General features: G+C 42.1%; 108 protein-coding genes and 2 tRNA genes (2 of these 110 only partly in view). 34 read left to right on the forward strand and 76 right to left on the reverse strand.

The genetic code is table 11. From position 1 onward, the window contains the following. A protein-coding gene (locus K7A41_RS14960; RefSeq protein ID WP_265714324.1) for a lantibiotic dehydratase crosses the window boundary here: on the forward strand, positions 1 to 481 show its 3' portion. 2597 nt of this gene lie to the left of the window's left edge; the window shows 481 of its 3078 coding nt (coding positions 2598-3078); its start codon lies off the left edge, out of view; it ends in the stop codon at positions 479 to 481. Here the strand turns inward: K7A41_RS14960 and K7A41_RS14965 are convergent. Both K7A41_RS14965 and K7A41_RS14970 read right to left on the reverse strand, forming a co-directional pair. Next, positions 448 to 1149, reverse strand: a complete 702-nt coding sequence (locus K7A41_RS14965) for a LytR/AlgR family response regulator transcription factor (RefSeq protein WP_265714325.1) — start codon at positions 1147 to 1149, stop codon at positions 448 to 450. The two genes, K7A41_RS14960 and K7A41_RS14965, sit on opposite strands and share 34 nt — an antisense overlap. Positions 1150 to 1160: 11 nt before the next feature. Then, a complete protein-coding gene (locus K7A41_RS14970) occupies positions 1161 to 2258 on the reverse strand; it encodes a sensor histidine kinase (protein ID WP_265714326.1) in 1098 nt (365 codons plus the stop codon). A 609-nt stretch (positions 2259 to 2867) separates the two neighbouring features. Here K7A41_RS14970 and K7A41_RS14975 point away from each other — a divergent pair. Beyond that, a complete protein-coding gene (locus tag K7A41_RS14975; RefSeq protein ID WP_265714327.1) occupies positions 2868 to 3323 on the forward strand; it encodes a hypothetical protein in 456 nt (151 codons plus the stop codon). Between the two features lie 381 nt (positions 3324 to 3704). Here K7A41_RS14975 and K7A41_RS14980 read toward each other — a convergent pair whose 3' ends face one another. The 3 genes from K7A41_RS14980 to K7A41_RS14990 form a co-directional block, all read right to left on the reverse strand. Beyond that, the gene (locus K7A41_RS14980) at positions 3705 to 4628 is read right to left on the reverse strand and encodes a hypothetical protein (RefSeq protein WP_265714328.1); all 924 of its coding nucleotides are present in this window, start codon (positions 4626 to 4628) and stop codon (positions 3705 to 3707) included. A 68-nt stretch (positions 4629 to 4696) separates the two neighbouring features. Then, positions 4697 to 5842 (reverse strand): M12 family metallopeptidase, encoded by a 1146-nt coding sequence (locus tag K7A41_RS14985; RefSeq protein ID WP_265714329.1) that lies wholly within the window; start codon positions 5840 to 5842, stop codon positions 4697 to 4699. 4 nt (positions 5843 to 5846) lie between these two features. After that, on the reverse strand, positions 5847 to 6203 hold the full coding sequence (locus K7A41_RS14990; RefSeq protein ID WP_265714330.1) for a DUF4377 domain-containing protein: 357 nt from the start codon (positions 6201 to 6203) through the stop codon (positions 5847 to 5849). A gap of 429 nt (positions 6204 to 6632) precedes the next feature. Here K7A41_RS14990 and K7A41_RS14995 point away from each other — a divergent pair, with 429 nt between their 5' ends. Beyond that, a complete protein-coding gene (locus K7A41_RS14995; protein WP_265714331.1) occupies positions 6633 to 7865 on the forward strand; it encodes a hypothetical protein in 1233 nt (410 codons plus the stop codon). A gap of 496 nt (positions 7866 to 8361) precedes the next feature. Then, positions 8362 to 8949, forward strand: coding sequence for a hypothetical protein (locus K7A41_RS15000; protein WP_265714332.1), 588 nt, complete (start codon positions 8362 to 8364; stop codon positions 8947 to 8949). 100 nt (positions 8950 to 9049) lie between these two features. Here K7A41_RS15000 and K7A41_RS15005 read toward each other — a convergent pair whose 3' ends face one another. The 12 genes from K7A41_RS15005 to K7A41_RS15060 form a co-directional block, all read right to left on the reverse strand. Next, entirely contained in the window at positions 9050 to 10165 is a 1116-nt protein-coding gene (locus K7A41_RS15005; protein ID WP_265714333.1) for a clostripain-related cysteine peptidase, read from the reverse strand. A 48-nt stretch (positions 10166 to 10213) separates the two neighbouring features. Further along, the gene (locus K7A41_RS15010) at positions 10214 to 10648 is read right to left on the reverse strand and encodes a hypothetical protein (protein WP_265714334.1); all 435 of its coding nucleotides are present in this window, start codon (positions 10646 to 10648) and stop codon (positions 10214 to 10216) included. A 15-nt stretch (positions 10649 to 10663) separates the two neighbouring features. After that, on the reverse strand, positions 10664 to 11896 hold the full coding sequence (locus K7A41_RS15015) for a C10 family peptidase (RefSeq protein WP_265714335.1): 1233 nt from the start codon (positions 11894 to 11896) through the stop codon (positions 10664 to 10666). Between the two features lie 81 nt (positions 11897 to 11977). Beyond that, on the reverse strand, positions 11978 to 13030 hold the full coding sequence (locus K7A41_RS15020) for a M12 family metallopeptidase (RefSeq protein ID WP_265714336.1): 1053 nt from the start codon (positions 13028 to 13030) through the stop codon (positions 11978 to 11980). 8 nt (positions 13031 to 13038) lie between these two features. Continuing rightward, positions 13039 to 13365, reverse strand: a complete 327-nt coding sequence (locus K7A41_RS15025) for a hypothetical protein (protein ID WP_265714337.1) — start codon at positions 13363 to 13365, stop codon at positions 13039 to 13041. A 13-nt stretch (positions 13366 to 13378) separates the two neighbouring features. Next, the gene (locus K7A41_RS15030; protein ID WP_265714338.1) at positions 13379 to 13978 is read right to left on the reverse strand and encodes a hypothetical protein; all 600 of its coding nucleotides are present in this window, start codon (positions 13976 to 13978) and stop codon (positions 13379 to 13381) included. An 11-nt stretch (positions 13979 to 13989) separates the two neighbouring features. Then, positions 13990 to 17049 (reverse strand): hypothetical protein, encoded by a 3060-nt coding sequence (locus K7A41_RS15035; protein WP_265714339.1) that lies wholly within the window; start codon positions 17047 to 17049, stop codon positions 13990 to 13992. A 237-nt stretch (positions 17050 to 17286) separates the two neighbouring features. Next, complete coding sequence (locus tag K7A41_RS15040) at positions 17287 to 17772, reverse strand: hypothetical protein (protein WP_265714340.1); 486 nt, start codon at positions 17770 to 17772, stop codon at positions 17287 to 17289. Between the two features lie 7 nt (positions 17773 to 17779). Continuing rightward, the gene (locus K7A41_RS15045; protein ID WP_265714341.1) at positions 17780 to 18145 is read right to left on the reverse strand and encodes a C10 family peptidase; all 366 of its coding nucleotides are present in this window, start codon (positions 18143 to 18145) and stop codon (positions 17780 to 17782) included. Beyond that, entirely contained in the window at positions 18082 to 18972 is an 891-nt protein-coding gene (locus K7A41_RS15050; protein WP_265714342.1) for a Spi family protease inhibitor, read from the reverse strand. Before K7A41_RS15050 ends, K7A41_RS15045 begins: the two co-directional genes overlap by 64 nt. A gap of 797 nt (positions 18973 to 19769) precedes the next feature. Next, complete coding sequence (locus K7A41_RS15055) at positions 19770 to 20012, reverse strand: helix-turn-helix domain-containing protein (protein ID WP_265714343.1); 243 nt, start codon at positions 20010 to 20012, stop codon at positions 19770 to 19772. A gap of 659 nt (positions 20013 to 20671) precedes the next feature. After that, positions 20672 to 20914: a hypothetical protein gene (locus K7A41_RS15060; RefSeq protein ID WP_265714344.1), complete on the reverse strand. Its 243-nt coding sequence runs from the start codon at positions 20912 to 20914 to the stop codon at positions 20672 to 20674. Between the two features lie 368 nt (positions 20915 to 21282). On the opposite strand from K7A41_RS15060, the gene K7A41_RS15065 reads away from it, so the two are divergent. Continuing rightward, entirely contained in the window at positions 21283 to 21576 is a 294-nt protein-coding gene (locus K7A41_RS15065) for a hypothetical protein (protein ID WP_322784028.1), read from the forward strand. Here K7A41_RS15065 and K7A41_RS15070 read toward each other — a convergent pair. Genes K7A41_RS15070 through rsfS form a run of 4 tightly spaced genes read right to left on the reverse strand, consistent with a single transcriptional unit; the run spans position 21573 to position 25423 of the window. Next, positions 21573 to 22196, reverse strand: a complete 624-nt coding sequence (locus tag K7A41_RS15070) for a rhomboid family intramembrane serine protease (RefSeq protein ID WP_265714345.1) — start codon at positions 22194 to 22196, stop codon at positions 21573 to 21575. The genes K7A41_RS15065 and K7A41_RS15070 overlap by 4 nt on opposite strands. 8 nt (positions 22197 to 22204) lie before the next feature. Beyond that, the gene (locus K7A41_RS15075) at positions 22205 to 22852 is read right to left on the reverse strand and encodes a LutC/YkgG family protein (protein WP_265714346.1); all 648 of its coding nucleotides are present in this window, start codon (positions 22850 to 22852) and stop codon (positions 22205 to 22207) included. 58 nt (positions 22853 to 22910) lie between these two features. Further along, positions 22911 to 24998 (reverse strand): ATP-dependent zinc metalloprotease FtsH, encoded by a 2088-nt coding sequence (ftsH, locus tag K7A41_RS15080; RefSeq protein ID WP_037533932.1) that lies wholly within the window; start codon positions 24996 to 24998, stop codon positions 22911 to 22913. 50 nt (positions 24999 to 25048) lie between these two features. Then, positions 25049 to 25423, reverse strand: a complete 375-nt coding sequence (rsfS, locus tag K7A41_RS15085) for a ribosome silencing factor (RefSeq protein ID WP_028071056.1) — start codon at positions 25421 to 25423, stop codon at positions 25049 to 25051. Between the two features lie 47 nt (positions 25424 to 25470). Here rsfS and K7A41_RS15090 point away from each other — a divergent pair, with 47 nt between their 5' ends. The 4 genes from K7A41_RS15090 (at position 25471) to pfkA (ending at position 29788) form a co-directional block, all read left to right on the forward strand. After that, positions 25471 to 26238, forward strand: a complete 768-nt coding sequence (locus K7A41_RS15090; RefSeq protein WP_265714347.1) for a biotin--[acetyl-CoA-carboxylase] ligase — start codon at positions 25471 to 25473, stop codon at positions 26236 to 26238. A gap of 149 nt (positions 26239 to 26387) precedes the next feature. Next, positions 26388 to 26837: a protein-disulfide reductase DsbD N-terminal domain-containing protein gene (locus K7A41_RS15095; protein ID WP_028071054.1), complete on the forward strand. Its 450-nt coding sequence runs from the start codon at positions 26388 to 26390 to the stop codon at positions 26835 to 26837. Positions 26838 to 26923: 86 nt separating this feature from the next. Beyond that, complete coding sequence (locus tag K7A41_RS15100; RefSeq protein ID WP_265714348.1) at positions 26924 to 28624, forward strand: protein-disulfide reductase DsbD family protein; 1701 nt, start codon at positions 26924 to 26926, stop codon at positions 28622 to 28624. A gap of 189 nt (positions 28625 to 28813) precedes the next feature. Continuing rightward, the gene (gene pfkA / locus K7A41_RS15105) at positions 28814 to 29788 is read left to right on the forward strand and encodes a 6-phosphofructokinase (protein WP_028071052.1); all 975 of its coding nucleotides are present in this window, start codon (positions 28814 to 28816) and stop codon (positions 29786 to 29788) included. An 83-nt stretch (positions 29789 to 29871) separates the two neighbouring features. Here pfkA and K7A41_RS15110 read toward each other — a convergent pair whose 3' ends face one another. From K7A41_RS15110 to K7A41_RS15125, 4 genes are all read right to left on the reverse strand, one after another. Further along, entirely contained in the window at positions 29872 to 31011 is a 1140-nt protein-coding gene (locus K7A41_RS15110) for a TlpA disulfide reductase family protein (RefSeq protein WP_265714349.1), read from the reverse strand. Between the two features lie 74 nt (positions 31012 to 31085). Continuing rightward, entirely contained in the window at positions 31086 to 31886 is an 801-nt protein-coding gene (locus K7A41_RS15115) for a TPM domain-containing protein (RefSeq protein ID WP_416221951.1), read from the reverse strand. Between the two features lie 120 nt (positions 31887 to 32006). Continuing rightward, positions 32007 to 32435 (reverse strand): TPM domain-containing protein, encoded by a 429-nt coding sequence (locus tag K7A41_RS15120; protein WP_265714350.1) that lies wholly within the window; start codon positions 32433 to 32435, stop codon positions 32007 to 32009. Between the two features lie 146 nt (positions 32436 to 32581). Beyond that, on the reverse strand, positions 32582 to 33160 hold the full coding sequence (locus K7A41_RS15125; RefSeq protein ID WP_028071048.1) for a LemA family protein: 579 nt from the start codon (positions 33158 to 33160) through the stop codon (positions 32582 to 32584). A 164-nt stretch (positions 33161 to 33324) separates the two neighbouring features. Here K7A41_RS15125 and K7A41_RS15130 point away from each other — a divergent pair, with 164 nt between their 5' ends. Together K7A41_RS15130 and K7A41_RS15135 are read left to right on the forward strand one after the other, a co-directional pair. Beyond that, the gene (locus K7A41_RS15130) at positions 33325 to 34869 is read left to right on the forward strand and encodes an NAD(P)/FAD-dependent oxidoreductase (protein ID WP_265714351.1); all 1545 of its coding nucleotides are present in this window, start codon (positions 33325 to 33327) and stop codon (positions 34867 to 34869) included. A 59-nt stretch (positions 34870 to 34928) separates the two neighbouring features. Next, positions 34929 to 35004 (forward strand) — tRNA-Gly (locus tag K7A41_RS15135). Between the two features lie 46 nt (positions 35005 to 35050). On the opposite strand, the gene K7A41_RS15140 is transcribed toward K7A41_RS15135, so the two are convergent. The 4 genes from K7A41_RS15140 to sufB form a co-directional block, all read right to left on the reverse strand. Next, positions 35051 to 36280 (reverse strand): MFS transporter, encoded by a 1230-nt coding sequence (locus tag K7A41_RS15140; RefSeq protein ID WP_265714352.1) that lies wholly within the window; start codon positions 36278 to 36280, stop codon positions 35051 to 35053. 310 nt (positions 36281 to 36590) lie between these two features. After that, positions 36591 to 37898: a Fe-S cluster assembly protein SufD gene (sufD, locus tag K7A41_RS15145; RefSeq protein ID WP_028071045.1), complete on the reverse strand. Its 1308-nt coding sequence runs from the start codon at positions 37896 to 37898 to the stop codon at positions 36591 to 36593. A gap of 55 nt (positions 37899 to 37953) precedes the next feature. Beyond that, the gene (gene sufC, locus K7A41_RS15150; RefSeq protein WP_265714353.1) at positions 37954 to 38712 is read right to left on the reverse strand and encodes a Fe-S cluster assembly ATPase SufC; all 759 of its coding nucleotides are present in this window, start codon (positions 38710 to 38712) and stop codon (positions 37954 to 37956) included. A 59-nt stretch (positions 38713 to 38771) separates the two neighbouring features. Beyond that, positions 38772 to 40223, reverse strand: a complete 1452-nt coding sequence (gene sufB, locus K7A41_RS15155) for a Fe-S cluster assembly protein SufB (RefSeq protein WP_028071043.1) — start codon at positions 40221 to 40223, stop codon at positions 38772 to 38774. Positions 40224 to 40553: 330 nt separating this feature from the next. On the opposite strand from sufB, the gene K7A41_RS15160 reads away from it, so the two are divergent. Continuing rightward, positions 40554 to 41024 (forward strand): Lrp/AsnC family transcriptional regulator, encoded by a 471-nt coding sequence (locus tag K7A41_RS15160; RefSeq protein WP_028071042.1) that lies wholly within the window; start codon positions 40554 to 40556, stop codon positions 41022 to 41024. Positions 41025 to 41033: 9 nt separating this feature from the next. Beyond that, positions 41034 to 42107, forward strand: a complete 1074-nt coding sequence (locus K7A41_RS15165; RefSeq protein WP_265714354.1) for a DUF6695 family protein — start codon at positions 41034 to 41036, stop codon at positions 42105 to 42107. On the opposite strand, the gene ung is transcribed toward K7A41_RS15165, so the two are convergent. Beyond that, positions 42104 to 42778: a uracil-DNA glycosylase gene (gene ung, locus K7A41_RS15170; protein WP_028071040.1), complete on the reverse strand. Its 675-nt coding sequence runs from the start codon at positions 42776 to 42778 to the stop codon at positions 42104 to 42106. The two genes, K7A41_RS15165 and ung, sit on opposite strands and share 4 nt — an antisense overlap. Positions 42779 to 42947: 169 nt before the next feature. Here ung and K7A41_RS15175 point away from each other — a divergent pair, with 169 nt between their 5' ends. Beyond that, a complete protein-coding gene (locus tag K7A41_RS15175; protein WP_028071039.1) occupies positions 42948 to 43487 on the forward strand; it encodes a tetratricopeptide repeat protein in 540 nt (179 codons plus the stop codon). A 70-nt stretch (positions 43488 to 43557) separates the two neighbouring features. Here the strand turns inward: K7A41_RS15175 and K7A41_RS15180 are convergent, their stop codons facing one another. Both K7A41_RS15180 and K7A41_RS15185 read right to left on the reverse strand, forming a co-directional pair. Next, positions 43558 to 44025 (reverse strand): hypothetical protein, encoded by a 468-nt coding sequence (locus tag K7A41_RS15180; RefSeq protein ID WP_265714355.1) that lies wholly within the window; start codon positions 44023 to 44025, stop codon positions 43558 to 43560. Between the two features lie 64 nt (positions 44026 to 44089). After that, positions 44090 to 44572, reverse strand: a complete 483-nt coding sequence (locus K7A41_RS15185; protein WP_265714356.1) for a DUF4293 domain-containing protein — start codon at positions 44570 to 44572, stop codon at positions 44090 to 44092. Positions 44573 to 44906: 334 nt separating this feature from the next. On the opposite strand from K7A41_RS15185, the gene K7A41_RS15190 reads away from it, so the two are divergent. Next, the gene (locus K7A41_RS15190; protein ID WP_265714357.1) at positions 44907 to 45425 is read left to right on the forward strand and encodes a hypothetical protein; all 519 of its coding nucleotides are present in this window, start codon (positions 44907 to 44909) and stop codon (positions 45423 to 45425) included. On the opposite strand, the gene K7A41_RS15195 is transcribed toward K7A41_RS15190, so the two are convergent. The 3 genes from K7A41_RS15195 to K7A41_RS15205 form a co-directional block, all read right to left on the reverse strand. Next, complete coding sequence (locus K7A41_RS15195) at positions 45422 to 47131, reverse strand: ABC transporter ATP-binding protein (RefSeq protein ID WP_265714358.1); 1710 nt, start codon at positions 47129 to 47131, stop codon at positions 45422 to 45424. The two genes, K7A41_RS15190 and K7A41_RS15195, sit on opposite strands and share 4 nt — an antisense overlap. Before the next feature lie 61 nt (positions 47132 to 47192). Continuing rightward, entirely contained in the window at positions 47193 to 47948 is a 756-nt protein-coding gene (truA, locus tag K7A41_RS15200) for a tRNA pseudouridine(38-40) synthase TruA (protein WP_265714359.1), read from the reverse strand. A gap of 160 nt (positions 47949 to 48108) precedes the next feature. Continuing rightward, positions 48109 to 49410, reverse strand: a complete 1302-nt coding sequence (locus K7A41_RS15205; RefSeq protein ID WP_265714360.1) for a UDP-N-acetylmuramoyl-tripeptide--D-alanyl-D-alanine ligase — start codon at positions 49408 to 49410, stop codon at positions 48109 to 48111. Positions 49411 to 49619: 209 nt separating this feature from the next. On the opposite strand from K7A41_RS15205, the gene K7A41_RS15210 reads away from it, so the two are divergent. From K7A41_RS15210 to K7A41_RS15260, 11 genes are all read left to right on the forward strand, one after another. After that, positions 49620 to 50606 (forward strand): pectinesterase family protein, encoded by a 987-nt coding sequence (locus K7A41_RS15210; protein ID WP_265714361.1) that lies wholly within the window; start codon positions 49620 to 49622, stop codon positions 50604 to 50606. Between the two features lie 103 nt (positions 50607 to 50709). Beyond that, the gene (locus tag K7A41_RS15215; RefSeq protein ID WP_322784029.1) at positions 50710 to 52380 is read left to right on the forward strand and encodes a glycoside hydrolase family 28 protein; all 1671 of its coding nucleotides are present in this window, start codon (positions 50710 to 50712) and stop codon (positions 52378 to 52380) included. 6 nt (positions 52381 to 52386) lie between these two features. Beyond that, positions 52387 to 54306 carry a glycoside hydrolase family 88 protein gene (locus tag K7A41_RS15220; RefSeq protein WP_265714362.1) on the forward strand — a complete coding sequence of 640 codons (1920 nt, stop codon included), beginning with the start codon at positions 52387 to 52389 and terminating at the stop codon, positions 54304 to 54306. A 7-nt stretch (positions 54307 to 54313) separates the two neighbouring features. Further along, complete coding sequence (gene pelA / locus K7A41_RS15225) at positions 54314 to 55351, forward strand: pectate lyase (protein ID WP_265714363.1); 1038 nt, start codon at positions 54314 to 54316, stop codon at positions 55349 to 55351. Positions 55352 to 55363: 12 nt separating this feature from the next. Further along, on the forward strand, positions 55364 to 56869 hold the full coding sequence (locus K7A41_RS15230) for a tagaturonate reductase (protein ID WP_265714364.1): 1506 nt from the start codon (positions 55364 to 55366) through the stop codon (positions 56867 to 56869). Then, the gene (locus K7A41_RS15235; RefSeq protein WP_265714365.1) at positions 56859 to 58505 is read left to right on the forward strand and encodes a UxaA family hydrolase; all 1647 of its coding nucleotides are present in this window, start codon (positions 56859 to 56861) and stop codon (positions 58503 to 58505) included. Before K7A41_RS15230 ends, K7A41_RS15235 begins: the two co-directional genes overlap by 11 nt. 11 nt (positions 58506 to 58516) lie before the next feature. Then, positions 58517 to 59917: a glucuronate isomerase gene (gene uxaC / locus K7A41_RS15240; protein ID WP_265714366.1), complete on the forward strand. Its 1401-nt coding sequence runs from the start codon at positions 58517 to 58519 to the stop codon at positions 59915 to 59917. A gap of 4 nt (positions 59918 to 59921) precedes the next feature. Continuing rightward, positions 59922 to 60947, forward strand: a complete 1026-nt coding sequence (locus K7A41_RS15245; RefSeq protein ID WP_265714367.1) for a sugar kinase — start codon at positions 59922 to 59924, stop codon at positions 60945 to 60947. Continuing rightward, positions 60944 to 61594: a bifunctional 4-hydroxy-2-oxoglutarate aldolase/2-dehydro-3-deoxy-phosphogluconate aldolase gene (locus K7A41_RS15250; protein ID WP_265714368.1), complete on the forward strand. Its 651-nt coding sequence runs from the start codon at positions 60944 to 60946 to the stop codon at positions 61592 to 61594. Before K7A41_RS15245 ends, K7A41_RS15250 begins: the two co-directional genes overlap by 4 nt. 24 nt (positions 61595 to 61618) lie before the next feature. Next, positions 61619 to 63058, forward strand: coding sequence for an MFS transporter (locus K7A41_RS15255; RefSeq protein ID WP_028071025.1), 1440 nt, complete (start codon positions 61619 to 61621; stop codon positions 63056 to 63058). Positions 63059 to 63128: 70 nt separating this feature from the next. Then, complete coding sequence (locus K7A41_RS15260; protein ID WP_265714369.1) at positions 63129 to 64748, forward strand: NADP-dependent glyceraldehyde-3-phosphate dehydrogenase; 1620 nt, start codon at positions 63129 to 63131, stop codon at positions 64746 to 64748. A gap of 122 nt (positions 64749 to 64870) precedes the next feature. Here K7A41_RS15260 and K7A41_RS15265 read toward each other — a convergent pair whose 3' ends face one another. Continuing rightward, entirely contained in the window at positions 64871 to 65644 is a 774-nt protein-coding gene (locus K7A41_RS15265) for a rhamnogalacturonan acetylesterase (protein WP_265714370.1), read from the reverse strand. Between the two features lie 244 nt (positions 65645 to 65888). Here K7A41_RS15265 and K7A41_RS15270 point away from each other — a divergent pair, with 244 nt between their 5' ends. After that, the gene (locus K7A41_RS15270) at positions 65889 to 66899 is read left to right on the forward strand and encodes a LacI family DNA-binding transcriptional regulator (RefSeq protein ID WP_265714371.1); all 1011 of its coding nucleotides are present in this window, start codon (positions 65889 to 65891) and stop codon (positions 66897 to 66899) included. 54 nt (positions 66900 to 66953) lie between these two features. On the opposite strand, the gene K7A41_RS15275 is transcribed toward K7A41_RS15270, so the two are convergent. The 3 genes from K7A41_RS15275 to K7A41_RS15285 form a co-directional block, all read right to left on the reverse strand. Next, positions 66954 to 69356 (reverse strand): outer membrane beta-barrel family protein, encoded by a 2403-nt coding sequence (locus K7A41_RS15275; protein WP_265714372.1) that lies wholly within the window; start codon positions 69354 to 69356, stop codon positions 66954 to 66956. A 134-nt stretch (positions 69357 to 69490) separates the two neighbouring features. Further along, entirely contained in the window at positions 69491 to 71152 is a 1662-nt protein-coding gene (locus tag K7A41_RS15280; protein WP_265714373.1) for a PspC domain-containing protein, read from the reverse strand. Next, the gene (locus tag K7A41_RS15285; RefSeq protein ID WP_028071020.1) at positions 71145 to 71516 is read right to left on the reverse strand and encodes a PadR family transcriptional regulator; all 372 of its coding nucleotides are present in this window, start codon (positions 71514 to 71516) and stop codon (positions 71145 to 71147) included. Before K7A41_RS15285 ends, K7A41_RS15280 begins: the two co-directional genes overlap by 8 nt. Positions 71517 to 71671: 155 nt before the next feature. Here K7A41_RS15285 and K7A41_RS15290 point away from each other — a divergent pair, with 155 nt between their 5' ends. After that, positions 71672 to 72055 carry a VanZ family protein gene (locus tag K7A41_RS15290; protein ID WP_265714374.1) on the forward strand — a complete coding sequence of 128 codons (384 nt, stop codon included), beginning with the start codon at positions 71672 to 71674 and terminating at the stop codon, positions 72053 to 72055. 11 nt (positions 72056 to 72066) lie between these two features. Here K7A41_RS15290 and K7A41_RS15295 read toward each other — a convergent pair whose 3' ends face one another. The 5 genes from K7A41_RS15295 to K7A41_RS15315 form a co-directional block, all read right to left on the reverse strand. Further along, positions 72067 to 72861, reverse strand: a complete 795-nt coding sequence (locus K7A41_RS15295; protein WP_265714375.1) for a ComF family protein — start codon at positions 72859 to 72861, stop codon at positions 72067 to 72069. Continuing rightward, the gene (gene rlmN / locus K7A41_RS15300; protein WP_265714419.1) at positions 72810 to 73877 is read right to left on the reverse strand and encodes a 23S rRNA (adenine(2503)-C(2))-methyltransferase RlmN; all 1068 of its coding nucleotides are present in this window, start codon (positions 73875 to 73877) and stop codon (positions 72810 to 72812) included. Before rlmN ends, K7A41_RS15295 begins: the two co-directional genes overlap by 52 nt. A gap of 108 nt (positions 73878 to 73985) precedes the next feature. Next, positions 73986 to 74567 (reverse strand): tRNA-(ms[2]io[6]A)-hydroxylase, encoded by a 582-nt coding sequence (locus tag K7A41_RS15305; protein WP_028071016.1) that lies wholly within the window; start codon positions 74565 to 74567, stop codon positions 73986 to 73988. A gap of 69 nt (positions 74568 to 74636) precedes the next feature. Beyond that, on the reverse strand, positions 74637 to 75677 hold the full coding sequence (locus tag K7A41_RS15310; RefSeq protein WP_265714376.1) for an Atu2307/SP_0267 family LLM class monooxygenase: 1041 nt from the start codon (positions 75675 to 75677) through the stop codon (positions 74637 to 74639). A 101-nt stretch (positions 75678 to 75778) separates the two neighbouring features. Beyond that, a complete protein-coding gene (locus tag K7A41_RS15315; RefSeq protein ID WP_265714377.1) occupies positions 75779 to 78373 on the reverse strand; it encodes a phosphatidylglycerol lysyltransferase domain-containing protein in 2595 nt (864 codons plus the stop codon). A gap of 121 nt (positions 78374 to 78494) precedes the next feature. On the opposite strand from K7A41_RS15315, the gene K7A41_RS15320 reads away from it, so the two are divergent. Continuing rightward, positions 78495 to 79739 (forward strand): glycosyltransferase, encoded by a 1245-nt coding sequence (locus K7A41_RS15320; protein ID WP_265714378.1) that lies wholly within the window; start codon positions 78495 to 78497, stop codon positions 79737 to 79739. Here the strand turns inward: K7A41_RS15320 and K7A41_RS15325 are convergent. Together K7A41_RS15325 and dcd are read right to left on the reverse strand one after the other, a co-directional pair. Continuing rightward, a complete protein-coding gene (locus K7A41_RS15325; RefSeq protein ID WP_265714379.1) occupies positions 79736 to 80845 on the reverse strand; it encodes an MBL fold metallo-hydrolase in 1110 nt (369 codons plus the stop codon). The two genes, K7A41_RS15320 and K7A41_RS15325, sit on opposite strands and share 4 nt — an antisense overlap. Then, complete coding sequence (gene dcd / locus K7A41_RS15330) at positions 80845 to 81381, reverse strand: dCTP deaminase (RefSeq protein WP_028071011.1); 537 nt, start codon at positions 81379 to 81381, stop codon at positions 80845 to 80847. The genes K7A41_RS15325 and dcd overlap by 1 nt, the downstream gene beginning before the upstream one ends. A gap of 184 nt (positions 81382 to 81565) precedes the next feature. On the opposite strand from dcd, the gene K7A41_RS15335 reads away from it, so the two are divergent. Beyond that, on the forward strand, positions 81566 to 82216 hold the full coding sequence (locus K7A41_RS15335) for a 4'-phosphopantetheinyl transferase family protein (RefSeq protein WP_265714380.1): 651 nt from the start codon (positions 81566 to 81568) through the stop codon (positions 82214 to 82216). A 101-nt stretch (positions 82217 to 82317) separates the two neighbouring features. Further along, positions 82318 to 82389, forward strand: a tRNA-Glu gene (locus tag K7A41_RS15340). A gap of 149 nt (positions 82390 to 82538) precedes the next feature. Here K7A41_RS15340 and K7A41_RS15345 read toward each other — a convergent pair. From K7A41_RS15345 to K7A41_RS15460, 24 genes are all read right to left on the reverse strand, one after another. Beyond that, complete coding sequence (locus tag K7A41_RS15345) at positions 82539 to 83321, reverse strand: enoyl-CoA hydratase/isomerase family protein (RefSeq protein ID WP_317132231.1); 783 nt, start codon at positions 83319 to 83321, stop codon at positions 82539 to 82541. A 5-nt stretch (positions 83322 to 83326) separates the two neighbouring features. Next, on the reverse strand, positions 83327 to 85825 hold the full coding sequence (locus K7A41_RS15350; RefSeq protein ID WP_265714381.1) for a DUF5686 family protein: 2499 nt from the start codon (positions 85823 to 85825) through the stop codon (positions 83327 to 83329). 169 nt (positions 85826 to 85994) lie between these two features. Beyond that, positions 85995 to 87371: an NADH-quinone oxidoreductase subunit N gene (locus K7A41_RS15355; protein ID WP_265714382.1), complete on the reverse strand. Its 1377-nt coding sequence runs from the start codon at positions 87369 to 87371 to the stop codon at positions 85995 to 85997. A gap of 18 nt (positions 87372 to 87389) precedes the next feature. After that, positions 87390 to 88832 carry a complex I subunit 4 family protein gene (locus tag K7A41_RS15360; protein ID WP_265714383.1) on the reverse strand — a complete coding sequence of 481 codons (1443 nt, stop codon included), beginning with the start codon at positions 88830 to 88832 and terminating at the stop codon, positions 87390 to 87392. 15 nt (positions 88833 to 88847) lie between these two features. Next, positions 88848 to 90770 (reverse strand): NADH-quinone oxidoreductase subunit L, encoded by a 1923-nt coding sequence (gene nuoL, locus K7A41_RS15365; RefSeq protein ID WP_265714384.1) that lies wholly within the window; start codon positions 90768 to 90770, stop codon positions 88848 to 88850. Between the two features lie 19 nt (positions 90771 to 90789). Further along, on the reverse strand, positions 90790 to 91119 hold the full coding sequence (gene nuoK, locus K7A41_RS15370) for an NADH-quinone oxidoreductase subunit NuoK (protein ID WP_028070987.1): 330 nt from the start codon (positions 91117 to 91119) through the stop codon (positions 90790 to 90792). Beyond that, positions 91119 to 91616 carry an NADH-quinone oxidoreductase subunit J gene (locus K7A41_RS15375; protein WP_265714385.1) on the reverse strand — a complete coding sequence of 166 codons (498 nt, stop codon included), beginning with the start codon at positions 91614 to 91616 and terminating at the stop codon, positions 91119 to 91121. The genes nuoK and K7A41_RS15375 overlap by 1 nt, the downstream gene beginning before the upstream one ends. Positions 91617 to 91626: 10 nt before the next feature. Then, on the reverse strand, positions 91627 to 92136 hold the full coding sequence (locus K7A41_RS15380) for a NuoI/complex I 23 kDa subunit family protein (RefSeq protein ID WP_028070985.1): 510 nt from the start codon (positions 92134 to 92136) through the stop codon (positions 91627 to 91629). Positions 92137 to 92148: 12 nt separating this feature from the next. Then, positions 92149 to 93189, reverse strand: a complete 1041-nt coding sequence (nuoH, locus tag K7A41_RS15385) for an NADH-quinone oxidoreductase subunit NuoH (RefSeq protein ID WP_265714386.1) — start codon at positions 93187 to 93189, stop codon at positions 92149 to 92151. A 9-nt stretch (positions 93190 to 93198) separates the two neighbouring features. Further along, entirely contained in the window at positions 93199 to 94218 is a 1020-nt protein-coding gene (locus tag K7A41_RS15390) for a 2Fe-2S iron-sulfur cluster-binding protein (RefSeq protein ID WP_028070983.1), read from the reverse strand. A gap of 30 nt (positions 94219 to 94248) precedes the next feature. Then, a complete protein-coding gene (gene nuoF, locus K7A41_RS15395; RefSeq protein ID WP_028070982.1) occupies positions 94249 to 95604 on the reverse strand; it encodes an NADH-quinone oxidoreductase subunit NuoF in 1356 nt (451 codons plus the stop codon). 1 nt (position 95605) lies between these two features. Then, on the reverse strand, positions 95606 to 96127 hold the full coding sequence (nuoE, locus tag K7A41_RS15400) for a complex I 24 kDa subunit family protein (protein ID WP_028070981.1): 522 nt from the start codon (positions 96125 to 96127) through the stop codon (positions 95606 to 95608). After that, positions 96120 to 97355: an NADH-quinone oxidoreductase subunit D gene (locus tag K7A41_RS15405; protein WP_028070980.1), complete on the reverse strand. Its 1236-nt coding sequence runs from the start codon at positions 97353 to 97355 to the stop codon at positions 96120 to 96122. Before K7A41_RS15405 ends, nuoE begins: the two co-directional genes overlap by 8 nt. A gap of 10 nt (positions 97356 to 97365) precedes the next feature. Beyond that, positions 97366 to 97860, reverse strand: coding sequence for an NADH-quinone oxidoreductase subunit C (locus K7A41_RS15410; RefSeq protein ID WP_028070979.1), 495 nt, complete (start codon positions 97858 to 97860; stop codon positions 97366 to 97368). Between the two features lie 3 nt (positions 97861 to 97863). Further along, a complete protein-coding gene (locus tag K7A41_RS15415; protein WP_028070978.1) occupies positions 97864 to 98415 on the reverse strand; it encodes an NADH-quinone oxidoreductase subunit B in 552 nt (183 codons plus the stop codon). Between the two features lie 63 nt (positions 98416 to 98478). Then, positions 98479 to 98853 (reverse strand): NADH-quinone oxidoreductase subunit A, encoded by a 375-nt coding sequence (locus K7A41_RS15420; RefSeq protein ID WP_028070977.1) that lies wholly within the window; start codon positions 98851 to 98853, stop codon positions 98479 to 98481. Positions 98854 to 98972: 119 nt separating this feature from the next. After that, positions 98973 to 100769, reverse strand: coding sequence for a tetratricopeptide repeat protein (locus K7A41_RS15425; RefSeq protein WP_028070976.1), 1797 nt, complete (start codon positions 100767 to 100769; stop codon positions 98973 to 98975). A 24-nt stretch (positions 100770 to 100793) separates the two neighbouring features. Beyond that, the gene (locus tag K7A41_RS15430; RefSeq protein ID WP_232048658.1) at positions 100794 to 101720 is read right to left on the reverse strand and encodes a PstS family phosphate ABC transporter substrate-binding protein; all 927 of its coding nucleotides are present in this window, start codon (positions 101718 to 101720) and stop codon (positions 100794 to 100796) included. Positions 101721 to 102054: 334 nt separating this feature from the next. Continuing rightward, positions 102055 to 102945, reverse strand: coding sequence for a TonB family protein (locus K7A41_RS15435; protein ID WP_028070973.1), 891 nt, complete (start codon positions 102943 to 102945; stop codon positions 102055 to 102057). A 31-nt stretch (positions 102946 to 102976) separates the two neighbouring features. Continuing rightward, entirely contained in the window at positions 102977 to 103534 is a 558-nt protein-coding gene (locus K7A41_RS15440) for an ExbD/TolR family protein (RefSeq protein WP_028070972.1), read from the reverse strand. Between the two features lie 25 nt (positions 103535 to 103559). Continuing rightward, the gene (locus K7A41_RS15445; RefSeq protein ID WP_028070971.1) at positions 103560 to 104222 is read right to left on the reverse strand and encodes an ExbD/TolR family protein; all 663 of its coding nucleotides are present in this window, start codon (positions 104220 to 104222) and stop codon (positions 103560 to 103562) included. A 100-nt stretch (positions 104223 to 104322) separates the two neighbouring features. Next, positions 104323 to 105147, reverse strand: a complete 825-nt coding sequence (locus K7A41_RS15450) for a MotA/TolQ/ExbB proton channel family protein (RefSeq protein ID WP_028070970.1) — start codon at positions 105145 to 105147, stop codon at positions 104323 to 104325. A 432-nt stretch (positions 105148 to 105579) separates the two neighbouring features. Next, positions 105580 to 105930: a translation initiation factor gene (locus K7A41_RS15455; protein ID WP_028070969.1), complete on the reverse strand. Its 351-nt coding sequence runs from the start codon at positions 105928 to 105930 to the stop codon at positions 105580 to 105582. A 4-nt stretch (positions 105931 to 105934) separates the two neighbouring features. Then, the gene (locus K7A41_RS15460; protein WP_028070968.1) at positions 105935 to 106813 is read right to left on the reverse strand and encodes a diacylglycerol/lipid kinase family protein; all 879 of its coding nucleotides are present in this window, start codon (positions 106811 to 106813) and stop codon (positions 105935 to 105937) included. 306 nt (positions 106814 to 107119) lie between these two features. Between K7A41_RS15460 and metK the strand changes: the two genes are divergently transcribed. Beyond that, complete coding sequence (metK, locus tag K7A41_RS15465) at positions 107120 to 108373, forward strand: methionine adenosyltransferase (RefSeq protein WP_028070966.1); 1254 nt, start codon at positions 107120 to 107122, stop codon at positions 108371 to 108373. An 80-nt stretch (positions 108374 to 108453) separates the two neighbouring features. Continuing rightward, positions 108454 to 108858, forward strand: a complete 405-nt coding sequence (locus K7A41_RS15470; protein ID WP_028070965.1) for a Dabb family protein — start codon at positions 108454 to 108456, stop codon at positions 108856 to 108858. On the opposite strand, the gene K7A41_RS15475 is transcribed toward K7A41_RS15470, so the two are convergent. From K7A41_RS15475 to K7A41_RS15500, 6 genes are read right to left on the reverse strand one after another with little or no spacing between them, the layout of a single operon-like run. After that, entirely contained in the window at positions 108851 to 110179 is a 1329-nt protein-coding gene (locus K7A41_RS15475) for a DUF58 domain-containing protein (protein ID WP_265714387.1), read from the reverse strand. The genes K7A41_RS15470 and K7A41_RS15475 overlap by 8 nt on opposite strands. Continuing rightward, complete coding sequence (locus K7A41_RS15480) at positions 110179 to 111168, reverse strand: AAA family ATPase (protein ID WP_265714388.1); 990 nt, start codon at positions 111166 to 111168, stop codon at positions 110179 to 110181. Before K7A41_RS15480 ends, K7A41_RS15475 begins: the two co-directional genes overlap by 1 nt. Further along, entirely contained in the window at positions 111165 to 112358 is a 1194-nt protein-coding gene (locus K7A41_RS15485; RefSeq protein WP_265714389.1) for a DUF4350 domain-containing protein, read from the reverse strand. Before K7A41_RS15485 ends, K7A41_RS15480 begins: the two co-directional genes overlap by 4 nt. After that, positions 112355 to 113236, reverse strand: a complete 882-nt coding sequence (locus K7A41_RS15490; protein ID WP_265714390.1) for a DUF4129 domain-containing protein — start codon at positions 113234 to 113236, stop codon at positions 112355 to 112357. Before K7A41_RS15490 ends, K7A41_RS15485 begins: the two co-directional genes overlap by 4 nt. After that, positions 113229 to 114140: an ABC transporter permease gene (locus tag K7A41_RS15495; protein WP_265714391.1), complete on the reverse strand. Its 912-nt coding sequence runs from the start codon at positions 114138 to 114140 to the stop codon at positions 113229 to 113231. Before K7A41_RS15495 ends, K7A41_RS15490 begins: the two co-directional genes overlap by 8 nt. Continuing rightward, on the reverse strand, positions 114131 to 115093 hold the full coding sequence (locus K7A41_RS15500; RefSeq protein WP_028070959.1) for a stage II sporulation protein M: 963 nt from the start codon (positions 115091 to 115093) through the stop codon (positions 114131 to 114133). The genes K7A41_RS15495 and K7A41_RS15500 overlap by 10 nt, the downstream gene beginning before the upstream one ends. 175 nt (positions 115094 to 115268) lie before the next feature. On the opposite strand from K7A41_RS15500, the gene K7A41_RS15505 reads away from it, so the two are divergent. Continuing rightward, positions 115269 to 115343 carry the beginning of an RDD family protein gene (locus tag K7A41_RS15505; protein ID WP_028070958.1) on the forward strand. The gene runs 657 nt beyond the window's last position, so only the first 75 of its 732 coding nucleotides appear in the window; the start codon lies at positions 115269 to 115271; its stop codon lies beyond the right edge, outside the window.

Here is a 115343-nt window from a genome sequence, read left to right on the forward strand (position 1 = left end):
TGGAGAGAATCTTAGATGGAAGTTTGCAATAGTAACTGTCAATGAATTATTCTCAGCCTTTGGGTATCAAGGCAAGGCAAAATTGCAAATATTAGAGATTCTAAAGGAGAGCTTTTATAAAGAATTTGATAAATATTATAAACTAAAATTTGTACTCGATCAGAATTATCGAAAGTACCGTGAAGACATCTCAAATTTCCTAAAAAAGCAAATACATTCCGACGAAAAGATCAATTTCCAACTTGCTACTTATCGGGATTCATTAAAAAATATTTATGAGAAATGTGCTTCCAATAATGATTTCAGGCAGAAACCAAAAGAAATAGTCTGCGCATTATCGCATATGCTTCTCAACAGGATATATTTTACTAAACAAAGGGAGCAGGAAATGGTCACATACCACTTCCTGTCGAAGTTCCTTATTTCAGAATATGCAAAGAATCCAAATCATTCATTACCTGAAATTCCCAGTCTCCTATAGAGTTCCGTACGATATTGTTTTCCAATCGGTATATCCTGGATACTGCCTCTCATAATTATATTGTTTCCCTCAACACGTTTTGCAAATTCCAAATTAACTATATATGATTTATGGACTCTCACAAATTGCTTGGCATGTACAAGGGATTCTTCTATATCAATCAACTTTTTATATACATTGTATTTTTTCTCCTGCGTCTCAATCCAAACATAGTCTTTATCCCCTTTCACAAAATATACTTCTTTATAAGGAGCTATTATAATCTGAGACCTATCTTTAATAATCATAAAATCTCTCGACGAGGATTTATCAAAATTGAGAACTGCCTGTGCTTTGTTGACAGTTTTTATTAACCTTTCCATGCCAAAAGGTTTTAAGATATAGTCCAGGACATTTAATTCGTATCCCTCGATAGCATAATCAGGATTTCCAGTTACAAAGGCGAACAGCGGTGGATCTGAAAGAGTCTTCAACAGACTAATACCACTCATATCAGGCATTTGAATATCACAAAAAACTAAATCCACCGCCTTGGAATTTATTAACTCTATAGCATCAAAAGCATTATCAAACGTTCCCACTATCTCAATAATAGGAATTTTTTCCAATTTAGACACTAGTAGCTCTATTGCCAACAACTCATCATCAATTACAATACATCTAATCATCTCAACATTTATTAAAGCTTAATTTCTAAACAAACTGAATAACTATCTTCTTCTTCCTTGACCTGCAAAGAATAGTCTTCACCATAGCGCAGATCAAGTCTTCTTTTTACATTTTGGATTCCTATACCGCCAAAGGCAGGCTTTTCACTGTTTCTATTTACACCATTCGAAATATTGAATCTGAGGATATTCTCATCTAATTTTAATGATATCCTGATCCAAGAATTAAGGCGGCTTCTTTCCGGTCCGTGTTTTATTGCGTTCTCAACAAATGGTATTAAAATAAGCGGAACTATTTTGTAGGGCTCATTCGTGTTTTCAAAATCTAGATCGACCTTTGTTTCTGGCCCAAATCTTAATTTTGCCAGCGTCAGATAGTCCTGAAGGAATTCTATTTCTTGGGATACCAATATCTTATCATCATCTGTCTGATATAATAAATAGCGTAGCATATGCGACAATCTCACGATAGATTCAGATGTTTTTGGATTATTAGTCTCCGACATCCGATAGATACTATTTAAGGTATTAAACAAAAAATGCGGCGATATCTGGGATTTCAGGAAAGCCAGTTCCATGGCTAAATTGTCCCGTTCAAGCTTTAATTTGTCCCGTTCAAGTATTGCCATTTTATTCGTATCCTCAACAATAACCTTAACCATCTTTGGGGCTAATGGTACTGACACCAATAACAAAAAGTCTAAAATAAAAATCGGATGCTTATTGAAGTTGAAAACGCCAAAATACCCATCATCTATCCAAAAGTGCATATATTTACTAACCCTTTCATCAGAGGGAGGAACAAAATCCTCTATTAAAACCCATACGCAATATGTCCAGGAAAGCCACCAGATATAAGCAAATAAAATGAATAAGATGAGAGGGGCGATTTTTCCTTTTGAAACCCACTTCGATATGATCCAGTTTATTGAATAGAACAAACTACCTGTAACAAGAAGATCTTTCAGTACAACATAGAGTACATAATTACCTCCTAGTCTTTTTAGGGTCAAATAATAGAGAGCTGTAACAAGCAACCAAAAGACTATATGTATACAAATACGAACTTGCGGTTTATACCATTTCCCCCAAATATTATCACTTCTCATTCATTAAGGTTATAAATCAAACATCTCTCTAACAAAAATGGCAGGTATTTTGATTAACATTCCGATCTAAATAATTAGCAAGATACCCCCATGCTTTAACTCCCTGTAACAAGGAATAAAAAAACAATACTCTAAATTACTAAAAAATTAAAATAATTAGTCAGCAGAATATTTTTAAGATGTAATCAAATATTTAGAAAGCTTAAATCGAGTAAATCAATACAAAAGTATAGGTCATGACGGAAAACATCGATATGAGCCGTTTGATGGATGGGGCGATTTGCCGCCTTTAGGAAATGACGATCCTCAACAAGCTCTTTTTTAAAACTGTAGCAATATTTCAAAACCTACCGTTTTAATGTAAAAGCTTAAATTATGAGAACAGTACTACTATTTCTAACAATTATTCCGGCCCTATTTTTATCTTGCGACAAGAATGGAGAAACACTAAAAAATGGGCAACAAAGTAGAAATTCAAAAGGATGGTACAACCTACATCGACGAACAATCCTTAATCCTATTGCTAGGTGCGGATGATGGTCCACGATTACTATATACCCCACGATCAAGATTTTATTGTAGCATTGTTTAGACATAGACCATTAAAACATGAGAAATTCATTTAAATTACTTCTTTTATCAGTATTTTTAATTTTTAACGAATCTTGTAAAGAAAATGAAATTGAGCCTCCTATAATAGACCCTCCAACGTATAGTAACCAATATGCATGGAAAGAAACTGCAATAAAAAGGGGAAATGAAGAATGGAAAGAAATTCAAAATGGAAATATTCTTCGTCTTTACACTAATTATAAAGTAGATGCAGATACTATGTTTGGAGCATATGAATATAATGGCGTAAATGCAAATATTGAGATAAATACTCCATCATCAATATACAAAGGCTTTATTAAAAAGAAGGATTTACTATTATTAACAATACCAAATGAAAATGGACAGGAAAACTCTTATGTTTCCTTGAAATGTGAAATCGTGAATAACTCCGAAATGATTATTCGAAATGAACAGAGTGATCCTGTCGTAAATGTGAAATACAAAAGATAGAAAGAAATCTATATGGAAAATACGGGTTTCTTTTTATTATAAATTTATGTGATAATTGGTTAACCTATAACAACTTGAAGGATCAGGATTACCGTTATTCGAATATACCTGCAAAGTTGATCTTTCTTAAGTAGTCATTGCAGTATTATCAGATTTGTAAACAGTTGGAACCAATTCCTTGTATACGTCTGACCCAAATATATTTGGTTAATAGAAATGATTAGCATACGACCTAATTTGATGGCGCAGTGTCCCCCTTGCATTTAATGTGATCAAAGGAAAATTAAAATCTTTAGGAAAATCGGTCATACCATAAATCTTAACTGAGATTCTTAACCAATACAAGGAGGAGATTAATAAATATTACGGAGCTGTTTAAGTTTAATTAAAAAATAAAGGAAGAATAATTCCGAGCCTTAATCCGTGAATACTTAGATGGGTTTGGTTCAATTTCGTTGTCGGACGACTTCCATTTTTAAGAAATAATGTATCGACACCATCAGACGTTTTTTCTGTCAGATAATTATAAACAAAAAAAATGCTGAACTGGTTTTTGATTTTCGTGGAAAATCTTAACGAGTAACCAATATTAATGCCTTTAGATAAGTGGGTAAAACTTTTTGGATGTTCAAAATTATTAATGAGGTTCCAATTGCCATAAGAATTGTAATAAACCCTGTTCATGATAAAATCACCTTGCAGAGAAAAGATAGGAGAAATCTGATAGTCCTTTTTAATCTTTAGACCAAAACCATCCGTCCGATATTTGTAATAAGATGTTAAATCACTATCTTCCGTTGAATGCATGCCGAACTTTCTACGATATACAAATACATTTATGCCGGCTCCAAGATTGAATTTGGTGTCTTTGAAAAATAGATAAAGAACACTTAAATTCAATTGACTGTACCAACCATTTTCACTCTCGAAATATAATAAGCTAGTCTGGCCTGTTCGGTTATCCTCCTGGTAATCTATATCTGTTCCTTTTCCAGATAAGTTCCTTAAAAATTCATAAGAAGCTGACAGTTCTAATAATTTGTAGGGTTTATAGGAAAGCTCAATTCCTGTTCCTAAGCTTAACAAGTTCTTAAAATTCAGCTCAGAAAGAATATTAGGTTTTTCACCAAGCATGTTTCCAGCAATGTTCCAATTAAAATCACTAGTCTCTATCTTTTGATAAATTGTCATTCGCAAACTATCTTGTGCCCTAAGGCTAATAGGAAATGCTATTTGTATAAGACCTATTAATACAATTAAAAATGTATGATATAGGTTATCAAATAAATATTTTAGTTTATTCATCGGAATTAAAAACCCCCAACCATTTTAAAGAATTGGTTGGGGGATATTTTTGCGTATTTTACAAGTAATTAAAAATCATTTGGTATTCTACCCCCTGCTGGCGGTGTTGGATTTCCATTATTGAGCTGTGCCTGAAGCTGAAGGCGTTGAGAAGGAGTCAGAATATTATTATTTCCGTCATAGACTACATCCGCTAGTTCACGATATACGTCAGAACGTGCTATATATGGAAGATGATAATTATTTAACCAAATTCTATCAAGACTGCTCAATACAGTGCCCGACACAATTGGATCACCATTTAACTTAGTATACATTGGTAATGAAGTATTATGTACGTGATCCGTAGAGCTAGTATAAGAATCGTATCCCATAATTGAATTGAAATCATATGCACCGAAATAAGAATAATTTGTGGTCACTTTAGTAAACTGGGAAAGACCTTTAGTTGTTAGATTATTTGTTTTAATAGACACATATGAATCTCGATCTGGACGATTTTGTTCATGCATCATACCTATGGCATGGCAAAGTTCATGGACTATTGTAGAATAATCGTTATCAAAAGGTGGATTTGGAAATGCAAAATCTGCTAATCTCAATTCTTGTTTCCCTCCTTCAGGGCTTCGTCCAATATGGGAGGAAGAACTTGCGGATAGATTTCCTACATAATTAATTTCTATATATGGATATGCGAATCCCCAAGTTGGATCAACTGTCGGTTGTCCAGTTGCATTATAAAATCTTACGTTCGTATTGTCTTGAATATGATTGAGCGCTAATCTTATTCCATTTATAAAATAATTTTTATTTGGGTGATTTAAGATACTTGGCCCATAAGTAAATCTTACCATAGCCCAAAGTCTATATGGGTCTGCATTCATTCCTAAATTTCTCGGTAAGGTTCCTTCTTTTTTTTCTACGGCAGCTAGCGGAATATTAAACACAGGGTGAATGGTGGTATCGGGACTATCTTTGGTTTTCCCATCTTCTCCACTTAAATTTCCATTTTCATCCAAGGCTTTTAGTTGCATTGGAGATAGAATCATATCTCCTCCAAGAATATATTCATCTCCTCTCTTCTCGACGATTATTCCTGATTTTAGGGTTACAAATTCTGAATTTTCACTTTTGATATTGGTGTCAATTTGGGGGGTTTTACTACAAGAAAACATTAGTAAACCTGTTAGTAACAAAATACTTGTTCTTTTCATAATGTTATTTATTTTTAGTTGCTTGTTCTTTAGAAATAACTTCAAGAAGTTTATAGGTTTTGTTGTTCCCATCTAATGGCGGAGATGCCAAAATAGTTATCTGAACTTTTATTTTATAACGGTAGCCTTCCTCGAAAATAAAACCACTAATCTCGTCAATACCTAAATGATACTCTTCTTTATTACTTTCTCTAACCTTTAAGGCTGGTATATCCTTAGGTTGGTCAGGTTTCGCAGGCGGATTAGGTGCGACATACTCAATAGTTGGTTGGATCTCCAATTGTGCAATATAGGTTTGGTCAGAATTTTCTTTGCTGCACGAAAACAGGAAAATTAATAAAAGGAAAATGCTATTTTTCATGGATTTAAATTAAAATCTATAATACTATTGGCCTTCAATACTTTTTCAAATTAATATTATTGAAATATTTCCAACCAATAAAGTTTTTTCGACCAACTCAATTTCGACCCATACAAACAATGTGATTTCCTCGATGAAAATATTTAACATTTATTTTTCGCATAAATAGTTCATCGAATGGTATTCTCGCTATTATCTATAGGATTGAATTCACGTCCAACTGCTTATAAAAAATTGCTTTTTTTAATCTTTTATCTTAATTTAGGATTCGGAAACGAGCGCCACAGTTGTGAGTGACTGAAACGCAAGGCTATTTCGATTACCGACAGCCTACAAACAGCAAAATTTTCGTTAATCTGCTGGCATAGTTTGTCTTTAAACACTCCCGACAATCATTTATTAAGTCCAGCGTAAAACAAAAATATTGCTATGCAGCGAATCACAAAACTCTGCGCAGACTCATTACGCTTTTTTATTCAGAACAATTTCGGTGTTGAATTAAAATCTTCCCATGCCCACGAACTCGTAGCAGCGTATTTTGGCTATTCTTCACGTGCAGCTTTATTAAGTGACACAAAATCTCCAATTACCAATTTAAAACTTGCCGAATTTGTCGTATTAACACCTACAAATAAAATTAAGGAACGTAGAGACAAGCTCAATGCACTTCCACAGAATCTACCTGATAATTTAGCTGAAGGAATTTACTTGCCTCTCTACACCCAAAATTGGATTAAAGGATCAATTTGGCCAACGATGGAAGAATTAGGAAAAGCTCTCGCTGATGAACATCTGGAATCTAAATCTGCTTACTTTAATGATATCAAAATACTACGACAAGGAGTTGAGCTAGAATTTGATAATGAACAAGTAGCAATAGTAGTCTTTCGAGAATATATTTCTCCTAGTCAATTGTTATCATTTCAACATGGTAAAAAAGGTGTAGTGGATGTATTCCTTCTCAAACGAATAGCTGGGTATATTGGCTATGTCAAAACAAATCATATTTCGACGGAAGCGGAGACTCTACATGCAGCCACAGAAAAAATGCGAGATATCTATCATGGGTTAATAAATAACAAACTAATCTCTAATGAACACAAACAAGAAACAGAACCTTTACCAACATTTCCAGATTGGTTAAAAAAACAAAAAAATAGACGTTCTCCGCTCGGCGATTTGGCACAAAAGCGAGGGTTTTCAAGCAGAGATGAATCGATCTGGCCATTATATAGTAATCTTGAGGATTACCGTGTTTATTTAATGGGTCAACATCCACCTATAGGTGCCATGGAAGCTTTTGAAAATGCATGGAAATCCTATCAGAAATATTTGTTAAAAAAGAATTCATCATATTCAACTAAGAAAATAAAACTGACGACTCAAAATAAACACGATTTAAGAAAAATTGTATTTGTTAAAAATATAGAGCCACTCCATTATTCCAAACGGATTATGGAAAACTTTGCTAAGGGAGATAAAGCTTGGGTCTCTTGGAACGGAAGGAAGGCGATCCCTATTACAATTCTTGACAGTGATGAAATGTACTATTCCTTTAGAGTAGAACGACCGTTAAAGAATGCAGGCGATGAATATTATGTTCGACTAGATGAAGTGGGCAGTACACCAGAATTAGCGTGCATAAAGCATGTAACCTTCTAACAGGAAAAATTAATATAATTTTAGAAATTCATGCACCTTGAATGCGACAAGGTGCATTTTCTTAAATTAGTCCACTCATTGTAATTCCCAATATTTCAGTCTAGCATTAATCAAATTGCAAATTCTTTCTTTTTGCATCAGAACGTTTCCTTAATCATATAAGTTTGCTTAAAATATTAATTTTTGACTATATTCATATGTTTAACAAGTCCATACTCATGAACCTTAATTGTATCTGTACAGTTTTTTCATTGGCTCTCAGAAAGAGAAAACCTGAAAGATTTTATTGTTCCAACTTTAGCTATAATTATTCCTATCTGCATCACTGTGATTATAACGGCAAGACCCAACCCGTCCTGACGGAAAACATCGATATGAGCTGTTTGATGGATGCAGCGGTTTTCGGCCTTTTAGGTAATGACGATCCTCAACAAGCTCTTTTTTAAAACTGTAGCAATATTCCTAAACCTGCCGTTTTATTCTAAAAACATAAATTATGAGAACAGTATTACTATTTCTAACAATTATTCCAGCCCTATTTCTATCTTGTGACAAGAATGGAGAAACACTAAAAAATGGCAACAAAGTAGAAATCCAAAAGGATGGTATAACCTACATCGATGAACAATCCTTAATTCTACCGCCCGGAGCGTATGATGGTCCACGATTACTATATACCCCACAGTCAACAATGGGATTTGAAAATATTGTGGAAAAAATAACATTAGCATCATCTCTCCATCAAAAGGGAACAAAAAATTCTAATGGTTTTAATATTTCCATTTCCGTGCCCTTGGAAGAAGGTGTCACATTAAATAAGAAATATGACATAAAACCAAAGGATCAAAAGGAAATCTTTACTGTAGGAGTAGACGGCAAGATAACCGATATCCCAAATAATTTATCTATACAATATACAGAAGATCATAAGACTTATTTTTTGGGAACGGGTCATATTATGTTTACATTTTTTGACAGTAGCCGTGGAGAAAGTAACATCAAAGGAGAAGGGACAATAGAGTTTACAATTCCAGATGAAAATGGAGGAAGATCTACTTTCAAGGGCAACTTTAGAATACGATAATCTTTAAGGCGAATATAGAATATTGTTATAAATCAAATTGCATTTAGATAATCACCTCTTAGAAATTACACCGCTTTCTAAGAGGTGATTACCAAAACGATCAAAACAGTACATCTGATCGGCTATCCTTGTACCAAGTTAAGGATCTGTAGTATTGCAGATAAATATCGTTCTTTTCAGGAATAAAACACGTTAAGCCTGAAAAATAGATTATTGGCTTCCCCAGAAATTTCTCGGTAGCATTTTTATATATAATTGTTTTATCCAATTGATTTTTGATAGAAGCCAGTTGGGATAATGGAAAGTTCACCTCAAGGTAATTTACAAAATCAAATGAAGGTACAGGAAAGTCCTCTGTATAATCTAATCTTTGGACATTGTTTCTACTCGGTAAACCGACAGCTTTATTATTTGAATATAAATCAGCACATAAATTTGAAAGTTTTGCAAGTTCTTTTGTATTGATTAAAGTGACAGAAGCTGACTGCATTTGCCCTGAAAAGGATTTATAATGCTCAAAATATTGAGCAGCTACATTCTTTAAATCGGGCTCCTTCAAGGTGAGATATGGCAATACTTTACCATAGGGAAAACCACTTGCCAAAACTTCTGTTGGAGAAGCAATTAAATAATCCGCCTTTTCCTTAAACTCCCAAAGGACTTCTATACTTGCCATATTACAAGCGTCAAATATGACGTATTTGAAACCTGAAGGAATTGAATTCCTTAGGTCAATTATATCCATTTGATCACCTTGGTCTTCACCAAAAGATCGCGTCACTATTCGTTTTGAATCTGGAGGAGCCCAAGAAGTCCCATGAGACCATAAAATAAGCCCATAGGTATCGGCAGGGCAAAAATCTTTTGCATCATTAATTGCTATTTTTAATTGTTCTGGACTGCTTTTGGAAATAACATACCTTTTTAAAGTATCACTAGCAATTACTTTCAAGTTCTCATCAAATTTGATGCGAAGCAATATCGATTCTTCATTGTTTGAACGGAGATAAACTAATACAGCGGAATTTTTAAAACTTCTGCCTGCCGACTCCATGTCATTAATATTATCAATGGCATACTGCCTCAAATTATTATTGGCTTCCATCACCACAATAAGCGAGTGCTCATATTTAATCTTAGGAGCCACAACTGGATCTTCTTTTTTACAAGAGAAGAAAAACAAAATAATTAGGGCACTAAATAAAAGCCTCATCATTAGTCAAATTGAAAAAGGGCCTGATATACACCAGCCCTTAATTTTTAATTATTGATCGTCTTGATTAAACGATATTTTTCGAAAACCATTACCGTTATGAACAGTAAAGTCCAAAGACCTTACTTTACCTTCATTTTCATCAATAGAAACCTGAATTCTTTTATTATCTAATTTTTCTAGAGTGAACCATTCACCTTTGATAAGGTAAATCATATCAGCACCAGAAGATGTCTTTTTTTCTTTCGTTTCTAAAGAATTATCACTTAATAATAGTTGCTTACCATTAACAGTTAAATCCAAGAATTGCCAATCAACATCATTAGAAGCTACAAATACCGAATCCAAACCATTGCTATCAATTGTAAAAGGTCCAGAATCAAAATTTGGAGCATCAGAATACCCATCCTTGTCATCACACGATATAATAACAAGCATTAAAGTAAATGCAATTGATAGGCAGGTAAAGATTGAAGTTATTTTCATCTTGTTAAATTATTTTTATTTATAAATGCAATAGAATTCCCAATCATGTGGAAATGTCGAAGGTGCATCAGCAGTAAAATGTGGCGACGACAGAACCGTGAGGTAGTAACCATTCAGGTTACCGGCACCTGGTCCCCATCCATAATTTACATGGATAAGATCTGATCCGTTAGAATATAGCCTGTATCCATCTGCGATGTACGCATGTCCCTCTCCTCTAGCAATTCCCAGAAAGGGCTTTTTGGTCCTCGAGCTAATAATGATTATACCATTGGAATAATTTTTTAGCGTATTTCTTATGTTTGCTTTGTTGGTATTGACGTTCATCAAGCCGAAGTTACTAAATAACTTTACGCCATCTGAAGTTTTTGCTCCACTTCCAGATGCGTCGTAATCCATTGCTACCGCAGCACCTATCTGTCTTACAAATTGGCCCGCTATATCTGCTTGATTTGGGAATAAATATTTATAGCTGTAATCCCGAAATTGAATCAAATCATTATAATTAAGATTTATACCATTGAATGCTCCTACGTGTCTTGTCACAGTAAATGCTTGTGCAACAGCAACTGCTACACAACCCGCAGGATAATTGTTTGGTGTATATCTATTAAACGGATCTTGTGACTGACTCCATTCGACACGAACCTTCGGAAGAACCTCATCAACTAAAGTAACTGGAACATATCCACCTCCTCCGCCACCACCATCATCTATCGGCATTTCTGGCTGCTCGATACTAAAAGATTCAGGAGAATTGTTGTAGTCAACAGCTGATAGAATAAACGAAAGTGCTCCAAGATTTATATCCGTATTTTGCAGAACATTTTGAAAAGAAAAATTACCTTCGTCAAAAATGGCTAGTACCGGTTGACATTCCGTATTTCTAGAAAGGATCATTCCTCCCTTTGCATCGGAAAAGTTCACATAATAAAGTAATGTATCACCAGTAGAACTACTCTTTGTTCTCGCATAGGTTAAACCATTTGAGATTAACATATCTGATGTTAAAACTTGGACATCATTTATAGTTGGCACTACTTCAGTAGAAGCCTTTGTGCTCGCCTTAGAATTTATGCTACTTTTATAATACTGAAGCGCTATATTTTTTGCATCAGTGACTGATCTGATAGCAGGCTTCTCAGTTTGGTTTGTAATTATACTTACATTTTCTTTTTGGCATGAAGCAAATAGAGTTAAGCCAATTATGCCCAAAAATGATAACGGTTTGTGGTTAGTTAATTTCATTAAGAAGATTATGTTGAAATTCTATTTTAAAAAAGTCTCCTGTTGTAGGTTACAGGAGACTATTAAAAACTTGATTAGATATTACCAAGGAACTACTGGACTCCTACCCGAAACACCTGGATTAGGAGCACCATTATTTATATAGTATTCAAGATCAGCTCTCTGTTGTGGAGTTAGAATGTTATTATTTCCATCATACACTGTTTGGGCTAACTCTCTGTAAGTATCGGTGCGAGCAATATAAGGAAGATAGAAATAATTTAAGAAACCGCGATCAAGAGTTGAAAGTGCCGTATTAGGTGCAATTACACTATTGTCTTTCTTCGTTATACTATTCTGTCCATTGAATGAGAATTCGGTCGAACCTGCTAATGTAATGGAATTAAAATCAAAAGAACCCATACTATAAAAGTTCGATGTGATCTTGTCAAATTGATAGCGATTAACAGGATCTACATTAGCAGTGTTGATATTTACATAGGTATCTCGATCATTACGCTGTTGTTCATTGTACATCCCTGCGGCATTTACCAAGGCTCTCATTATAAATTCTTTTGTAGCGGTGATTGGTAAGTAAATATATTGTTCTCCGCCTTGCAACCCAACAAATGAAGAGCCCTTCTTTGCATCAGTTGAAACATGAATGTGGACGTTGGGATAATAGAATCCCCATGTAGGATCTTTTTCAGGATCATTGAATGCATTATAGAAGCGAACATTCGTATTTGCTTGAATCTCGTTAATGGCCTGTACGACTCTAGACCTAAGCTGTGAATTAGGGGTTGATATGTTAGGAATTGCCAATTTTAGCCTTACCATAGACCAATATCTGTTTTGATACGGATGTGGCCCATACGCTTTTGTTCCGACAGGGATAGGTTCAAATACTCCCCCTTGGGATGGGATATGCTTTTCTATTTTGGTATTCGAAGCATTTTTCTGCTCAGTTTCCAAAAACGGACTTCCTGTCTCCTTCCAATTTTTTAGTTGTTGTTCTGAGTATTTTAACTCATAATTGAGCTTCACCTCATCTTGTTGATCATCACCCCTAGAAATATTATCCTTTTTACACCCAGTGATTACAATCAAGGACAATACAAACAATTGAAATAATTTGGATTTTGTTGTTCTCATTTTTTGTTTCATTTAGTTAATAATAATTTGTTAAGCTCATTGACTTTGCTTTGATATTTCTGGTATAATTCATCGGGAATATCAAGTTCAAAAGCCTCTTGTTTTGAAATATCAAGGACATATCCATTTGGTTTGGATATGATCCGATCTGCTAGCAACAATTCCAAATTGGACTGCATCATATATAATGTTTCCAAACTGTCTTGAGCTGCTACTTTTGACACTAGTCCTTCCTTGTTAATTGGAGCCTTCTCCTGCAAAATTTCCTTTTTGCAGGAGATTATTGTCAATGACATAACCATTGAACCAATAGCCAATAATTTAATAGCTTTCATATCTTTTACTTTTTTAGTTAGGGTTTCGAATCCAGCAGTGAAATTCCCCAGACATCTTAAGTTCTTTTGTTCCTGAATCCCATTTGTCATAGGGAAAAGTAAATTCCACTTTACCTTTTGCCTTATTTTTTACAAGGTCATATTCTGTCAATACAAAGGTTCCCTTTCCATAATACTTCGTATCCAAATTGTAAGAAGTGGATGAAATGGAAACAAATTGGTTAGCACCATCCAGATATATCAAATTATCAGATCCAGTCAACTTCTCTTTGCCTGCAATCGGGCTAAAGGAATATTCTTTATTCAACTGTATCTGTTCGTTTAATGGTACTCTTATATTCAAAGAAAAACCTCCATGCTTGTCGCCACCATCTTGCGGTTTTAAAGAGGACTGAAGATTAATATAACCTTGATCCCCCTGTACAATTTCCAAAACTGGAGTTCTTTGAGCTCCCGGAGGAATTACCATGGGCATAACATCTTTATATTTAATTCCATTTAATTGTGCGTTGAATATAATATCAGAAGGCAACGGGTTTCCTTTTTTGTCACAGCCGGCAATCAGAAATATGATAAAACTACAGATAAGCTGCATCTTACAGAACCTAATCATAATCAAGTTATTTAAGGGTTTGGATAATTTTCTTTGTAAATCACCGAAATAGGAGTTTTTTGGATTATTTGACCATCATAATTCAATAAAAAGAATGAATAGACGGCAATTTGATTATTTACGAAACTCGTTTTTATACGTTCGATTTCAGCTGGAGTTATAATGTCCTTAATATAGAAATTTGTATACCACGGCACTACCCATTGGGTCTTTTCTTCATTAATCATTGTTCCCGCTAATGGGCTCCATTCGGCATTACTGAAATCATCATATGAAGTACTTCTGAAAATGAGTGGCATTCCAGTATTTTCATAATACATTTCATAACCAGTATCGTCGAAAAGTTTACCATTTTTATTCAGAATAAAGGTCCTATATCCTAAGTCATAAATATCATATCCTGTTATTCGTACGAATATTGGTGTACTTACATTCCCGTGCACATCTTTTACTTTAAGATATATTGTCGTATTCTCACTGTCCTCAGTAGTGCTCAATTTGATTTCCGCCGATTCACTATCCATCCATCGAATAGTTTCATTTTCAGTCTTAACACCCCATTGGTAAATTATTATATCACGACTATTAAGTATAAAATCCGCATAACCTGTCTCTGTATCGATACAATTTGCTTTGATCGTATAAAATCCCGGATCACGTTTCACATTTGCTAAGACAAACCGGGGAATTCCTACAGCGACTCTTGAAGATATAGTTGCATTGCCAATTTGGGCTGTTATATCAATTACCCCCTTACCAGTAACAGTTAATAAACCGGACGAACTAATTGTTGCAATGGATGGATTTGAAGTGCTCCAAGTGACCGATCCACCGATTGGATTAATAACACTATATTGGGATCCTGTTTTTCCTAATTTTGGGCCGTTAATACCCATTTTTAGCTGAGCATAAAGCCACTCTGCTTCTTTTGGCACCAAATCAATGTGGTCGCCAGATTTAGCATCCCTGATCAAAACATTTCCGCCAAATGGAGTATTGGCAGATGTGGGTCTTGTCGTAAAAAGTGCAGCGGTCAATGGGGCGGTCCCTCCGCCCGCAGCTAAAGCACTGGAAGTGGGTACAAACGGTATACTTTCGGAGGTACTTACATCATATGAATACCGCCCTAAAATTGGCACTTTAGGCACAAATGGGTCACCGCCTTGTAACTCTAAACTTGTCCTATATTGGGAACTTGGAAATATATCATATGTTAACCCTCCAGGCATAAACTTTTCATATGAAAAAATTGTCCGAGTAACGGGAACTGTCCAAAGAAATTTCTTGATAAACTTGAAATTTAGATTGGTTACTTTTGCACCGGTTGCTGATCCAGGAAAGATTTCCAAAGTACCTTTAACGGTACTTTTACCTGGGACTAAAGATAATGCACCGGCCCAGAAATCATTAAAGAAAGCCCCAACAAAAATAGCACCCATTCCGCCAGTAAGTATATTTGCAACATCAAGTAAATCAGTTGAAGCGGTTGCATTAGCCGTAAGGTAAGAAGATGGAACTGTTGCAGAAGCATAGCTTCCATTAGCTAATGCTATCATTCGAAAAGGCTTACTTGGATCTCCTTGGGGGAAACCTAATGTGTTCAATTCTTGCTGCCATAAATTGTGGTCAGTGTTATTAATATTTCCACCAAAATCCACATAATTGACTAGCATTTGTCTTGCAGCAGGGGAATGAATTTGCTTAAGCATATATTCCAGTGGTGTACCCGTAGCCAGTGAATATACACTTCCTAAGTTTAGTTTATTCTCCAAAAAAGAGCCTATTCCATGTAAAGCGTAAAGAGAACCGACGGGTATATTCGCACCTAAATGCGGGGAATCGTGACTTACATAGATTGAAGTCTGGTGAGGTAGTGCCTGATTTTCCATTGTTTTCAGGGCATACCTAGCTACCAACCCTCCCATACTTGAACCCATTACCACATTTCCAGAGGTACTTCCAGATAATTGTTTTTGACTATTAACCCATTGAATGACTTGCTTAAGTGTATTGGCGTTTGCTTGGATATATTGTTCGCTATTTGCCCAGTCGACATAGATTATATCGTAATCATTTATTATACGTTGACCAAAGGAATGATTTTGGAGGGAGGTATAAAATCCGTTCATGGTCTGGAATCCATATGGATTACCAAGTATCGGATCAAATCCTTCTACGATTATAAACGGATCTCTTATTGCTCCATTTCTAGTTTTTACAAACACCCTTGCTGTAGTACTTACGCCTTTATAGGCGGCTCCAGTAAAGCTTTGCCTTGGTGTGGTCAAATCTGGGTCTGAAAAAGTCCGCATAGCCATTGCGGAATTTACTTGAATAGAAGTGTGAGAAACGAGTTGTTGACCATTCGTCAACGTCACACGCATTTTAACTTCTTTTCTACCTCCTGACGTAAATGTCGCAGCAACTGAACCGCCAACGGTTATAACCTTATAGCCGGTTCCATAATCAATCTCAATTTTATTATATGAGAGATTAGAGAACCATGTAGTACTGTTAAGCTTGAACGTTACTGAACTTGTCTTAAAAATACTGTCTTGAGGAGCGAAACCTATAACATATTTAGTTCCATAGGGGTTTCTCCATACCCCGTTTACAGTTTTATCAGAGACCTTTCCGTTGGAATAATTTATTAGTTGATCAGAGATGGCATTTTCCTTTATAAAGGAATATTGAAAGGCCATTCCGCCTAAAGAAACAATGTTATTGGAGCCAGCACTGTACTGAGTAGCGAGTATCTGACTTACATCACCGAACGGTTTTGTACCTACAGCCGCAGATCTGATTGTTCGTAAGAGATAACTATAAATCTCTTTGTCTACGAAATTCTTTTCATTCAGATCTGAACCAGTATATTTATCAAGATCAGTCAAATCAAAGGCGTAGTCTTTTAATAAACCATTAGGAACTTTAGTTTTGTCTAAAGATGAGAACATGTTATTTAGGTAATTTCTTACCTCTGCATTTTCTTCTACTCCTTGAGCAAAGAGAAAACTAATATGCACAATCAGCGCGAGCAGAAAGGCAATAATTTTGGTTTGGCATCCTTTCATAATAATCGATTTGGGCTTAATGACTAGTAAGCTACAAATAAGCATATTATAAAAGGAATAATTTCGACCAACTCTATTTTGACCTATACGAAAGACGGCTTTCCCTCGACAAAGAATTTTAAGAAGATGAAACAATTAAACATGACAAAATAAAAAAACCACCATTGAATTTCATCCAATGATGGCTTATTAAAACCTAATTATGAATATGTTTGATTTTAGTTATAGGGAATTTATCTATTCTTTAGAAAGCGTGATTCGTATTGGATTTCCAAGTTGACTTTGGGGTATTAGCTGTCCATTTATCATTACTTGTGAATAACCTTTATAAGAATCAGTGCTTTCTATTTTTAGTTTTATCGAAACCTCAGAATATCCCTTTACTACTAATATACTTTCAGCATAACCATCACTTTGCGGTGTAAGATTTCCAAATATTTTCAGAAATTTCTCCGTATCGCCGTCATCTTTTACAATGTCCATATTTTTAGGAATGTCAAGATTTGAATGATTTTGTATTTCCCTTTCACCATCTTTGTTTACATAATATAAATCCAGATCTCCCATACCCAAGGAGCCTCCTTTTGACTCAAAAATATTATTTCCTTCTTCGTTTGTCAAAGATAAACGCATTTCACTATATACATGCATACTGTTTTCTCCTTCTTCCTTCTTACAAGAAAATATTGTAAAAAGCATTATCAATAATCCTAGCTTTTGCATATTGTAATTATTTTTTAATTGAATATACCATTCCTCTTTTATATTGGAAATTTAGACCTCCACCTGCATCGGCACTGGCAAATCCATACCAACCATTGTTAGATCCGCCCCAGCCCCAATTCATATGAAAGTACAAAAAAGATGCACCACCTGTCCATGTACCATCTGGATTTTGTTCACCACAACTAGTACCACCTCGAACCCCATCTGTTACCCAAACATGTCCGCCTTTAAATGTATGGAAAATAAATCCAGTTTTGTCTTTATATCCACTTAAAATAACGGGCCTATTAGCTCTAATCTCATTCTCTACAATATTATAATTGAAATCGGCCGCCGTTGCAGTAACGGAATATCCAAAAGTATTTTCCAATGCATGAGTTTAGAAATCTCATTAGCTCCGAAAGAAACGTCCCAATAACCAGAAACGGCATTTGGCATAATCCCGTAATTATATGACGAAGGATATTGATGGTATTTCATCACCTGAGCCATAGCGGTGGCTACACAACCTGTAAATGCTTTAGCATTGCAATAATAGGGAGTACATGCTAAATCAGGCATTAAATTGTTATAACCACCAATTTGATCCCAAGATGTCTGTAAAAGCGGACCAATTTCAAATCCGGTTGGTTCGCATCCACCAGCAGGGGGATAAAACCCAGCTACTTTATTATTAGAAGCTCGTTTAACATTTACTATTGGAGCTTCTCCACTTAAAAGTCTAAGGTAATTTCCTTTTTTTAGGAGAGTTTCTCCATTTGACTTAATGCTTTGACCAGATTTAATTTCTTCAATTTGAAGTTTATTCGCATATAACCATGCCTCAGCGGCAGCAGGAATAGTATCTGATGGAAAATTCGTTTCGTCGGAATAGGCTAAAACTGGATTAGCCCTGCGGTCCGCTGCTAGAATAATGAATCCGCTTTTCCCATAATTAAAAACGCGCATGACTGGAGTTCCATCCTCTGAAAATATCTCCTTTTTTAGTGATACTTGTAATTTTGTAGCATTAGTTTTACCGGCTGTCTTTTTACCTATACCTCCTAGAATAAAACTTTGCAAGGAATCAGCAACTTTAATACTTTCACTTAATGGAATATAGAACTCATCTTTGTTCAAAGCATCCAGTTCGATTCCTTTGTTTTTACAGGACACAAGTAAAAGCCCACTCAAAAATATGGTAAATAGTTTCTTCATTTAGGACAATAAATGTTAATGTATGGAAGCAAATGTATCTATGTAAAGAGAAACCCGAAAAGATATTCGACAAATGAAGGTTTGACCACGATCAAATACCAATTATACTCGACAACTCCAATAATGTCTAAGCTTTATGACCTCTATGGCACCTTGACGTTAATACCATTTGTAGAAGGAGACAATACAATCTCCTTGTTATCGTATCTTCTATTTTCCTTGCTAGATCTTTGGTAGATGGTAACAACCCTGACAGATAGCTGGGCTTGACAATTAACTATCCTGGAGGAGAACCTCCAATGATTATTGGATTTGGATAGGTATATCTAAGAGTTTCCAAATTTCGTATTACTCAGTCCGTTCCGCAACCTATATGCTTTTAAACGTTCCCGAAATGTTATCTTGTAAAATTCAAACGGTCAATATCCTAAGAACACGAAATAGATGTATAGTATTGGATTTGCGGTTCGCTTCTGTTGTTTTCCCAATATGTAATGCAGTCATCGCTAATTTGGATGGATCAACAGCCCCATTATTATAGAATAAGGTTATTCCTCTCTTACTATTGTTGCTTATCCATGGAATTAACAAATAACAATCATTCTCCAATTAATTTAACAGTAGGCGCTCGTATTGTTTAAGGTATTTTACAATGGTAGATAAAGAAGTAAACTATTTCAATTCTCCAAGAAAATATTTTTGTGCTGTACGGCCCTAGGTAACTTCGTTAGGTTCAGATGAAGATTTAAAAGTTCTTAATGCATTGTGGAAGGATATTAACAATATTAAAGACTAAGTTATTTTATAATATTGTCACTTATTATACTTAAATTAAAATCACAATGAGCTAGCAGTCTTTCAACTTTTGCCTTTTTAGATTTTTTGCCTCGACCATTCTCCCATCCAACAACTGTTTGGGGGTCAACGCCCATTATTTTAGCGAAATGTTTACGACTTAATCCATTTAAGGGAAGATTACAGGCATTTGCTATTCCTAATCCAAGAAAGAAGATAAAGAATAAGGGGCTGAGTGCTTTCATACTTTTCAATAACATTTTGTCTATCCATTGTTTACGCTGGAATATTCAATTTAATGATTTTAAAATTGTATTGTAAATACATATCCGTTATTACGATGATGGTAAGAATATCTTTTCTTTTTTTTAGCTTAAACAAGACACAAACGTCACATAGGAATACAGCAAGCTCTGCGAAATGAGCAATTTCGCTCTGAAGGTGGTCGGTTTCGCACAGTAAAATTACGATGCAGTCCTATGGAACATTCGCGAAGTCTTATGACTGCTACAAACAAACCAATGGAATTTTAATTTCCCCACGTGGAAAAATGAAACAGACAGGTGTTTGCCTCATTTTTCGGAGTAACCGCATGAAAAACTCCCCCGACTAGTTGGCATTGCCAGGAGAGTTTTTCGTTCAGTCTACTGACTGTTCGATTTCCCCAAGTGGAAAAACCGAACAGTCATGGCGCAGTTTCATACTTTTAGGTTGGTAAACTGCAAAGATACTGCGCGGATTGACAACTCCATCCCGCACCATCCATCCGAAGAAGACGTTCTGATCAATTTGTCCCCTAATTAACGGTTATCGAGAGGGCCTGTTTAACGAGTCTTTTCCATCTGTCTTAATTTACGGCTTGACCACTATTAGCGCTTCGTCAACATCATACCGTAGTGCCTCTTTAAAATAAGCGCATTATAAAAGGTAAATAATGCACACGGGATTTAGAGTTTTCCCAACAACTGATTGCGGTATTACGTTGGGTATAGCCAGTATTTCGTTTGAAAAAATGATAAAGGCTCTGGCTCTCTGCAGATCCTAAATTATCAGCCATATACGCAAGGGTTGTATCTGTATCAGCAAGAAGTGCCATCGCTTCTTTGATAAGAAATTCGTTGACAATCTGCAATGAGGTTTTTCCCATTGCTTTTTTACTACGAATGAAAGGTGTCGTAATGTAGATGAAGCCTTACCAATACTATTTTTTAAGTATATGATTAGCTTAAGAATATTAAACTTATTTGAAACAGTTTGAAAAAGTTTAAAGGTTAATCCTACCTAAAACTTACACTATTTTTCAATAATATGTGATCAATATAAAAGCATATTGTATACTGCTAAAACATTAAATACACGATACAGTGAAATCAGGACTGCTTTTCTATCTCGAAAGTAGATAAATCTAGTTTGAAGGGATAATTGCCAAGGAATTTAATTATTCTCAATTCTTATATGTTCACCCAAAGTCTGTGGATTTTTAGGTACTTTTATCGGTAGAGGTTTACTGATTTTTTGTTCAAAACGCAAACAGGGCAACGTTTTGAGTCGTTACAAGATATCCACTGCAATGCGCAGATGAGTACGAAACTCACAAGAGAGATCTGCAAGGTTGATGAGCTGGGGAAAAAATTGCTCAAAACAGCCATATCTCGCCTCAACCTTTCTGCCAGAGCCTATGATCGGATTCTGAAGGTGGCCCGGACAATCGCTGATATGGAAGATAGTCCACAGATTGAAAATCACCATCTGGCCGAAGCCATCCAATATAGAAGTTTAGACCGGGAGACCTGGGGCGGAAGATTTTAGAACTGTGCTAAGCAATGTTTTATCACCCAGGGAAAACACAGAATGGTCAAAATCAGCCCCGAAAGTGCACCGAAAAAATGGGCATCGTGATTGATGCCATCCCGTCCATTTTTGGAGGCCCAGATGCAATAACCCAAAAACAGAAAGGCAAAAAGGTAAGCCGGCATAGGGATAATCATCATTACCCCTATAGTCATCTTTGGATTGAATAGAATATAACTAAAAAGAACCGCACAGATAGCGCCGGAAGCTCCTAAACTATAATATCCGGGATTGTTCCGCTGCTGGATAACCGTAGGAATATCGCTGAGAATCAAGCTTCCAAAGTAGATAACGGCAAAGAGCACATGACCATAAACACTGGCTTGTGCCAACATCTGCTCTAACCCAAATGCAAAGTAATAGAACGTGATCATATTGAACAGCAGATGTCCCCAGTCACGGTGCACAAAACCGCTGGTCAATAGCGTATACCAACGTTCCTTACGTGCAATGCTATATGGATGAAGCATGAGTTTGCCAAAAAGTTGTTCGTTGGATAAGGTATAAATGCTTGTGACAAGTGTAAAAAAGAAGATAACACTCGCTACGGGTGTTTGTTGTAAATAAAAAGTTAGCATAATAATCGTTAGAATCGGTCTTCCAAAAGTAAAACGTACAGCTCTTTGGGGCCATGTGCTCCTAGTACCAAACGTTTTTCGATATCAGCAGTCCGCGAAGGGCCTGTAATCGTTGAAATCATCGTCGGCACCTCCTGACCGTACCTTCTTTGCATATAACCCAGGGCATCCTTTAAATCCCAGACCAATTGCGAGGCTTTGGCGACGACAATGTGTATAGGAGGGTAAATACTCAAACGTCGTCCCGAAGCATTTGCGTTGCTCACCATAATACTTCCGTTGCGGGCAATCAATGCCTCACAGGATGTAATGCTCGCATGCGCAGATTCAAAATCCTTTTCGGTCTTGATAAATGGAAAACCATACGGAATCAATAAATTCTGGATCCCCTGCTCCCAGGCATATATATTTTTGATGTTGTTGACCTCGGTCAATGTGATCAGATTCTCAATCAGTCCAATTTCACCATCACAATACAAAAACTTACCGCCAGCCGCCGTGAACTCACGAACAAAAACAATATCCACCAATTCATCTTCAGCTTTGTATAACGCAGTATCTTTAAAATTCGGATGGGGATTATCGTTTTTCTGAAGCAATGCCTGACGTATACGCTTTAACATTACCTCCTTCGCTGTCGCATTCTTCACGTTCATGGCTTCCTAGTAGTAGATAAATGCAGCGCCAGAGGCTCCAGCGCTGCACAATTTTCAATTAGTTGATATTATTTGGTGACGGATTATTATCCAACCGGCTTTCATCCCTCGAGCTTGTCTCATCCGGATGAACGTCTAAAGGAAGATCTGTTTGCGGCACACCGCCGCCGTCCGCACCGTTAACAAATTCATCGTAGGTTGTTTTGGTTTCAAAAGGACGTTTGCCTAGGATTTCTTCAAGATCCGACTGGAAGAGTATCTCTTTTTCCAACAGCTTTTCTGCGATCTTGATCAAACCTTCTCGCTTTTCCAAAAGCAACTGCTTGGTCCGAGCATATACATCATTGATCAGATTGCGCACTTCAGCATCGATAAGCTCTGCCGTTTTGTCAGAGTAAGGCTTTTGGAAGGATGCTTCCGAACTGTCGCGGAACGATACATTTCCAACTTTGTCGTTCATACCATAGATCGCAATCATCGCATAAGAAAGCTGAGTGATACGCTCAAGGTCGTTTTGGGCACCCGTCGAAATTCTTCCAAAAGTTATATCTTCAGCGACACGCCCACCCATAGTCATACAGAGACTATCGATCAGCTGTTCAGTTGTATATAGAAACTGTTCTCTCGGAAGATACTGTGCATATCCTAAGGCTGCAACACCACGGGGCACGATAGAGACCTTCACCAAAGGATCGGCATGCTCCAAAAACCAGCCTGCAATAGCATGCCCTGCTTCGTGATAAGCCACAATGCGTTTCTCCTCAGGTGAGATAATTTTATTCTTCTTCTCAAGACCTCCGATCACACGGTCCACGGCGTCCTGAAAATCCTGCATATCAATTTCGGGCTTGTTTTTACGCGCAGCAATCAGTGCCGCCTCATTACAGACATTCGCAATCTCTGCTCCCGCAAAACCAGGCGTCTGTGCGGATAATTTTTTAGCATCAACTTCCGCTGAAAGCTTCAATGGCTTCAAATGCACCTTAAAGATCTGCTCCCGACCAATTAAATCTGGCTTATCGATAGAAATCTGGCGGTCAAAACGTCCCGGACGCAATAACGCGCTATCCAGCACATCAATACGGTTGGTCGCGGCCAGAATAATCACTCCCGAATCAGTACCAAAACCATCCATTTCGACCAGCAGCTGATTGAGGGTATTTTCGCGTTCGTCATTACCGCCCATCATCGAGTTCTTACCACGTGCGCGTCCTATAGCATCAATTTCATCGATAAAGATAATACATGGTGCCTTTTCCTTTGCCTGTTTAAACAGGTCGCGCACGCGGGACGCGCCCACACCGACAAACATCTCGACGAAGTCAGAGCCGGACAAAGAGAAAAACGGTACCTGCGCTTCACCTGCAACGGCCTTCGCCAGCAAGGTTTTACCTGTCCCCGGAGGGCCAACAAGCAGTGCTCCTTTTGGAATCTTACCTCCTAAATTCGTGTATTTACGCGGGTTTTTCAGAAAGTCTACGATCTCCATCACTTCCTGCTTAGCTTCTTCAAGCCCCGCAACGTCATTAAACGTAATGTTGATCTGCGATTCTTTGTCAAACAGCTGCGCTTTGGACTTGCCAATATTAAAAATAGCACCGCCGCCGCCAGCAGCACCGCCGCCCATACGGCGCATCAAGAAAATCCATATCGCCGCCAGCACAAGCAACGGCAACATAAACGTTACAAACCAGCTCGCCCAAGGATTGGAGCGGTCTGCATAGGTAAGTTGTACTTTCGGGGTACCCGGGGCCAGCTCGGCCTGTGATTCGGCCAGTTTCTTTTCCAGCACCTCGGCCGAAGCGTCTTTAAAAATATATTGCGGACCTGCATTCTCCTGGCCAGAAAGGCTTGGAATAGCATCATTTCCTCTAGAAACATCTTTAAAGCTGGGATTATCTTTCCAGCCTTTTTTTAGGTAAACTTCAACCTCGACAAGATCATTTTTCTTATAAGCTTCCAAGCGCTCAACAGCACCTGTTTTTAACATGCGTGTCTCAAAATCACTGTAGCTAATTTCCTTAGCCGGGCTTTCTCCAAAAACATATTGCAAGGCAAAAAAACCTAAAAACATGGCAATCATGAGCCACACAAAGTTAAATTTTGGCGGTTTTGGGCTTACCTTACTACTTGGGATTTTTTTCATTATATCGTAATTATATTTTCTTCTTATAAATTATTCAATCAGAGCCGCAATTAAGCACTCTGAAAATGCTGAATCTCTGCATCTCCCCAAAGCTCTTCTATTCCATAATGGGCTCTTTTTTCAGTCTTAAAAATATGCACAACCACATCCACAAAATCCAAAATCAACCATTCTCCATTTGCTTGACCTTCTTTATATTGGGGTTCCTGTCCAAAAGCTTTATAGACCTCTTCTTCCACACTCTTGGCAATAGCATTAACCTGAATGTTAGAATCGGCGTGACAAATTACAAAATAGTCAGATACAGAACTGTGCAGTTCCCGTAAGTCCAAACGAACAATCTCGTTTGCTTTCTTTTCCTGCATGCCGTGGACGATAATTTCTGATAGACGTTGGGACAATTCTGAACTTTTATTTTTACTCATTAAAAAATATGATAGTTTTGACTTAATATTTATTTAATACTTTCAGTTTGCAAAATAACAATATTTCGGGACTTATCATCGGTCAAAATACAATATATCTTGACAAAGTTGCCTCTACAAACGATTATTTAAGAGAATTATTGTCAAATTTCAAGCCACTAGCTGAGGGCACTGCCATTTTAGCAGAAGATCAGTTTCAGGGAAAAGGGCAACGAGGCGGCACATGGTTTAGCGAACCGGGCAAAAATCTAACGGCTTCCATTCTCCTTAAGCCACATTTCCTATCCATAGCACAGCAATTTGCCTTATCGGCAACAGTGGCTATCGCTGCCGCTAAGTGGCTGAAAGACAAAACAGAACAACCTGTTTTCGTTAAATGGCCTAATGATATCTATATCGCCAACAAAAAGATTGCAGGCATATTGATTGAAAATAAAGTAAAGGGCGTCCAAATTGATGCGTCTATTGTCGGCATTGGCGTAAATATCAACCAGATCAATTTTGACACTGCGGAAACAATTACCTCGCTCGCCACACTTACAAATAGGGAGGATTATAACGTCAAAGAACTCGCAAAAGAGCTCTTTTTGAGTATACAACAAGAGTATCAGACGCTGAAACAAGGCCTTCAGCGCCAGCTCGAGCGTTACAACCAGCTACTATTATGGAAAGGCGAAGAAAAACCTTTCTTAATCGATGGCATACAAAAAAACGGTATTATCCAAGGAGTATCCATAGATGGCAAACTACAGGTGCTGACCGAGGGAAAGCTTCAGAAGTTTGACATCAAGGAAATTAAACACCTTATATCCTAAACTTTACACAAATCAGATACATGCTTCTTGAGAATAGGAAAGCTTTACCTTAAATTTGTCCTATAGCAAATTAAACCTTCGGGGTATTTAACCATCAAAAGAACATAACACACGCTATACGTGTCTAGGAATTGAAAAATTAAAGTCGAATGAAAAAACTAATTTTATTGATGACTGCAGTACTTTTTGCAGTTACTGGAGCTTTCGCTCAAATTCACAAGCCGGTAAAATGGACAGTAGCCAGCAAAAAGCTGAACAATAACGAGGCTATGGTATATGTAAAAGCAACGATCCAAAATGGATGGCATATCTATTCTCAAAACATAAAAGATGGCGGTCCTATTCCAACCTCTTTCACATTTGCCAAATCGGGGGATTATGGCATCATCGGAAAAACTGCTGAGCCAAAACCTAAAGTAAAACACGAAGAGGTGTTCAAGATGGATGTCGGCTATTTCACCAACGAGGTTATCTTTCAGCAAAAGGTAAAACTAAACAAAGGAACAGCCACTGTGAGAGGAACAGTGGAATGGCAGGCATGTGATGCTTCGCAATGTCTACCTCCTGACGATTATGCTTTTGCTGTGACAATCAAATAGTAAAAATGATCTTATACGGATAAATTAATAAGGCGATTCTCATCGCCTTTTTTTATTTTTGAAAATAACATCACAATTAGATCCGCATGTTAAAAAACACATTTATTCTACTACTCATTGCTTTTTTCAGCCTTTCGTTCAGCGCAGCCAGTTTCGCGTTTCAGCAGGACAGCCTGACAAGCACCGAAGGGCTTCAATTTGAATCATCACCTGACACATCGACGGCCACGCAGCCCGTTCCTGAAGATCTGGCATTCTCCGAAGCACCGGACACAGTAAGCCAAGACAGCAGCCAGACAACCAAAGCGCCTATTTCCACTTCTATTGATCAGGATGCGGGGAAAAAGTCGCTTTGGGGTATCTTTATTGCTGGACTGCTCGGTGGCTTTGCGGCACTACTGATGCCTTGTATATTTCCTATGTTGCCTTTGACAGTCAGCTACTTCACCAAACAATCGGGCAGCCGGGCGAGCGGTATCAGCAAAGCCTTACTGTATGGCCTCTTCATCATCGTTATCTATGTGTCACTCGGTATGATTATTACTATTGCTTTTGGATCGGATGCCCTGAATGCGCTATCTACCAACGGCATATTTAATTTCTTATTCTTTTTGTTACTGGTTGTCTTTGCAGCATCCTTCTTTGGTGCTTTTGAAATTACGCTCCCAAGCTCCTTTGTCAATAAAATGGATGCAAAGTCGGATAAAGGCGGACTCGTGGGACTTTTCTTTATGGCTTTCAGCCTTTCGCTGGTCTCCTTTTCTTGTACAGGCCCAATTATTGGCACCCTACTGGTGGAAGCTGCTTCGAAAGGAGAACGCCTAGGTCCTGCCATCGGTATGCTGGGCTTCTCCATCGCACTGGCGATCCCTTTTGGTCTGTTTGCCATGTTCCCTTCGATGTTAAAGTCCTTGCCGAAGTCCGGCGGATGGCTCAACTCCGTAAAAGTTGTACTGGGATTTTTGGAACTAGCCCTGGCATTAAAATTTCTGTCCAATGTGGACTTAGCTTATCATTGGAACTGGCTCGACCGTGAAGTATTTTTATCCTTGTGGATTGCCATATTTGGGCTGATGGGGCTATATCTGATCGGGAAGATCAAATTTTCGCATGATAGCGAGCTTAAATTTTTATCCGTTCCACGAACTCTATTGGCGATTGTTGTCTTTTCTTTTGTTATCTATATGGTTCCGGGACTTTGGGGAGCACCCCTTAAGTCCATCTCCGCATTTCTTCCGCCGGCGGCAACACAGGATTTTGACCTTTCAGCCGGAGTAGCAGCCTCTCCCGCCCACAGCGATGGCAAAGTGAAAAAGTACGCTGAAATCTTCCATGATCGTGGCACACCAAAAGGATTTGATCCGTACTACGATTACGATCAAGCTTTAGAAACAGCTAAAGAACAGAATAAGCCTGTGCTGATTGACTTCACAGGCTGGAACTGCGTTAACTGCCGGAAGATGGAAGCAAATGTCTGGACTGATCCGGGAGTAGCAAAATTACTGAAAGAAGAATTCATAATGGCCGAACTGTTTGTTGATGACAAAACAGAGTTACCGGCAAATGAACAGTTTATTTCAAAATATAGCGGCAAAAAGATCACAACCATAGGAAAGAAGAACAGCGACTTTCAGGCGTCGGCATTTAATAGTAATTCGCAACCTCTGTACGTGATCGTGGACGCTTCAGGAAAAGTGCTGGTGCCGCAGACAGGTGCAAATTACAACATCGCAGAATATAAAGCTTTTTTGCAGAGCGGCATCGATGCCTTTAAAGCACAAAGATAACGGGGGCAAATAGAAAATACCGTTATTTCAAACGTCCGGCTCATTGCAAAGTTTGTACTTAATCTGGTTACCGCTTTGATGAATTGCATTATAAAAAGCGTTTGTTTAGCTTCTTTCATCTTTGGAAGTAGATTTTATAACATAAATATAATTGTATATACGCACAAATTTAGCTAAGTTTGATTACGTATGAGTAACATTAAAAAAATTGCCGTTTTGACATCTGGAGGGGATGCTCCAGGAATGAATGCTGGTATCCGCGCCGTTGTGAGAGCGGGTATCTATAATAATCTTGAAGTATTTGGGATACGGAGGGGATACGATGGTCTAGTGAATGGCGAAATCATTCCGATGGACGCTAAATCCGTAGCCAACATCATACAGCGTGGTGGCACCATACTCAAAACAGCTCGAAGTGAAGCTTTCAAAACTGTTGAAGGACGTCAGCAAGCGTACGAAAATTTGCGTAGCCACGGAATTGATGCGATGGTCGTCATCGGTGGCGATGGGACATTCACAGGTGCCTCCAAATTTATCGAAGAATTCGACATTCCTATTATTGGTCTTCCGGGAACAATTGACAATGATTTGGCCGGAACTGACTTTACCATTGGTTACGATACAGCAATTAACACAGTTATTCAGGCAGTGGATAAAATTCGCGATACTGCCGAATCCCATGATCGCCTTTTCGTCATCGAAGTGATGGGGCGTGACTCTGGATTAATCGCCATCCGTTCGGGTATCAGTACTGGCGCTGAAGCTGTGTTGGTTCCAGAATTTGAGGTTGATTATGATGCCATCATGAAACGGCTGGATAAAAGTCGTAAAAATAAATCTTCACGCATTATTATTGTTGCCGAAGGCGACAAAGAGGGGGGAATGGTCGTTTCTGAAAAAATCAAGGAAAACTTTCCTCATTATGATGTCAGACTCTCCATCCTCGGCCATATACAACGTGGCGGCAGCCCGACATGTATGGACCGCGTCCTCGCCAGTAGACTAGGGGTCGCTGCTGTGGAGGCCTTACTCGCCGGCCGTAGGGGCGAAATGGCGGGGCTGATCTGTGGTGAAGTTAGGTTTACTCCATTTAAAAATGCAATAAAGCACAATGTGAAAATGAATGAAGATCTCGTTCGGATTATTGAGATTCTTTCCTTATAGCTCTTTATTATCTATAAAAAAAGCGGTAAAATAACTAAGTTTTACCGCTTTTTTTATGGGATCTGCTTCCAGTATCCTGCAGACTACTTCAAAAGTTCAGCTAACTTAGCTTCCAAAGCTTCGCCCCGAAGGTTAGAAGCCACAATCTTGCCAGAAGGATCGATCAGGAAGTTTTGAGGAATTCCACGCACTTCATATAGTTTAACCGGAGCTGATTTCCATCCCTGCAGGTCAGATACATGTGGCCATTGCTGTAGATTATCATCATGAATAGCTTTCAACCAAGCATCTTTTTTACCCGGATTGTCCAAAGAAACTCCGAAAACTGTAAATCCTTTATCTTTAAACTTATTGAAAGCAGCAACCACATTTGGGTTCTCATGACGGCAAGGTCCACACCAGCTCGCCCAGAAATCCAACAATACATACTTTCCTCGCAATGACGATAGGGAGATATTTTTTCCTGTTGTGTCCGGAAGCGTGAAATCAGGAGCGACTGAGCCAATGGCAACAGCTTTCAATTTTTGAATACGTTCTGCCAGCTCTTTCCCTTTTTCGGAGTTTTTCAGCTCAGGAGACAGCTTTTCAAAAGATGCGACATATTCGTTCACGTTTTCACCGCTGAGGTTATCAGCCAATAGGTCTAAAGTATACCAGCTTTTGGGATTTTTGCCGATAAACTCCGCATCAGCCTTCTCCATTTTTTCAGAAATCTCCCCAGCTTGCTTCTGCAAGCCCTCTATGAATTTGGGGTCGTTTTTCTGCTCGTCGCTCGCTGCATAGTATTGTTGATTTAATGCTTCAAATCCGTCAGCGTAAGGTTTGATAAACGCCTTGTACTGGGTAAAATCGTCATTAATTGCTGTTCCACTAATGATTGCGTCCTTAAATCCCTTTGTAGCATCTACTTTGATAACACCTTTGGACAAATACAGCTGCGCCGTCTCCGGTTGCTTCTGTGCCCCTCTCAGCTCGGCAAAGGACAATCCATCGGCTGAGTAAATCATAATACCTTTTGTAGGCGAAGCTACTTCACCATTGAATTTAAATTCGCCTTTTACAACAGCTGCGGAATCAAGCTGACGCGTTCCATTGGAAGCATATTGTAGAAATACTTTCGCTTTGTCAGAAGGTGCATTGACCTTTCCTGTCACTGTATAGCTTTCTTGCGCCATTAACAAGGCTGGTAAAAAGCTTAAACCCATTAATATTCCCTTTTTCATAATTATATACTTATCGTAAATGTAAAACATTTCCCCTGCACTGCTGTCCTATTTAACATTATTTAGCAAAGTTGTTACCAACGGCCCGACGCACCGCCACCACCGAAATCACCGCCACCAAATCCGCCAAATCCACCACCGCTGCCGCCGCCAAATCCGCCGCTGCCGCCACGACCGCCGCCACCTAGACCGTTGAGCAGCGTCCACCAGAAAATGTCGGACGAACCGCGACCGTTCATCACGCGTCCGCCTCCTTTTCCACCCCCACCTCGATTTGAAAACATGACAACAAGGAAGATGACAACAATAATCACAAATATAATCGAGCCAGAACCACCACCACTTGGTTGTTTCGGATCTGCCTTATATTCTCCTTTCGCATAGGATATCAGCGAATTCGTCGCTTTGTCGACGCCACCGTAATAGTCCCTTTGACGAAAGGCAGGCTTAATATCATTCTCTATGATACGGTAAGCAATGGCATCTGGAACAGCTCCTTCAATCCCGTATCCGGTCTGAATGGTGACCGCACGATCACCTAGTGCCGCCAATAACAAGATGCCGTTATTGTACTTTTTGTTGCCCACCCCCCATTTTTTTGCGAGACGTACCGCATAATCCGAGATATCATAGCCACCCGTGGAGTTCATCAAAACAACAGCAATCTGCGTTGATGTTGAGTCTTCAAAAGCAAGAAGTTTTTGTTCCAGCATCTGCTTCTGGTCGGCAGTTAATGTGTTTGTATAGTCATTGACAAGTCTATGTGGTGTCTCAGGAAAGTCCTGTGCCATTGCCACAACTAAGGACGCACAGTACGCCAGCACCACCAAAAGTGAAATCCGGACCTGAGAACGTATTTTCGATGTTAATTTCATCAACTATTCTTATTTATTGCTTTCTATCTTCTATTAATTATGGCGAACAGCCCTTTAGGCACATCCGACCTAGCACTCCGCACCAAACGGTACTTTTTCACGATATGCTCTGGCAACGACCTAACGGTCACCAAATACGATATCGTTCGGAAGCTCATTGACATCATCATGCTCGCGTGGAAAAAACTTGGCCAGTTGCCGTCCAGCATGTCCAATCCCCGCGACCAAACCTTCAACGATCCTGCCCTGTCTGAACTCTTCCACCATAATATCTTTCGTACAGTTCCAAAAATCATCTTCAACCCGCTCATTGATGCCTTTATCTCCAATGATAGCAAACTTGTGATCTTCCAATGCAATATAAATGAGCACCCCGTTTTTCAAAACAGTTTTGTGCATCCCCAATTTTGAAAAATAATAAGTCGCTCTATCCTGTACTTCGTCAGGGCAATGATTTTCAATAACAACTCGAATCTCCCCTGAAGTCTCATTTTCCGCCACGTTGATAGCATGAACCACTCTTTCTTGTTCTTCCGTATGTAAAGCCATAATATTTCCTGATTATTATCTGTTTTCCTAGCTCAGATAGTCAGAGGAAAACAGCACAGCTAAAACTGTTAATATAAAAAATGGATGATGGGCTCCCACGCAAGCCGCATCATCCACAATCCATCCATTACCAACAAAATGCTTTTCTAGAATGACACAGTCGGTGCTTTGTCTGAACCCGGTGCTGCAGTAAATGTTCCTTTGGCCTTAAACCCGAACATACCGGCCATTAGATTATTTGGAAAACTACGTACAGTGGTATTATATTGTTGTACGGCTTCGTTATATGCTCTACGTTCTGTAGAAATACGGTTTTCCGTACCCTCTAACTGAGCTTGTAGTTCCAGAAAATTTTGATTCGCTTTTAAATCGGGGTAGGCTTCCACTGAAGCTAAAAGACGGCTCAGGGATCCGCTGAACTCGTCCTGCACTTTCTGAAATTTAGCGATATTCTCCTCCGACAGGTCATCTGCATTAATTGTCACCGAAGTGGCTTTAGCTCTTGCTTCAACAACAGCTGTCAGTGTGCTTTCTTCATGTTTGGCGGCACCTTTTACAGTGTTAACCAAGTTCGGGACCAAATCAGCACGACGTTGATAAGCATTCTCAACCTGCGCCCATTTGGCTTTGACATTTTCGTCCTGGGACACCATTGTATTGTAGCCGCAGGAGTTTAATGATACTAACGCAAAAAAACCAAATAAGGCTACCAAAAATCTATTCATTTTCATTGTTTAAAGAATTAAATACTATTCAAATTATACAGTTACACTATCAAAGCATATACCAAGCTCTTACTAAGATAAGAATATTTTTATTTCAAATCTGCAAATACGCAATATTCCTTAACTTTGTCCCGGTTTTGGGATAAAAACCCAGCCCCTATGATATGCAAAAAGAAATTGAGATCGCAATCTCCCCCGAAAGAATCGAAGACGAGCAATATATCCTTCAACTGGGCATAAAAACTCTGCGGCTAAAACCTCAGCAAATAAAAGCCTATAAGATCCGTAAACGTTCTATTGACGCACGCAGCAGACAGGTGGTATACCGAGCACGCGTTATTTATTATATCGACGAATTTCCGCTACCTGAAGTCTACGAAAATCACTTTAAATCCGTCCGCACGGGCAAACCTGTAATCATTGTCGGTGCAGGGCCGGCCGGCTTATTCGCTGCTTTACGCTGCATCGAGCGCGGGCTTAAACCGATCGTTATCGAAAGAGGCAAAAAGGTGCAGGAGCGAAGACGTGATCTGGCAAAACTGAACCGGGAGGGAATTGTCAATCCCGAATCCAACTATTGCTTTGGTGAGGGGGGAGCCGGCACGTATTCAGACGGTAAACTGTATACGCGCTCGAATAAACGGGGAGACGTCGACAAGGTACTTAAACTTTTTGTTTCCCACGGTGCTGCAACCGATATTCTGGTAAACGCCCGCCCGCATATTGGCACCAACAAATTGCCGCATATTATCGAAGCCATGCGCGAAAGTGTCCTAGAGTTTGGAGGTGAATTTTATTTTGACCAGCGTGTCGACGATATTCTGGAGTCCTTTGGCCAGGTGCGCGGTGTAAAACTCGCCAGCGGAGAACAAATCAAAGCAGATCATGTCATCGTGGCTACAGGCCACTCTGCCAGGGATATTTTTGAGTTATTCCGAAGGAATAATTGGCTGATCGAAGCAAAACCATTTGCGTTGGGCGTGCGCATCGAACACCCGCAGTCAATTATCGATCAAGCGCAGTACCATTGTCAGGTGAGAAGTGAACATTTGCCCCCAGCTTATTACAGCCTGGTCGAACAGGTGAATGATCGCGGCGTATTTTCATTCTGTATGTGTCCCGGTGGAGTTATCGCTCCCTGTGCGACCGACCAGAATGAGATCGTCGTGAATGGATGGTCGCCTTCGAAACGGAATAATCCACACGCCAATTCGGGCACAGTCATCCAGATCAATCTCGAAGACGTGCCAAACGCAGCGAAAGACCCTTTTGCACTGCTTGATTTTCAGAGACAAATCGAACACAAAGCCTATACGGCGGGCGGGGGCAAGCTTGTAGCCCCAGCGCAGCGTATGGTTGACTTTGTGGAAGGGCGTATATCAATGGACCTACCCGCAAACTCATATAAGCCAGGAACCTTGTCTACGGATCTCAGCGATATACTACCCGACTTTGTTCATCAAGCACTCCGTGGTGCCTTGCCGATTTTCGGAAAAAAAATGAAAGGTTATTATACCAACGAAGCCATTTTGGTGGGTGTAGAATCGCGAACTTCCTCGCCAATAAGGATTCCGAGAAATAAGGAAAATCTGCAACATCCTCAGGTAAAAGGACTTTACCCCTGTGGAGAGGGAGCAGGCTATGCTGGCGGTATTATTTCAGCCGCTATTGATGGAATTAACTGTGTCGATGCAATTGATTTAAATTGATATTTTTTGATTTTTCTCTTGCAGAATAAGATCAAATGCTTTACTTTTGTAGCATCAACGCGAAAGTAGCTCAGTTGGTAGAGCACAACCTTGCCAAGGTTGGGGTCGCGAGTTCGAATCTCGTCTTTCGCTCCAATAAAAAAAAGCTTCCATCATCTGGAAGCTTTTTTTATATTCACGTTTAGCGACGCTCCCTTTCTGCTCCCAAATCCATAATCGGACGATTGAAAAAAGACAGTAATCCGACAAGCACCACTGTCAGACCGGCAATAACAAATGCCGTAGCTACTCCAATGGCGTCAGCGATATATCCTGTAAAAAGGAGTCCGATCATACTTGGCAAAATCGCAATACTAAAATAAAGGGAAAAAACACGTCCCAACATTTCCGGAACGACCTGTTCCTGGATGATCGTCATAAAAGACGCTGAAAATACGGACATAGAAACACCGCCCAGAGCTGTCATGATGACAAATGGAATAAACCAGCCTGATGGGAACCATCCTGACAACGCAAAAGTCAGTCCCAACAATATATGCATACTATTGACAAGTACCACCTTTGAGAAAGATATCTTGGCAAGTCCTAGAGCACTTCCGCCAACCAGCATGCCTACCCCCCAGACAATTTCAATGGCGCTCATCTCCCATTTACCACCACCATAATGCCCGATAGTCAACAATGGAAACATGATCGCTACTGGCATAATGCAAAATGTGGCAACCATTGCGTATAAAAAAAGCATTTTTAAGCCTTTATTGCCATAAATAGCCAATAAACCCTGCTGAAGATCTTTTAATACCGCTCTGACAGTGGATTTGTACTCCGACTGCGGTAAATGCGGGATAACGACAAAAAGCAACGATGTGATCGCAAATACGGCGCCTATAACATCCAGATAGAGCACTTGCGCTATCGGAAAATAAGTAATCGCCAATGTGCCCAATGCGGGTCCGGCAATGTTACTCACCGACTGAAGCATCTGATTAATACCCGATACACGTAGCAGTTTGTCCTCCGGCACCAACAGCGGTGCAATCGCCTGCATCGCCGGAGAGTGAAATGCTGAACCAATTGAACGACAGGCCATCAGAAGGTAAATAAAAAACATATCTGTATGCGTATCTTTCAGCACAAATGTCATCGCCAATGTACACAGCGCTATAAAACCATCCGCAAAGATCATAACTTTCTTCCTATCCCAACGATCGATAAAAACACCCGCAAAGGGACCTATAACTGCTTGAGGCAATAATCCGGCTATCGCCGCGAAAGCGAGTACCTCCGCCGACTTGTGGGTCAGGCTGAGCCATATCATGATCGAAAAATTGACCGCTGAGCTAGACAGTAGCGAAATGAATTGTCCAACCCAAATATAACTGTAGGTTCGAAACCAATTATTCTTTTCCATAAAATATAAATCAAAAATACAACAAGCATAGGACCGGGAACGGCCTATACATTTGACATAAAACGCGGATAGATCCGTGGATAAATTCAGGATCTTTGAATATTGTTAGGCTATAAAACCCAAGGTTTATAAGCGTAAGTTGTATATAAAGATGTGTACATAGCATTACAAAAATACGCCAAAAAGACTAAAAACGCAAGAGTAGCACCTAATACACCGGCGCTCCTATTGGTTTGGTCATGAAGGCAAGCAAAAAAAAGCGTTTACCCGATGGATAAACGCCTATATGAATACTGTGAAACTGTATCGATTAATTCGTTTTTAAGCTCTCTTCTACCAGTTCTTCCACATATTTCCGGACAACATCGTTTGAGAAACGCGTAGTCACGTCAAAAGCAAACGCATGTACCAAAAGAACGCGCGCCGACTCCTCGCCGATGCCTCTTGCACGCAGATAAAATAATGCTTCATTGTCAAATTGTCCGATAGTACAGCCATGCGAGCATTTTACATCATCTGCAAAAATTTCGAGCTGCGGCTTGGTGTATACAGCGGAATGATCCGACAGCAACATGTTATTGTTCTGTTGGAACGCATTTGTTTTCTGTGCATCTTCGCGGACAAAAATTTTCCCGTTGAACACGGCCGTGGAGTTGTCCTGTGTGATATTCTTATACCACTCATAAGATTCACAATGAGGCTTCAGGTGATCTACAATGGTATGATTGTCAACCAGTTGATCTCCAGCAGTCAAATTGATTCCATACAAGTGACTTTCTACATTTTCCGCATCCAGCCGCACATTGATATTATTGCGGATAAATGCTGCTCCGGGGAAGTTACAGTTATAATTGTTGTATAAACTATATTTCTCTTGATAGACCTCTGTATGGTTAAAATAACGGCTCACGGAATCAGCTACCTGTAAATAGTAATGCTGTACTTTCGCATTTTCCTGTACAACAATTTCCGATACCTTATTGTGTACATTATTGGCTGCACCGTCCGCGGTAATAAAGCTTTCAATCAACTCAAATTCGGCATTCGGTTCTACAACCACCAGATTACGTGTCTGCGCAAAGAAATCTTCCTGTCCCATCGCCACATGGATAATCTGGATTGGCTTATCCAATACAACGCCCTTCTTCAAGTGAATAAATACACCATTGGTAAATGCCGCTGTATTAAGCGCCACCATGATGTTGTCAGATTTATCAGCATATTGTGCAAAATGTGTTCGGAAAGCTGGTTCGTCAACAGCAGCATCCATCGGAATAACAGTGAGCCCTTTTACTTTTTCCAACTCACTTACCGCCAATACATATTGACCATTTACAAGAATGATGCGATAGGCATCCAAACCCGGAATCTCTCCTGCACTAAAATCCAAGCCCTCGATATCCACATCGACGTCAAGCGCATAGGGCTTATTAATGATACTGTGGATATTTGTATATTTCCATTCTTCATTCTTAACGGTGGGAAAACCTGCTGCTTCGAAGCGTTCGAAAGCCCGCTGGCGCGTCTCCACGAAAAAAGCAGGCTCCGTCGCCAGCTCCTGATCTCTGAACGCTCCCAACACTTGTTGAAGTAATGATTCTGAAACTAATGTACTCATGTTATTATTTAATCAAATCGCCAAACTTTCTTTCAATCCTTTATCAATTAAAAGGTTAGGCGTTTTGTGTATCATATTCTTTTAACCAATCGTATCCCTTTTCTTCGAGTTCCAAGGCCAGTTCTTTAGGGCCTGATTTCACGATGCGGCCGTTATATAGGACGTGTACAAAATCGGGCACAATATAATCCAATAGGCGCTGATAGTGTGTGATAACAATAAAGGCATTATCTTTAGAACGTAATTGGTTCACACCGTTGGCTACAATACGAAGAGCATCAATATCCAAACCGGAATCCGTTTCATCCAAAATAGATAGCTTCGGATTCAGCATAGCCAGCTGAAAAATTTCGTTACGTTTTTTCTCACCACCTGAAAATCCTTCATTCAAAGAACGATTGGCTAGGTTAGCCGAAAATTCGACCAGCTTTTGCTTCTCTTTCACCAGCTGCAAAAATTCTTTCGCTTCCATTGGCGGCAGACCTTTGTATTCACGAATATCATTGACTGCGGTTTTCAAGAAATTGATATTCGATACCCCTGGGATTTCAACAGGATACTGGAAAGCCAAAAATAGGCCTTCCCGAGCACGGTCTTCCGGAGAAAGCTCCAGCAAGTCAACACCGTCCAATACGGCTGACCCCGCACTGACTTCATACGATTCACGTCCTGCCAATACATTACCCAAAGTACTTTTCCCTGCACCGTTAGGACCCATTATCGCGTGGACTTCTCCAGCTTTAACTTCTAAGTTTAACCCTTTTAATATTTGTTTGTCTTCTACAGACGCATGTAAATTTTTAATGCTTAACATTTTATTCGTATTGAGTATTGAGCGACAGGCCGGTATAGGCGGCTTGCTCAATTATTTTTCTATCCTACTGAACCTTCTAAAGAAATAGCCAATAATTTCTGTGCTTCTACAGCAAACTCCATTGGCAATTGATTTAATACCTCTTTGGCATATCCATTCACAATCAGCCCAACTGCTTTTTCAGAATCAATGCCACGCTGATTTAAATAAAAGACCTGATCCTCTCCGATTTTTGATGTGGTTGCCTCATGTTCCAATTTAGCTGTCTTATTTCGGTTTTCGATATATGGAAACGTATGTGCCCCACATTTATCGCCGATCAACAAGGAATCACATTGTGTAAAGTTCCTTGAATTATCCGCGTTCGGTCCAATTTTAACCAGTCCCCGGTAACTATTATGACTCTTTCCAGCAGAAATTCCTTTAGAAACAATTTTGGACTTTGTGTTCTTACCCAAATGAACCATTTTAGTTCCGGTATCTGCAACCTGATAATTGCGCGTCATGGCTACGGAGTAAAACTCACCGATAGAATGATCACCTTTTAAGATTACACCGGGATATTTCCAAGTGATAGCTGACCCCGTCTCTACCTGTGTCCAGGAGATCTTGCTATTGTCGCCTTTACAGATACCACGTTTTGTCACAAAGTTATAGATACCACCCTTACCATCCTTGTCACCAGGATACCAGTTCTGAACGGTCGAATATTTAATTTCAGCGTCTCTTTCTGCAATCAGCTCTACCACTGCTGCATGCAATTGGTTTTCATCGCGCATAGGCGCAGTACAGCCCTCCAAATAGGAAACGTAAGCTCCTTCGTCTGCGACGATCAGTGTACGTTCAAACTGACCTGTATTCTGCGCATTAATACGAAAATAAGTAGACAATTCCATTGGACACTTAACGCCTTTTGGCACATACACGAACGAACCGTCCGAAAACACCGCTGAGTTTAGGGCTGCATAAATATTGTCCGTTTGCGGGACTACCGTCCCCAAATACTTCTTCACGAGGTCAGGATACTCCTGCACAGCTTCTCCAAACGAACAGAAAATAACGCCCTGCTCTTTTAGCTTTTCACGAAAAGTTGTCTTGACTGATACGGAATCAAAAACGGCATCGACAGCAACTACGCCAGCCAGTATTTTTTGCTCATCCAATGGGATGCCTAATTTTTCAAAAGTGGCAACTAGTTCGGGATCGACTTCCTCCATCGAATTGAGCTGTGGCTTGGCTTTAGGCGCCGCATAGTAAGATATATCCTGAAAATCAATTTCGGGTGCCTCAAAATTCTGCCATGTAGGCATTTTCAACGTCAGAAAATGGCGAAAAGCTTTCAGCCTCCACTCCAATAACCACTCAGGTTCATTCTTTTTTGCCGAAATAAAACGAACCGTATCCTCTGTAAGGCCTTTGGCTGCAATTTCCATTTCGATATCCGTCGTGAACCCGTATTTATATTCTTCGAGCTCCAGCTCTTTTAATAAATCGTCGTCTTTAGTACTCATATTACGCTCTCACGGTTTAACTAATTTGGGAGGTTTGACCTCCGCAACTATCGAACTGCAAAGTTACAATTTCAAAGCCAATAAACAGTATTTTAAAGCGCTCTACAACATGATTTTTAATAAAAAAATGACATTTATCACTCTATTTAATCAAAATGCGCACATTTCGAACAATTATGACAGATAAATGATTTTAGATAAATTATATCTATACCTTTACCTAAACACTATAATTAAAAATAATTAATCATCAATAATTTTGTATATTTTTAAATTTCCAAATATAATTTTGTATATTTACAAATACTATTGATTATTAAGACTTAAGATATGCCGTTTGCACCAGACAAAACTGATTTAAAAATTCTCAAATTATTACAAGAGAATGGCCGTATTACTAACTTACAGTTAGCATCGAGCATAGGGCTTTCTCCCGCTCCAACTTTAGAGCGTGTAAGAAAACTTGAAAACTCCGGTTTCATCAAGAGCTATCATGCTTTTGTGGACGAAGAAAAATTAGGGCTAGGCATCAAATCCTTTATACAAATATCATTGGACTTCCACACTCATAATGCAATTCCAGAATTTGTAGCTGCTGTGAAAATGATTCCCGAGGTCACAGAATGCCACCATGTCACCGGCAACTGCGACTTCATCCTCAAAGTGTACGTAAAAGATATAAAAGCGTATGAAGGCGTTATTATGGAAAAAATCGCAAAGATCCCTTTCGTGAAAACCTTCCAAACAATGATGATTATGTCTACCAGCAAGAAAGAACCCATCATTCCGTTGGAATATTAAAAAATAACGATGAAAACATCATCCCAATACCAGGATTTTGCCCTAATTCTTGCTTGGCCTGATGCTACTATCCGCGGTGACGAAGTGTGGATGATGTTTTTAAAAAAATTGGGACTAGTCAAAAATCTCAATTTCAAAGTCGGCCATACAGGCATTGTATTGATCGAACGGGCTTCTGGAAAACTTAGATTCTACGACTTCGGGCGGTACATTTCTCCCAGAGGACAGGGAAGAGCGCGTTCGAAAGACTCCGACCCCAAACTAGCTATTGGTATCAGGGCCCAAATCAACGGCGACCGCATTCTAAACCTACTGGAAATTGTTCAATATTTTGAGACGATGAAGGATGCCATGCAAGGGTCTGGAGAACTCTATTTGGCCGTAGTTGCTGAAATAGACTTTTGTATGGCAAAAGCATTTGCGGATAGCTGGGTGCGCCGGGGGTCCTACCCTTATGGTGCAGTGGCCAGAAACAACAATAACTGCTCCAGGTTTATCACCCGGCTTCTGATGCATGCATCCAAAAAGTTCCATTTCTGGCACAGCATCAACTTTCCCGAGACGATCAAAGCAAGTCCGATGAGCAACTTGGTCAACGCCTCTCCGGACAGAACGATTTACCGCTATTCGGATTCAGCAGGACTATGCTGTCTACGAATGAACCGCTTCTCTTCGCTCGCATTTCTGCTCAGAAAACTAAAGACCAATATCTGCCGAAGCCTCGCAAATACGCTTCCCGAAGACATTACCATAGGCGGAATGGTACAAAAAGACCGACCCGCCGCTATTCCCTGCAGGTCACAGTACTTGGGCGGCGTAGGTGAGGGCGCCTGGTTTTATATTGAGCCAGTAGACACTAATCAAGCGATCGTCCAACGTTATACCATGCATGGAGATCTGGAATATACTGTACTGGCAAGGCCCACGCAGCCCATGGATTTTAACAGCCCTTATCACGTCTGTTACGATAGCCATTTTTTATTCACTCACCTCGAGCAGAACAGCATCACCATCCGGCTGGAACATGTACGCGTGCTATCTCTAGGCGAAATCAGCAGCACATCAATGGACAAATACGCTTAAGACAAACGCCAGTCAATTGGCGTTTTACCATGTTCCTTCAGATATTGATTGGCCTTCGAAAAGTGTTTGCTACCAAAAAAACCTCGATGAGCAGAAAGAGGTGACGGATGCACCGATTTCAGAACAAGGTGCTTACGCGTGTCAATAAGTGCACTTTTCTGCTGTGCATAGCTGCCCCATAGCAAGAAAACAACGTGTTCACACCGTTCAGAAATAGCATGTATAATACTATCCGTAAACATTTCCCAGCCTTTCTTTTGATGTGAGCCAGCCAGATGCGCCTGCACGGTCAATGTAGCGTTCAGCAGCAGCACCCCTTGCTTCGCCCAGCTACTCAAATCCCCGGAGCGCGGCACTGTAAATCCGGCAATATCATCCTGCAGCTCTTTAAAAATATTTTTTAAGGAAGGCGGCAAAGCTATGCCTCCAGGCACAGAAAAAGACAGCCCATGTGCCTGCCCATCATTATGGTAAGGATCTTGTCCCAGAATGACAACTTTGACATCTGGCAACGGAGTCAATTTGAAAGCATTCATGACTAACCCCGCAGGTGGGAAGACTTTTGTACGCCTGCGCTCCTCCTGTACAAAGGCAGACAATTGTTTCATATAAGGCTGGCTGAATAACGGTTTCAATACCGGCGCCCACGAATCATCATATAGCTTTTCCATAAACCAAACTTAGAGAAAGTTGCATATAATGGCAAATTTAAAAGCCCCGACACTCGCCGGGAAAAATATAATTTTACAAAATAACCACTTCAACAAGTTGCTTAAACGGTGAAATTAACGGATATTTGCAGAATTAAATTGAACACAAATATTTTTTAAACATAGATTTATGTCAAATCTCGTTAGAATTATCATTTGCAGTGCATTGCTGATCGGCACAATCGCTCTTTTTTGGACGGGAAACTGGGGCTGGGGAATATTGGGCATCCTGATCACCATTCTTGGTTTTGTCACTGTATTTTTTCACGAATACATGCTTATTGCGCAATGGTATATGCGCAAACAAGATATGGCAAGTGCCGAAAAATGGTTACGAAAAATCACCAATTATGAAAAACAGCTGATCCCGCAACAGCACGGCTATTACAATATGTTGATCGGACTGATCGAGTCGCAGCGCGCCCCGATGCAATCGGAAAAATATTTTAAGAAGGCTTTGGCACTCGGGCTACATATGGATCATAATATTGCTTTAGCGAAATTAAGTCTGGCTGGTGTTGCCATGGCAAAACGCAATAAAAGGGAAGCTGAAAAGTTACTTCAGGAGGCCAAAAAAGCTGACAAAAATAAACTGCTTGCTGATCAGATAAAAATGATGAAAGATCAGATGGGTATGCTTGACAAGCAGCAGATCAGGTACAACCGCTAAACACAAAGACTTTATCAAAAAAAGCGCTGTATATAAAATAACAGCGCTTTTTTTTGACATCAACAACAGTTCACTTCGCCAACAAGATCGGCACCTCCAAAAATTTTCCTTCTTCTTCACTACTCTCAAAAACGAGCTTCAAATGGGCAGGCCTGTCTGTCTTCCTCCAGTTTTTCACCACAACTTGTATATCAACAGGCTTATCTTCTTCCAACAGATAATGTAAATAGTTCTGCCGATCGTCAAATTTTATCAGCACATTGCCCATTTGTATGGATGAGAAAAAATGAGCCTGCTTTTTATGATCGATAACCTGTGTCGAAAAAGTATTCATCTTAAATTCCCTCGGATCCCGGTTGTAGGATATGGCAAACAAATTAATCACCAGTTCTTTGTTGTTTTCATCTATATGATACTCTTTTAAATCAAATTGGATATCATCCACCAGCAACACCGAGTCCGCCGACTGGGCTCGCGTTGCCTCACCGATAAAACAAAGAAAAAATAGGACGGCCATCAGGCGCAACAGACTGCTCATAGATTTGCTATTTAAAAAGCCACCCCATGGTGGCTTCAGTATCTTAAAAAGTTAATGGATATTGTTATGCACGCAGGCGGTCAGCAGAGCGGATCAGTTTCTCATCTCTACGAACGCCCCCAAGCGCAAGTGCACAAAATATAATTGCAATAGGCAACAAGAAAAAACCTACACCAATATTCCCTGCACCTAGAAATTGACTTACTGTAGCAAGATGCGTGCTAGCCGATGAATACAACCATATCCCAAAAAAGATGATCGCGACCATCTCTATCCAGATCAGCAATATCTGTACTTTTCGTTGTCTAAACTTAAATATTGTAAATAGCGGCAACAATCCGAGCACAACGGTTCCAATGGTCTGTAAAATATAACCAAAGCCGCCCTCATGCACAGGCTGACCAGCGCTAACACCGTAAATACCGGTTACTTTGACGTTCTTCCCCAGTCCAACAAGATCGCTATAGTTTACATACGGGAACAAAAACAGGCCAAATATAACTAATCCTGCCACTAACAAATAAACAGTTTGGATACGTTGAATCATATTTTAAATTTTTGTATATCGACAAACATAGATAAATTGCTTTTTATATGCAATATAAATACTTGCCATTTAAAACAATTTATTCCAATCCCAAATCCCGCACTTCAGCACATTGGATCCATTCCGTCTGAAATCCAGACTATAGCTATTGCAGATAGCCGAAACATCAGGAAGTCGCATAACCACAAATAACACCAGAGGCTACCGTCTCGTATACAACAATTGAAAGCCCCATTTTGTTGTATCGAAAACAGCTCTTTTTTTGTGCTTTTACTGGCTAACAACCCTAGGCAATTATTTTTCGATGCACTATCTTTGCAAAAAATTTGATATCATGCTATACATATACGGAGCTACGGCCCACGCCAAGACAGCAGTGGATGTCGCCGAGGATCTCAACATACAAATTGGCGGTCTCATTGATAAATCCCTGTTGATTGAAGATGTATTTGATTACGCAGTACAGCTGCATCACGAATCGAAATATGCTGATGAAGTGTTTTTTGTCGCTGTGAAAAATCCGGGGCTACGGAAGAGAATCGTATCAGAAAACCCGAGCTGGAAATTTCAGTCGCTGGTCCACCCTCGGGCCAATGTATCCAAAAGGGCTGAAATTGGCGAAGGTTGTATCATTCTCCCCGGAGCAACGATCGCTGCGGATGTACAGATCGGAAATCACTGCATTATTGCGGGGTCGGCCGTCATCGAGAGCAATACCATCATCGAGGACTATGTCAATATCGGCGCAAATGTTTCCATCGGCGCAAACGTGCTTATCGGCCGCGGTTCAGAAATCAAGGCCAATACCCGGATTGAGGATGAGGAAACAATTGCGAAGGAAAGCGTCGTTTAAATTCCGGCAGAATGGAATTGTAGATCGTAAAGCTTTTTATAATAACCGTCAAAAGACAAAAGTTCCTGATGCGTTCCGATTTCTTTGATCTCACCTTTGTCCAATACAATAATCTTATCTGCTTTTTGAATCGTGGACAAGCGGTGGGCGATAACAATCGAAGTTCTGCCGCGCATCAGGTTGTCTATTGCGCGCTGTATCATCTCTTCAGTTTCAGTATCCACGGAAGAAGTCGCCTCGTCGAGGATCAGAATTCTTGGGTCGTGTACCAAAGCGCGGATAAAGGATATCAACTGTGCCTGACCGGCAGATAGTGTAGCGCCCCTTTCTTTGACATCATAGTCATATCCCCCCGGAAGCCGCATAATAAAGTCATGTGCGCCAACCTCCTTCGCCGCCTCAATCACTTGCTCGCGTGTGATGGAAGGATCGCCTAAAGTGATGTTGTTGACCACGCTGTCCGAGAAGAGAAATACGTCCTGCAGTACTGTAGCAATCGTATTCCGCAGGTACTCCAGATCGTAGTCACGGATATTGACGCCATCTAGCAGGATCTCACCTTTATTGATTTCATAAAACCGGCTCAAAATATTGATCGTAGAGGATTTACCCGCTCCTGTGGCACCTACCAAAGCCAATGTTTCACCTGGCTTGACGATAAAATTTACATCTTTTAACACCCAGTTCTCATCATTGTAAGCAAACCACACATGCTTAAATGCTATTTCACCCTCGATATGTGCGGGTTTCAATGTCCCTAAATTCGGCGTCATTTCGTCTGTATCCAATACTTCGAAAATGCGCTCAGCACTGACCATACCCATCTGAAGCGTGTTAAATTTATCAATAAGCTCACGGATCGGCCTAAAGATCATATTGATATACATAATAAAAGCGACGACAACCCCCGGCGAAATCACATCTCCCATGATCTGTTTGGCGCCAAACCACACGAGCAGTCCCAGCGAAATCGCCATGATGATTTCCAGCACGGGAAAGAAGATCGAAAAATACCAGTTGGTACGAATATGTGCATTCCGGTGCTGTGCATTGATCTCCTTAAATTTGTCCATTTCCTGTCGCTCACGAGCAAAATATTGGATAATACCTATTCCCGTAATATGCTCCTGCAAGAAGGTATTCAAGTTAGACACCCATTTCCGGACATCGATAAATGCGGCCTTCATCGCTTCTTTAAAAACATAGGTTGCCGCGATCATCAAAGGCATCGGAATGAGCACGATAAGTGTCAGCTTCCAGTCAGAATAAAACATGACTCCCAGAATGACTGCAAGTTGCAACAGATCGCCGATGATCTGGATCAATCCTTCCGAAAAGATATTGGACAGTGTCTCCAGATCAGAGATGGTCCGCGTGATCAGCTTGCCCAAGGCAGTACGGTCAAAATATTTCAAGCGCAGTTGAACAATATGATTAAACACCTGAATACGGATATCACGAATGACGGATTGTCCCAGGGTATTGGTCATTAAGGTATGATAATAACGGATCAAGGTCTGTATAATCACGAGCGCCAACATGGCAATCAACATGTAAGATAACCCTTCGGTATCAAAATTTAAGATATAGTTGTCCAACGTATGCTGGATTAGCATGGGCAGGGCCGGGGCCACCGCAGCCAATAATATCGTTAAGATGACCGAAACCCAAAAAGCCGTTTGATAAGGGCGCATATAACGTCCCATTCGGCGCAACAAATTTATATCGTAGGTTTTACCAGTTATTTTATCTTGACTCACGTTATTTTTATATATAAGGATATGCAACCTCTGTTAAATATAATCCATGCGCGGGCACAGACACCCCAGCCTTTTTCCGATCCTTGCTTTTGATCACCTCCTGCATAAATGAAGCAGGCCGGCCTTTCAGCCCGATCTCCAGTGATGTCCCAACAATGGCCCTTACCATATTGCGTAAGAAACGGTCAGCTGTGATGTAAAAAAGTAGGCGCCCGTCCTGCTGCCACACCCATTCAGCCCGACGGATGTCACATATATTTGTAAACACCTGCGTATGCGACTTACTGAAACACTCAAAATCCTGTTTACCCAACAAAAATTGAGCCGCCTCATTCATCTTGACTACATCTGGCCGATCCCGCATAAAGCATGAGTAAGGGAACAGAAAAGGATCCTTTTGAAAATGCAAATGATATTCATATGATCTATGGGTGGCGTCAAAACGCGCATGCGCATCGGCTGCAACTTCGATCAGCCGCTTTACGGCGACATCAAATGGTAATAAAGCATTGAGTGAATGGATAAAACGATCTTGGTCGGCTAATATCCCTATAGGAGCAGCGTCAAAATGAGCATATAACTGCTTCGCATGTACGCCTGTATCTGTTCGGCCTGCCCCCGTCGTCTCAACAGGCTCGCGCAACAGGATTTCCAAAGCTTTATTTAAAACCTCCTGTACAGAAATAGCATTGTTCTGAATCTGCCACCCATGATAAGCTTGTCCAAAGTAGGCTATCTCCAAAAAAAAACGTCTTTTTTCCATTATACAACACAAAGGTACATTTTTCCGAATGAGCCACATTTCCTCATTCCAATATTTCGCTCTTTTTTGTCAACATTTAATCCTTATATGACAAAACTAATGCATCTGCCAGGCTAGGCGCAATGAGACAAAACAGGGTTACACATGATGCCTGGATAAGCTATAAGACACCAATCAAATTTTCGAATGTCATACCACGGGAGGCTTTCAATAACACGGTAGCTCCTTTGACGGGGTTCGTCTCCAATGCTGCCCTTGCCTGATCCGTCGTTTCATAGAACTCAGCTCCTTCGTGACAGTGCTCGAAAAATGCTTTCCCAACAAAGATTTTGCGATCAGCATCTACCGTTTTTACTTGCTCGACAAGTTTGCGGTGTTCCGCAAAAGACTCAGCCCCCAATTCAAACATGTCACCTAAGATAATAGCCTTTTTCTGTGCTTCTATCACCCGGATATTATCTAAAGCAGCAGCCATGCTGGTCGCATTGGCATTATAATAATCACAAATGACTGTATTATAAGCCGTGTTCATGATCTGTGAACGATTGTTGGTGGGCGCATAGCCTTCAATACCCTTATTGATCGCTTCGGCAGAAATCGCAAAATGCAGGCCTACGGCTATCGCTGCCAAAAAGTTTTCAGTATTATAAGAACCGGTCAACTGTGTATCGACTTCGTAAACTCGCTCCTCGCCTTTTCGCTTCCATGCAATCTGTAACAGTGGCGTCGCTTTCAGAAGCTTGCCGATCACATCGTTGTCTTCAGAGAATCCATAAGTGATAGTCTTGCTTATTTTGCGTGCGGCCGCCATTTCCTTAAGATGAGGATTGTCTGCCTGTAGGAACAATATACCTTCATGATCCTGCAGCCAATCGTACAATTCACCCTTTGTTTTTTTTACTCCTTCAAACGATCCAAAGCCTTCTAAATGTGCTTTGCCCACATTGGAGATCAGCCCATGTGTCGGCTGTGCAATATCACATAAAAAAGCAATCTCTTTCAGATGGTTGGCCCCCATTTCTATAATGGCAATTTCAACCGACTCATCGATAGCCAATACCGTTAAGGGTACACCGATATGATTATTGAGATTGCCTTTTGTCGCGTACGTCTTATATTTTTGAGAAACAACGGAATACAATAACTCCTTGGTTGTTGTCTTTCCGTTTGTTCCCGTAACGCCGATGACCGGAATATCTAACTGCCGACGATGGTGCTTCGCCAGTTCCTGTAGGGCTTGCAGCACATCATTCACCAAAATATATTCTTCCCCAGCCTTATAAATTTCTTCATCAATGACAACATACTTCGCTCCGATTTCTAACGCTTGTGCTGCAAAGGTATTTCCATTGAAATTGGCTCCTTTGAGCGCAAAAAAAATACTATCCTTTTCGATCTTACGTGTATCTGTCGTAATATTTGGATACTGTTTATAAATCTGATATAAAGATTGGATGTCCATGTTTAGAAATTTGATGAACAAACTTAGATAAATTGCTTTTTATATGCAACACTTACAAATAGAGGCTCAAATCTCCCCATGGGCCGCATACCCTTGCTAACAACACCCTGCAATGCCTATAATTTTTGTTACGCAAACGTCACCGATAACGTTTGCGCATTTATTTTAAGCAATTTTCTTTAATGGCGGTTTTAATATTGGTAATTTCAATGACCAATTACAGTGTTGAAATGCGGGCTATCATACTTTCAGTTTTTCTATTTCCGGTCTTCCTCTTTGCTTTCACGGCGAAAAGTTATGACTTTATAGTAGCAAAAGATGGTTCAGGAGATTTTCGGACGATTCAGGAAGCGATTAATGCAGTACCTGATTTCCGAAAGAAGGAAACCGTGATCTATATCAAGAAGGGGCTTTATCAAGAGAAAATCACCATTGCTGGAAACAAACAGCACCTCACTTTAATTGGTGAGGACAGATTCGAAACGATTATTAGTTACAATGATTACGCGCAAAAGAAAAATCGTTTTGGAGAGGAGATCGGCACTTCAGGTTCGGCAAGTTTTTACAGCTATGGAAGCGGTTTAACAGCGATCAACCTGACTTTTGAAAACAGTTCAGGGCCCATAGGCCAGGCGGTGGCAGCGTGGATTGCCGGAGACTGCAGCCGGTTTATTCATTGTAGATTTCTGGGATTTCAGGACACTCTATATACGTATGGCAAAGGCGCCAGACAATTTTATTATCAATGTTATATAGAGGGTACTGTGGACTATATATTTGGTTCGTCCACAGCATGGTTTGAGCAATGTGAGCTACACTGTAAAGATAGCGGTTATATTACAGCAGCCTCGACGCCTGAAAATATAGCATATGGCTATATCTTCAACAACTGCAAAATAACCGGAACTCAGGACAGCAACAGCTTCTATCTGGGACGGCCTTGGCGCCCCCATGCGAAAGTTATTTTTATGCGCTGTTATCTTCCACCATTTATCAGGCCAGAAGGCTGGCATAACTGGAACAATGAGTCAAATGAAAGGACGGCCTACTTCGCCGAATACAGAAACCATGGCCCGGGTGCTTTGTCACAAAGCCGTGTCAAATGGGCTCAGCAATTACCGACGAATGAAGCGGATATGATTGATTTTAAACAGGTATTCAACGATTGGCAACCCAATATTACTATCGAACAATAAGTTATGACCGGTAACGATTGCATAAGTTTTCCATCGAAGTTAAGTGCAAACAATGTACAATTGCTTTTACAAATAACCGTTTTTAAACCAAAAATTTAAAAAAATGAATCCGTTTAGAAAGCAATCTTCCTATACATTGAAATCTGCCCTTACGGCGCTCCTCATGCTGCCTTTCGTCGGTATGGCCCAGGAACCGGTCCGACCGGTCATACAGCAGGTCAGTTTCAAAAGAGACACGCTGAATATTGTGGACTATGGTGCCAAAGGTGATGGCCAGTTCCTGAACACTTCCACGATAAACCGGGCGATCAAAGCGTGTAGCGACCAAGGTGGCGGCGTCGTCCTGATCCCCTCCGGACTCTGGCTCTCCGGCCCGATCGAAATGCAAAGCAACGTCAATCTACACCTCAAAAAAGATGCTGTTCTGTTATTCACAAGAGATTTTGATGAATATAAATTAGTTGAATCGAATTGGGAGGGTGAACCAGCCTGGAGAAACCAAAATCCGATATCTGGAAAGGAGCTCACCAATATCGCTATCACCGGCAACGGTATTATCGATGGCAATGGCGACGCCTGGAGAATGGTCAAAAAAAGTAAATTGACAGCTTCACAATGGAAAAACCTTGTTGCCTCCGGAGGCATTGTGGATCCTGAAACAGAAATTTGGTATCCTTCTGAGAGTTCGCTCAGGGGTGCAAAAGAGAAGAAAGCTGGAACTATCCGTCCGGGAACAACGGTAAACGATTTTAAGAATGTAAAAGACTTTCTAAGGCCTAATTTATTGGTCTTTACAAACTGTAAAAAAATCCTGCTTGAAGGGGTCACGATACAGAACTCTCCCGCATGGAATATACATCCGCTCATGTGTCAGGACTTAACCTTACGCGGACTTACCGTTCGCAATCCCTGGTACGGACAGAACGGAGACGGAGTGGATGTAGAGTCTTGTAAAAATGTACTTATTGAGGACTGCTCCTTTGATGTGGGTGACGATGGCATATGCATCAAGTCAGGACGCGATCAAGCAGGACGTGACCGCGGTATGCCCACAGAAAATGTTATCGTTCGAAACAATGTGGTGTACCACGCACATGGTGGCTTTGTTATCGGTAGTGAGATGAGCGGTGGCGCACGCAATATTTGGGTAGAAGACTGCTCCTTTATTGGCACGGATATCGGCCTACGCTTTAAGACAACAAGAGGCCGCGGTGGCGTCGTAGAGAATATCTTTATCAATAATATCAATATGATCGACATTCCTGGCGAAGCTATCTTATTTGATATGTACTATGCCGCGGTAGACCCAGTGCCATTGGCCGGAGAAAAGAGAGCTGCAGTAAAGACGGTAAAACTTCCTGTTACGGAGGAGACTCCGCAGTTTAGAAATTTCTATATCAAGAATATCGTTGCTAAAGGTGCTTCGAAAGGTATATTCTTCCGTGGCCTCCCCGAAATGCACATCCAAAATATCCATATTGAAAATGCAACGTTAGAAGCGACTAAGGGTATTGAAATTATTGAAGCATCAACGATCCAATTGAAGGATATCATTCTAAAAACAAAGGATAGTGCTCCGTTGATTGCTGTCAACAACAGCAGTTCCATTAACCTGGAAAATATTCAGGCTTTAAATTCACCTGAGCTATTTATCCAGGTCGCAGGCGAAAACAGCAGCAAGATCAATCTGTCCAAATCCAATATAAAATCAGCGAAGAAAGACAAACAGTTTATCGACGGAAGTACGCACAAATCCCTAACCATCACAAATTAGAATACCATGAAAAAGTTACTTATCCTTCTTTTCAATGTTGTCGTTCTGGGTTCTTTTAATGGATTTGCACAGCAGAAAGCCCTATCAGAACAAATGGCCACGACGGTATTGAACAAAATTTACCCAGACACGCTCTTCACTAACCCAGGCAAATTTCCTAAGTGGTCATACGATATGGGGGTTATTTTTGAGGGGCTGACAGAAGTATGGCGCAACACAGGAAATGGGGATTATTTCAACTATATACAATCCCGCATGGACCCCTATTTAAGTATTCCAGACTCGATAAAAAATTATAGAGCTACGGATTTCAATATCGACAATATTAAAAATGGCACGACCTTGTTGATGCTGTACAAGGTAACGGGACAGGAAAAATACCTGAAAGCGTGCCATCAGCTATATGCCCAGCTCAAAAAACATCCGCGTACCAATGAAGGCGGGTTTTGGCATAAGAAGATATATCCTTATCAGATGTGGCTCGATGGTCTCTATATGGGGCAGCCCTTTTATGCGGAATACGCTAGTTTGATGAATATCCCAAGTGCTTTTGATGACATCGCAAATCAATTCGTATACATGGAGAAAAACGCACGGGACCCCAAAACAGGCCTACTATATCACGGTTGGGACGAATCTAGAAAGGAACGCTGGTCAGACCCCAAAACAGGCTTATCCCGACATTTTTGGGGCCGTGGCATGGGCTGGTACGTCATGGCTCTTGTCGATGTATTGGATTATTTCCCGGAAAACCATTCCCGCAGGCCTGAATTGATAGCGATATTGAACAGAACCTTATCGGCAGTGACCAAATATCAGGACAGCAAAACTGGAGTATGGTATGATATCGTCGATTTGGGTACCCGAGAAGGCAATTATCTAGAAGCTTCGGCATCCAGTATGTTTGTATTCGCTTTAGCAAAATCGTTGCGTAAAGGATACATACCAAACTCATTTGAAAAGAATCTGGATTTCGCTTTCCAAGGCCTTGTTAGCGAATTTACCTCTCCTGCGGGTAAAGATCAGATAAATCTCAACAAGGTTGTTGAAGTATCCGGATTGGGCGGCAGCAAAAACTATCGCGATGGTAGTTTTGAATACTATATGAGTGAGCCTGTCATCACCAATGATCCAAAAGGTGTGGGGGCCTTTATTCTGGCTGCCTCCGAAGTCGAATTCTTACGCGCAAGAAAAGGGAAAAAGAGCCTGAATATCACCTTGGATAACTATTACAACAACGAATTTAAACGTACCGCCTCAGGACAGCTCAAACCCTACCATTATCTATGGGATGGTGATGATAATAATGGCTTTTCGTTGTGGGGCCGAATCTTTGAAAAAAATGGTGGTCAGCTCCAAACGCTCAAAGAAGCGCCTACAGCACGTCATCTGGCACGATCAAGCATTTATATTATCGTGGATCCTGATACGGAAAAAGAAACCGAAAAGCCGAATTTCATGAATGAGGCAGATGCAAAGCAAATCACCGACTGGGTAAAGAAGGGTGGGGTCCTTGTCCTTATGCTGAATGACAAAGGAAATTGTGAAATCAGCAAATTTAATACTTTGTGCAAGCAGTTCGGCATCACGTTCAATGAAGATAGCCGTAACCGCGTCAAAGGAAGGGAATTCGAGACCGGAGCAATCGCCATTCCACAAGGCAATAAAGTATTTCCAAACACGTCAAAAATATATATCAAGGAGATTTCGACTTTGCGGGTAACGTCACCTGCACAGGCCTTGATAAAGGATAATGGTGACAATATCATCGCGATAGCAACCTATGGAAAAGGAACGGTATTCGCTATCGGCGACCCTTGGCTGTACAACGAGTACACTGACGGACGAAAGCTTCCTAAAGAATACCAAAATTTTACCGCAGCAAATGACCTTACCGAGTGGTTGGTGAAACAAGCTAAAAAATAATACAAATATGGAAGTGTCTTATTGCAAAATCATCTGTTTAGCTGCACTCACACTGAGTCTTTACCCTTTGCGCGCGCAAATTCAGAAGGACTCCCTTGCTGATAAGATCTTGTTGTATCAACTTCCAAATGGTGCATGGCCCAAACAGCTGATCGATAAAAGTGTAGTAGACTATAGGCTGCCTATCGACGGCCGCCTTAGAAAAAAAATAAAAGACACGGGAATTGATCATGCAACCATAGACAACAACGCAACGACGAGAGAAATAAATAGCCTCATCAAAGCTTATGGTACGACAAAACAGGAAGCTTATTTAAAGGGTGCCGAAAAAGGGATAGCCTATCTCCTTTCTGCACAGTATGAAAATGGCGGATTTCCGCAATATTATCCCAACAAATCGCTTTATCGTGCCGAAATCACTTATAACGACAACGCCATGATCAACGCTCTTCGTGTGCTGGATAACGTTGCTAAAGCGCAACATGGCTTTGAGGCAATTCATACAGACTATCGAAAAAGAGCTCAGTCGGCTGTCGAGAGAGGGATAGCTTGCATCCTTAAAACGCAGATTGTCCAAAACACAACACCCACGATCTGGGCGGCACAGTATGATGAGAAAAACCTGACAGCAGCACAGGCACGGAAATTTGAGCCCGCAGCCTTGAGCACAAGTGAATCGGTCGCTATCGTACGCTTCCTTATGCAACAACCCGCCACTCCGCAGATTCAATTGGCTATAACTCATGCAATCAGCTGGTTTCAAAATAATAAAATTAAAGGCTACCGCTTCGCTACTGAAAAAAATCAATCAACTGGGCAAACGGAGCGCAAGCTTATCCCGGACAGCGCATCCGTGGTCTGGGCACGTTTTTATGACCTTCAGGACAATAGGCCACTTTTTGGAGACAGGGATAATTCCATTAAGTACAAGTTCGAAGAATTGTCAGAAGAACGGAAGAATGGTTATGCATGGTTTGGAGACTGGCCTGAAAAATTAATCCGTGTGGACTATTTAAAATGGAAACAACAACATCAAATTCAATAATAGAAAAGAGCAATGCTACTTACACAAGATACATTACAATCAATTGCTTCCGATTTGGTCGATACACCAACAGAAGCCTCATTTTTATATCCTGAAAAAATACTTCAGTTTGGGACGGGTGTTTTACTTCGGGGCCTACCGGACTACTTTGTGAACAAAGCAAACCAACAGGGGCTATTCCGGGGAAGAATTGTAGTCATCAAATCAACAAGCGCCGGTACTGCAGATTCGTTTGAACAGCAAAACAACTTATATACTTTGTGCATAAAGGGGTTGGACGAAGGCAAAGAAATATCAAGCTACGAGATTAATAATAGCATTTCTCGCGTGCTCTCAGCAAGCGAATCCTGGCAAGAAATACTGAAAAACGCAGAAAACCCCGCACTTGAGATCGTTTTCTCCAATACCACTGAAGTCGGTATCGTGATGAGTGAAGACCTTGTTGACGACAATCCTCCAAAGTCTTTCCCCGGCAAGCTTTTGGCTATTTTATACCACCGGTTTACACATTTTGCCGGCGACATTACGAAAGGGTTAACGATCGTGCCGACCGAACTGATAACGGATAATGGCAGCAAATTAAAAAAGATTATTTTTGACCTTGCTCAACAGAACAGCCTGTCAGCAGATTTTATAGAATGGCTGACGGGAGCCAACGACTTTTGCAATACTTTGGTGGACCGCATTGTCCCCGGTGCGCTATCGCCGGCAGACTATGTAAAGACAACAGCAATGTTAGGATATGAGGATCAGTTGATGATCATGGCCGAACCCTTCCGTTTGTGGGCCATCGAAGCAATATCCGACCGTGTAAAACAGCGCTTATCCTTCGCCGTAGCGGATTCCAGCGTGCTGCTGGTCCCCTCCATAGAAAAGTACAAAGAAATTAAGCTCAGGCTCCTCAATGGAACGCATACACTGAGCTGCGCAATGGCACTTCTATCGGGCTTCACTACCGTCAAAGAAGCCATGCAGCACGCTGCGTTCAGCCAATTTATCCGCTTGCTGATGCAAGATGAAATTGGACCATCCATCTTAAGCACGGCGATTTCTCAAAACGACGTGAAGGATTTTTCATCAAAAGTTATGGATCGCTTCGCCAATCCTTATCTCGAACATAAATGGGAATCAATAGCCCTCAACTACAGTTCGAAAATGGCCATGCGTAATATCCCTTTATTGGATAAATGGTATGGCAGCCACAGCGAGGCACCGCAGCTATTCGCTCTGGGATTTGCAGCTTACCTTTACTTTTTAAAGTCAGAACGGAAAGATAGCCATTACATACGGACCATCAATGGACGCACCATCGAAATTCAGGATGAATCTGCAGCAGTCTTTTATGAGGCCTGGCAGCAGCCGGAGACGGTTGTTCATACCGTTCTTTCGAACGTCGGCTTATGGAATAGGGATCTGACCAAGTTTCCCGGACTGGAAGAAACTGTAGACCGACAGCTAAAACAGATTATTCACAATGGTGCGTTGCAAGCGCTAACTATTTTGGAACATGAAAAATAAAGTACTTAAAATACATCCGAAGGACAACGTCCTGGTCGCTTTACAGGATCTAAGAAAGGGTGAAGCTATCTCATTTGAAGGAGCACATTATATCCTGCAGGAAGATATTCCCGCCAAACACAAATTTTTTATGCATGATATGCGTTTCGGCGATGAGATCCGAATGTATGGTGTGCTTGTCGGAAAAGCGCAATTTGACATTCCGCAAGGGAGTATAATGAATACCGAAAACACCAAACATGCTGCGGAGCCTTATCATTTCAGACCTTCCCAGTACCATTGGGACAAACCCGATGTCTCTAAATTCGAGACAAGGACCTTCAACGGATACCTACGCGGAGACGGACGGGCCGGAACAGCCAATTATTGGCTCTTCATCCCGACAGTATTTTGTGAAAACAGGAACTTGGATGTCATCAAAGAGGCTCTCTACAATGAGCTTGGGTACTCCGTTACCGGGAAATATAAAAATTTCACACACCAGCTGCTGCAAGCCTATGAAAAAGGGGAAACCTTGGATCTGTCTTCATTGGAAAAACTCAATACCAGTACAGCGCAATCCAGCCGGGTATTCAAAAATGTCGATGGGATCAAATTTCTCAACCATCAGGGCGGCTGTGGCGGAATACGACAGGATGCGGCGGTCTTAAGTAAACTGCTTGCGGCTTATGCTGACCATCCCAACGTAGCCGGTGTGACAGTATTAAGCCTAGGCTGTCAGAATCTACAACTAAACGACTTGGTGAACGACATCAAGCTTCGCAATCCCAATTTTGATAAACCGCTATATGTATTTGAACAGCAACAATCGAAGAGCGAGGAACAGCTGATTAAGGAAGCCATACTGCAGACCTTCATCGGCCTTACAGAAATCAACAAAATTACCAGACAACCGGTGCCTTTAAGCAAATTGACACTCGGTGTCAAGTGTGGTGGCAGTGATGGTTTCAGCGGTATTTCGGCGAATCCAGCTGTCGGTTATACGGCTGATCTCCTGGTCGCTTTGGGGGGGAAGGTGCTTCTAGCGGAATTTCCGGAATTATGCGGTGCCGAACAGAATCTTATAGACCGGACGTTGGATCCTGCCGCAGCCAATAAATTTATCGACTTGATGACCGCCTATAGCAATGCAGCGGAGGCTGTAGGCTCGGGGTTTTATATGAATCCTTCACCGGGCAATATACGTGACGGACTCATTACGGATGCCATCAAAAGTAATGGCGCTGCCAAAAAAGGCGGCACCTCCCCTGTAGTCGATGTCCTCGATTATACGGAGGCAGCCACAAAAGCCGGACTTAATCTGGTCTGCACACCAGGCAACGATGTCGAAGCCACAACCGGTAAAGCAGCCGCAGGCGCCACCTTAATTTTATTTACTACGGGACTGGGCACCCCTACCGGTAATCCAATATGCCCGGTAATCAAAGTCGCCACCAATAATACATTGGCAAAGAAAATGGCCGACATCATTGACATTAATACCGGCCCTATTATCGATGGTGACAAAACAATCCAGGAAATGGGCGAAGATATACTCGAGTATTGCATCAAAGCAGCCAGCGGTGAGGTAATTCCCAAGGCTGTTCAATTAAATCAGGACGACTTCATCCCTTGGAAAAGAGGTGTGAGCTTATAAATTTATATAGTATGAAAGCATTCTTAGACGAAAACTTTTTATTAAACTCAAAAACAGCAGAAGTGCTGTACCACAATTATTCAAAACAGCTACCCATTATCGACTATCATAATCATCTGATTCCGGAGCAGATCGCCAATGATATTAAATTTGAAAATATCAGTCAGGTCTGGCTCCATGGTGATCATTATAAATGGCGGGCGATGCGCGCCAATGGTGTGAATGAACGGTATATTACGGGCGATGCCTCAGACGAAGAAAAATTCATGAAATGGGCAGAAACAGTGCCTTATACATTACGCAACCCGCTACATCACTGGACGCACCTTGAGCTCCAACGCTATTTCGGCATAACGGACTTACTTTCTCCAAAAACAGCCGGTAAAATATATGCGGATACCGGTCAGCTCCTACAGCAAGACAGCCATTCTGTACGCGGATTATTGAAAATGATGAATGTTGAAGTAGTCTGTACTACGGACGATCCTATTGATAGTTTGGAATTCCATCAACAATTCGCCGGAGAAAACGAGTCCTTCAAAATGCTTCCGGCGTTTCGTCCCGACAAAGCCATGAACGCCGATGACCTGGTCGCGCTGAACCAATATATCGACAAACTGGAAGAAGTCTGTAACCTGACCATCCACAGCTTAGGAGATTATCTGCGCGCATTGAAAGCCAGACATGACTTTTTCGCTGCCAATGGATGTAGTGTTTCTGACCATGGCCTTGAGCAGATTTACGCCGAAGATTATACCGAACAGGAAATTGCCTCGATTTTCGACAAAATACGGTCAAAAAAAGAAATTTCCTTCGATGAAAACCTGAAATTCAAATCCGCCATGCTGATCTATTTTGCAGAGTGGGATCACGAAAAAGGATGGGTTCAACAATATCACCTGGGCGCATTGCGCAATAATAATGCGCGTATGCACCGCTTAATCGGGCCAGATACAGGGTGGGATTCGATCGGCGATTTTAGCCAGGCCCGCGCATTGTCAAAATTTTTGAATAAATTAGACAATCAGGATAAGCTAACCAAGACCATCTTGTATAACCTCAATCCGGCAGACAATGAGCTCATTGCAACCATGATTGGGAACTTTAACGATGGATCTATCAAAGGAAAAATTCAATTTGGCTCAGCTTGGTGGTTTTTGGATCAGAAAGATGGTATGACAAAGCAGATTAACGCGCTTTCAAATATGGGGCTATTAAGTCGCCTTGTCGGCATGTTGACTGATTCCCGAAGCTTCCTTTCGTTCCCGAGACATGAATACTTCCGGAGATTGCTGTGTGACATCTTCGGGCAAGACATCGAAAGAGGCGAGATACCGAACGATATCGAATGGGTAGGCAAAATCGTACAGGACATCAGTTATAATAACGCACGAGAATATTTTGAATTTTAACAAAATGCAGGGTAAAGTACTAAGCTTTGGCGAATTGCTGTTGCGCATCTGTCCCGACATCGAACAGAACTGGATTGAACAGCATCAACTACCTTTCTATGTAGGGGGAGCAGAACTGAATGTGGCGACTGCTCTCGCCCTTTGGAATGTGCCATCCTCTTATTTATCTGCAGTGCCTCAAAATGCCATTTGTGAAAGCATTGACCAGTATCTGCAACGGAAGAATATCGATACAACATCCATGCAATGGACGGGAGACCGACTGGGAATATATTATCTACCCAAGGGGAAGGACCTCAAAAACGCAGCCGTGATTTACGATCGGGCACATTCTTCTTTTGCCAGTCTGAAGGTAGGCAGTATCGATTGGCATCAGGTGTTTGCAGATGTCAAATGGTTCCATTTCTCTGCGATTTGTCCAGCTATCAGCCAGGAGGTCGCCGACCTTTGCCTGGAGGCGGTACAGGTCGCCCAAGAGAAGGGCATATTTGTGTCCCTGGATCTGAATTATCGGTCCAAGCTGTGGAAATATGGAAAAGCTCCAAAAGAAGTGATGCCGGAGATAGCAAAACACTGTAACCTTATCATGGGCAATATCTGGGCAGCCCATCAGATGCTCGACACAAAGCTAAACGGACAGTTCCTGACACAGGCCTCAGGTTATAAGGATGAGGATTTGCTCACACAGGCCCTGGAAACGAGCGAGGAAATCATTGGCGCCTATCCACGTTGCCAGTATGTAGCCAACACCTTCCGTTTTGACTATCAGCTCAAAGGCATCAGATATTATACCACATTGTTTGACAAGGACAATCTGATCAAATCGAAAGAGTATATCTCGGAGGACATTTTAGACAAAGTCGGAAGTGGCGACTGCTTTATGGCAGGATTAATTTACGGTTTATATTCCAACCTGCCACCAAAAGAAACACTGGAGTTTGCAACGCTTGCTGCATTCGATAAACTATTTATTGCCAGCGATGCAACCACAAGCACAGTAGAAGATATAAAAAAAAGAATGAGAGCATGAGTTTGAAAGAAATTGTACTACAAAAAATCATTGAACAGGGGACACTTCCGCTGTTCTTCCATCACGATAGAGAGAGAAGTGCCGCTATTCTACGCACGCTGTATCAAGCAGGCGTACGTGTATTTGAATTTACCAATAGAGGCGCAGAAGCTCTTGAGGTATTCGAGCACCTAATCGCCGTAAGAGATGCTGAAATGCAAGACCTTTACTTGGGTATCGGGACAATCAAATCTGTGGAAGACGCACAGCAGTTCCTTCAGGTAGGTGCAGATTTCATTGTTGCACCCCTTGTAAATCCACTGGTTGGCTCTCTTGTTCATGAGCAGCATAAATTATGGATTCCGGGCTGTATGACACCGACTGAAATCTATACAGCGCAGCAACAAGGCGCTGCCCTGATTAAATTGTTCCCGGCCAATATCCTGGGCCCTGCATTTATGAGCTCCATCCGCGAGCTTTTTAAAGACCAAAAGTTTATGCCCACTGGCGGCGTGGAAATTGAGATGGAGAATCTGAAAGCTTGGTTCAGATCCGGAGTATGTGCAGTAGGCATGGGTAGCAAGCTTATAGATCCTAAAGATACAGCCCAATTATTCGAAAACACGAAGAAAGCACTTGACTTCGTTTCAAAAGCACGACAACAATAAAAATAAACTATTAAACCCATTATGATGAACACGGAGAAAAAGGGCAATTACCGCTGGGTAATATGTTCGCTACTATTTTTTGCTACGACGATCAATTACCTGGACCGCCAGGTACTTTCATTGACCTGGAAGGATTTTATCAGTCCGGAATTCCATTGGACCAATACCGATTATGGAAATATTACGGCTTTATTTTCTATCTTCTATGCGATCAGTATGCTTTTCGCAGGCCGTTTTGTGGACTGGATGGACACCAAAAAAGGATTTTTATGGGCTATAGGAATTTGGTCCGTTGGCGCCATTATCCACGCTTTTTGTGGGATTGCAACATCTGGAATTGTCGCCGGTGAATGGTTTGTTGGTTTTGAAGGAGCAAAAGAGGCTATTTCTCACGTGAACAATGCAGGCTTAGTCATCAGTGTCAGCGTCAACCTGTTTATCTTTGCACGGTTTGTGCTTGCTGTTGGGGAAGCTGGAAACTTTCCGGCAGCCATCAAAGCGACTGCCGAGTATTTTCCGAAAAAAGACCGCGCGCTGGCCACTAGCATTTTCAACTCTGGGGCGACTATAGGTGCACTAGCAGCGCCACTGACAATACCTGTCATCGCTGCACATTGGGGATGGGAAATGTCATTCATTATTATCGGTGCACTGGGGTTCGTCTGGATGGGTTTTTGGATTTTCCTGTACAAAAAACCACATGACAACCCCAAAGTCAATGCTGCTGAGCTAGCTTATATCCACCAAGATGACCACGAAGAGCAAGCTGCTCACCCCGGTGCAACAAAACAACCAAGGACCACAATATCAGAGTGCCTCAAATACAAACAGACCTGGGCTTTTGTATTCGGAAAATTCATGACCGATGGTGTTTGGTGGTTCTTCCTATTTTGGATGCCCGCCTACCTTTCCGCTGTTTATGACATTAAATCATCCGATACCGAGGGGCAGCTCGCAATCTTTGTCCTTTATGCCATCACGATGTTATCGATCTACGGCGGCTGGCTCCCTACCTATTTTGTTGATAAAAAAGGGATGAACGCTTATGAAGGGCGGATGAAAGCTATGCTTTTGTTTGCATTTGTGCCGTTAGTTGTTCTATTTGCGCAGCCTCTCGGACATATTTCATACTGGATACCAGTGATTTTAATCGGCTTTGCGGGTGCAGCACATCAGTCCTGGTCGGCAAACATTTTCTCCACCATCGGAGACTCTTTTCCGAAGCGGGCTATTGCAACAGTTACAGGCATAGGCGGACTCGCGGGCGGTGTAGGCGCTTTTATTATCAATAAAACCTCCGGCTGGCTGTTTGATTATGCAAAAGAGACACAAATGACATTTATGGGCTTTAAAGGCGAAGAAGCCGGGTATTTTATTATCTTTTCTTTCTGTGCTTTAGCATACTTGATTGCATGGGTGGTAATGAAAGCCCTTGTTCCTAAACTAATTTTAATAAAAAATTAACAAATATTGCAAAAATTGTATTATATTAGCAATATCTTTATGAATATCAATCTAAACCATTTTTAAAACAATGAGCTTAAACTTAGAAGGTATCTTCTACGAGGAGAAAGACATTCCCGCAGAATTTACACTAGACGAACAGGTCGATCAAAGAGAGTTCCTTTCCAATGGAGAAATGATTTCTTGGGCGGGTCAGGTAAACGAAGTTTTTTCACCGATTTGTGTGAAGACGAAGGACGGCCTGAAGCGTAAGCGCATCGGTAGTTTCCCTGTTTGTACTGAAAAAGAGTCCATGGAAGCCTTAGACGCTGCTGTAAAAGCATACGACAATGGACGTGGAGAATGGCCAACAATGAGCGTTGCCGATCGTATTGCTTGTGTGGAGAATTTTACACAAAAAATGATTGCCAAGAAAGACATTGTTGTCAAGCTTATTATGTGGGAAATTGGCAAGTCGTATGCAGACTCGGTAAAAGAGTTTGATCGTACTGTTGAGTATATCTACGCGACGATCGATGCATTGAAAGATATAGACCGTGACTCTTCACGTTTTCAGATCGAACAGGGCATCGTTGCCCAGATCAGAAGGTCACCACTGGGAGTTGTCCTTTGTATGGGACCGTTCAATTATCCGCTAAATGAGACTTTCACGACGCTCATCCCTGCATTGATCATGGGTAATACCATGCTATTTAAACCGCCTAAACATGGCACCTTATTGCACTACCCTTTATTGGAAGCATTTAGAACAAGTTTTCCAAAAGGAGTGGTCAATACGATCTATGGACGTGGAAACAAGATTGTTCCAAGTTTGATGCAATCCGGAAAAATCAATGTCCTTACCCTGATTGGATCAAGCCGTGTAGCTGACGAACTCAAAAAATTGCATCCAAAGGTAAACCGTCTACGTGCGATCCTTGGACTGGATGCTAAAAATGCGGCTATTATCACCAAAGATGCTGATCTGAACTTAGCGGTCTCCGAAACAGTATTGGGTTCGCTTTCATTCAATGGCCAGCGTTGTACGGCATTGAAAATTATCTATGTACACCGCAGCTTGGCACAGGAGTTTTTAAAACGTCTTTCTGCCGAAGTTGGAAAGCTTAAGTATGGAATGCCTTGGGAAAAAGGGGTATCCTTGACTCCTCTCCCAGAAGTTAACAAGCCGGCATACTTAACGGAGTGCATCGAAGATGCGAAAGCGTATGGAGCCAAAGTAATCAATGAAAATGGCGGCCAGGTAGCCGAATCTTTCTTCTATCCGGCGATTGTTTATCCGGTCAACTCCCAGATGAAGCTCTACAGAGAAGAACAGTTTGGTCCGGTGATCCCGGTAGTCCCTTTTGATGATCTCGAAGAGCCTATCGAGTACCTAATCGGTTCATCTCACGGACAGCAGGTAAGTATTTTCAGCAATAACGCAGCGGTGGTATCTTCTTTGATCGATCCGTTGGTTAATCAGGTGAGCCGTGTCAACATCAATTGCCAATGCCAACGTGGCCCTGATACTTTCCCTTTCACAGGAAGAAAGGACAGTGCCGAAGGTACATTATCTGTCGTTGATGCGCTACGTTCATTCTCTATCCGTTCGTTAGTTGCGACAAAATTCACAGAAGAAAACAAAAAACTGCTGAACGAGATCGTTAGTGAAAATGAATCGAATTTCTTAAGCACCAAATATATCTTCTAGAGAGATCGATATCCTATAAAAACACCAGTTAATTGCAGCGTCTGCAATTAACTGGTGTTTCGTTTTTAAACGGCACGCTGGCAATTGTGATGGATGAGTATAAGATCGTTAATTCCGCAATATTAATGCGCCTCAAAATGCTTGCAAATTGGCAATTTCAGTTCCTTTATCCCCTCTACGACCAAGTTGGCAACAGCCGAAGCACCGATCGGGCTTAAATGGGTGTCATCCTGTTTACCCTCTGGATAGTTTGGGTTTCCCTTTTCCACATGAAGAAACAATGGTTTACTTTTTTCATCACCGTAAGATGACAATAATCGGGATGTTTTTTCTTCCATATCGATACAATGTACATGCAAGTTTTCAGCCAGTTTTTTCATAATCGAGGGATAATCCCCATGTGTAGGGACCAAGCTACCACCTTCAAATTTACGTCTGGCGATCGATGTTAAAAGAACAGGAATCGCGCCTTTTTCCCTTGTCTGTTGGATGTAGAAAGTCAGGTTCTGTTCAAATTCCTCTAGAGAGGTTCCCACATTGGGCTTATTGATTTTCTCATCGTTGTGGCCAAACTGGATGAATACATAATCACCATGCTGCAAATGCTCAACAATTGGAGTCCAATGATCCACGATACTTCCGTCCTTGCCGACATCGTGTTTGAAGGATTTACTGCTGCGTCCGTTCAGGGCCCGGTTATCAACCTTGACGTGTTGGTCAGCCAATTTCGCAAAAGCCATTCCCCATCCGGTTTCGGGAAAAGCCCGCTCCTGTTTAATAGCTGCCGTCGAGTCGCCAATAATATAGATGGTCAGTGGGCGATCTTGCCGGAAAGCGAAAAGGAGAATTGCTATGCAAAGACCAACAATAAAGACACAAATTTCTTTTTTCATCATATACATGTTTTAAGAGCACACGCTCAGGTTTTCTATAATCCATTCGTAATCATGCCTCCTAGGGATAAATCACAAGGATAGTTTAATCGGTTATGTTTCCAACCAAGTTTACAAAGTATATCTGATTTGTCCATATACACAGTCGTTAAAATTTATGCAATCGTTGCCGGCAACGATTGCAACAGTCGTCAAAATTAGGTTTTGTGGTTTTTTTTGGCTAATATTATAGTCTATTTTGCCGGTTATGAAATTTGAAAACTATACAATCAAAGATATTGCTAAAGCACTTAATTTATCTACTTCAACGATTTCCAGAGCGCTAAGAGACAGCTATGAAATAAGCCCTGAAACGAAGAAGATTGTATTGGAATACGCCGAAAAAATAAATTACCGCGCCAATCCGATTGCCAGAAGCTTAAAAGAACGACGCAGCCATTCGATTGGGATTATCGTCAGCGAAATCGCCAATAACTTCTTCTCCCAGGTCATCGATGGAGCGGAATCCATTGCATATAACAAAAACTTTCAGATCATTATTTCCCAGACACACGAGTCTTCCGAACGGGAGCGTCTCAACGTGGAATATTTGACATCTCGATCTATTGACGGATTATTGATCGCTTTGTCCTCAGAGACCGAAGATATCTCCTACCTGCACAAACTACAGGAACGCGGTTTCCCGATCGTGTTTTTTGATCGGGTACCACAACAATTTGACACCTATAAGGTTATTGTGAATAATCAGCAAGGGGCATACGATGCAACCCAGCACCTAATTAAACAGGGTAAACAACGGATAGCCCACCTGACGAGCTCAAAGTCTTTGTCGATTACCAAGGACCGTCTTTACGGGTACCAAAAGGCTTTAATGGCCAACCATATCGATTTCGATCCGGCATTGGTCAAATATTGTCAGTACGGCGGGCTACATCAGGATGAGATTGAGACAGCCATAGAAGAACTTATGCATACAGGCTTTGACGCGATATTTATTTCAGGCGACAAGCTCACAACGGGTTATTTGCACGTAGCAAAGAAGAAAGACAAGCTCAATCTTCACCACATTGCTATTGCGGGATTCACAAACTCGAATGTCGTGGATCTGTTCTCCGCTAAGGTCGCCTCAATACGGCAGCCCGCCTTTGAAATGGGTAAAATAGCGACCGAACTCCTCATCCAGCTGATCGAAAAACGAACGCCGAACGAGCAATTTGAAACACGGGTTTTACCGACCGAAATAATCAAAAACGACTAAAAAGAAAGACCGTAAGAAGATATCTTCTTACGGTCTTTATACCCATGACAGCAGTTACTGTGCCCGTTCCTTTTCTTCGTTGCTGGTATCTTTCTTCCGATAATTATTCTTTAGATTACCAAATTTATAGGTGTAAGTCAGGCGCACAACCCGACGGTCTTGATGTTGTCTGATCCTGGAATCAAAAGGACCAAAATTGGTGCTTAGATTTTGATTTCCAGTATTGAATACATCGGTAACGGCCAACTTGAGCGAACTGCGTTCCTTAAACGTTTTGGTCATACCAACCTCCATATCCCACCTGCTCTTCAGATCATAGACATTATATTTGAATGGTGAGAAATAGCGCACATTGACATTGGCAGAGAGGCTCTTGCTCATTTTAAGATTATGCATTGACATGGCCTGGACCAGAAAGGATTTCCGATTTACCGGAAGTCCTGCTATCATACCATCAAAATCAAAATAAATACCAGTTATATTGTTGTTCATGCTCCACAGTTTTGAGACAGTGACCGGAATATTGAGATTTAGGTAGGAGGTCAGATTCCGACCTAAGTTCTCACGGATGACCCATGTAGTACCAGCCACTGAATCTTGCCCCATACTCTCAACAATGGCGTCTTTTACGTCATTAATTCCCAAGGTTAGGTTATAACGTTGTAATAAGGTATAACTCAATGAAAATTCATTGGAGAACTGCGGATTTAAATACGGATTTCCGCGTTCAAAAGTAAGTTTGTCTATATAATAGTCAAAGGGGTTCAATTGCCGGTAATTAGGTCTTGTCACCTTCCGGGTATAACCAAGCGACAGGATGTGTTTCTCATTGAACGAATAGCTGAGGTTAGCATTGGGAAAAAGTTCAAAATAGTTTCGTTTTACACGTTTGCTCATCGTGATGGAGTTTCCATCCGAAAACGTATACTCACCCCTTAGCCCTGCTTTTAAAGACCACTTACCAATGCTATTGTTATAATCTAGATACGCTGCCGCAATCTGCTCCTTATACACAAAATGATTGGTACGAGATACATCATTTACCCAACCCTGGTCCACCAATTTCTCAAACAGCAGGTCATTATCAGATTTAACATTAGAGTATTTTGTTCCCATTTCAAGCTTGGAACTCTTCGACAAAGGATGCTCATAGTCCAACTTTGCTACATATATATCAATCCCGATTGGCATTCCACTACGTTCAGCTTCTGCCGGAGCTTCCTTGCCCCCCACATCAGCGTATTGATTAAGATAGTTTACACGTTTGCTGCTCTTGAATTTACTCCAGTCCAGGTCGGCGGTTAGCTTTCGCCCGTTGGAATCTATCCGGAATTCATTATTTAGATTGGCTGAATAACGGTCAAATAATTCTTTGAAATCAGATTCCGAGACTAACACTGTGTCATAGTCCACGAAGGATCTGCCGATATTTGTTCTGCTGTCATTGTCATTATACTCCGTGTTGTTCGCACCGTTAAACTGTACCGTCAATGTATTTCGGCTGGATGTTTTCTGCTCAATACCAAAGCGATACGAATGATTACGTTCTTCCTCACCCAACGCCGACTTCTGCGCAAAATACTTCTGTTCACCACTGTTCTGTATGACGCGGTCGATTTCAAGTTTGCGATAAGCTTTTTCATCTGAATAAGCGTAGGAACCAAATAATGTCGTATTGTTCTTCTTATAATTTAACGACAGCGAGCTGTTTCCTCTGAACTTCTCGCCGTGCCCCGCCGTAAGATTGAAGGTACCATTAAACCCCTCCATCCGATTCTTCTTAAGGACGATATTGATCGTGCCTACTGCGCCCTCAGCATCGTCCTTTGCTGAACGGCTAGTAATTACTTCCACTGATTTGATCTGGTTACCATCGGTGCTTTTCAAAAAATTGAGCAACTGCTCGCCGGTCATGTACGTTTGCCGTCCATCTATCGTCACCGCGACACCAGACTGCCCCATCAGTTGCAGGTTATTGTTGTTGTCCAAACTTACACCCGGTGCCCGTTGGACGATATCAAGAGCATTATTCCCTGCTGCAATGGGCGAATTCTCCACATTTAAAATCAGTTTCCCCGGTTTGCTTTCAACCAAAGGCCGCTTGCCTTCCACCGTCACCTCCTCCAGTTTACGGTTATCGCTGCGCAAACTGATCGTTGCTACAGCATAATCAGACTTGCCGACCTCAAAAATATTGCTGCGACCAGCTATATACCCGACCATCTTGGCATCAACGACATAACTGCCGGCAGCTACATCCGAAAACTGGTACTCGCCGGCTTCGTTTGTTACAGCAGCTTTCAGTACAACGGTGGAATTGGCTTTCATCAGGTAAGCCGTGGCCAACGGAAGTGGCACATTGTCTTCTGACTGCACCTTTCCCGTTATCTTTACCTGCGCATGGACGAAAGAAACGAGCAAAAAATTTAGTAGTAAAAGATAAAAATATTTTTTCATTAAGATAAGTAGGTTAGTGCTATGAAGCCAGTATCAGGATGTTCGTTGGATCGACCTGACTTGATTCCAATATCGTTTATTGTTATACCCTCTATTTGTCTTCCGCGTTTTTATAGCGGAAGACAATGCTAGGATCAGTTCTTTTTAATCTGAAGGGAGCCATCGTTTTTCTTTACATTGATAATCGTGTCCCTGCGAATGACGATCGATGTGTCATTGAGTACGATTTCGTTACTATCGGTATTATCATGCTCTTCTTCTGTTGACTCCTTAGGTGGCAGAGCGCATTTTAATCCTAAAGACGTGACCACAAATTCAACTTCTTTTACGTCCTGGTTATAACGGTCACGACACTCATAAAAGGAAATATCACGTAGTTTGTCCTCCAATCTATCATTGATCACCAGTTTTGTGCCTACTGGCAAAAACAAGGTAACATTGACTTCCTGATCGCGGTAACGTTCACCTTCGGTCAACTGAAATGCATTATCAAAAACCAATGAACTTGAGTCCTGTTTCAATGCATAGTTTATTTTTGCAGCCCGATCTGTAGCCGCTTTATATGTACTGCCTTTGGCCGAGTATTCATATCTTACATAAGGCTCCTGCAACGAGTCAATACGTTCTATGCGGATACGGATATTGCGTTTCAGATGTGAAGATAAATTCTCGCTCTTTAATCCGATATTACTTTTGACGCCATTTTTTAAACGGATTACACGCACATCATTTTCATTCAGATAGTAGACCGCCTGCTTTTGTAAAGGCTTTTCCTCCACAATCGTACTTGATTCCCTAAATTCCTTCGCGACAGAAGTCGAATAATAAATGAGCGCCCCCGTTGACGCCAACCACACAATAAATAGTGCCGTGGTTAAATAATTGCTCATTGGCTTCTTCTCAAAAAGCACACGCAGAAGCAGATAAAACAATCCTGCAAAAGGAATAAAAACGGATAAGAAACCCGCGATCAGTGCAAAAGGCACATCGTTAGGATTCATCAAATAAAATGGTCCCGAATCATCCATTACATCTGGAATAACATTCACGATAGCCAGCGCAAAGAAAATGAGTCCGATGATCAGCCCAATCAGCGTCAGCCCGACGACAATGACAAAAAATACACCAATTACTTTAACAATGATTTGCAGCAGCTTGGCGACCCCATCTCCTGTACGGTCTACTCCTCGCGAAAATGTTTCCCGCATACCGCTCATCTCTTCATCAAAAGAACGCTTGAAATTATGGATATTAGGTGCTTCGCCCCGCATTTCCATTTTATCAGCCCTGGTCATGGCCAATGGCATTACTATCCAGAGAATCACGTATACCAGCACGCCAGATCCACCCACCAATACAAACAATACAAAAAGTAATCTCACCCATTTGGCTTCAATACCGAAGAAATGACCTAATCCACTACAGACCCCACTGAATACCTTATCGTCAGGATCCCGCATCAGCTTTTTCCCCACTTTATAGGTTCCCGCATTTGCTTCCCCCTGATAGGTGGTATAATCATCTTGCTGCTCTGATTCAAAATCACTCACCCTACCCATTTGCTCGATGACAGCGTTCACATCATCCATATTCAGCACTTCTTTACTTCCGGCCTGAATTTTTTCCGTAAACATTTCAGATATGCGGTTTTCAATATCTTCCAGAATCTCGCGGCTGTCCTCTGAATGTCCAAAGTGCTTTTTGATATCAATCATGTATGACCGGAGGACCTCATAAGCATCTTCCTCGATATGGAAGACGATGCTGTTTATATTGATAATTATTGTCTTATTCATCGTTATTATCTTTAACTGGTTTAGTTGAATCCATACTTCTACCTGCCAGCGACGTGTTTACTGCAAACACGAGCTCATTCCAGGTGACATCTAACTTCGCAAGGACCTCTAATCCTTCCCGCGTGATTTCATAATATTTTCTAGGCGGACCTGAAGTTGACTCTTTCCATATATAGCTCAATAAGCCATTATTCTTGAGACGGGTCAAAAGCGGATATAGTGTTCCTTCTACAACCAACAATTGGGCTTTCTTCAGTTCGCTGATAATATCGGAGGCATAAATTTCTCCTCGAGAAATTATTGAAAGGATACAATACTCCAGTATCCCCTTCCTCATCTGAATTTGTGTATTTTCAGCTATCATAACAATACAAAGATATATGTATTTTATGGTACCATGCAATACATAGTACCATACAAAACAAATACAAAGACATAATCAATTGATTTTCAGCTATATATTTTTTATAAAAAAGAATAATTTCTTTTCTATCGAGAATTTTTAGGATATTTACCCCTATGATTAAAATCCTACTGGACTATAAATGGTGTTTTATATGGGCCATTATCGTTATCATTCTGTGTACCCTCCCCGGCAACGACTTTGAGTCAGTCCCTTCCTATCCCGGGATGGATAAGCTGGTTCACTGCGGCATGTTTTTCGTATTCTGTACACTGATGTACAACGGCGTTATTCAGCAATTTAGTGGAAAACCTACTCGCTGGGCTCCCATTTTTATCGTATCTTTTGTGGGTTTTCTATTTGCAGGATTAACCGAGCTGCTACAACTATACATTTTTATCTATCGAAGTGGTGATTGGTGGGATTTATTTGCTGACTCCGTGGGAATTGGGATGGCCGGTTTCGCTTACCTTCTGAATTACGTCAACAGGAGAGTATAATCATTCTATTGTTAAGCACGCGCCAAGGTCGCTACGGAGACTTTACAGGCCCAGGCTTGTTGGATGGCAAGTGCAGCAGACACGATCGTGGCTCCCGTCGTCAATACGTCATCGACAAGTAAAATGTGTTTTCCATATAAGGCAGGCATATGCTCACAAGCAAAAACATCTTCCACATTTTCGTACCGGGATAAGCGGTCCTGCCCTGTCTGCGTGACGGTTGCTTTTTTACGGACGAGCGCGTCCTCCTGCAAAGGTATGCCCATAGCCCTGGACAGGCCTCTCCCAAAATAGCTGGACTGATTATATCCTCTTTTGCGGAATTTGCCCGGATGCAAAGGGATGGGGATAATAGCATCCAAATGTTGATAGCTTGCCGAGTCCAGCAATTTTAATCCATATTGGAATCCGAAATACTCTGCTAACAAAGGCTGATTGTTGTATTTTATCTGATAGATCAACCGTTCGACACGACTTTCTTTCTGTAAAATCAGAAATGAACAGGCTTCTTCTACCGGTACTTTTCCCCATAGTTGTCTGGCGGTGTCATTATCTGAATATTCGTGAAAATTGGTATACGGAAGATGGAAATCACAGGCGATGCAAATAAATTTTTCCTGATACCTGAGTACACATCCGCAACAGGCACACTCCCTCGGAAAGAAGATAGCAACAAAATCTCCTAAGATCCTCTTCAGACCAAACGGCATACTAGTGACCTCCTGAACTAAAGATAATAAAACAATATCGTAAATTAGACGTTTGAGTTTTCCTTTTGCTTGTCTTTTATAGCGAGCTGTCCGCATGCAGCATCGATATCTTTACCACGGCTGCGTCTGATATTCGTAACGATCCCTTGGTTTTTAAGATAGTTGGCAAATATATCTATTTTGTCTGCTTCTGCATTCAGAAAATCCGCCAATGCAATCGGATTATATTCAATCAGGTTGACTTTACAGGGGACATGTTTACAGAATTTGGCGAGTTCCCGTGCATCTTCGAGTTCATCATTGAAATTGTTGAAAACAATATACTCAAAGGTGATCGGGTTCTTTGTCTTGGCATAAAAGTATTTTAATGCTTCGGCCAGTGACTTGAGCGAATTCTGCTCATTGATAGGCATGATTTCATTACGCTTCTTATCGTTTGCGGCGTGCAGAGACAGGGCAAGATTAAAACGGACCTGATCATCCCCCAATTTTTTGATCATCTTGGCAATACCGGCTGTGGATACCGTAATCCGCTTGGCAGCCATATTGAGTCCATCGGGTGCAGTGATACGCTCCACAGACTTCATCATGTTGGCATAGTTAAGCAGCGGCTCACCCATTCCCATATACACAATATTGGTTAGCGGCTGTCCGTAATGCTCCTCGGCCTGCTTACTGATCAGCACTACCTGATCGTAGATTTCATCTGCATTCAGATTACGTTTGCGGTCCATATATCCTGTGGCACAGAATTTACACGTCAGACTGCAGCCTACCTGAGAACTTACACAAGCCGTCATGCGCTCAGGCGCCGGAATGAGCACACCCTCAATGATATTGCCGTCGTATAGCCTAAAGCTACTTTTGATGGTTTTGTCCGAGCTGATCTGTGATTCCTTGACTTTTACAGCGTTAATCGTAAAATTTGCTTTCAGTTTTTCACGTAGGCCTTTGCTCAAATTGCTCATTTGATCAAAATCTATGCAAGACTTCTCCCATATCCACTCGTAAATCTGCTTCGCACGAAAGCCCTGTTCACCCAACGCCGTTAGTTGATCTTTGAGCTGACTCAAAGACAAACTCCTGATATCTATTATTTTACTTTTTTCAATCACGGTACAAAGATACGAATAATTAAGCGACAAAAAATCCCGTTCTAAAGAAAATAGAACGGGACAACTGTTATGTATATGTTTTAAAATAGGTAGATTAGCTACTCGTTAGCCATGTATGGCCTCCTTATTTCCATAAGACTGGATCAGCCGCCCTTCAAAATCCAACCATTCCTTCCAGCGTTTCTCCACGTCAACATCCACAGTATATTTGCGTGCAAAATTCAGGAAAGTAGTATAGTGATTGGCCTCCGATACCATGAGATCATAATAGAACTTGGCCAGTTCCTGATCTTTTATATTCTGTGACAGCACCCTAAACCGTTCACAGCTTCGCGCTTCGATCATCGCCGCGAACAGCAACCGGTCAATAAAAGCGGTATTCCGGCTACCATCCTTTTTGGAAAATTTCAGCAACTGCCCCACATAGTCATCCTTTCGTTCGCGCCCCAGCGTATAGCCACGTTCTTTGATGATCTCAATGACCATCCTGAAATGCTCCATCTCTTCAATGGCTATGGCAGTCAGTTCATGAACCAAATCTTCATGCTCTGAATTGTTTGTAATCAAAGATATTGCATTTGAAGCAGCCTTTTGTTCACACCATGCATGATCGGTCAAAATTTCTTCCAAATTCCCTTCTGCGATATTTGCCCATCGCGGATCTGTCAACAACTTAAGTCCAAGCATTTTACTTTTTAACTGTTTTTATTCGCAAAGGTAGACAATATCTGTCCGTAAAAAAAATGCTATCACCTTTTAGTTATCCTTTTGGAGAGCTTTCCGAACCGCTGGAGCTATTTTATCTCCATAAATTTCAATCGACCGCAGCATTTCGTTGTGGGAAGGTGCCCCCACATCCATATGTGCAGAAAACCGCGTCAATCCAAATTTCTCCTGTATTTGCAAGATTTTGTCAATAGCATATGCTGCATCACCGACGATCAGGTGTCCTCTTGACGATCTGCCAAAATCATATTGCGTACGCTGATAAGGAGGCCAGCCGCGGCTAGCTCCAATACGGTCCATCTGGGCCGAGTATACCGGATAATAGTAATCAGCAATCTTCGCACTGTCATCACCAAAAAATGCATGCATATGGACGCCGACCTGAAACTTAGCCATATCATGGCCATTGTCTTCATATGCTTGGCGGTATATCTCAAATAAATGGTCAAAGCTTTCATACATACCGCCGATGATCGCGAACATGACCGGCAAGCCCAGCTTTCCGGCACGGATCACCGACGAAGTCGTCCCACCTACAGCAACCCAAATAGGCAGCGCCCCCTTCTTCGGTCTCGGATATATTTCCTGATTGATCAAAGGGGCCCTAAAGTTGCCGCGCCATGTAATCGGATGCTGTTTATTCAACCGCAGCAAAAGTTCAAGTTTTTCTTCGAACAGCTCCGCATAGTCTTTCAAATCGTAACCAAATAAAGGAAATGATTCAATAAAGGATCCGCGGCCAGCCATGATTTCCGCCCTGCCATCTGAAAGGAGATCAACCGTCGCAAAATCCTGAAATAACTTGACCGGATCAGCCGAACTCAGTACCGACACGGCACTGCCGAGCTTAATATGTTTTGTTACGGTCGATGCTGCTGCCAAAACAATTTCGGGCGATGCAACGGCATAATCCTGCCGGTGGTGTTCGCCAATGCCAAAGAAATCCAGCCCAACCTGATCCATCAGCTTGATTTCCTCAATTATTTCTCTCATCCGGTCTTGCGCCGCCTGTATCTGACCTGTCACAGGATCGATCCGCGAATCTCCGAACATACCTATTCCTAATTCCATATGTCTTTTATTTTAAAACTCATTCAAAAATAGTACCTCCGTTCAGCAAATAAATTGATCTAGGATAAGAAATACGGTCTGCTGCTCCTAACACGCTCGCACTAATCAATGGGTTTCATGACTTTGGTCAAAGCCGCGGGAAGCTGTATCAAGTCGAAGTCGTTATCAAAAATAAGATATTTATTCTCCCAGTACGTCGCATATTTCTCCTTAAAGTCGCGTAAGCTGTGGAAATGTCTGAAATTTCCCAATCGGTCAGAAGCAAATTTCATGATTTTTTCCGCAGGACTATCCGTTGTGTTCAAACCGGCCATCGGCACCATCCCCAGATTCAGGTAACGATAACCCGTGGCCTTGGCGTGTCGTATGAGCTCAACGATCAGGGCATCCATACTACCGCCCGGAGCTTTACACGATTTGCGAATCATATCGTAGGTACATTCATTTTTAACATAATCTGGAATAATATTCAGAAAGGCTACGATTTGTCCTTGTTCGTCACACAGGACGAGGATATCCTGCGAAGCGAGCTCCTCGGTGTTAAACATACCCTGAGAAAATACCATCTCTTTTTTATTGAATTCCTTTAGCCATTCGTCAGAAACCTTCCTTAGCTGCTCCAAAAGCGATGAGGTATGCGGTGCCTGAAGTAAGCTCGCTGTATAACCTTTTTTCTGTATGGCATTGAGGCCATTACGCAGCGACTTACGATCTTTGCCTTCCAGCGAAAAGGCCCCCAGCTCCAGAATCGCCTCCTGCCCAATCGTAATTTTCTTTTTTCGCAGGGACGAAAAATGCACAAGACTATTTTCATCGACCCGATAATAGACAGCCTTTAGCCCATTCGCATAGCAATAACGGTCAAACTCCTGCACGAGCTCCTCTTTATCCCCTTCCTCACACACCGGTTCGTCCAGTACGATCGCGAACTCATTGGCCAATCTGTACGCTGTAAAACCCTCAGAGACCTCGGAGAAAAAAAGACTTTTATCTTTCGACAGCTTAAAAAAATCCATTGGCGACCGGCCGAACTCCTGCAGCAGCGCCTGTGCACGCTCCTGCTCCGTGGTACCCGACACTTGGTCGCGCAATAGCCGCGGACGAGCCAAGGCGTAAATCAGGATGAACCAACAAAAAATCCCTAATATTTTGGTGATACGCAAGAATTCCTGGCCGAAGCTAGTCTGCGGCATTAAATCATCATCCGCAAATAATAGAAAGCTTCTCGCGGTATGGTAGATCGACTGACGCCAGGTAAAATCCACTCCGAAGTGTTGTTTATCGATAAAATAAAAACTGAGTACGTCGAATAAGCAGACGCCGGCCAGCGCGACAGCAAACGTTACAAATCCTATACGTACCCAACTGATATTACTCTTGATGCGATATTGCTTATAATTGATCCCCAGCAAGACCATCGTTAATAGAGCTATTGAGGCCTCTTCATAATCGAATGCTTTAAGCACATGCCCGAAAAACGAAAGGGCACTAAAGATTAAAGCTACCCAGAAAGCAATGCGAAAACCTTTAATGAGGTAGGCGGCGGTAAGCAGCAGGCCCACGCCCAATACGAGCACCATAAATTTGGATGCGTGTATAGCCTCCAGCGGCAGATAAAACCGGTCCAGTTTCATGCGGTCAGCCAATGGCGGTGTGAGCACCGATATCACATTGACCATTCCCAGGAAGAATATCAGCAATGCAGGTCCAATGCGCGCCAGCAGTTCTTTACTTCTCCAGGAAAACGCAATGATTCCTAGCAATAAAGGTAGCCAGAATTCGAATACCCGATACAGCACAGTAATCCCCAAAGCCGCGGTCTGTGGATAACCATACGCCTTAAAAATATACAGCATTGTAAGTTCTACCGCTCCGAGCCCCCGCAAAAATGGTGATACGATCATCAATATGACCGAAACGGTGTAAGCAATCGCAGCAGCCTCAAAAGAATGATCCAGTCCCAGGGCATACATACTGACGAATGCATGTGCTATGCCGCAGCACTCGACAACCATCGAAGCGACCATCGTTGTCAATAAGTATTTCAATTTGATTTCACCAGAAAAGATCTCGTCGATGTTGGAGGCCACCGCCGGAAATTTAGATTCCATCCATTGATAAATGCCCTTATGTGTCCGAAAAGACCATACCAGCCAAAAGATGAAGCCCAATAACAGTCCCAAAATCAGCAATGACATCCATGCATCCCCAAAATTCTTATTGTTCCAGACAGTGTATAGAATGACCGGCACCCCAATGATAAAAACAGTCAGCAGACCGATGTAGCCGTATAATGCCCCCGCCTGGTGGATCTGCGTCGTATTTAGGCTCTGCTTTCTTAGTTGTGTCGTGGTATAAGCCAGTGCACTGATACCTCCAGCCGGAAGAAATACACTGAGCAAATTCCTTTTTAAGAACAGATCAATAGCAATACGGAGATTAATGGGCAGGCCTATCGCTTTAAAGCTTTGCACATACATAACCCCCTGCAACAAAACATATAAAATGGTTATGCCCATGCCGACCAGAACCCAGGTTGAATCTGCCGATCTCAACTGCGGAACGATCGCGGACAGTTCTTTCCGTTCATTGCGAAGAAAGACAATGGCCAACAAAATGACCAATACAGCGATGAGCTCTTTCCAATAGGTCTTTGGAGAAAAATGCCGAATGCGTTGAACGAAGTTCCTACCCATATCATTGTTTATTGACTAATCATCGTATCTAGTATAAACACGCGATAAAGCTAATCGTTTGAAAATGACAAATTGTTAAGTTTTCGTCAATTCTTCTGACATTTATCACTAATTTTCCATCATGAAAGAGAAAAAGGTCTTGTTCATCGGGTTGGTATGGCCAGAGCCTGCATCATCTGCAGCAGGTTTCCGCATGATGCAGCTGATTGATACATTCAGGGCACAATCCTACCAGATTACCTTCGCTTCGGCCGCAGCCAAATCTCCCTATAGTGCCATCTTAACAGACTTGGGCGTTAGCGAGCAGCCTATTGTATTGAACAGCGACAGCTTCGACCGCTTTATTGCAACCCTGCAGCCCGATATCGTGGTGTTCGACCGCTTTATGGTTGAAGAACAATACGGCTGGCGCGTGGCCCAGCAATGTCCCGGGGCACTCCGTGTCCTTGATACCGAGGATCTGCATTTTCTACGCCAGGCCCGGCATAGCTGTGTCAAAAAGAAAGGTGATTTTTCATTCGATGAGTTATTTACGGATACGGCAAAACGGGAAATTGCTGCTATCCTGCGGTCCGACTTATCGTTGATTATCTCTGAATCGGAGATGAAGATACTCACGGAAGCATTTCATATATCGCCAAATATTCTCTATTATCTCCCTTTTCTCGAAGAAGAAATTACAAGCACTAAGGTTCATTCCTGGCGGCCTTTTGCCGCTCGGAAACACCTGCTGTTTATAGGCAATTTTATACATGAGCCCAACTGGCATACCGTCCAGTATCTAAAAACGCAGATTTGGCCACGCTTACGCAACATGCTGCCACAGGCTGAGCTCCACATTTACGGTGCTTACCCAACACAAAAAGTACTGCAACTAGACAATCCAAAGGAAAATTTCCACGTCAGGGGCCGGGTAGAATGTGCACAGCTCACAATGGCTAATTACAGGGTGTTGATTGCGCCAATCCAGTTTGGGGCGGGCGTAAAAGGTAAATTCATTGATGCAATGCAGACCGGAACACCCTCTGTGACCACCTCTGTTGGCGCCGAAGCCATGAGCGGATCACTCCCCTGGAACGGCTTTATCGAAGACGATCCCGAGGCCTTCTGTCAAAAGACAGTAGAACTATATACTGATCCACTTATTTGGGAAAAGGCGCAAAACAACGGGATACAAATCATCAATGAGCGATATGAAAAGAAAAAATATCAAGCTGATTTCATGACCAACTTATCTCTATTGAAAGTTCAATTAGAAAAACATAGACAGCAAAATTTCATTAGCCAGATACTGTTGCACCATACCTTGCAGAGTACCAAGTATATGTCCTTATGGATTCAGGAGAAAAATAAACAGGACAATTAGTCGACATCCCGCCACCATGGGGCATAGAGGGTATCTAATCGGCTTAAATCCACAAGCTCCCCAATTTTGGGCGTGATTAGTCTGCTATGCTCCTTTTCTGCCACTTCATAGAACTTCTCCATGGGTTCTTTCCATCCATGCAAGGCCAACGCAAATTTCGAGGAGTGCACGGGCATTGTGGCTTTTGCCTGCAGGTCTTTTGTTTCCAAGGCCCATTCCTCAGGCAACGAATGAATATAATGCCAAGCATCGTTATATTGACCGTTCTCCAGAATGGCCAGGTCAAAAGGTCCAAACTTATCTCCGATCGTCTTAAAATGCTTGCCATAGCCACTATCTCCACCAAGGAACAGGTTGTATCGCGGAGTACGTAGCACAAAAGATGTCCACAATGTACTGTTGCGAGTAAATCTACGTCCCGAAAAATGTCTCGCAGGTGTAAAGGTCAGCCGAACATCAGCGTCAAGATCCACCTGATCATACCAGTCCCCTTCAATAATCTGTTCAGGACTGTAGCCCCACGATTCGAAATGTGCTCCTACACCCAATCCGCAGATCACCCGTTCCACCTTGTCACGCAGTTTGATCACTGTTTCATAGTCAAGATGGTCGTAATGGTCATGAGATATCAATAGATAATCTATCTTCGGAAAATCAGCTGCGGTATAATCCACAGCCAATTTAAAGGCCCGGTTACTTCCGGGAACAGGAGACGCATTGTCGCTGAATACGGGATCGATCAACAAAAGTTTTCCGTCAATCTTCAATAAATAAGATGAGTGCCCAAACCACACGACAAGATCCCGAGACGGCAGATTCTTAAGGTCACATTTTACGGCTGGCACTATCCCCTGTGGCTTCAGTCCGGGTTTCTTATTAAATAGAAAATGCCACAGTAGAGAAGCCATATTCACATCCTCCTTCAATGCTGGAGTGATTTCCAGATTATGGAAGATCCCGTTTTTAAAGTGTGGTGAGCGTCGCATCCGTTCGAGCCGGGCACCTGTAGGACTTCCGCCAAACATCGGATGAACAAAATAATAAAGGAGCCCACTGACCAGAACGATCAGTAGCATTCCTAAAATCAGCCATCCAACAGTTCTCATCAAAAATTATTCTTCCACATCATGGACTCCACAGGGCGAACGGTCTTGCCGGTATATTTGGCGTTTCCTTTTGTATTGTAGAAAGTCTCTATTTCGCCTTCTACAGCAAAATAAATCAGCTGACCAATTGGCATACCGGCATAAACCCTGACCGGCTGTGCCACCGAGATCTCCAGCGTCCAAGTATTACAGAAACCAACATCTCCTTTGCCTGCCGTCGCATGAATATCAATCCCAAGGCGGCCGGTACTGGACTTGCCCTCCAAAAAGGGTACATGCTTATGTGTCTCTGTATATTCGAGCGTTACCCCTAAATATAGCGTATTGGGTTCCAACACAAAGCCCTCTTCCGGAATTTCGAAATGGCGGATTTCATTATGCTTCTTTGCATCAAGTACACGATCCGCATACGTTGCTAAATATTTACCCAAGTGTACATCGTAGGAATTGGTCCCTAAGCACTTACGATCAAATGGCTGAATAACAATACTCCCATTTTCGATCTCTTCAAGAATTCTTTTGTCCGATAAAATCATGTGTATTCTTATAGCGAGAGCATCAGGCAACGCTATGTAAATTCAAAAATACAGTTATCCCACAAATTTTTACGTTATTTTTTTATTTAAATGAACCGTCTCCACTGACAGGCAGGTTCACTTCTACAGCCAGAATCCCCTTCCCTCAATGCTGTAATCTGCAATTTGTTTACTAAATTTGGATATGAGTCTAGTGTATTTACGTGAAATCGATGAACAAACCAAGTTTGCTATCTGGCGCATCGAAGAGTCGGATGAGGACCTCTTGTCCAAACTTCAGCTAGATGAACGTGAAAAAGCCAAGCTAGCCTCTTTTAATAAAGGAAAACGGCGGCTGCACTGGCTCGCAACCCGTGTGTTATTGCGTACACTTCTCAACACATCAAAGTACATTGACTGCCCATCCGATGCCAATGGAAAACCCTATCTCGTCAATTTTCCACAAAAAATCTCGCTTTCCCATTCTTTCGATTATGCCGCCGCCATGATCAGTACAAGAGGTGAAGTGGGGATCGATATGGAGATTATCAAAACGAAGGTAGAGCGGATTCAGCACAAATTTCTCAAACCTGCTGAGCTTGATTTCATCAGCCGGGGAGTAAACCAATATGAGCAGTTGTACGCCTGCTGGTGCGCCAAAGAGGCGATCTATAAATTACAGGGGAACTCTGGAGTTTCCTTCCTAAACAACATGTCCATTCTGCCCTTTGAATACCAGTCACAAGGTCTTCTACAATTGGTGCTCAATCATAATCAAAGGCAGTGTATTTTCGATGTGCATTACGAAAAATTCAATGAATATATGCTGGCCTATGCCGTTGGCGAAATACTTTAAAAAAATAATTTTTCTCAAATTCAACGAATTAGCATCAGAGCAATACTTTTTTTTTGCGCTTTTTGAAAAAGCCTCTATATTTGCAACATCAAAAACAAAAAGGCCCGTTCGTCTAGGGGTTAGGACGCAAGATTTTCATTCTTGAAACAGGGGTTCGATTCCCCTACGGGCTACTAAAACAAAAAAGACCTGCAAAAACTGCAGTTTTTTTTGTTTGTAATACATGCCGCCTGTTTTATCCGGCAATCTATTGAACAAGGTAAATGGGCAACCTCCCAAATTCTGACCCGATACAAACAAAATCTATCGACAAGCTTTGCTGCTATAGCGGAAATTTCGGTGCTCTTTTTTCAAGAAATGCCGCTACCCCCTCTTTGAAATCTGCTGTTCCAAAAAGGTGACCGAACGCATCCATTTCAATCTTATTGCCGTCCCGTTTTTTATCCGTTGCAGCATTAATGGCGTCGATGGCATGTGCTACCGCAACACGTGACCGTGTAAATATCTTCTGCAGGATTTCCTCTGCCCGGCGGATCAGCCTCTCCTGAGGTACCACTTCATTGATCATCCCAAGTTCATAGGCTTTCTGGGCATCAATCATATCGCCAGTTAAAATCATTTGCATGGCAGCTCCCTTTCCAATAAGCCGCGGAAGGCGCTGCGTGCCGCCATACCCCGGAATCAACCCCAAGGAAACCTCCGGCAGTCCCATCCGGGCATGTTCTACAGCAATACGCATATGGCAGGCTAGCGCCAGTTCAAGCCCACCTCCCAACGCATAACCATTGATCGCAGCAATCACTGGCTTTGGCGCGCCTTCGATGTGGTCCGAAAATAAAATATGTCCCCGCTCACTCAGTGAACGTGCCTGTAACACCGACAAATCCGTAAATTCTTTAATATCTGCGCCGGCGACAAATGCCTTATGACCAGCGCCCGTTAAGATAATACCCCGCACTTGACTGTCGGCATTGAAATGATTAAAGATATCCTGCAATTCATCCAGAGTATGCTGATTAAGTGCATTCATTTGCGGTTCACGGTCAATGATGATATAACCGATACTATCTTTGACCTCATACTTTATATTCGAATATTGCATCATAGCTGCTAAAAGTTAAAATGTAAAGACGCTGTGAAAGTATCTGAAGGAACTCCTTCTCCCCCTTTGTAGCTTAGTCTTTTTTTATACTCTAATCTAAGCAATTTTAGGATATTATCAACGCCGATCAGGCCTTCGATATATGGATTTTTACGATCCAGCTTCGTTTGGACAATTCCATTTTTATCTGGTTCGAACTGCACATTTTCAGGTGTCACAAAGGGATTGTTGACATCGCTCAACTTACCATAAAAAGCCTTAAAACCGGTAACTTCACGCCATTTCAAGCGTTTTAACAGTGGGATTCGGTTGAAGAAAAAGCCATTCCAGTTGTGGTAATAGGTAAGCTTCAGAAATTGATCCGATACAAATTCAGACGTCGCCATCAGGTCGAAGTTGACCAGTGGTCCCGATTTATCTTTTGTTACCTCCGGGAGCTCCAGCAAGGTGTATGGGAGATGTTTCCCCCAGATTCTTCCCCCTGAAAACTCAACATCAGCCTGCCCTGCCGGTGATAAAAACAGTCTTTTATACACGCTGAACCGCAATGCATCGTAATTATAATCCGCTCCCAAAAAACCTTTCAGGCCTCGGTTATATTGCAATGTAAAAACGGGATATGTGTTATCCACGCGGCCCCGGTCCAGATTGTGGTACGTAAATTCCTCATTTGGTGCCCAGCGCAGTATAAACTGCAGATCATTGGTGATGACCCTGCGGATGGTATCTGGATTAGGTAGGCTGTTCGCATAGACCAAATCACCTTTAGGTTGTCTTCGCGTATGGGTAAATGCTGTTCCTATGCTGACATGATTACCAAATTCAATCAGATGATCAACTCGGTAGATATCATTAAATTGCCATTTATTGGGTCTGTTCCGGCCAAACGATCGAAAAAATCCATCTCCTTTCAAGAACCCCAGGTTTCGTCCCGGTTCCATGACATCATGCTGGATGGAAAAACGTAAATAGTTTGCGGGAAATTGTACGATACGTTCACCATTTAACGTAAACGCACTGCTTAAATAATACTTTAGCTCCTTATCTTTATCGCCGTAGGCAGTATAGGCTTCTATATAGGCTTTTTCGGAAAATAAGCGTGTGGTACGTCCACTTAAACGGAAACGGTTACCTTCGTAGTTATTCCGGCTATACAGATACTCCAGCGGCCCCAATTCAAACTTTCCAAGATTAAAATAGCCCTTGCCGAGGAGATAGCCCAAAGCGACCAGCTGATTGAACGTGCGCATTTGTTGAATTGAATCAACTTTTTTATACGCCCCCAGCTCAGCTTCACTCAACGGCCCCGGCCGTACCTGCCCTATCGGAATATTGGTCGCAGATTGCAATAAATACCGTTTCTCCACGGGAACCCCTGCAAAGTTTTCATCATTAATTGAATCCGTGCGGTATCTTAAATATTGCGTCTCTCTTCGGCCATATAACACATCGGTCTTATTGCCACCAAATAACATCCTCAAATCAGAACGTATAGGGATCATGCTACCGTTTCTGAACTCTTCATAGCCCAGATCGATCTGCACGTCATTGATCCAGTTGATATTTGCCGAGCGCCCGATATTCAATGTTGCCTCATGTACCGCGTAGCGGGTATCGTCCGATATCAGCAGCTTGCCATAAAACAACAGGTCGATAGTTGACTTGCCTTCAAAATGCAGCTCAATATAGTCCTTTCCCCCAATCTGGACGGTATCCAGAATCCGATATTTATAAAATGCAGTAGCACCTGTAGCAATCGGACTCAATATGCCCTTGTTGGTCACCTGTATCGTGTTTTCGTAGAGGTCAACATCCCGAAGTATGGCCTGAAAACGGGTCTGCCAGTTATCGTTATTGAAAAATCTCGGATTCAATTCCGTCTGACTATGACTGGTCACAATTTTTTTTCTCCGGTTTGGATCATGTGAGGAGTATACATTTGCATAATTCTCTTCCAGGTAGAATGGAGAAATTGTCACTCCTCTGAAAGCTGTAGAATCGACATTCTCAAACAGAAATCTAAATTTTTTCGGAAACTTCCTCGCTTTATCTTCAGGATCTACAAAGCCAAACTGTGTCTTTTCATATTCATCAAAACGCACTTCGGGGATACGGCTGTAGTGATTTTGTGGCCGGTGGGCAATCACTTTTTCAATCAATGCAATGGCGGGATCCTTTGGCTTACTGTTTTTTCTGTTGATCACCACTTCCTCCAGCGTATTGTCCTTCGCCGTTAGCTGAATAACCAACAATGAATCCCGTAGACGACGTACATCGACTGTTCTACGTTCGTAAGCGACCGCACTAAAGACGAGCTGGCGATACTGTTTCTTGTCCGTTATTTTAAAATAGCCGAGCGTATCGCTAATCCCCCCATCGTCCTCTCCCAGCCAGTTGATGGATACTCTGGAAATACCTTTACCGGTCTGTGCGTCCACAACCTTCCCGCGGATAAATTCTTGTGCTGTCACCTTTCCATCATAGAGAAAGGCCAACAGTGCACTCAAAAAGCAAATTGAAAAAGATTTAACACACACTTTAAACACCATCTGAAACCTGATAGGATTTTCTTTTTTACAATATACAATTTGTATTTAAGAGTTATATCAATAAATATAAAAAAAGCACAGCGAAATTGCTATGCTTTATTAAACAACCTGTATTTTAACAAAAACTTCATATTAGCGTTAAAAGGCAGTCCGGATACACGCCAATTAGAATGGTTAAGCCCACTGCGAGCAGCAGGACAACAGAGTAATTCCATTGCACGTTCACACAAGACTCTTCGCTATCCCGAAAATACATCGCCACAACGACCTTTAGATAATAATACACCGCAATGGCAGCATTGATCACCGCCAGCACCAGCAATACGATATGATAGTCTTCCATTACTCCCGAAAACATCATGAACTTCCCAATAAAGCCTGCAGTCAATGGTATGCCCGCAAGCGAAAGCATAGCGACCGTTATGGCCAATGCCAGCATGGGGTTCCGTTTACCTAAACCGTTGAAAGCTTCGAAATGTTCCGATCCTGTCGTTTTCTTAACTAGGATAAGCCCCGTAAATGCGACAATGGTGGCAAGCGAATAAGCTAGTCCATAAGCAAAAACACTGCTAGCTGATGTAGCGCCAATAGCGATAATAGCAAACAGCATGTAGCCTGCATGGGATATACTTGAGTAAGCTAGCATACGCTTAAAAGACGATTGCATTAAGGCCGAAATATTACCGACAAACAGGGTAATAATGGCAATAATTAAAAAGATAGGCGTCCAAAAGTCCTGCAAGGGCAATAGGCTGTAACTGAATAAGCGCAACAAGCCCGCAAAAGACGCTACCTTAACAACAGTACTCATGTAGCTGGTGATCAGAATAGGCGCACCATCATAGACATCCGGTGTCCAAAAATGAAAAGGTGCAGCCCCCACCTTAAAGGTCAGCCCTATAATCAGCAACAAGATCCCGCCATAGAATAATGGGGAGACCGCCTGCGGGTTATTAACCACGTAGGCCTTAATCTCGCTCAGGTCGAACGAACCCGTCGCGCCATATAATAAAGCGATACCAAACAATAAAAACCCCGTGGAGAAGGCGCCCATCAGAAAGTATTTGAGCGCAGCTTCGTTGGACGCAGGGTCCTTCTTACGGATTCCGACCAGGATATACAGGGCTACCGACATGATCTCAACACCTAAAAAGAGCATTGAAAAATTGTGGTAACTACTGACCAATACGGCCCCTGTCAATGAAAAAATCAATAGTGAATAATATTCGGCAACCTGGCCGCTTTCATCGAAATACCCCTTTGAGATGACGAATACACCAAGAGTAACGGCGATGCACAAAACCGAAAAAGCAATAGCGTAATGATCAAAATGAACCATTCCACTATAAAGGGGCCCCTTGTCTGACGACCAGTCATTCCATAAAAAACCGATAGCAACCAGAAAACCAAGAATAGAAACTGGCAATAGCATTGCTTTCGCTTTAAACAAGCCAAGATAAAGAACGACTAAAGCCAGTATTGAAAGTGTAATTATAGCTCCCATACAAATTGTTATATCTATTTATCTGCCTAAAAACGTGCTTAAGACTTCCACCGAACCTGCAGAAAGATTCAATAGGAAATTGGGGAATATACCGATATAAATAATCAGGAAAGAGATCAAGGCTAATATGACGGCTTCTCCGCCTTTTACATCTTGAAACTGTATTGTCCGGTCTGTGGCCTCGCCCAACATCGTTTGCTGGTAAAGGCGCAGGGTATAGACAGCTCCTAATATCAAAGTCAGGCCTGCAAAGACGGCAAACCAGAACCCGTACTGGAATACACCTTTCAGCAATAAAAACTCCCCGATAAAACCATTTGTTAACGGCAAGCCTACAGCTCCCATGCAGATGATCATAAAAAACAAGGCCAGTTTTGGCGCCTTGGCCGCGATACCACCAAGCTGCGAAAGGCTACGCGTCTGTGTGCGCTGTTGTATAATATCCAGAACGTAGAACAGGCCTACGACAGAAATACCATGGTTTATCATCTGTATCGTTGCTCCACTCAGACCATTCGTATTCCACGAAAATACACCCGCGCTAATCAACCCGACGTGGGCAATAGAGGAATAGGCAACCAGACGTTTGACATCCTCCTGCTTAATGGCGATAATAGATGCGTAAACGATGCCAATCACACACAAAATCAGGGCAAAGTGCCCATATAATGCTACCCCAGTTGGAATTACCGGCAAAAGCCACCGCATCAGACCATATACCCCCATCTTGAGCATGATACCCGCCAGCAACATGGTGCCGGCAGCTGGAGCATGAGTATAGGTGCTGGGTTGCCAGGTATGAAAAGGAAAGACCGGGATCTTAATGGCAAAGGCGACGAAAAAAGCCCAGAACAGCCAACGCTGCGTGTTATCCTCGAGCTCCAAAGCAATAAATGAAGTCCACTCGAAATCGTGATTCGGTACCTGCTGATAAAGGTATAGAATGCCGATCAGCATCAATAGACTGCCCAAAAATGTATATATGAAAAATTTAAGGTTTACACGTATACGATCCCCTTCTCCCCACAATGCGCAGATAAAATAGATCGGTATCAACGCGATCTCCCAACCGACATAAAATGCAAAAGCATCTAAGGCCGTAAACACCAGCAACAGCCCCGCTTGCATAAAAGCCATCAAAGCATAAAAATTGCCCTTGTAGTCCTTAGCAAAGGTTGTCGCAATGATGAGAGGCATCAGTCCATTAGTCAGCAGCACCAAAGGCAGACTGATTCCATCCAGCCCTATATGAAAATGGATATGCAAAGCAGCAATCCAGGTCCAGTTCTGTTCAAACTGCATGCCGCCTTCCGGATCAAAGCTGGCTAAAAACGGAATGGTCAGTGCCAGTGATGCCAGTGACAGGATCAAGGCGGTTGTCTTTGCGGCATTGGTCTTTAAAAAAGTGAGAATCAATGCGCTTATTAACGGCAATAAAATAAGTAAAAACAAGTTATCCATCGATTATACTAAATATTAAAGACTCAAAAACCCATAGACGAAAATGGCAATTACCCCAATAACCATCATCAATAAATAAAAACCAACATTTCCATTTTGAAGCAGTCGTAGCACCTTACCCGTATCAAATGCAGCTTTACCCGCTCCATTCACCATCCCATCAATGCCATTCCGATCCACGATAGTGCCCAAAAACGACGATAACCAATGGATTGGGCGCACGACCACTGCATCATAAAGTTCGTCCACATAAAACTTCCGGTAAGACAGATTGGCCAGAAACCCACGAGGTTCGCCATCCTGCGAAGGTATTTGCTGCCCCTTGACGTATCGGGCATAGGTCCATGCAACCATGATCAGTACGCCCACCACGGAAATCGCCATCAACATATATTCCGTGCTGTGTTCCAAGTGCTGAACCATCGGGACCAAGGCTTTGCTTTCAGCAAACACTGGCTGGAGAAAGTCTTCAAGCCAATGGTTACCACCTAAAACAGCAGGAAAATTGATGGCTCCGCCGACAAACGAAAGTATGGCTAACACAATCAAAGGCAATGTCATGCTCTTAGGCGATTCGTGTAAATGATGCTTCTGTTCATCGTTACCTCTAAACGGACCATAGAAGGTCATGAACAGCATCCTAAACATATAAAAAGCAGTCATCAATGCACCGATAAATCCTAAAATCCATAAAACGGGATTCGCGGCAAATGCATTCGCCAGGATTTCATCTTTCGAAAAGAAACCTGAGAACGGAGGAATACCGGAAATTGCGATCGTACCGATCAGCATCGTCATAAACGTAACTGGCATTGCTTTTTTCAACCCGCCCATCTTGCGCATGTCCTGCTCGTCACTCATCCCATGGATGACAGAGCCAGCGCCGAGGAACAGGAGTGCTTTAAAGAATGCATGGGTCAGCACATGAAAGAATGCACCTGTAAAAGCGCCTAGCCCGAGGCCGAGAAACATGTAGCCCAATTGCGAAACTGTTGAATAAGCCAATACCTTTTTGATATCATTCTGTGTCAGCGCTATAGCCGCTGCAAGCAGTGCCGTACCTATCGCGATGACCGTGATCAGCTGCAACGTAAAGGGTGAAAGCACAAACAGTACATTTGAGCGGGCAATCATATAGATCCCCGCGGTCACCATGGTTGCAGCGTGTATTAAGGCTGATACCGGCGTAGGCCCTGCCATGGCATCTGGCAGCCAAGTAAACAAGGGTATCTGCGCGGATTTACCCGTAGCAGCGATAAACAACAGAATAGTGATACTGACTACCGTCATGTCGCCGGCAGCAAAGTTTTTTGCCGCAGGGAATACCGTGGAAAATTCAAGCGAGCCGAACGTCCCCAAGATGAGAAACACAGCCAGCAAAAAACCCAGATCTCCGATCCGGTTCATGACGAAGGCCTTCTTGGCAGCGCTGGCATAGGACTTGTTTTTATACCAAAAGCCGATCAGTAGATAGGAACAAAGTCCGACACCTTCCCAGCCAATAAACATCACCAGATAATTGGATCCTAATACCAGCAGAAGCATGAAGAAGATAAATAGATTCAGATAAGCAAAAAACTTCCCAAATCCACTATCCTGCTGCATATAGCCGATGGAATAGATGTGGATCAAAAAACCGATTCCGGTCACAATCAACAGCATGATTGCACTGAGCGGGTCCACCAGAAAGGAAAGTCCAATGTTTAAATGTCCGACCGAAATCCAGTCAAATAGATGCTGCTGGATAATACCGTCTTGCCCGCTCTGTCTTGACTGATACACTTCGAGGAAAAGAACGCAGCTACAAACAAAAGAAATAAGAACAACAGCACTGCCTAAAGCACCGATTATACCTTTGGAGAGAACATTTCTACCCAATCCATTTACTATAAACCCAATTAAAGGTAAAAGGGGAATCAACCAAACTAATTCACTCATCGTATTTATTGCTTAAGTTCTACCAACGAAGTTTATTTAAAGAATCGATATCAACAGACTTCGTATTCCGATATACCATAATGATAATAGCAAGCCCCACAGCGACTTCTGCAGCAGCAAGTGCCATGATAAAGAAAACGAACACCTGCCCTGATGAATCACCGTGCTGTACAGAGAATGCCGCCAAGAGTAGATTGACAGCATTGAGCATCAATTCGATGGACATCATGATAATGATGACATTGCGGCGGATAAGAACGCCCATAACACCAATAGCGAAAATAATCGCACAAAAAATCAGATAATGATTAATTGGCACCCCCTGCAACTGTTGAACAACTGTTTCCATTAGATTTGTTTAGGTTCTTTCTTAGCTAATAATATCGCTCCGATCATTGCTGTCAATAACAATAAAGAAGACAGCTCAAAAGGAAGCAAAAATTCATCAAACAACACCTTGCCCAAATTTTTCACCAGCCCAATTTCGGGATTTACCACAGCCAGCGGACTGGAGATTTCAAACACGCGGTAGACCCCAAAAAACGTGACCAAAAAGCAGCAACCCGCAATCACCCCCATAAACTTAACCAGATTGGATTTCATCGGTTCGGTATCCTTATTCAGATTGAGCAGCATCAGTACAAACAAAAAGAGCACCATGATGGCTCCCATGTAGACAATAAAGTTAACTACGGCCAAAAACTGCGCATTCAACAGGATGTAATGTACCGTAAATGTGAAAAAAGTAATGACCAGATACAATACACTGTGTACCGGATTCTTGGTAAAAATGGTCATCAGGGCAAAGAAAATAGACAAGAAGGCTACAAAATAAAATACTGTCATAACTCCTGAATTAGCTCTTTAATTTGGTTATATCAAACTTCGGTTCGACCAGCTTATCCTTGCCATAAATAAAATCCTTGCGCAGGTAATCAGCCGTCACATGCGGGCCGTCCAGATAGATCGCTTCTTTCGGACAGGCCTCCTCACATAAGCCGCAAAAAATACAGCGCAACATATTAATTTCATAGACAGAAGCATATTTTTCCTCCCGATAAAGATGTTCCTCACCCTTCTTGCGCTCGGCTGCAGTCATCGTAATCGCTTCCGCAGGGCAGGAAAGTGCACATAGGCCACAGGCGGTGCAGCGTTCGCGGCCTTCCTCATCGCGCTTGAGCGAGTGTTGCCCTCTAAAATTCTTCGAATAAGGCCTTATTTCCTCAGGATATTTGACAGTGGGAATTTTCTTAAAAAAATGTCTCAGCGTAATCCGCAAACCTCTAATAATTGCCGGGAAGTAAATCCGTTCGGAAAATGTCATCGGTTTTTGCTCAATTACTTTTTTACGATTGCTCAGTTGCATAAAAGTCCTTTCTTATGAGAAATAAGTATCTTTAATCAATGTAAATACACCAGTAAGTACAATATTCGCTATTGCTAATGGTATTAACATCTTCCAGCCCAGATTCATCAACTGGTCATAGCGGAACCGCGGCAAGGTCCAGCGTACCCACATAAAGAAAAAGATGAATCCAAATATCTTTAAGAAGAATACCAGCACCCCGATGATGGTGATCCAATTGGCCGACAACCCCAGATCATGCATAAAAGGAAAATTATAGCCGCCAAAATACAACGATGCCATCAACGCCGAAGAGACAAACATATTGATGTATTCGGAGAACATATATAATCCCAATTTCATGGAAGAATATTCGGTATGGTATCCACCGACCAGCTCGGTCTCACATTCCGGCAGATCAAAGGGGACACGATTACATTCCGCAAATGCACAGACCATGAAAATGATGAAACCTAAAGGTTGCGCCCAGATATTCCAGTGGACAAACCCCGATTGCGCAGCAACAATTTCTTTCAGCGACAGGGTCTGCGTTACCATCAACAATGCAATGATAGAAAGTCCCATGGCGATCTCATAGCTGATACTCTGCGAAGCCGCACGGATAGCCCCCATTAGTGAAAACTTATTATTGGACGCCCAGCCTCCCAACATGATGCCATACACGCCCAATGCAATCACACCAAACATATATAAGATACCCACATTGACATCAGCCACCTGCAAGGAGACGACCCGATCGCCCAATTGCAGTTCCTGCCCCCAAGGGATGACCGCCGAACTGATACAGGCCGTTATAATAGCGATGGTAGGCCCGACGATAAATAAGACTTTATGTGCTCCTGCGGGTATAATCTCTTCCTTAAAGAAGAACTTTCCGCCATCACACAGCGGCTGTAAAATTCCAAATATCCCAGCGCGATCGGGCCCATACCGATCCTGCATAAAACCGGCTATTTTTCGTTCAGCAAGTGTCGAATACATCGCAATGACCAATGTAATCACGAAAATAATAGACACCAATATCAATTTTTCTATAACAAAAGACCACTCCATGATTTGTGCTTATTTCAATTTTTCTGTTCTAGCCAACTGTTCGCGATTTTTTTCCTGTAACAGTGGATTTGTTTTAACTACCGACGGCGGGTTAAACAATTCGTAATGGTTAGCCGAAATCACCGAATGCGGATCTATTTCCGTCGGCTCTTCCAACACCCAGTCGCTGGTTTTCTTCTGTTCAAAGCGGCAGGTATTGCAGATAAAATCCTCCACTTCACCAAATTCATCCTTACGTGCGGTTACACGTATCACTTCCTCCCCTTTATACCAGAGTGTCACCTTTCCTGAACAGGTAGGACAGTCGCGATGGGCGTCTACCGGTTTGGTAAACCATACCCGATTTTTAAAACGGAAAGTTTTATCGGTCAATGCACCGACCGGGCAGACGTCAATGACATTTCCGGAGAAGTCGTTGTCAATTGCCTTTTCGATATAAGTAGATATCTCCGCATGATCCCCACGGCCCAAAATACCGTGTACGCGCTGGTCTGTCAGCTGATTGGCCACATACACACAACGGTAACATAAGATACAGCGGTTCATGTGCAACTGGATTTTATCACCCAAATCGATCCGTTCGAAGGTACGCCGGTCAAACTCGTAGCGTGTTTCTGCACTGCCGTGCTCATAACCCAGATCCTGCAATTTGCACTCGCCAGCCTGGTCACAGATCGGACAGTCGAGCGGGTGATTGATCAAAAGGATCTCTACCACTCCTTTTCGGGCTTCGATAACTTCAGGAGAAGTAATATTCTGCACCTCCATGCCATCCATTACGGTCGTACGGCATGAAGCCACCAATTTAGGCATGGGCCGGGGATCCTTTTCCGAGCCTTTGGATACTTTAACCAGACAGGTACGGCACTTCCCTCCACTTCCCTCCAGTTTGGAGTAGTAACACATTGCCGGGGGGACGATATCGCCACCGATTTGTCTTGCTGCATTCAATATGGTTGTTCCGGGTGCAACCTCCACGGGTATCCCATCGATAGTGACCTTAAACTTTACATCTTCCGCTTCTGCCATGATACTTATATTTTAGCGTTACAGCTTTTATTATGATTCAACTGGTTGTAATGGATCAGCATAATGTGCCAATCCGTAATTGCGTTTTTGGGACTCTTCCGGGTGAAGAATGTGCCATTCAAATTCGTCCCTAAAATGTCTGATCGCTGCAGCGACCGGCCATGCGGCCGCATCCCCCAATGGGCAGATTGTATTTCCTTCAATCTTCCGTTGCACGTCCCAGAGCAGGTCAATATCTGCCATTGATCCATGTCCACTTTCGATTTTATGGAGTACTTTTTCCATCCAGCCGGTTCCTTCACGACATGGGGAGCACTGCCCACAGCTTTCATGGTGGTAAAAACGGGCAAAGTTCCAGGTGTTGCGAACAATGCATTGGTCTTCATCAAAGACAATAAAACCTCCCGAACCAAGCATAGTCCCCGTTTGGAATCCACCATCAGACAACGATTCGTATGTCATCAGCCGACTATTGCCGGCGGCGGTCTTTAACATCAGATTGGCCGGCAAGATAGGTACAGACGAGCCTCCGGCAACGACAGCTTTCAGCCGTTTACCGTTAGCTATTCCACCACAATATTCATCAGAATAGATGAATTCTTCCACCGGTAAGCCCAATTCGATCTCATAGACCCCGGGGTTCACGATATTGCCGCTCGCTGAAATCAACTTGGTTCCGGTACTGCGTTCTATCCCAATTTTTGCATATTCCTCTCCCCCCAGGTTGATAATCGGTACGGTGGCTGCAATAGATTCTACGTTATTTACCACTGTTGGGCAGTTGTACAGACCTGCAATCGCCGGGAATGGCGGCTTGATACGCGGATTGCCACGTTTTCCTTCCAACGACTCCAAGAGCGCAGTCTCCTCGCCACAGATATAAGCGCCACCACCGGGCTGCACATATATTTCCAGATCGTAGCCAGACCCCAGAATGTTTTTACCCAGGTAACCTTTCTCTTTTGCTTCGGCAATGGCACGCTCCAAAATCCGAATCTGGGGCATCATTTCTCCCCGTACATAGATATAAGACGTATTCGCCCCCAAAGCAAAACTCGAAACAATCATGCCTTCGATCAGGGCATGCGGGATATGCGTCATCAGGTAGCGGTCTTTGAAAGTCCCCGGCTCCGACTCGTCTGCGTTACAGACCAAATAGCGGGGCACTCCTTCAGGCTTAGCCAAAAAGGACCATTTCATACCGGTCGGAAACCCAGCTCCGCCACGGCCACGCAAACCCGATTTTTTTACTTCTTCGACCACATCCTCAGGAGACATGGACTTAATTACTTTTTCAACGGCAACATAACCTCCTTTTTGACGATAGACCTCAAAGGTATTGATGCCCGGAACATCGATATGTGTCAACAAAAGTTTACGTGCCATATTAATTTATTTTAGCTTTTAATTGATCAATCAGTTCATCCACCTTCTCTTCGTTCAGATTCTCGTAGAACGTATATTCTGGGCCAATTTGTAAAACGGGTCCAAAACCACAGGCGGCAAGACATTCAACACCACGCCAGGAGAAAAGCCCATCTGCCGTGACCTGTCCTTCTTTCACACCGAGCTTCTGCTCCAGGTGCTGCATGATACGCTCTGCACCGACCAAGCAGCAGGGGCCTGTACGACAGATCTCCAGCACATATTTACCTTTTGGCTCCAGCAAAAACATGGTATAAAATGTCGCAACCTCATACACTTCGATCGGCAAGATATTGAGGTATATGGCAACCTGGTCCATCGCACTGGTACTAACCCAGCCAAATTCAGCCTGCACAAGATGCAATATAGGTAAGAGACCCGATTTTTGCTTCCCTTCGGGATAACGGCTGACCACTTCTCCAAACTTAGCCAGCAGCTCCGGAGAAAACGTTACATTCTCATTATGTTGTTTTACACTAAGCATCTAATTCTCCTGCTATAACGTTAAGACTACTCATATTGATAATCGCATCTGAAATCAGCATTCCTGCACTCATCGGTGCAAACATCTGATAGTTGACAAATGAAGGCCTTCTAAAATGCAGACGATAAGGCGAGCGCCCTCCGTCATGAATCAGATAAAAACCAAGTTCGCCATTTGCCCCTTCTACAGCATGATAAACCTCGGCTTTCGGCGTATCGACTTCACCCATGACAATTTTAAAATGGTAGATCAGGGCTTCCATATTGGTATATACTTGCTCTTTGGGCGGTAAGTAGAAGTCCGGGACATCCGCATGGAACACTCCGTTCGGCTCTTTCTCTATTTTCTCCAATGCCTGTTCGATAATTCGTAGCGACTGCCACATTTCCGCGTTACGCACCATAAAGCGGTCGTAGACATCACCCTTGGTACCCACGGGAACTTCAAAATCAAATTCTTCGTATGAACAATAGGGGTTTTGCACACGCACATCGTAATCGACTCCAGTAGCACGCAGGATCGGACCCGACCAGCTGTAATCCAAGGCCTCTTCAGGGGTCACCGCCGCCACGCCCGAAGTACGCTCGATAAAGATTCGGTTGCGGACAAACATATCCTCAAACTCTTTCAATACCGGGGGATAACGCCGCAGAAACTCACGAATCTTCGCAAATGCCGTTGCATTAAAGTCGCGTTCAAAACCACCAATACGTCCAATGTTAGTGGTCAGACGGGCACCACAGATCTCCTCAAAGATCTCATAGATAAATTCCCGTTCCTGCATAACGTACAGAAAGCCTGAAAAAGCCCCAGTATCTACTCCCAAAATTCCATTACAGATAATATGGTCGGCGATACGCGCAAGCTCCATCACAATGACCCGCATATACTGCACCCGTTTGGGAATTTCTATCTTTAACAGTTTCTCAACCGTCATATGCCAGCCCATGTTGTTAATCGGAGCCGAACAATAGTTTAAACGGTCCGTCAATGGCGTAATCTGGTAGAACGGTCTATGCTCAGCAATTTTTTCAAAAGCCCGGTGAATATAGCCAATGGTGGATACCCCACTGACAATGCGTTCACCATCAATTTGCACAACATTCTGAAACACTCCATGCGTAGCAGGGTGTGTAGGGCCAATGTTCAGGGTAATTAGCTCGTCTTGTGGATCGTTGTCGTCAAAAACGGGCTGATTCGATGTTATTTTGCTTATAAACTCGCTCATATCTTATAAATTAGCGACCGAAATACAAATCTTTTTTATCCACCCGGTTCGGGTCTTCCAACGGATATTCCTTGCGCATGGGAAACACCTCCATCTCATCGACATTTAGGATGCGCCGCAGATCGGGATGCCCGACAAAGTTTATCCCAAAAAAGTCGAAGGTCTCGCGTTCCATCCAGTTCGCACCTTTCCATACGGTAGTAGCTGTTGGAATTTCCGGATTCGGACCATACAGAAACACCTTAATCCGTATGCGGATATGCTGTATAAGACTATGTACATGATAGACAACAGCAAACTCCTTTTCTAAATGCGGATAATGCACAGCCGTAATATCCGTCAAGTGAATAAATTGCAGTTCGGCATCCGATTTCAGAAACCGAAGCACATCAACAATATCTTCCACATCGACAACGACGGTCAATAGATTATGCGCATCCTCGATTTCTACAATTTTTGCAGGAAAATTCCTTTGGAGCTTCTCCAATAAAAAACTGTTCTCCATCCTCTATTTATTAGTGTGTATACCGTATTTCTCCAACAAAGCCTTATATTCTGGCGTATTCCGTCGGTTTAAGGACTCATTCTTGACAATCTCCTGCAAACGCAGCACCCCATCCAAGATCGCTTCTGGACGCGGCGGGCACCCCGGCACATAAACATCTACCGGGATCACCTCATCAATCCCTTGCAACACCGAATAAGTATCAAAGATACCACCACTTGACGCACAGGCACCAACGGCGATCACCCAGCGCGGCTCAGCCATCTGTATGTATACCTGGCGCAATACAGGAGCCATCTTTTTCGCGATAGTACCCATCACCAGCAACATATCGGCCTGTCGTGGTGAAAAGCTTGGTCGCTCAGCTCCAAATCTGGCCAGATCATAAGTTGATCCCATAGTGGCCATAAACTCAATTCCACAGCAGGAAGTCGCAAAGGGTAAGGGCCATAATGAATTCGCGCGCGCCAATCCAATGGCTTTATCCAAGCTTGTTGCGAAAAATCCCGCACCTTCAACTCCCGGAGGAGCTTCTGCCAATTTTATATCACTCATGAAAAGACGATTTATAAAGGTTTAAGTACGATTGGCTTGAAGCCAACAGTCATCGGACTACGCTTAGTCCCAGTTCAATGCTTTTTTCTTAATCACATAGATAAAGCCCAACAGCAGCAAGCCCATGAAAATAAACATCTCAATTAAGCCCTGCAAACCCATTTCCCTAAAGTTGACCGCCCAAGGATACATAAAAATAACCTCCACATCAAATATGACAAACAGGATGGCAACCAAGAAGTATTTTATTGAAAAAGGCTGCCTCGCATTTCCGACAACTTCAACGCCAGACTCAAAAGCTCCAAGTTTATTCTCCGTCCTTACTTTCGGACCGATCAGGTGTGTAATAATTATGGTACCTACCCCAAATCCTACGGCAACAATCAGCTGTATCAATATAGGTAAGTAATCTATCGGCATACTATTGGCTTGCTCCATCTCAATTAAAATTTATATTGGTAACTGTCTCTAAATATAGAGATTCCAAGAGTAAATTCAAAACAAAAAAGGCGCAGATCATACGATCTGCGCCTAATTTAGAATCATTTTAGTTAAGCTTATTTTAGGCTCTCCATATAACCTTGTACCGCCTCATTTGCCGGATCTAACTCCAATACTTTCTGGAAGTTAGTTTTAGCTTGCGGATTTTCCGCTTTGATAAGGTGGTATAGACCGATATAGGTATATGCGTCTATTAAATAAGCCTTGTTTTTCTCCTGAGTTCCTCTTTGATTGATTGTTTCTATCAATTTTTGGAACGGAGCTACGAAGCCACCTGTCGGCTGCTCTAAGTTATCTGCACCCAAAGCTGAGAAAGCTTTATAATATAAAGCGTTGATCAAATATTTATCCTGCGCTTCTTTATTGTCTGTTGCTTCGATAATCGCCAGTTCTTTTTGTGCTTTTTCAAAGTTGGCAATAGCCTCATTTCTCAGCTCCTGATTCGTATAGTTTCCTTCCGCATCTTTCGCTTGAGTATCTTTTTTAAAGCCGAGCTGATAATTACCTTCTCCAGCATAGTAATGTGAGTCAAAATAATAAGGAGAATCTTTGTACTCACCTACCAGTTCAAATAATGAAACCGCTGTCTGTACTTCTTGCTCTTGATATTTAGCGAATGCCAATTCAGCGACCTCAGCCAACAACTCTTTATCGCCTTCGATTGCTTTCTTGATATTTGCAATTCCTTTTTGGATATTCGCTGTATTCTCAGGTGTCAAGGCAGGAGCCGCAGTAGCCGTGCTATCTGCCCCTGCAGCAGCAGGTTTAGGGCTGTTGGTCGCAATTTCAGCCATACCCAAGTACATATAATCCAAAGGAATGACACGATCTTTCTCCATCTTGCTGAACATCTGGTTTAGATATTCCAATGCCTTAGGATAGTCTTTGGACGTTTGAAAAGCAATATACCCCAAATAACGGTAGATCTTTGGATCTACATCTGGGTTTTTAGCCAGCTCTTCGGACACCGTTTTCAACTCGTCGTACTGACGTGCATAAACCAAAAAGTCTGCGTAACGGATTTTCGCTTCCAATGAGTTATCACCAGCGACCTCCAAATATTTCTTGTATTGTTCAACCCCTTTTTTGTTTAACTCCACATATTTCTCATCTGAAGTTCCGGGCATTTTTGACCATTGATAATATGTTTCGGCCAATTCACGGTAAGTTGGCGCATAGGTTGGCGCTTCAGCAACAATAGCTTCCAATTGGGTAACAGCTTCGTCATAAGCTTGTGCTCCACGAACGATCACCGCCTGACCAACTTTTGCCTGTACCGAATTTGGATCAATATCCATGGCATCACCATAACTTGTATAAGCCAATGATCCCTCTTTCAGCCCACGATAAGCATCACCCAACGCCAAAGGAATGGCAATATCTTTTTTGTTTTTCTCTTTCGCCTGTGTCAGATATTCCAATGCTTTTGCATAATCCGGTTCAGGCGCGTTGATGTAAGCACGGCCGATTTCCAACAATTCCTCGTAATCCTTCTTACCCAACTTGGCAGTTGCTAAAGCAAATTTAGATTCCGCACTTGCCTTATCCTTCTTCAATAAATCAACATAACCCAGGCCCACATTATTAATTGTAGCTTTTGGATCAGCAGCCAAACCCTGACTGAAAATCGTTGCAGCCGAATCCGCCCTGTCATTTACCAAATAAATCTGACCCAAATAGAAATAATTATCTCCATTCTTAGGTTGCTTAGTCACTAATTGTTGAAGAATAGTTTTCGCTTTACCATAGTTTTCAGCCTCAATGGCCGCTCTAGCATCTTTCAGACTTTGCGCACTTACTGTGCCCACAGACCCAGCCAATAAAAGACTAAATAATAATTTACTGTTTGTCATAATCTATTTTTGTACTATTTATTTCTAATTAATATAACTTTCATCTCTAATAATGATCTCCCGTCCCGGCATCGTAGCAGGCACCAGTCCCGCTTTTAGCACGATACGCTGTCCGCGGTCTCCTGTCAGAAAAGCACTAAATCCCAAGCCTAAGCCCATGTTAGGCTGATAGTTCATAATATAAACCGGCCGGATAAATGGATATACCCCGTCGGCTATGGTTGACTGCGAAGGCTTGTAAAAACCTGCTTTATCCGCCCCCGCACTTACACTTTCGATGCTCAATGTACGAATTTTATCCAATAATTGCGAATTTTTTTCAACTGCCTTCAGGTACCAGTTATAACCAATAACACCCACAGCATTAGCATTTTCACTTACATATTTCATCACTTCCTCACTATCCTTCATCGCTGCAATCGCTTTGGGATCAATCTTCTCCATGTTGAAATGATCCTTCAGGTAACGCAATGTGCTCGAATTTGCATTGTCAAAAATCATGCGCTTCCCGGCCAACCGGCCTTCTAACAAAGACTTAACGTCCTTTTGGGACACTATAGTATCCGCAGTACTCCGATTATTAATTAAAACCACGGCATCCGAAGCCACTTGAAATATCTTCGGCTGAATACCCCGTTTATTAAAATAAGCCTCTTCCTGATTATTCAGCTTTCTCGTCAATACCACAACGTAAGCCGAATCCGATAATAAGGCATTGACGGCCTTGATTTCTGGCCTCGGCATAATCTCCAGACTGGAGTTCGGATACGAGCTCTCGAACACATCCGCAGATTCCTGGATAATTGGCAGGAGTGTCTGATCCACGAGGACAGGCAGCTTGCCAGTCAAAATATCCTCACTCTCTTTGCCGCTTTTTGTTCGGTTTTTGCAGGAGACCATGCCCCCCAAACCAACGCTTAGCATCACAAGAATTACACTATATTTTCTCATACGATACATCATACTGTAAGACAATTAAAATAAAAGAATAGTTTAATTTATGAAGAGAGTTGATTGAAATTTAAAAAGACTGTCCACCGCAGCTAATTAAAAATTATTTTGCCAGAGGCGTACAAAACGCATGAACGAGTAGAGTATCAGTACGACGCCGAAAATCGTTTTATAGGTTGGATTGATCTCAATGGGGAAGTTATCCCAAAAAATAATCAACAAGCCCAACACGAAATAAACGCCAAACATAAATAGTCCTAAAATAGACAGAAATCGCTTTAAAGGCGATTTCTGTCTATAATTAGAATTCGTATTCGAATTAAAATCTGTCATTTTAATTTTGAATAGTGTTCAAACGAATTGGTAAGGTATAAGCTACACGTACCGGACGGCCATTCTGAATACCTGGCTTCCATTTTTTAGCTTTTTTAAGCAACTTAACCGCTGCATCACCTGTACCATATTTCAAATCGCGCTTCACATTGATGTCTGTCAAGCTACCGTCTTTCTCCACAACAAAGGATACTTCAACAACACCGTTGATTCCATTTTCCAATGCTGCCTGTGGATAGTCGTAGTTTGAAGAAATCCAAGACATAAAAGCTTTCATACCACCAATTGGCTCTGGATTGACCTCTACTGCCGTAAAGATTTCGTTTCCATTTGGATCACCGTTTGGATCACCTTTTTTCACACCTGTGATACCACCATCCTGTTTCTTCGAACCAAACTCACCGCGCGCTACCGAAGTACCCGTCGGGCTACCTTTCAACGTGATACGTGCTGGAGTCTTGTTGGGATCCTTAAGTTCCTCCTGAGAAGCAACCTCTTCCACAACTTTGTTTGCAGGAGCTACTTTCGGCTCAGGGAAACGGATCAAATCCTCTTTAGGCACGTCCATCGCCACTTGCTGAGGCTTCTCCTCTGGCTCTTGTGGCAGAGGCTCCTCTTCAGGTGGTTCCGGCGGTTTAATTTCTTCAAGGTCTTCCAGAGTAACTTCTGTCACCACTGGAGGTGCTTCAACAGGCTTTTTCGGAAAAATTTTATCTCCGAAAAGACGAAGAAGGCTCGCAAGAACAACCACGCCGATAACGACAAGTAATCCTCTATTCGTCGCTTTAGGTGCAAGTTTACGGAGCTCATAAGCGCCGTATTCTTTGTTACGCCCCTGAAAGACGACTTCAAGCCATTCTCTCTTAAAAATATCTAATTTTGACCCTATCATAGTTTTATACTTTATCGTGACTGCTTAATGATTAATCATTATAGATATTGTCACGTTTTAAAATCTCCACTTCTTCTGGACTGATTTTAGCAATCATGTAACGCTTGATATCCACAATTTTCATTTCATCAAGAATATCTACAAGATTACGCTGTGTACTTTTATCACTCGGTCTAATGATAACGATCAAGTCTTTACCGCCAGCAACACGTGGTACATAGGCTTTTTTCTCCATTAATACCTTACGGATGCCATCAGCTCCATAGCCAACCGTAGTCGGTCCTTCAATCGGATTTTTTACTTGTCCGTAAATCACAGAGACTTTGTTATCAGATCCCAATAAAACTGTCAATGAACGGTTATCAGCAGTCAGTAAATCCGGCTGAGGCTCATCCTTAACTTTATTTTTATCCGGCATCGCCACGTCCATCGCTTGTGGTTTATTTAAAGACGTGGTCAACATGAAAAAGGTAATCAACAAGAAGGCCAAATCCACCATGGCTGTAAGGTCAACCTTACCACCATTCTTCTTGGACCGGACTTTCCCGCCTTTGCCCTGTTTACCACTATCCTGATTTAATTCTGCCATTTCTTTGTTCTTATTAAATCGTCAATTATTTTTCCTCAGCACGCATGCCCGTGATGAAACTGAACTTGTTCTGCTTCTGATTACGCAAGGTTTCGATCACCTGATTTACAGAAGGATACTTCTCGTTAGCATCCGCTTTGATCGCAATTTTTAAAGGTCCTGGGTGAACAAAATTCTTATCCGCAGACTCCTTTTCTTTATTTACCTCTTCAGCAGCTAAGCGTGTGTTCTGAACCCAGTAATACAACTCGTTGGAAGTATTTTCCGTACTGTCAATCGGGATACCAGTTTGAACCCCTTTTTCTGTACGCTTACCAGAATCCATCGCCAACAATGCTTTTAACTTCGACATTGGGACACCGAAATTTTCCATCAGTCTGAAATGATCATAGTCCTCTTGCGAAAAGCCGATGCCATATTTTGCAGACATTCTTTCCAAAGCTTTTACACGGACTTGCTGATCTGTCGTTCCGAAGAAAACTTTTCCACCGTCACCGATCGTAATCATACCAACATTTGAGTCAGGCAGCTTATCTTTCGTTGTTGACGCTGGGGTATCTACTTGCAAAGCCTCCGGTTGGCGCGCTGTCGCCGTTAATACGAAGAACGTAAGCAGCAAGAACGATACGTCACACATCGCTGTCATGTCGATTGACGTACTGGCTCTTTTTACTTTTGCTTTACCCATTTTAAATTCTTCTTTTTAAATTAAAAACTCAATCTTCATATCTATGATGCTTTTTATTTTTGATTTCCATAAAATAAAATCAAAAATATTGATCATAGTCTTATTTGTGGTTTGCAGCGTATGTTTGTACGATGGAGAAACCAGCTTCGTCGATAGAGTAAGTTAATTTATCGATTTTTGCAGTAAAGATGTTATACAACACGATTGCAAATGTTGAAGTTGCGATACCTGTTGCAGTGTTAATCAAGGCCTCAGAGATACCGTTCGCCAATTTAGCTGAATCTGGAGCGCCACCGGTTGCCAATGCCGAGAAGGCTTTGATCATACCTGTTACTGTACCTAATAGACCACATAATGTACCGATAGAAACTAATGTAGCGATGACGTTCAAGTTTTTCTCTAACATTGGCATCTCTAATGCTGTAGTCTCTTCGATTTCTTTTTGAATAGCAATTGTTGCTTTTTCAGTGTCTACGTTAGCGTCAGCTGATACAGCTTTGTATTTTAATAAACCAGCTTTTACTACGTTTGCAACTGAACCTTTTTGTTTGTCACACTCAGCGATAGCTGAATCGATGTTTCCACCATTAATCAAAGATTGGATTTTTCTAACAAAGTTTCCTACATTTCCAGTACCAGAAGCTTTGTTGATAACGATTAAACGTTCTACCGAGAAAACCCATACCATTAAGAATAAACCGATCAAAACAGGTACGATCGCTCCAGCATGGTAAACCATTCCTAAATAGTTACCTGGGTTAGGTTGATTTTCAGGATTGTTGTCAACGAAGTTAGTTGGATTACCCATCACAAATTTCCATACACAGAAACCCACAATGAAACAGATGATAATTGCAGCTTGAGCAAAGAAAGATCCTCCGTTGTTGCTCTCTTGTTTTGCAGCAGTTTTAGGTGCGTTTGCCATTTTTCTAATTTTTAGTTTTTTACTGTTGTTTAAATATATAATGTTGTTTAAATTATATGCAGTGTTAGCCGCTTTTGAAATCAATTTTGCAAAGCAAATTTAATATTTAATGTCAAATTTAAAATATTCATCTTAAATACCTAAAAAAAATCAAATTTGTTTTTTCAAACTGAATACACGATGATCGCGTGTTATTTTTCTCAGCAGTTCCCGTTATATAATCCTTATTGCTACTGCTAAATCGCTTATTAGCAATAATTATTTTACAATGAAAACCATTTTTTTTTTGATATGCAAGAAAAACACCGAATTTAAGCGACAAAAAGTAAGTGGTTACTCATGGTTCCCAACAATGTCTTATTGCCAACTCCAACCATATTTGGTTCATAAACAATCTATTAGATTTATTACCATGCTCTTCTATATAGTTGTTTAACCACCGACCAATTTTACCTTATATCCTTCTTTAAGTAACAATTCATACAGCTTTTGCTTAAACTCGCCTTGAATGACGATCTCCCCGTCTTTCACAGTCCCGCCTACTCCGCATTTTTGCTTCAGCAACTTACCAAGACGCTCCAGGTCTTCTGTTTTACCAACGAATCCTGTCACCAAGGTGACGACTTTCCCTTTACGCATCTTCCGATCCAGCTGCACTTTTAAGTTCTGCTGCTGCACAGGCAACGTTTCGGTCTCCTGAAAAAAATCAGCGAGCTGATAAGTATAATTATCGTCTGTAGAATATACAACGCCTTCGTAAGGCTGTTTCTTATTTTTACTCATGATTTTAACAAATTATTTTCAACGCCTTTGGTATAATGGAAATATTTAATGTATCACCAAGCTCGATCGGTTCACCATCGACATGCACAGGCGAAACAGCATCCACTTCAATCTTGATATTTTTGCCGGGTATGATCTCCACATAACTGGACTGATCCGCTGATTTATTAAAAAGGTGGAATATCATCTTCGGAAGAATATAAAGCGGAAATTTATGCACGATGCAGACGTCCAACACACCATCATTGACAGAAGCTTGTGGCGCGATATAAGCGTTATTTCCATATTGCGGCGAATTTGCCACGCTGATCATAAAGGCCTGCCGCTCATAGACCTCTCCGTCTATAGTCAATTTATAATGTGCAGGCTGATACTTACTTAGCACGTTAAATACGGATTTCATATAACCCAGTGGCCCACGGATATTTTCATTCGCAAAATTCTCGCTGACTGAGGCATCGAATCCCATGCCGGCGATATTAAAGAAACGTCTATCGTTGACCACCCCACAGTCAACCTCAATAGACTCAAAACGGTTGATCCTGCGGATAGCCGCAGCTTCGTTCATAGGCACCCCCAGATACAAGGCCAGACCATTGCCCGATCCTTCTGGAATAATCCCCAATGGTATTCCCGAACCGACCAAAGCAGAGCCCAGCTCGTTGATCGTTCCATCACCGCCGACAGCTATGACCGCATCATAGCCTTCCCGAACGGCCTGGAGACCAATTTCATAAGCGTGGTTGGGTCGCGCTGTCTGCTGAAATGTAGGATCGAATTTCTGCAAATCAAGCACATCCAATACTTGTTTTTTAAAGGATGTTTTCCGCTTTCCACCAGAAATAGGATTAATAACAAACAATATTTGTTTACGTTCTGACATATCCAAAGATAACGCAATTTAGCAATTTCTTAAAATTATGTAATCTTTGCACCCCTTTAGTCTTAGTTTCGAATGTTTTCGGCACGAAAGGCAAATTTGATTTTAAATATCCCTCAAAGTATCGTAGCTTTGTCGCGACAAAAAATAGAATGTGGACTGATTTGCGTGCTGTTGCATATATTATGGCAACGACAAGGAGATTGCAACCACAGTAAAAAAGTGCTAAAAACCCTTCGCTATCACGGCTCTTATCACTTTGCTGTAAATTCATCCAAGCGCAAATCCAATATTAAAATTACGTAAAGCATGGCTTATTTATTTACGTCAGAATCTGTTTCTGAGGGGCATCCGGACAAAGTAGCGGATCAAATTTCAGATGCATTAATAGACAACTTTTTAGCATGGGACGAGGATTCGCGCGTCGCTATTGAAACGCTGGTCACTACCGGACAGGTTGTTCTTGCAGGAGAAGTGAAATCAAATATATATTTGGATGTCCAGAAAATAGCACGTTCGGTGATCGAGAAGATCGGTTACACGAAGTCCGAATACATGTTTGAAGCAAATTCTTGTGGCGTATTATCGGCAATTCATGAGCAATCTGCAGATATCAACCAAGGTGTTGACAGAAAAACAAAGCAAGAACAGGGCGCTGGTGACCAAGGTATCATGTTTGGTTACGCCAACAATGAAACAGACAACTTTATGCCTTTGGCGCTGGACCTTTCGCATCGTCTGCTCTATGAACTGGCAGAGCTGCGCCGGGAAAACAAGGAAATAAAATACTTGCGTCCCGATGCCAAATCGCAGGTGACATTGGAATACGGTGACGATCACAGACCCAAAAGAATCGATACCATTGTCATCTCTACGCAACACGATGAGTTTGACAGTGAGGCTGCCATGCTCGAAAAGATTACCCATGATATCAAGACTATTCTGATTCCGCGTGTGAAGGCACAGCTGAAACCAGAACTACAGCTGCTGTTTAATGACGACATCAAATTTCATATCAATCCTACCGGAAAATTCGTCATTGGCGGACCTCATGGCGATACGGGACTGACCGGACGTAAGATCATTGTAGATACATACGGTGGTAAAGGTGCTCATGGTGGTGGTGCCTTCTCAGGCAAAGACCCCTCTAAAGTGGACCGTTCGGCTGCTTATGCAACCCGGCATATTGCCAAAAATCTGGTCGCCGCAGGCGTAGCAGATGAAATCCTTGTCCAGATATCTTATGCCATCGGTGTAAAAGATCCCATGGGAATCTACGTCAACACCTATGGTACGAGTAAAGTCAATCTAACGGACGGTCAGATTGCTGATAAAATCGCCGGCTTATTTGATATGACTCCGTACGGTATCGAAACCCGTCTTGGTCTCAGAAACCCAATTTATTCTGAAACTGCGGCATATGGCCATATGGGTAGAACTCCAAGAAAGGTGACCAAAGAATTTGAAAGCTCCACAGGCGAAAAGAAATTTGTTGAAGTCGAGTTATTCACCTGGGAAAAGCTGGACTATATCGATAAAGTAAAAGAGGCCTTTGGTTTATAAAATCAATCGGATAAAATAAGTTAGGGAGACGGCAATGTCTCCCTTTTTTTGTATATTGTTCCTTCTAAACCATTTCAATCATGAAAAGACGTCATTTTTTACTTGCACCTATGGGCCTGGTAACGGTACCTGCACTAGCGCACTCCACTTCACCAGCAACAGAGCTGTCTTCTGGCACGATCATCCATGTTGTTAACTTCTGGCTAAAAAAAGACCTTACCGAAAAGGAAAAGAAAAGTTTTGTTGGCTTTTTTGAAGAACTCCGCAAGATCGAAACGGTCAAAACGCTCAATTACGGAACGCCAGCAGCAACCAATCCTAGACCCGTAGTCGACAACAGTTTTGACTATACCCTGATTGTAACTTTCAAAGACCTCAAAGACATCGGCGTCTACGAAACGCATCCCATACACTTAAAGGCAATCGAAAAATATCAGCATCTCTGGACAAAGGTCATGGTCAAGGATACAGCACTGATCAAATAAGCCCCCGGGCCTTGATCTCCAGATACTTGTTGATTGAATTGATCGTTAGGTTTTCAGGCGTAGTATAAATGATCTGGAAGCCATTACGAATCAATTCTTGTACGATCAGCTGCTTTTCGTAAATAAATTTTTCCGCGATGATTTGGTTATAGATCTCGATGGTCTTTTTGGGCGAGCTCTTAGCCAAATCTTCCACTTCCACATTTTTAAATACAACGACGACAATGAGGTGACTACGGTTCAACATATTCAGGTAGCTCATCTGCCGATTTAACGAATCGAGAGTTTCGAAGTTTGTATATAGAAAAATAAGCGAACGCTTGTTGATATGTGCGTTAGCGTAGCTATATAGCTTACCAAACTCCGGTTCATTGAACCTGGTCTCCACCTGATACAAAGCCTCCGAAATCTTGAGCATCTGATTATTCCGCTTTTCGGCCGGAATAAATGCATGGATATCTTTTGCAAACGTCAATAATCCCGCTCTGTCCTGTTTGAGAATCGTAGCGTTGGAAAGCACCAACGCGGCGTTGATCGCATAGTCCAATAGTGAAAGTCCCTCAAAGGGCATACGCATTGCCCGTCCCAGATCGATAAAGGAATAGATGGGCTGGGATTTTTCTTCCTCATACTGATTTACCATCAGTTTCGTAACTTTTGCCGAAGCCTTCCAGTTCATATGCCGGTAATCATCGCCCCGAACATATTCCCTCACATGATCAAACTCCATCGCTGAACCGATGCGACGGATCCGTTTGATTCCCAACTCATTCAGCCTATTGCTTGTCGCCAGAAGCTGGTATTTCCGCAGTTGAATATAGGAGGGATAACAGGGAGTTTCCTGCGGCTGACAGACAACAAATCTGCGTTTGATAAAGCCCAATCGTCTAACCAAAGCCAGGCATCGTCCAAAGCGGTATACACCGCGCTGCGTGGGACGCAGCAAGTAGGTAATTTCCTCGCTTTGATTGCTCGCTAACCGAACAAAAAACTCCTTATCCCGTATTTGCAGCTGTACAGGAAATTCCTCCAGAATCTCGATCGCTGTGCCAAAGGGATACAAAGAATGAACGATTAATTTCATGGAATTTTCATCCCCATTGGATAATTTTTCCGGATATACCCTTGTTACTTCAATCCGCCCCCGACCTGAAAAGAGCAAAATAAAATCAAAGATCAGCACCCCCATCCACAGCCAAAACATCCCCCAGGCAGCTAAGAATAGACCTTTAATAAAAAAGGAGATGGTGAAAAGCGCTGCAACTCCTATCAAAGAATAGAAAAACTGACTGGTCAGAAAAAGCTGCTGTAATTTTCTCATTATCTTGGTATGTCAACGGTATTTAGGATCTGATCAATGACATATGCGCTGGTGAATCCCTCCATTTCGCGTTCTGGGGTCAACATAACCCGATGCCCCAGTACTGCGGGAGCCACCCGTCTGATATCCTCGGGGGTTACAAAATCCCGACCGTTTAACGCGGCAGAGGCCTTGGCAGATTCCAGCAATGCAATGGACGCCCGTGGGGATGCCCCCAATGTTAAGCTAGGATTTGTACGCGTTTTGATAATGACCTGCGCAATATACGTAAGCAACTCCTCGTGCACAAAAATAGATTTGATCAGTCGTTGAAAGCTGGCTATTTCTGCTGCCGAGATCACCGTACCAACCTGATCTTCTTTATTCACCGCCTGTTGCGCATGATGTTCGCGCAATATCTGCAGCTCTTGCTCCAGCTCGGGGTAATTGACATTGATCTTAAACAGAAACCTATCCAGCTGTGCTTCCGGGAGCCGGTAGGTGCCTTCATGCTCAATGGGATTCTGTGTGGCGAACACGACAAATGGCACCGGTAGACCATACGTATTACCATCGACAGAAACTTGCCGCTCGGCCATGCTCTCAAAGAGCGCCGCCTGCGTTTTGGCCGGGGCTCGGTTGATCTCGTCAATTAAAACAATATTTGCAAAAATAGGTCCTTTACGAAATTCGAACTCATTCGTTTTGAGATCGAGGATGGACGAGCCTGTCACATCGGAAGGCATCAGGTCGGGAGTGAACTGGATCCGTTTGAAATCACTGCTGACCGTTCTGGCAATTAATTTTGCAGATAAAGTCTTTGCCACACCCGGCAATCCTTCGATCAGGGCATGCCCCGAAGCCAGGATCGAAATCAGCAACATATCGAGCAGTTCGTCCTGTCCCACAATCACCTTTTTTACCTCCGCTTTTACCTGTGCCATCTTATCGTACAAAACCGATACATCTGTCCGGTTTTCAAAAGATTTATATTTATCGAAGTCACTCATATCATTTTTGCTTTAAGTTTGAATTCTTCTATCGTATCATTCAGTTGCTTGAGGTCGGCAACTTCATGTTGTGGCGACTGCCGTAGCTGTATAATCAGCTTAATGAGAAAACCGGTCTCCGCCTGCGATACACCTGATCGTTCGGCTAATTCCTCAATAAAGCCCTCTTCCTGAAGCTGGAGTGTATCGACATGAAAGCGGTTTCGAAGATCATGCAGGAAATAATCTATCTTCTTGGCCACCATGTTGCCCGGAGTTCCATTTTCGTAGTAGAGCGTAGCAATGGTCTCACAGAACTCCTTGGAGAGATTGGGCTCCGGGTTCACAATCTCAACTGCACGCTGCTCACGCTTGCTCCTGAACACGAGCAACAGCAGCAGCCCGCCCAACAAAACATACCATGCCTGCCGAAGACCGTCACTGGTCAGGATAACGCGCATCGGCGTCCGATATTGACGGATGTTGGCTCTGAAATTGTACCAAGCAACAGGTTTATCGTTCAAATAAGACAAACACTTCGCGACATACGCGTACTGCGAAGGCGAATTTAACAGGTAATAGTTGCCAAAGAGATCGGGCGTCAGATGCAAATAAAGCAGCCCCCGGCCAAAAGGCACCTCGACAAAATTCGGCAAAAGAAAATCCCGATAAGTAATACCGCCAAGAATAGTGGCCTGCTTAGGAAGTTTACTGAACACCACGCTCAGCTCGGACTTATCATAGCTTATCTTACTCGTATCGTTAGTTAATGTTACCCTTAATTGGTCTTTTATATCCAGTCCTTTTTTGAATCCGTAGAAATTGTACGTTTCTATCTGCAAAGAATCCAATAGGTAGAAATCAATATCATTTGCTATGATCATGGCTTTACCTCCTTTAGACACATAGTCCAGTAGCTTATGGTGAGCAGCTTCGCCGGGGGAAAAATAAGAGGTATAAAACAGCAGATTTTTGTCCGGCCTCTTGACACTGTCCAGATACTCGTATAAGGGGCGTTCAATATTCATATTATTCTGATCGATAATATGTTTCAATTCCTGTCTAAGGACAAAAGCGCCAAAGGGGTTTTTATCCTTCATATCAAAGGTACGCTCCCAGATAATAGGTTTCTTGCTCGTCATATCGATGATACCGATCAACAGTAGGACAACACCTAACAATATCAAGCCGAACTTTACAGATCCCTTCATTTAATTTGATTTTGATATTGATAAAACAGCTCCCTATATTGGTTAAACTCGGTTTCACTTAATCCGAACTGCCCGAACCACACCCGGTCAAACACCTGCGTGCAATCCAAGAATCCCGTTCGCAGCCCGTCATTGGTGATCTCATTGGCAAATTCTGCATTCGTTTTGCTATGCTTCCATTTAATATGTCCTGTCTGTGCCAGCTTCTGGATATTCTGCAGCTGGAGATACCGGACTCCAAGCGCATAATTCTTCTGCTCAATACTCTCCTTGATATAATGGTCCAGATTGCTGTTCATCAGATTGCGCTCCACATAGCTTACTGTATCCAATTCTTCATCTTCCGGTTTATGTGTGATAAAATACGAGTTCTTATTATATAATACCTTGTATAAGATGTAGGCGAGAACGATCAGCGCCAGAAAGGCAAAGAGGTAGCCAAACTCTTTTTCGAATCTCAGGGGGTTGTCGGGCATTAAATCGCTCAGCCACTTCGAAATCCTACTCACAACACGTTGAAGTACTCCCACCCGGGATTTGATATTTTCCGAATACACAAAAGCATCATCTTCATAACGCTTGATAATATCCGGATACGGGTCCATCTTAAAGGGGCGCCTCTGGGAGTATCTAGGGATAGAATCGAAGAGACCGGGCTCCCAGATATCTATTTTATTCGGTTGGCTGCCAACCGCCGGGATTTTCGTTGTCCCGACGGTATCCACCGCAATACTGTCTGGAACAGTCACCAACGTATCGGTAACAATGGCAGAGGAATCCACTGCTTCACCATTGCCCCCCACATCACGCTGCTGGGGATGACAGGCTGTTAGCGCATATACAAATCCAAACAAAAAAATCACGAGTACTCTACTCATCACGCCCTCCGATCTGATCAATCATCGCATAAATGCGTTCGCCAAATTTGAGATCTTTGGCTGTTTCATAGATGATCCCATTGGCCAGCACTCCGGCCATGTATAGAAAAAGAGTGAATAAGGTGACGAAGAGACCACCCAGCGTCATCAGCAACTTTCCCCAGGACGAGTCAAAGAAAGCAGCCTCCACACCCAGGAAATTATAGGACAACAGCGAAATGATAATCATTGGAACAATAGAAATCATCATAACGGCCATCTGGAAAATAAAATTGACAATATAGGTGGCGACACCATATTGAACGAGTTTCTTGCTGAGCATCACATACGCATCCGTAAAGCAGCTTCCCAGGTCGGAGTATCCTTCCCGATAAAATAGAAAAGAGCAGAATAGCCAAATGCCAACCATGGACATCAGAATGCCTATCGCAAAACTCCCGATAAACGGGATGAAGATAGCGATTGCAGCGACAAAGACAACCGGTATGAAGATAACGACCAGCGCGAGGATCATTGCAAACAGAAACCTAAAATACCGGCCAATGTTTAATCTGAAATTGCGCAGCACCTCCTGCCCCGAAAATTGGGTGTCCTTGCGCTCTTTCAGGAGAATGAAGTACTCTATCGAAATGCCGTAAACATACAGGCCCAGCGCTATCAAAGCTAGGATGAGGAGTCCCGCCCAGGTAAGGCCATCGATATCCTCAAATGAGTTGCTATTTGCAGAAAAAGTGATTTTGGTAGATAAGAAATAATACACGAGGGCAATCCCCCCGAGCGGCAGTGCAGATAAACCAAAAATGGTGGTCACAAAGTGCTTATAGATCGATTTAAAAAGGTCGATAAAGCTCTGGACAAAATCTCCTATTTTACGTTCTTTCTGAAATTCAAAATCTACTTCCATTGCAATCGCCTGGCTAACCGATACGGATTAATTATATAAAAATACACGATGCCCAGCAAGGATAATACAATTATGATTACGCATAACCAAACGGACACTTCATAATAACGTGTTACAAAACCTTCTAATGTGCCTGCCACAACGAAAAACGGAACGGTACTGAGCAAAACCTTCATTGCCGTCTTCGCCGTCCGGACAAAAGAGGCCAACCGCGTATAGGATCCCGGAAACAATAAGCTATTCCCGATAGCAAAGCCACATCCGCCCGCCACGACAATGACCGATATTTCGATAGTTCCGTGAATCCAGATTGCTGACATCGCTTTGCCCATGACGCCATACTGAAAGAATAACTGATGGAAAGCCCCCAGCATAATGCCATTACTGAAAAGAATATAGCCTGTTCCGACACTCAAAAATAAGCCGAAGGCAAAAGCCATAAAAGCCACACGTACATTATTGATGGTGATCCAGATCGCTGAACCAAAATTGCTGCCCTTTCCGTACACCGCTGCGGGGTCTCCGGCTCTGATGCTCTCAATCGTTGAATCTACATACTGATCGCCCAAAATTAACCGGACAAAATCGACATCATACATAGCCGACAGAAAACCGATGACCGACGCGAGTATAAAGATCAACAATGAATACATCAAAGGCCTGCGGATAGACCATATCGCCTGCGGAATCTCCTCCATAACAAAAGATCTAAACTTGTTGTTGGAAGCTTTTTGGTCTTTGTAGATTTTTTGATGCGCAGTAACAGCAAGCTCGTTCAGGTACTTCCGAACCTTACTCTCGGGGTAAAATGTCTGCGCATAGGCCAGATCATTTGTTAGCTCAATATAATTTGAAGCCAGTACATCCGGATCAACGTCCTTGCTAATTGACAAATTATTTTCAATTAACGTCCATTTTTCTTTATTTCGTTCTACAAACGATGCTTCTCTCATTAATTTTTTTTAACTGGCCAAATCAAATATAGGAAATATCAGTGATTGAAAAGCACAAACCGGCATGAAAATACACCGGAAATTTCAGTCTTTTTCATGAGCATAAGGCCTCTTGCCGGCGGATAGAGCCTTATATGCAAATGGTAACAACCGATATACAGATACGCATTTAGATATGAATAAGCTTGAGATAAACACAGCACAAAATGTAAAAATCGAATACAACCTTGCCAGCTTAGGTTCAAGAATG

This window comes from Sphingobacterium sp. InxBP1, assembly GCF_026191775.1.
Classification (GTDB): Bacteria; Bacteroidota; Bacteroidia; order Sphingobacteriales; family Sphingobacteriaceae; genus Sphingobacterium; species Sphingobacterium thalpophilum.

What these genes read in the sequence shown, in the direction of transcription:
- K7A41_RS15315 (WP_265714377.1), bottom strand. Translation starts at nt 78,373, where the DNA reads ATGGGTAGGAACTTCGTTCAACGCATTCGGCATTTTTCTCCAAAGACC.
- K7A41_RS15185 (WP_265714356.1), bottom strand. Translation starts at nt 44,572, where the DNA reads ATGATTCAACGTATCCAAACTGTTTATTTGTTAGTGGCAGGATTAGTT.
- K7A41_RS15440 (WP_028070972.1), bottom strand. Translation starts at nt 103,534, where the DNA reads ATGGCAGAATTAAATCAGGATAGTGGTAAACAGGGCAAAGGCGGGAAA.
- K7A41_RS15360 (WP_265714383.1), bottom strand. Translation starts at nt 88,832, where the DNA reads ATGGATAACTTGTTTTTACTTATTTTATTGCCGTTAATAAGCGCATTG.
- K7A41_RS15450 (WP_028070970.1), bottom strand. Translation starts at nt 105,147, where the DNA reads ATGGCAAACGCACCTAAAACTGCTGCAAAACAAGAGAGCAACAACGGA.
- K7A41_RS15500 (WP_028070959.1), bottom strand. Translation starts at nt 115,093, where the DNA reads ATGAGAGAAGCATCGTTTGTAGAACGAAATAAAGAAAAATGGACGTTA.
- pelA (WP_265714363.1), top strand. Translation starts at nt 54,314, where the DNA reads ATGGAAGTGTCTTATTGCAAAATCATCTGTTTAGCTGCACTCACACTG.
- K7A41_RS15485 (WP_265714389.1), bottom strand. Translation starts at nt 112,358, where the DNA reads ATGAAGGGATCTGTAAAGTTCGGCTTGATATTGTTAGGTGTTGTCCTA.
- K7A41_RS14970 (WP_265714326.1), bottom strand. Translation starts at nt 2,258, where the DNA reads ATGAGAAGTGATAATATTTGGGGGAAATGGTATAAACCGCAAGTTCGT.
- K7A41_RS15070 (WP_265714345.1), bottom strand. Translation starts at nt 22,196, where the DNA reads ATGCTAACTTTTTATTTACAACAAACACCCGTAGCGAGTGTTATCTTC.
- K7A41_RS15355 (WP_265714382.1), bottom strand. Translation starts at nt 87,371, where the DNA reads ATGGGAGCTATAATTACACTTTCAATACTGGCTTTAGTCGTTCTTTAT.
- K7A41_RS15480 (WP_265714388.1), bottom strand. Translation starts at nt 111,168, where the DNA reads ATGAGTGACTTCGATAAATATAAATCTTTTGAAAACCGGACAGATGTA.
- K7A41_RS15275 (WP_265714372.1), bottom strand. Translation starts at nt 69,356, where the DNA reads ATGAAAAAATATTTTTATCTTTTACTACTAAATTTTTTGCTCGTTTCT.
- K7A41_RS15255 (WP_028071025.1), top strand. Translation starts at nt 61,619, where the DNA reads ATGAACACGGAGAAAAAGGGCAATTACCGCTGGGTAATATGTTCGCTA.
- K7A41_RS15235 (WP_265714365.1), top strand. Translation starts at nt 56,859, where the DNA reads ATGAAAAATAAAGTACTTAAAATACATCCGAAGGACAACGTCCTGGTC.
- K7A41_RS14985 (WP_265714329.1), bottom strand. Translation starts at nt 5,842, where the DNA reads ATGAAAAGAACAAGTATTTTGTTACTAACAGGTTTACTAATGTTTTCT.
- K7A41_RS15230 (WP_265714364.1), top strand. Translation starts at nt 55,364, where the DNA reads ATGCTACTTACACAAGATACATTACAATCAATTGCTTCCGATTTGGTC.
- K7A41_RS15325 (WP_265714379.1), bottom strand. Translation starts at nt 80,845, where the DNA reads ATGAGAACTGTTGGATGGCTGATTTTAGGAATGCTACTGATCGTTCTG.
- K7A41_RS15415 (WP_028070978.1), bottom strand. Translation starts at nt 98,415, where the DNA reads ATGAGTGATATAAAATTGGCAGAAGCTCCTCCGGGAGTTGAAGGTGCG.
- K7A41_RS15495 (WP_265714391.1), bottom strand. Translation starts at nt 114,140, where the DNA reads ATGGAAGTAGATTTTGAATTTCAGAAAGAACGTAAAATAGGAGATTTT.
- K7A41_RS14995 (WP_265714331.1), top strand. Translation starts at nt 6,633, where the DNA reads ATGCAGCGAATCACAAAACTCTGCGCAGACTCATTACGCTTTTTTATT.
- K7A41_RS15265 (WP_265714370.1), bottom strand. Translation starts at nt 65,644, where the DNA reads ATGATGAAAAAAGAAATTTGTGTCTTTATTGTTGGTCTTTGCATAGCA.
- K7A41_RS15460 (WP_028070968.1), bottom strand. Translation starts at nt 106,813, where the DNA reads ATGTCAGAACGTAAACAAATATTGTTTGTTATTAATCCTATTTCTGGT.
- K7A41_RS15035 (WP_265714339.1), bottom strand. Translation starts at nt 17,049, where the DNA reads ATGAAAGGATGCCAAACCAAAATTATTGCCTTTCTGCTCGCGCTGATT.
- nuoL (WP_265714384.1), bottom strand. Translation starts at nt 90,770, where the DNA reads ATGAGTGAATTAGTTTGGTTGATTCCCCTTTTACCTTTAATTGGGTTT.
- K7A41_RS15100 (WP_265714348.1), top strand. Translation starts at nt 26,924, where the DNA reads ATGTTAAAAAACACATTTATTCTACTACTCATTGCTTTTTTCAGCCTT.
- K7A41_RS15180 (WP_265714355.1), bottom strand. Translation starts at nt 44,025, where the DNA reads ATGAGCAGTCTGTTGCGCCTGATGGCCGTCCTATTTTTTCTTTGTTTT.
- uxaC (WP_265714366.1), top strand. Translation starts at nt 58,517, where the DNA reads ATGAAAGCATTCTTAGACGAAAACTTTTTATTAAACTCAAAAACAGCA.
- K7A41_RS14965 (WP_265714325.1), bottom strand. Translation starts at nt 1,149, where the DNA reads ATGATTAGATGTATTGTAATTGATGATGAGTTGTTGGCAATAGAGCTA.
- K7A41_RS15305 (WP_028071016.1), bottom strand. Translation starts at nt 74,567, where the DNA reads ATGCTTGGACTTAAGTTGTTGACAGATCCGCGATGGGCAAATATCGCA.
- K7A41_RS15455 (WP_028070969.1), bottom strand. Translation starts at nt 105,930, where the DNA reads ATGAGTAAAAATAAGAAACAGCCTTACGAAGGCGTTGTATATTCTACA.
- K7A41_RS15005 (WP_265714333.1), bottom strand. Translation starts at nt 10,165, where the DNA reads ATGATGAGGCTTTTATTTAGTGCCCTAATTATTTTGTTTTTCTTCTCT.
- K7A41_RS15435 (WP_028070973.1), bottom strand. Translation starts at nt 102,945, where the DNA reads ATGATAGGGTCAAAATTAGATATTTTTAAGAGAGAATGGCTTGAAGTC.
- K7A41_RS15445 (WP_028070971.1), bottom strand. Translation starts at nt 104,222, where the DNA reads ATGGGTAAAGCAAAAGTAAAAAGAGCCAGTACGTCAATCGACATGACA.
- K7A41_RS15380 (WP_028070985.1), bottom strand. Translation starts at nt 92,136, where the DNA reads ATGCAACTGAGCAATCGTAAAAAAGTAATTGAGCAAAAACCGATGACA.
- K7A41_RS15025 (WP_265714337.1), bottom strand. Translation starts at nt 13,365, where the DNA reads ATGAAAGCTATTAAATTATTGGCTATTGGTTCAATGGTTATGTCATTG.
- K7A41_RS15250 (WP_265714368.1), top strand. Translation starts at nt 60,944, where the DNA reads ATGAGTTTGAAAGAAATTGTACTACAAAAAATCATTGAACAGGGGACA.
- sufB (WP_028071043.1), bottom strand. Translation starts at nt 40,223, where the DNA reads ATGAGTACTAAAGACGACGATTTATTAAAAGAGCTGGAGCTCGAAGAA.
- K7A41_RS15125 (WP_028071048.1), bottom strand. Translation starts at nt 33,160, where the DNA reads ATGAATAGATTTTTGGTAGCCTTATTTGGTTTTTTTGCGTTAGTATCA.
- K7A41_RS15010 (WP_265714334.1), bottom strand. Translation starts at nt 10,648, where the DNA reads ATGAAAATAACTTCAATCTTTACCTGCCTATCAATTGCATTTACTTTA.
- K7A41_RS15405 (WP_028070980.1), bottom strand. Translation starts at nt 97,355, where the DNA reads ATGAGCGAGTTTATAAGCAAAATAACATCGAATCAGCCCGTTTTTGAC.
- K7A41_RS15290 (WP_265714374.1), top strand. Translation starts at nt 71,672, where the DNA reads ATGATTAAAATCCTACTGGACTATAAATGGTGTTTTATATGGGCCATT.
- K7A41_RS15215 (WP_322784029.1), top strand. Translation starts at nt 50,710, where the DNA reads ATGAATCCGTTTAGAAAGCAATCTTCCTATACATTGAAATCTGCCCTT.
- K7A41_RS15075 (WP_265714346.1), bottom strand. Translation starts at nt 22,852, where the DNA reads ATGAACGTGAAGAATGCGACAGCGAAGGAGGTAATGTTAAAGCGTATA.
- dcd (WP_028071011.1), bottom strand. Translation starts at nt 81,381, where the DNA reads ATGATTTTATCGGACAAAAGAATTCTTGAAGAGATCGAAAATGGGAGT.
- pfkA (WP_028071052.1), top strand. Translation starts at nt 28,814, where the DNA reads ATGAGTAACATTAAAAAAATTGCCGTTTTGACATCTGGAGGGGATGCT.
- K7A41_RS15430 (WP_232048658.1), bottom strand. Translation starts at nt 101,720, where the DNA reads ATGAGAAAATATAGTGTAATTCTTGTGATGCTAAGCGTTGGTTTGGGG.
- K7A41_RS15470 (WP_028070965.1), top strand. Translation starts at nt 108,454, where the DNA reads ATGAAAAGACGTCATTTTTTACTTGCACCTATGGGCCTGGTAACGGTA.
- K7A41_RS15055 (WP_265714343.1), bottom strand. Translation starts at nt 20,012, where the DNA reads ATGAAAGCACTCAGCCCCTTATTCTTTATCTTCTTTCTTGGATTAGGA.
- K7A41_RS15205 (WP_265714360.1), bottom strand. Translation starts at nt 49,410, where the DNA reads ATGGACATCCAATCTTTATATCAGATTTATAAACAGTATCCAAATATT.
- nuoE (WP_028070981.1), bottom strand. Translation starts at nt 96,127, where the DNA reads ATGCTTAGTGTAAAACAACATAATGAGAATGTAACGTTTTCTCCGGAG.
- K7A41_RS15410 (WP_028070979.1), bottom strand. Translation starts at nt 97,860, where the DNA reads ATGGAGAACAGTTTTTTATTGGAGAAGCTCCAAAGGAATTTTCCTGCA.
- K7A41_RS15310 (WP_265714376.1), bottom strand. Translation starts at nt 75,677, where the DNA reads ATGGAATTAGGAATAGGTATGTTCGGAGATTCGCGGATCGATCCTGTG.
- K7A41_RS15270 (WP_265714371.1), top strand. Translation starts at nt 65,889, where the DNA reads ATGAAATTTGAAAACTATACAATCAAAGATATTGCTAAAGCACTTAAT.
- K7A41_RS14975 (WP_265714327.1), top strand. Translation starts at nt 2,868, where the DNA reads ATGAGAAATTCATTTAAATTACTTCTTTTATCAGTATTTTTAATTTTT.
- ung (WP_028071040.1), bottom strand. Translation starts at nt 42,778, where the DNA reads ATGGAAAAGCTATATGATGATTCGTGGGCGCCGGTATTGAAACCGTTA.
- K7A41_RS15420 (WP_028070977.1), bottom strand. Translation starts at nt 98,853, where the DNA reads ATGGAGCAAGCCAATAGTATGCCGATAGATTACTTACCTATATTGATA.
- K7A41_RS15285 (WP_028071020.1), bottom strand. Translation starts at nt 71,516, where the DNA reads ATGATAGCTGAAAATACACAAATTCAGATGAGGAAGGGGATACTGGAG.
- K7A41_RS14990 (WP_265714330.1), bottom strand. Translation starts at nt 6,203, where the DNA reads ATGAAAAATAGCATTTTCCTTTTATTAATTTTCCTGTTTTCGTGCAGC.
- K7A41_RS15175 (WP_028071039.1), top strand. Translation starts at nt 42,948, where the DNA reads ATGTCAAATCTCGTTAGAATTATCATTTGCAGTGCATTGCTGATCGGC.
- K7A41_RS15490 (WP_265714390.1), bottom strand. Translation starts at nt 113,236, where the DNA reads ATGAGTAGAGTACTCGTGATTTTTTTGTTTGGATTTGTATATGCGCTA.
- K7A41_RS15030 (WP_265714338.1), bottom strand. Translation starts at nt 13,978, where the DNA reads ATGATTAGGTTCTGTAAGATGCAGCTTATCTGTAGTTTTATCATATTT.
- K7A41_RS15165 (WP_265714354.1), top strand. Translation starts at nt 41,034, where the DNA reads ATGAAAACATCATCCCAATACCAGGATTTTGCCCTAATTCTTGCTTGG.
- K7A41_RS15345 (WP_317132231.1), bottom strand. Translation starts at nt 83,321, where the DNA reads ATGATGCAATATTCGAATATAAAGTATGAGGTCAAAGATAGTATCGGT.
- K7A41_RS15020 (WP_265714336.1), bottom strand. Translation starts at nt 13,030, where the DNA reads ATGAGAACAACAAAATCCAAATTATTTCAATTGTTTGTATTGTCCTTG.
- K7A41_RS15095 (WP_028071054.1), top strand. Translation starts at nt 26,388, where the DNA reads ATGAAAAAACTAATTTTATTGATGACTGCAGTACTTTTTGCAGTTACT.
- K7A41_RS15110 (WP_265714349.1), bottom strand. Translation starts at nt 31,011, where the DNA reads ATGAAAAAGGGAATATTAATGGGTTTAAGCTTTTTACCAGCCTTGTTA.
- K7A41_RS15140 (WP_265714352.1), bottom strand. Translation starts at nt 36,280, where the DNA reads ATGGAAAAGAATAATTGGTTTCGAACCTACAGTTATATTTGGGTTGGA.
- K7A41_RS15210 (WP_265714361.1), top strand. Translation starts at nt 49,620, where the DNA reads ATGACCAATTACAGTGTTGAAATGCGGGCTATCATACTTTCAGTTTTT.
- K7A41_RS15015 (WP_265714335.1), bottom strand. Translation starts at nt 11,896, where the DNA reads ATGAAATTAACTAACCACAAACCGTTATCATTTTTGGGCATAATTGGC.
- K7A41_RS15335 (WP_265714380.1), top strand. Translation starts at nt 81,566, where the DNA reads ATGAGTCTAGTGTATTTACGTGAAATCGATGAACAAACCAAGTTTGCT.
- sufC (WP_265714353.1), bottom strand. Translation starts at nt 38,712, where the DNA reads ATGTTAAGCATTAAAAATTTACATGCGTCTGTAGAAGACAAACAAATA.
- K7A41_RS15295 (WP_265714375.1), bottom strand. Translation starts at nt 72,861, where the DNA reads ATGCGGACAGCTCGCTATAAAAGACAAGCAAAAGGAAAACTCAAACGT.
- K7A41_RS15040 (WP_265714340.1), bottom strand. Translation starts at nt 17,772, where the DNA reads ATGCAAAAGCTAGGATTATTGATAATGCTTTTTACAATATTTTCTTGT.
- K7A41_RS15190 (WP_265714357.1), top strand. Translation starts at nt 44,907, where the DNA reads ATGCTATACATATACGGAGCTACGGCCCACGCCAAGACAGCAGTGGAT.
- K7A41_RS15475 (WP_265714387.1), bottom strand. Translation starts at nt 110,179, where the DNA reads ATGAGAAAATTACAGCAGCTTTTTCTGACCAGTCAGTTTTTCTATTCT.
- ftsH (WP_037533932.1), bottom strand. Translation starts at nt 24,998, where the DNA reads ATGAAAAAAATCCCAAGTAGTAAGGTAAGCCCAAAACCGCCAAAATTT.
- K7A41_RS15195 (WP_265714358.1), bottom strand. Translation starts at nt 47,131, where the DNA reads ATGGGACGTTATATGCGCCCTTATCAAACGGCTTTTTGGGTTTCGGTC.
- K7A41_RS15245 (WP_265714367.1), top strand. Translation starts at nt 59,922, where the DNA reads ATGCAGGGTAAAGTACTAAGCTTTGGCGAATTGCTGTTGCGCATCTGT.
- K7A41_RS15060 (WP_265714344.1), bottom strand. Translation starts at nt 20,914, where the DNA reads ATGGGAAAAACCTCATTGCAGATTGTCAACGAATTTCTTATCAAAGAA.
- K7A41_RS15115 (WP_416221951.1), bottom strand. Translation starts at nt 31,886, where the DNA reads ATGAAATTAACATCGAAAATACGTTCTCAGGTCCGGATTTCACTTTTG.
- nuoH (WP_265714386.1), bottom strand. Translation starts at nt 93,189, where the DNA reads ATGGAGTGGTCTTTTGTTATAGAAAAATTGATATTGGTGTCTATTATT.
- truA (WP_265714359.1), bottom strand. Translation starts at nt 47,948, where the DNA reads ATGGAAAAAAGACGTTTTTTTTTGGAGATAGCCTACTTTGGACAAGCT.
- metK (WP_028070966.1), top strand. Translation starts at nt 107,120, where the DNA reads ATGGCTTATTTATTTACGTCAGAATCTGTTTCTGAGGGGCATCCGGAC.
- K7A41_RS15425 (WP_028070976.1), bottom strand. Translation starts at nt 100,769, where the DNA reads ATGACAAACAGTAAATTATTATTTAGTCTTTTATTGGCTGGGTCTGTG.
- K7A41_RS15375 (WP_265714385.1), bottom strand. Translation starts at nt 91,616, where the DNA reads ATGACAGTATTTTATTTTGTAGCCTTCTTGTCTATTTTCTTTGCCCTG.
- K7A41_RS15160 (WP_028071042.1), top strand. Translation starts at nt 40,554, where the DNA reads ATGCCGTTTGCACCAGACAAAACTGATTTAAAAATTCTCAAATTATTA.
- K7A41_RS15320 (WP_265714378.1), top strand. Translation starts at nt 78,495, where the DNA reads ATGAAAGAGAAAAAGGTCTTGTTCATCGGGTTGGTATGGCCAGAGCCT.
- K7A41_RS15120 (WP_265714350.1), bottom strand. Translation starts at nt 32,435, where the DNA reads ATGGCTTTACATACGGAAGAACAAGAAAGAGTGGTTCATGCTATCAAC.
- K7A41_RS15390 (WP_028070983.1), bottom strand. Translation starts at nt 94,218, where the DNA reads ATGGCAGAAGCGGAAGATGTAAAGTTTAAGGTCACTATCGATGGGATA.
- nuoF (WP_028070982.1), bottom strand. Translation starts at nt 95,604, where the DNA reads ATGGCACGTAAACTTTTGTTGACACATATCGATGTTCCGGGCATCAAT.
- rsfS (WP_028071056.1), bottom strand. Translation starts at nt 25,423, where the DNA reads ATGAGTAAAAATAAAAGTTCAGAATTGTCCCAACGTCTATCAGAAATT.
- nuoK (WP_028070987.1), bottom strand. Translation starts at nt 91,119, where the DNA reads ATGGAAACAGTTGTTCAACAGTTGCAGGGGGTGCCAATTAATCATTAT.
- K7A41_RS15220 (WP_265714362.1), top strand. Translation starts at nt 52,387, where the DNA reads ATGAAAAAGTTACTTATCCTTCTTTTCAATGTTGTCGTTCTGGGTTCT.
- K7A41_RS15130 (WP_265714351.1), top strand. Translation starts at nt 33,325, where the DNA reads ATGCAAAAAGAAATTGAGATCGCAATCTCCCCCGAAAGAATCGAAGAC.
- K7A41_RS15280 (WP_265714373.1), bottom strand. Translation starts at nt 71,152, where the DNA reads ATGAATAAGACAATAATTATCAATATAAACAGCATCGTCTTCCATATC.
- sufD (WP_028071045.1), bottom strand. Translation starts at nt 37,898, where the DNA reads ATGAGTACATTAGTTTCAGAATCATTACTTCAACAAGTGTTGGGAGCG.
- K7A41_RS15000 (WP_265714332.1), top strand. Translation starts at nt 8,362, where the DNA reads ATGAGAACAGTATTACTATTTCTAACAATTATTCCAGCCCTATTTCTA.
- K7A41_RS15260 (WP_265714369.1), top strand. Translation starts at nt 63,129, where the DNA reads ATGAGCTTAAACTTAGAAGGTATCTTCTACGAGGAGAAAGACATTCCC.
- K7A41_RS15050 (WP_265714342.1), bottom strand. Translation starts at nt 18,972, where the DNA reads ATGAAGAAACTATTTACCATATTTTTGAGTGGGCTTTTACTTGTGTCC.
- K7A41_RS14980 (WP_265714328.1), bottom strand. Translation starts at nt 4,628, where the DNA reads ATGAATAAACTAAAATATTTATTTGATAACCTATATCATACATTTTTA.